At 71.3% G+C, this 115,063-nt stretch carries 93 protein-coding genes and 8 pseudogenes (1 of these 101 cut by a window edge); 45 read left to right on the top strand and 56 right to left on the bottom strand.

Annotation, left to right across the window (positions count from 1 at the left end; translation table 11 throughout):
* Positions 1–202 precede the first annotated feature (202 nt).
* Complete coding sequence (locus ACIBJC_RS33055; RefSeq protein ID WP_399298885.1) at positions 203–3,193, top strand: Tn3 family transposase; 2,991 nt, start codon at positions 203–205, stop codon at positions 3,191–3,193.
* Between the two features lie 171 nt (positions 3,194–3,364).
* On the opposite strand, the gene ACIBJC_RS33060 is transcribed toward ACIBJC_RS33055, so the two are convergent.
* Complete coding sequence (locus ACIBJC_RS33060) at positions 3,365–4,300, bottom strand: alpha/beta fold hydrolase (RefSeq protein ID WP_399298887.1); 936 nt, start codon at positions 4,298–4,300, stop codon at positions 3,365–3,367.
* Positions 4,301–4,825: 525 nt separating this feature from the next.
* Here ACIBJC_RS33060 and ACIBJC_RS33065 point away from each other — a divergent pair.
* Positions 4,826–5,398 carry a recombinase family protein gene (locus ACIBJC_RS33065; RefSeq protein WP_399298889.1) on the top strand — a complete coding sequence of 191 codons (573 nt, stop codon included), beginning with the start codon at positions 4,826–4,828 and terminating at the stop codon, positions 5,396–5,398.
* Between the two features lie 16 nt (positions 5,399–5,414).
* Here ACIBJC_RS33065 and ACIBJC_RS33070 read toward each other — a convergent pair whose 3' ends face one another.
* The 4 genes from ACIBJC_RS33070 to ACIBJC_RS33085 form a co-directional block, all read right to left on the bottom strand.
* Positions 5,415–5,972 (bottom strand): hypothetical protein, encoded by a 558-nt coding sequence (locus ACIBJC_RS33070; protein ID WP_399298891.1) that lies wholly within the window; start codon positions 5,970–5,972, stop codon positions 5,415–5,417.
* A 124-nt stretch (positions 5,973–6,096) separates the two neighbouring features.
* A complete protein-coding gene (locus tag ACIBJC_RS33075) occupies positions 6,097–6,879 on the bottom strand; it encodes a polysaccharide deacetylase family protein (RefSeq protein ID WP_399298893.1) in 783 nt (260 codons plus the stop codon).
* 510 nt (positions 6,880–7,389) lie between these two features.
* Positions 7,390–7,989, bottom strand: a complete 600-nt coding sequence (locus ACIBJC_RS33080; protein ID WP_399298894.1) for a hypothetical protein — start codon at positions 7,987–7,989, stop codon at positions 7,390–7,392.
* A 257-nt stretch (positions 7,990–8,246) separates the two neighbouring features.
* Positions 8,247–10,562, bottom strand: a complete 2,316-nt coding sequence (locus ACIBJC_RS33085) for an esterase-like activity of phytase family protein (protein WP_399298896.1) — start codon at positions 10,560–10,562, stop codon at positions 8,247–8,249.
* 176 nt (positions 10,563–10,738) lie between these two features.
* On the opposite strand from ACIBJC_RS33085, the pseudogene ACIBJC_RS33090 reads away from it, so the two are divergent.
* From ACIBJC_RS33090 to ACIBJC_RS33100, 3 genes and pseudogenes are all read left to right on the top strand, one after another.
* Positions 10,739–10,825, top strand: a pseudogene (locus ACIBJC_RS33090) (short-chain dehydrogenase); the annotation flags it as partial.
* Positions 10,826–10,928: 103 nt separating this feature from the next.
* Positions 10,929–12,176 carry an MFS transporter gene (locus ACIBJC_RS33095; RefSeq protein ID WP_399298898.1) on the top strand — a complete coding sequence of 416 codons (1,248 nt, stop codon included), beginning with the start codon at positions 10,929–10,931 and terminating at the stop codon, positions 12,174–12,176.
* 207 nt (positions 12,177–12,383) lie between these two features.
* A complete protein-coding gene (locus ACIBJC_RS33100; RefSeq protein WP_399298900.1) occupies positions 12,384–13,280 on the top strand; it encodes a LuxR C-terminal-related transcriptional regulator in 897 nt (298 codons plus the stop codon).
* Positions 13,281–13,327: 47 nt separating this feature from the next.
* Here the strand turns inward: ACIBJC_RS33100 and ACIBJC_RS33105 are convergent, their stop codons facing one another.
* Positions 13,328–14,782 (bottom strand): cytochrome P450, encoded by a 1,455-nt coding sequence (locus tag ACIBJC_RS33105; RefSeq protein ID WP_399298902.1) that lies wholly within the window; start codon positions 14,780–14,782, stop codon positions 13,328–13,330.
* A gap of 269 nt (positions 14,783–15,051) precedes the next feature.
* On the opposite strand from ACIBJC_RS33105, the gene ACIBJC_RS33110 reads away from it, so the two are divergent.
* The 4 genes from ACIBJC_RS33110 to ACIBJC_RS33125 are packed head-to-tail and all read left to right on the top strand — an operon-like array spanning position 15,052 to position 20,135.
* Complete coding sequence (locus ACIBJC_RS33110; protein ID WP_399298903.1) at positions 15,052–16,107, top strand: 3-oxoacyl-ACP synthase III family protein; 1,056 nt, start codon at positions 15,052–15,054, stop codon at positions 16,105–16,107.
* A gap of 2 nt (positions 16,108–16,109) precedes the next feature.
* The gene (locus tag ACIBJC_RS33115) at positions 16,110–17,018 is read left to right on the top strand and encodes a hypothetical protein (protein ID WP_399298905.1); all 909 of its coding nucleotides are present in this window, start codon (positions 16,110–16,112) and stop codon (positions 17,016–17,018) included.
* Positions 17,019–17,022: 4 nt separating this feature from the next.
* Entirely contained in the window at positions 17,023–19,095 is a 2,073-nt protein-coding gene (locus tag ACIBJC_RS33120; RefSeq protein WP_399298907.1) for a fatty acid CoA ligase family protein, read from the top strand.
* The gene (locus ACIBJC_RS33125; protein WP_399298909.1) at positions 19,092–20,135 is read left to right on the top strand and encodes an NAD-dependent epimerase/dehydratase family protein; all 1,044 of its coding nucleotides are present in this window, start codon (positions 19,092–19,094) and stop codon (positions 20,133–20,135) included. Before ACIBJC_RS33120 ends, ACIBJC_RS33125 begins: the two co-directional genes overlap by 4 nt.
* 137 nt (positions 20,136–20,272) lie before the next feature.
* Here the strand turns inward: ACIBJC_RS33125 and ACIBJC_RS33130 are convergent, their stop codons facing one another.
* From ACIBJC_RS33130 to ACIBJC_RS33150, 5 genes are all read right to left on the bottom strand, one after another.
* A complete protein-coding gene (locus tag ACIBJC_RS33130) occupies positions 20,273–20,944 on the bottom strand; it encodes a class F sortase (RefSeq protein ID WP_399298911.1) in 672 nt (223 codons plus the stop codon).
* A 114-nt stretch (positions 20,945–21,058) separates the two neighbouring features.
* On the bottom strand, positions 21,059–21,559 hold the full coding sequence (locus ACIBJC_RS33135) for a hypothetical protein (protein WP_399298913.1): 501 nt from the start codon (positions 21,557–21,559) through the stop codon (positions 21,059–21,061).
* A 170-nt stretch (positions 21,560–21,729) separates the two neighbouring features.
* Positions 21,730–22,443 carry an AAA family ATPase gene (locus ACIBJC_RS33140; RefSeq protein ID WP_399298915.1) on the bottom strand — a complete coding sequence of 238 codons (714 nt, stop codon included), beginning with the start codon at positions 22,441–22,443 and terminating at the stop codon, positions 21,730–21,732.
* 10 nt (positions 22,444–22,453) lie between these two features.
* A complete protein-coding gene (locus ACIBJC_RS33145; RefSeq protein WP_399298917.1) occupies positions 22,454–24,523 on the bottom strand; it encodes a sensor histidine kinase in 2,070 nt (689 codons plus the stop codon).
* Complete coding sequence (locus ACIBJC_RS33150; protein ID WP_399299209.1) at positions 24,510–25,298, bottom strand: response regulator transcription factor; 789 nt, start codon at positions 25,296–25,298, stop codon at positions 24,510–24,512. The genes ACIBJC_RS33145 and ACIBJC_RS33150 overlap by 14 nt, the downstream gene beginning before the upstream one ends.
* A gap of 121 nt (positions 25,299–25,419) precedes the next feature.
* Between ACIBJC_RS33150 and ACIBJC_RS33155 the strand changes: the two genes are divergently transcribed.
* The 3 genes from ACIBJC_RS33155 (at position 25,420) to ACIBJC_RS33165 (ending at position 29,820) form a co-directional block, all read left to right on the top strand.
* Positions 25,420–26,484, top strand: a complete 1,065-nt coding sequence (locus tag ACIBJC_RS33155; RefSeq protein ID WP_399298919.1) for an LLM class flavin-dependent oxidoreductase — start codon at positions 25,420–25,422, stop codon at positions 26,482–26,484.
* Between the two features lie 295 nt (positions 26,485–26,779).
* Positions 26,780–28,273: a family 43 glycosylhydrolase gene (locus ACIBJC_RS33160; RefSeq protein ID WP_399298921.1), complete on the top strand. Its 1,494-nt coding sequence runs from the start codon at positions 26,780–26,782 to the stop codon at positions 28,271–28,273.
* Between the two features lie 245 nt (positions 28,274–28,518).
* Positions 28,519–29,820, top strand: a complete 1,302-nt coding sequence (locus tag ACIBJC_RS33165) for an endo-1,4-beta-xylanase (protein ID WP_399299211.1) — start codon at positions 28,519–28,521, stop codon at positions 29,818–29,820.
* Positions 29,821–29,888: 68 nt separating this feature from the next.
* Here ACIBJC_RS33165 and ACIBJC_RS33170 read toward each other — a convergent pair whose 3' ends face one another.
* The 5 genes and pseudogenes from ACIBJC_RS33170 to ACIBJC_RS33190 all read right to left on the bottom strand — a co-directional run.
* On the bottom strand, positions 29,889–30,713 hold the full coding sequence (locus ACIBJC_RS33170) for an oxygenase MpaB family protein (RefSeq protein ID WP_399298923.1): 825 nt from the start codon (positions 30,711–30,713) through the stop codon (positions 29,889–29,891).
* A 6-nt stretch (positions 30,714–30,719) separates the two neighbouring features.
* Positions 30,720–32,021 (bottom strand): MAB_1171c family putative transporter, encoded by a 1,302-nt coding sequence (locus ACIBJC_RS33175; protein ID WP_399298925.1) that lies wholly within the window; start codon positions 32,019–32,021, stop codon positions 30,720–30,722.
* 24 nt (positions 32,022–32,045) lie between these two features.
* On the bottom strand, positions 32,046–32,552 hold the full coding sequence (locus ACIBJC_RS33180; RefSeq protein ID WP_399298927.1) for a ParH-like protein: 507 nt from the start codon (positions 32,550–32,552) through the stop codon (positions 32,046–32,048).
* A gap of 77 nt (positions 32,553–32,629) precedes the next feature.
* Positions 32,630–33,223, bottom strand: a complete 594-nt coding sequence (locus ACIBJC_RS33185) for a helix-turn-helix domain-containing protein (protein ID WP_399298929.1) — start codon at positions 33,221–33,223, stop codon at positions 32,630–32,632.
* Positions 33,224–33,508: 285 nt separating this feature from the next.
* A pseudogene (locus ACIBJC_RS33190) lies at positions 33,509–33,673 on the bottom strand (multicopper oxidase domain-containing protein); the annotation flags it as partial.
* A gap of 41 nt (positions 33,674–33,714) precedes the next feature.
* On the opposite strand from ACIBJC_RS33190, the gene ACIBJC_RS33195 reads away from it, so the two are divergent.
* Positions 33,715–34,053, top strand: coding sequence for a WD40 repeat domain-containing protein (locus ACIBJC_RS33195; RefSeq protein WP_399298931.1), 339 nt, complete (start codon positions 33,715–33,717; stop codon positions 34,051–34,053).
* An 11-nt stretch (positions 34,054–34,064) separates the two neighbouring features.
* Here the strand turns inward: ACIBJC_RS33195 and ACIBJC_RS33200 are convergent, their stop codons facing one another.
* The 4 genes from ACIBJC_RS33200 to ACIBJC_RS33215 form a co-directional block, all read right to left on the bottom strand.
* Complete coding sequence (locus tag ACIBJC_RS33200) at positions 34,065–34,715, bottom strand: YdcF family protein (RefSeq protein WP_399298933.1); 651 nt, start codon at positions 34,713–34,715, stop codon at positions 34,065–34,067.
* Between the two features lie 402 nt (positions 34,716–35,117).
* Entirely contained in the window at positions 35,118–36,359 is a 1,242-nt protein-coding gene (locus ACIBJC_RS33205; RefSeq protein WP_399298935.1) for an FAD-dependent monooxygenase, read from the bottom strand.
* 72 nt (positions 36,360–36,431) lie between these two features.
* Positions 36,432–37,304: a LysR family transcriptional regulator gene (locus ACIBJC_RS33210; RefSeq protein ID WP_399298936.1), complete on the bottom strand. Its 873-nt coding sequence runs from the start codon at positions 37,302–37,304 to the stop codon at positions 36,432–36,434.
* Between the two features lie 356 nt (positions 37,305–37,660).
* Positions 37,661–38,344, bottom strand: coding sequence for a type 1 glutamine amidotransferase domain-containing protein (locus ACIBJC_RS33215; protein ID WP_399298938.1), 684 nt, complete (start codon positions 38,342–38,344; stop codon positions 37,661–37,663).
* 148 nt (positions 38,345–38,492) lie between these two features.
* Here ACIBJC_RS33215 and ACIBJC_RS33220 point away from each other — a divergent pair, with 148 nt between their 5' ends.
* Complete coding sequence (locus ACIBJC_RS33220; protein ID WP_399298940.1) at positions 38,493–39,233, top strand: type 1 glutamine amidotransferase domain-containing protein; 741 nt, start codon at positions 38,493–38,495, stop codon at positions 39,231–39,233.
* A gap of 206 nt (positions 39,234–39,439) precedes the next feature.
* Positions 39,440–39,835, top strand: a complete 396-nt coding sequence (locus tag ACIBJC_RS33225) for a YciI family protein (protein ID WP_399298942.1) — start codon at positions 39,440–39,442, stop codon at positions 39,833–39,835.
* Between the two features lie 125 nt (positions 39,836–39,960).
* On the opposite strand, the gene ACIBJC_RS33230 is transcribed toward ACIBJC_RS33225, so the two are convergent.
* On the bottom strand, positions 39,961–40,902 hold the full coding sequence (locus ACIBJC_RS33230) for a hypothetical protein (RefSeq protein WP_399298944.1): 942 nt from the start codon (positions 40,900–40,902) through the stop codon (positions 39,961–39,963).
* Positions 40,903–41,100: 198 nt separating this feature from the next.
* The gene (tnpA, locus tag ACIBJC_RS33235) at positions 41,101–41,388 is read right to left on the bottom strand and encodes an IS200/IS605 family transposase (protein ID WP_399298946.1); all 288 of its coding nucleotides are present in this window, start codon (positions 41,386–41,388) and stop codon (positions 41,101–41,103) included.
* A gap of 30 nt (positions 41,389–41,418) precedes the next feature.
* Here tnpA and ACIBJC_RS33240 point away from each other — a divergent pair.
* Positions 41,419–42,610, top strand: a pseudogene (locus tag ACIBJC_RS33240) (RNA-guided endonuclease InsQ/TnpB family protein).
* 247 nt (positions 42,611–42,857) lie between these two features.
* On the opposite strand, the gene ACIBJC_RS33245 reads toward ACIBJC_RS33240, so the two are convergent.
* From ACIBJC_RS33245 to ACIBJC_RS33260, 4 genes are all read right to left on the bottom strand, one after another.
* On the bottom strand, positions 42,858–43,574 hold the full coding sequence (locus ACIBJC_RS33245; protein WP_399298948.1) for a TetR/AcrR family transcriptional regulator: 717 nt from the start codon (positions 43,572–43,574) through the stop codon (positions 42,858–42,860).
* Between the two features lie 166 nt (positions 43,575–43,740).
* Complete coding sequence (locus ACIBJC_RS33250) at positions 43,741–45,135, bottom strand: S1 family peptidase (RefSeq protein ID WP_399298950.1); 1,395 nt, start codon at positions 45,133–45,135, stop codon at positions 43,741–43,743.
* 160 nt (positions 45,136–45,295) lie between these two features.
* A complete protein-coding gene (locus ACIBJC_RS33255) occupies positions 45,296–45,814 on the bottom strand; it encodes a hypothetical protein (protein ID WP_399298952.1) in 519 nt (172 codons plus the stop codon).
* Positions 45,815–46,033: 219 nt separating this feature from the next.
* Positions 46,034–47,551 (bottom strand): ATP-binding protein, encoded by a 1,518-nt coding sequence (locus tag ACIBJC_RS33260; RefSeq protein ID WP_399298953.1) that lies wholly within the window; start codon positions 47,549–47,551, stop codon positions 46,034–46,036.
* Between the two features lie 469 nt (positions 47,552–48,020).
* Here ACIBJC_RS33260 and pglX point away from each other — a divergent pair, with 469 nt between their 5' ends.
* From pglX to ACIBJC_RS33305, 9 genes and pseudogenes are all read left to right on the top strand, one after another.
* Positions 48,021–51,569 (top strand): BREX-2 system adenine-specific DNA-methyltransferase PglX, encoded by a 3,549-nt coding sequence (pglX, locus tag ACIBJC_RS33265; RefSeq protein ID WP_399298955.1) that lies wholly within the window; start codon positions 48,021–48,023, stop codon positions 51,567–51,569.
* 198 nt (positions 51,570–51,767) lie between these two features.
* Positions 51,768–53,000 carry a cysteine desulfurase-like protein gene (locus ACIBJC_RS33270; protein WP_399298957.1) on the top strand — a complete coding sequence of 411 codons (1,233 nt, stop codon included), beginning with the start codon at positions 51,768–51,770 and terminating at the stop codon, positions 52,998–53,000.
* 246 nt (positions 53,001–53,246) lie between these two features.
* Positions 53,247–53,396: pseudogene (locus ACIBJC_RS33275) on the top strand (Scr1 family TA system antitoxin-like transcriptional regulator); the annotation flags it as partial.
* A 118-nt stretch (positions 53,397–53,514) separates the two neighbouring features.
* Complete coding sequence (locus ACIBJC_RS33280; RefSeq protein ID WP_399299213.1) at positions 53,515–53,835, top strand: DUF5753 domain-containing protein; 321 nt, start codon at positions 53,515–53,517, stop codon at positions 53,833–53,835.
* Between the two features lie 121 nt (positions 53,836–53,956).
* Positions 53,957–54,052 carry a DUF397 domain-containing protein gene (locus ACIBJC_RS33285; protein WP_399298959.1) on the top strand — a complete coding sequence of 32 codons (96 nt, stop codon included), beginning with the start codon at positions 53,957–53,959 and terminating at the stop codon, positions 54,050–54,052.
* A gap of 51 nt (positions 54,053–54,103) precedes the next feature.
* Positions 54,104–54,328, top strand: a complete 225-nt coding sequence (locus ACIBJC_RS33290; RefSeq protein WP_399299215.1) for a DUF397 domain-containing protein — start codon at positions 54,104–54,106, stop codon at positions 54,326–54,328.
* Positions 54,300–54,818: a DUF6879 family protein gene (locus ACIBJC_RS33295; protein WP_399298961.1), complete on the top strand. Its 519-nt coding sequence runs from the start codon at positions 54,300–54,302 to the stop codon at positions 54,816–54,818. The genes ACIBJC_RS33290 and ACIBJC_RS33295 overlap by 29 nt, the downstream gene beginning before the upstream one ends.
* Positions 54,819–54,839: 21 nt before the next feature.
* On the top strand, positions 54,840–55,688 hold the full coding sequence (locus tag ACIBJC_RS33300) for a helix-turn-helix domain-containing protein (protein ID WP_399298963.1): 849 nt from the start codon (positions 54,840–54,842) through the stop codon (positions 55,686–55,688).
* A 136-nt stretch (positions 55,689–55,824) separates the two neighbouring features.
* Positions 55,825–58,758 carry a SpoIIE family protein phosphatase gene (locus tag ACIBJC_RS33305; protein ID WP_399298965.1) on the top strand — a complete coding sequence of 978 codons (2,934 nt, stop codon included), beginning with the start codon at positions 55,825–55,827 and terminating at the stop codon, positions 58,756–58,758.
* 13 nt (positions 58,759–58,771) lie between these two features.
* Here the strand turns inward: ACIBJC_RS33305 and ACIBJC_RS33310 are convergent, their stop codons facing one another.
* The 4 genes from ACIBJC_RS33310 to ACIBJC_RS33325 all read right to left on the bottom strand — a co-directional run bounded on the left by ACIBJC_RS33310 (position 58,772) and on the right by ACIBJC_RS33325 (position 67,194).
* Positions 58,772–62,431, bottom strand: a complete 3,660-nt coding sequence (locus tag ACIBJC_RS33310) for an SAV_2336 N-terminal domain-related protein (protein ID WP_399298967.1) — start codon at positions 62,429–62,431, stop codon at positions 58,772–58,774.
* Positions 62,431–63,459, bottom strand: coding sequence for an AAA family ATPase (locus tag ACIBJC_RS33315; protein WP_399298969.1), 1,029 nt, complete (start codon positions 63,457–63,459; stop codon positions 62,431–62,433). Before ACIBJC_RS33315 ends, ACIBJC_RS33310 begins: the two co-directional genes overlap by 1 nt.
* A gap of 82 nt (positions 63,460–63,541) precedes the next feature.
* Positions 63,542–65,830, bottom strand: coding sequence for a caspase family protein (locus tag ACIBJC_RS33320; protein ID WP_399298971.1), 2,289 nt, complete (start codon positions 65,828–65,830; stop codon positions 63,542–63,544).
* Positions 65,827–67,194, bottom strand: coding sequence for a hypothetical protein (locus tag ACIBJC_RS33325; protein WP_399298972.1), 1,368 nt, complete (start codon positions 67,192–67,194; stop codon positions 65,827–65,829). Before ACIBJC_RS33325 ends, ACIBJC_RS33320 begins: the two co-directional genes overlap by 4 nt.
* Before the next feature lie 505 nt (positions 67,195–67,699).
* Here ACIBJC_RS33325 and ACIBJC_RS33330 point away from each other — a divergent pair.
* On the top strand, positions 67,700–69,004 hold the full coding sequence (locus ACIBJC_RS33330) for an AbfB domain-containing protein (RefSeq protein ID WP_399298974.1): 1,305 nt from the start codon (positions 67,700–67,702) through the stop codon (positions 69,002–69,004).
* An 88-nt stretch (positions 69,005–69,092) separates the two neighbouring features.
* Positions 69,093–70,145, top strand: coding sequence for a peptidoglycan DD-metalloendopeptidase family protein (locus ACIBJC_RS33335; RefSeq protein ID WP_399298976.1), 1,053 nt, complete (start codon positions 69,093–69,095; stop codon positions 70,143–70,145).
* A 36-nt stretch (positions 70,146–70,181) separates the two neighbouring features.
* Here the strand turns inward: ACIBJC_RS33335 and ACIBJC_RS33340 are convergent, their stop codons facing one another.
* A complete protein-coding gene (locus tag ACIBJC_RS33340; RefSeq protein WP_399298978.1) occupies positions 70,182–71,024 on the bottom strand; it encodes a DeoR/GlpR family DNA-binding transcription regulator in 843 nt (280 codons plus the stop codon).
* Positions 71,025–71,723: 699 nt separating this feature from the next.
* Between ACIBJC_RS33340 and ACIBJC_RS33345 the strand changes: the two genes are divergently transcribed.
* Together ACIBJC_RS33345 and ACIBJC_RS33350 are read left to right on the top strand one after the other, a co-directional pair.
* On the top strand, positions 71,724–72,338 hold the full coding sequence (locus tag ACIBJC_RS33345; RefSeq protein ID WP_399298980.1) for a hypothetical protein: 615 nt from the start codon (positions 71,724–71,726) through the stop codon (positions 72,336–72,338).
* A gap of 101 nt (positions 72,339–72,439) precedes the next feature.
* A complete protein-coding gene (locus tag ACIBJC_RS33350) occupies positions 72,440–72,733 on the top strand; it encodes a hypothetical protein (protein WP_399298982.1) in 294 nt (97 codons plus the stop codon).
* A gap of 61 nt (positions 72,734–72,794) precedes the next feature.
* Here the strand turns inward: ACIBJC_RS33350 and ACIBJC_RS33355 are convergent.
* Together ACIBJC_RS33355 and ACIBJC_RS33360 are read right to left on the bottom strand one after the other, a co-directional pair.
* Positions 72,795–72,965 (bottom strand): annotated as a pseudogene (locus ACIBJC_RS33355) (transposase); the annotation flags it as partial.
* A 403-nt stretch (positions 72,966–73,368) separates the two neighbouring features.
* Positions 73,369–74,322 (bottom strand): NADP-dependent oxidoreductase, encoded by a 954-nt coding sequence (locus ACIBJC_RS33360; RefSeq protein WP_399298984.1) that lies wholly within the window; start codon positions 74,320–74,322, stop codon positions 73,369–73,371.
* Positions 74,323–74,404: 82 nt separating this feature from the next.
* Here ACIBJC_RS33360 and ACIBJC_RS33365 point away from each other — a divergent pair, with 82 nt between their 5' ends.
* Together ACIBJC_RS33365 and ACIBJC_RS33370 are read left to right on the top strand one after the other, a co-directional pair.
* Positions 74,405–74,977 carry a TetR/AcrR family transcriptional regulator gene (locus ACIBJC_RS33365; RefSeq protein ID WP_399298986.1) on the top strand — a complete coding sequence of 191 codons (573 nt, stop codon included), beginning with the start codon at positions 74,405–74,407 and terminating at the stop codon, positions 74,975–74,977.
* A gap of 118 nt (positions 74,978–75,095) precedes the next feature.
* Positions 75,096–76,471: pseudogene (locus tag ACIBJC_RS33370) on the top strand (IS1380 family transposase).
* Between the two features lie 162 nt (positions 76,472–76,633).
* On the opposite strand, the gene ACIBJC_RS33375 reads toward ACIBJC_RS33370, so the two are convergent.
* Positions 76,634–76,975 (bottom strand): hypothetical protein, encoded by a 342-nt coding sequence (locus tag ACIBJC_RS33375; protein WP_399298988.1) that lies wholly within the window; start codon positions 76,973–76,975, stop codon positions 76,634–76,636.
* A gap of 667 nt (positions 76,976–77,642) precedes the next feature.
* On the opposite strand from ACIBJC_RS33375, the pseudogene ACIBJC_RS33380 reads away from it, so the two are divergent.
* Positions 77,643–77,876, top strand: a pseudogene (locus tag ACIBJC_RS33380) (SAM-dependent methyltransferase); the annotation flags it as partial.
* A gap of 534 nt (positions 77,877–78,410) precedes the next feature.
* On the top strand, positions 78,411–79,370 hold the full coding sequence (locus tag ACIBJC_RS33385; protein WP_399298990.1) for a type II CAAX prenyl endopeptidase Rce1 family protein: 960 nt from the start codon (positions 78,411–78,413) through the stop codon (positions 79,368–79,370).
* On the opposite strand, the gene ACIBJC_RS33390 is transcribed toward ACIBJC_RS33385, so the two are convergent.
* Positions 79,343–79,573 carry a DUF397 domain-containing protein gene (locus tag ACIBJC_RS33390; RefSeq protein ID WP_399298992.1) on the bottom strand — a complete coding sequence of 77 codons (231 nt, stop codon included), beginning with the start codon at positions 79,571–79,573 and terminating at the stop codon, positions 79,343–79,345. The genes ACIBJC_RS33385 and ACIBJC_RS33390 overlap by 28 nt on opposite strands.
* Positions 79,570–80,394, bottom strand: coding sequence for a Scr1 family TA system antitoxin-like transcriptional regulator (locus ACIBJC_RS33395; protein WP_399298994.1), 825 nt, complete (start codon positions 80,392–80,394; stop codon positions 79,570–79,572). The genes ACIBJC_RS33390 and ACIBJC_RS33395 overlap by 4 nt, the downstream gene beginning before the upstream one ends.
* 169 nt (positions 80,395–80,563) lie before the next feature.
* Here ACIBJC_RS33395 and ACIBJC_RS33400 point away from each other — a divergent pair, with 169 nt between their 5' ends.
* Together ACIBJC_RS33400 and ACIBJC_RS33405 are read left to right on the top strand one after the other, a co-directional pair.
* The gene (locus tag ACIBJC_RS33400) at positions 80,564–80,758 is read left to right on the top strand and encodes a hypothetical protein (RefSeq protein WP_399298996.1); all 195 of its coding nucleotides are present in this window, start codon (positions 80,564–80,566) and stop codon (positions 80,756–80,758) included.
* Entirely contained in the window at positions 80,755–81,102 is a 348-nt protein-coding gene (locus ACIBJC_RS33405; RefSeq protein WP_399298998.1) for a hypothetical protein, read from the top strand. The genes ACIBJC_RS33400 and ACIBJC_RS33405 overlap by 4 nt, the downstream gene beginning before the upstream one ends.
* Positions 81,103–81,115: 13 nt before the next feature.
* On the opposite strand, the gene ACIBJC_RS33410 is transcribed toward ACIBJC_RS33405, so the two are convergent.
* Positions 81,116–81,868: a siderophore-interacting protein gene (locus ACIBJC_RS33410; protein WP_399299000.1), complete on the bottom strand. Its 753-nt coding sequence runs from the start codon at positions 81,866–81,868 to the stop codon at positions 81,116–81,118.
* A 168-nt stretch (positions 81,869–82,036) separates the two neighbouring features.
* On the opposite strand from ACIBJC_RS33410, the gene ACIBJC_RS33415 reads away from it, so the two are divergent.
* Positions 82,037–82,873, top strand: coding sequence for a helix-turn-helix domain-containing protein (locus tag ACIBJC_RS33415; protein ID WP_399299002.1), 837 nt, complete (start codon positions 82,037–82,039; stop codon positions 82,871–82,873).
* Here the strand turns inward: ACIBJC_RS33415 and ACIBJC_RS33420 are convergent.
* From ACIBJC_RS33420 to ACIBJC_RS33455, 8 genes and pseudogenes are all read right to left on the bottom strand, one after another.
* Positions 82,866–82,952 (bottom strand): annotated as a pseudogene (locus ACIBJC_RS33420) (VOC family protein); the annotation flags it as partial. The gene ACIBJC_RS33415 and the pseudogene ACIBJC_RS33420 sit on opposite strands and share 8 nt — an antisense overlap.
* Before the next feature lie 87 nt (positions 82,953–83,039).
* A complete protein-coding gene (locus tag ACIBJC_RS33425) occupies positions 83,040–84,476 on the bottom strand; it encodes an NADase-type glycan-binding domain-containing protein (protein ID WP_399299005.1) in 1,437 nt (478 codons plus the stop codon).
* Positions 84,473–85,021 carry a phage tail protein gene (locus ACIBJC_RS33430; protein WP_399299217.1) on the bottom strand — a complete coding sequence of 183 codons (549 nt, stop codon included), beginning with the start codon at positions 85,019–85,021 and terminating at the stop codon, positions 84,473–84,475. Before ACIBJC_RS33430 ends, ACIBJC_RS33425 begins: the two co-directional genes overlap by 4 nt.
* Before the next feature lie 71 nt (positions 85,022–85,092).
* Complete coding sequence (locus tag ACIBJC_RS33435) at positions 85,093–87,051, bottom strand: putative baseplate assembly protein (RefSeq protein WP_399299007.1); 1,959 nt, start codon at positions 87,049–87,051, stop codon at positions 85,093–85,095.
* The gene (locus tag ACIBJC_RS33440) at positions 87,051–87,494 is read right to left on the bottom strand and encodes a GPW/gp25 family protein (protein WP_329824302.1); all 444 of its coding nucleotides are present in this window, start codon (positions 87,492–87,494) and stop codon (positions 87,051–87,053) included. Before ACIBJC_RS33440 ends, ACIBJC_RS33435 begins: the two co-directional genes overlap by 1 nt.
* A complete protein-coding gene (locus tag ACIBJC_RS33445; protein WP_399299009.1) occupies positions 87,494–89,359 on the bottom strand; it encodes a VgrG-related protein in 1,866 nt (621 codons plus the stop codon). The genes ACIBJC_RS33440 and ACIBJC_RS33445 overlap by 1 nt, the downstream gene beginning before the upstream one ends.
* Positions 89,359–90,081 (bottom strand): LysM peptidoglycan-binding domain-containing protein, encoded by a 723-nt coding sequence (locus ACIBJC_RS33450; protein WP_399299011.1) that lies wholly within the window; start codon positions 90,079–90,081, stop codon positions 89,359–89,361. The genes ACIBJC_RS33445 and ACIBJC_RS33450 overlap by 1 nt, the downstream gene beginning before the upstream one ends.
* A gap of 2 nt (positions 90,082–90,083) precedes the next feature.
* Entirely contained in the window at positions 90,084–90,524 is a 441-nt protein-coding gene (locus ACIBJC_RS33455) for a phage tail protein (protein WP_399299013.1), read from the bottom strand.
* Positions 90,525–90,915: 391 nt separating this feature from the next.
* On the opposite strand from ACIBJC_RS33455, the gene ACIBJC_RS33460 reads away from it, so the two are divergent.
* Together ACIBJC_RS33460 and ACIBJC_RS33465 are read left to right on the top strand one after the other, a co-directional pair.
* A complete protein-coding gene (locus ACIBJC_RS33460; RefSeq protein WP_399299015.1) occupies positions 90,916–92,988 on the top strand; it encodes a hypothetical protein in 2,073 nt (690 codons plus the stop codon).
* Between the two features lie 487 nt (positions 92,989–93,475).
* Positions 93,476–93,985, top strand: coding sequence for a hypothetical protein (locus ACIBJC_RS33465; RefSeq protein ID WP_399299017.1), 510 nt, complete (start codon positions 93,476–93,478; stop codon positions 93,983–93,985).
* 567 nt (positions 93,986–94,552) lie between these two features.
* On the opposite strand, the gene ACIBJC_RS33470 is transcribed toward ACIBJC_RS33465, so the two are convergent.
* From ACIBJC_RS33470 to ACIBJC_RS33485, 4 genes are all read right to left on the bottom strand, one after another.
* The gene (locus tag ACIBJC_RS33470; protein WP_329824309.1) at positions 94,553–94,711 is read right to left on the bottom strand and encodes a DUF6760 family protein; all 159 of its coding nucleotides are present in this window, start codon (positions 94,709–94,711) and stop codon (positions 94,553–94,555) included.
* Entirely contained in the window at positions 94,708–95,214 is a 507-nt protein-coding gene (locus tag ACIBJC_RS33475) for a hypothetical protein (RefSeq protein WP_399299019.1), read from the bottom strand. The genes ACIBJC_RS33470 and ACIBJC_RS33475 overlap by 4 nt, the downstream gene beginning before the upstream one ends.
* Positions 95,214–95,657, bottom strand: coding sequence for a phage tail protein (locus tag ACIBJC_RS33480; protein ID WP_329824311.1), 444 nt, complete (start codon positions 95,655–95,657; stop codon positions 95,214–95,216). The genes ACIBJC_RS33475 and ACIBJC_RS33480 overlap by 1 nt, the downstream gene beginning before the upstream one ends.
* 185 nt (positions 95,658–95,842) lie before the next feature.
* Entirely contained in the window at positions 95,843–97,471 is a 1,629-nt protein-coding gene (locus ACIBJC_RS33485; RefSeq protein WP_399299022.1) for a phage tail sheath family protein, read from the bottom strand.
* A gap of 386 nt (positions 97,472–97,857) precedes the next feature.
* On the opposite strand from ACIBJC_RS33485, the gene ACIBJC_RS33490 reads away from it, so the two are divergent.
* On the top strand, positions 97,858–99,402 hold the full coding sequence (locus ACIBJC_RS33490; RefSeq protein ID WP_399299023.1) for a hypothetical protein: 1,545 nt from the start codon (positions 97,858–97,860) through the stop codon (positions 99,400–99,402).
* A 78-nt stretch (positions 99,403–99,480) separates the two neighbouring features.
* Here the strand turns inward: ACIBJC_RS33490 and ACIBJC_RS33495 are convergent, their stop codons facing one another.
* The 3 genes from ACIBJC_RS33495 to ACIBJC_RS33505 form a co-directional block, all read right to left on the bottom strand.
* Positions 99,481–101,610, bottom strand: a complete 2,130-nt coding sequence (locus ACIBJC_RS33495) for an ATP-binding protein (protein ID WP_399299025.1) — start codon at positions 101,608–101,610, stop codon at positions 99,481–99,483.
* 4 nt (positions 101,611–101,614) lie between these two features.
* Entirely contained in the window at positions 101,615–102,340 is a 726-nt protein-coding gene (locus ACIBJC_RS33500) for a DUF4255 domain-containing protein (protein WP_399299027.1), read from the bottom strand.
* A 355-nt stretch (positions 102,341–102,695) separates the two neighbouring features.
* Positions 102,696–103,334, bottom strand: coding sequence for a LuxR C-terminal-related transcriptional regulator (locus ACIBJC_RS33505; protein WP_399299029.1), 639 nt, complete (start codon positions 103,332–103,334; stop codon positions 102,696–102,698).
* A gap of 115 nt (positions 103,335–103,449) precedes the next feature.
* On the opposite strand from ACIBJC_RS33505, the gene ACIBJC_RS33510 reads away from it, so the two are divergent.
* The 3 genes from ACIBJC_RS33510 to ACIBJC_RS33520 all read left to right on the top strand — a co-directional run bounded on the left by ACIBJC_RS33510 (position 103,450) and on the right by ACIBJC_RS33520 (position 108,861).
* Positions 103,450–106,446, top strand: coding sequence for a LuxR C-terminal-related transcriptional regulator (locus ACIBJC_RS33510; RefSeq protein WP_399299031.1), 2,997 nt, complete (start codon positions 103,450–103,452; stop codon positions 106,444–106,446).
* A gap of 115 nt (positions 106,447–106,561) precedes the next feature.
* Positions 106,562–107,530: an STM4015 family protein gene (locus ACIBJC_RS33515; protein ID WP_399299033.1), complete on the top strand. Its 969-nt coding sequence runs from the start codon at positions 106,562–106,564 to the stop codon at positions 107,528–107,530.
* A 128-nt stretch (positions 107,531–107,658) separates the two neighbouring features.
* Positions 107,659–108,861, top strand: coding sequence for a hypothetical protein (locus ACIBJC_RS33520; protein ID WP_399299035.1), 1,203 nt, complete (start codon positions 107,659–107,661; stop codon positions 108,859–108,861).
* Positions 108,862–108,865: 4 nt separating this feature from the next.
* Here the strand turns inward: ACIBJC_RS33520 and ACIBJC_RS33525 are convergent, their stop codons facing one another.
* The 3 genes from ACIBJC_RS33525 to ACIBJC_RS33535 all read right to left on the bottom strand — a co-directional run bounded on the left by ACIBJC_RS33525 (position 108,866) and on the right by ACIBJC_RS33535 (position 111,235).
* On the bottom strand, positions 108,866–109,894 hold the full coding sequence (locus tag ACIBJC_RS33525; RefSeq protein WP_399299037.1) for a hypothetical protein: 1,029 nt from the start codon (positions 109,892–109,894) through the stop codon (positions 108,866–108,868).
* Positions 109,891–110,481 (bottom strand): PadR family transcriptional regulator, encoded by a 591-nt coding sequence (locus ACIBJC_RS33530; protein WP_399299039.1) that lies wholly within the window; start codon positions 110,479–110,481, stop codon positions 109,891–109,893. Before ACIBJC_RS33530 ends, ACIBJC_RS33525 begins: the two co-directional genes overlap by 4 nt.
* Before the next feature lie 211 nt (positions 110,482–110,692).
* Positions 110,693–111,235, bottom strand: coding sequence for an ATP-binding protein (locus ACIBJC_RS33535; RefSeq protein WP_399299041.1), 543 nt, complete (start codon positions 111,233–111,235; stop codon positions 110,693–110,695).
* 228 nt (positions 111,236–111,463) lie between these two features.
* Here ACIBJC_RS33535 and ACIBJC_RS33540 point away from each other — a divergent pair, with 228 nt between their 5' ends.
* Positions 111,464–112,315: a helix-turn-helix domain-containing protein gene (locus ACIBJC_RS33540; RefSeq protein WP_399299043.1), complete on the top strand. Its 852-nt coding sequence runs from the start codon at positions 111,464–111,466 to the stop codon at positions 112,313–112,315.
* A 10-nt stretch (positions 112,316–112,325) separates the two neighbouring features.
* Entirely contained in the window at positions 112,326–112,571 is a 246-nt protein-coding gene (locus ACIBJC_RS33545; RefSeq protein ID WP_399299045.1) for a DUF397 domain-containing protein, read from the top strand.
* 357 nt (positions 112,572–112,928) lie between these two features.
* Here ACIBJC_RS33545 and ACIBJC_RS33550 read toward each other — a convergent pair whose 3' ends face one another.
* Entirely contained in the window at positions 112,929–113,723 is a 795-nt protein-coding gene (locus ACIBJC_RS33550) for a hypothetical protein (protein WP_399299047.1), read from the bottom strand.
* 841 nt (positions 113,724–114,564) lie between these two features.
* Here ACIBJC_RS33550 and ACIBJC_RS33555 point away from each other — a divergent pair.
* Positions 114,565–115,063, top strand: the 5' portion of a protein-coding gene (locus tag ACIBJC_RS33555; RefSeq protein WP_399299049.1) for a helix-turn-helix domain-containing protein. The gene runs 353 nt beyond the window's last position; only the first 499 of its 852 coding nucleotides appear in the window; the start codon lies at positions 114,565–114,567; its stop codon lies off the right edge, out of view.

A 115,063-nucleotide genomic window follows, 5' to 3' on the forward strand; every position in this document is an offset into this window, starting at 1 on the left:
AGGACCCCAAACCGTTCGCATGGACCAAGAGCGCCGACGAAATCCTCAACTCATTAGCGAAATATATCGCCAGGATTTCCGGCGCAGGACACTAGCTCAGACACCAGCCGCAAAGTAGGTCGCGGGTAGCGGACGCGCCCCGTTTCCCGGCCCTGAGCGCCGTCGTTGGGCTGATCGAGTGATCGAGGCCAAAGGGGCGGGCGTGCGACAAGAGTGGTCGCCAGAGGATCTGTTGGCGAACTGGACGCTGGTAGACGGCGGCTGGGACCTGGTGGCGAACAAGAGCGGGACGACCCGGCTCGGCTTCAGCCTGTTGCTGAAGTTCTTCGAGCTGGAAGGCCGGTTCCCCGATGTGCTGGAAGAGGTCCCGTCGCTTGCGGTGGAGTACGTCGCCGATCTGGTGAAGGTCCCGGCCACCGACTTCGCGAAGTACACGCTGGTCGGCCGGACTGCCGAGTACCACCGCAAGCAGATCCGTGAGGCACTTGGGTTCCGGCCGGCGACGCTCGCGGACGAGAAGACGCTCACCGGGTGGCTGGCTGCGGAGGTGTGCCCGGTCGAGCTGGTGGAGGCCCGGCAGCGCGACGCCCTACTGGTCGAGTACCGGGCGCGGAAGATCGAGCCGCCGGGCCGGACCCGCGTGGAGAAGATCTTGGTCGCCGCCCGGGGCCGGTGGGAGTCGGCATTCTGCGCCCGCGTCATCGGGCGCCTGGGCGAGGCGGGCACGGACCGGCTGCTGTCTCTGGTGGCCGAGGACAACGAGACGGGCACCGCCCTGCTGGCTGCGCTCAAGCGCGACCCGGGCGCGGTTGGCCTGGATTCCCTGCTCACCGAGATCACCAAGCTCAACGAGGTCCGCAGGCTGGGCTTGCCCGAGGGGCTGTTCACGGACTGCTCGGAGAAGCTGGTGGCCGCGTGGCGGGCGCGGGCGATCAAGATGTACCCCTCGGACTTTCGCGACACGAGCGCGGACGTGCGGATCACGCTGCTCGCGGCACTGTGCTGGTCGAGGCAGGCGGAGATCACCGATGCCCTGGTCGAGCTGCTGGTAGCCCTGGTCCACAAGATCAACGCTCGTGCCGAGCGGCGGGTGGAGAAGCAGCTGACGGCCGAGCTGAAGAAGGTCCGTGGCAAGGAGGGCATCCTCTTCAAACTGGCGACGGCCGCCGTGGACAAGCCCGACGAGGTCGTACGCCGGGCCTTGTTTCCGGTGGTGGGTGAGAAGACGCTGCGGGAGCTGGTGGCCGAGGCGAAGGCGAACGAGAAGGTGTTCAAGGCCAAGGTCCGCACCACCCTGCGCTCCTCGTACAGCTCGTACTACCGGCAGATGCTGCCGCCGCTGCTGAACACGCTGGGCTTCCGGTGCGACAACACCGCCTACCGGCCGGTGATGGACGCGATGAAGCTGCTGAAGAAGTACGCCGACGTCGACGGCAAGACCCGCTTCTACGACGCCGCGGACGTCGTGCCGATGGACGGCGTGGTGCGTAAGGACTGGCGCGAGGCGGTCGTCGACGACAAGGGCAGGGTCGAGCGCATCCCGTACGAGCTGTGCGTGCTGGTGGCGCTGCGGGACGCGGTGCGCCGCCGCGAGATCTACGTCGAGGGCGCAGCCCGCTGGTGCAATCCGGAGGACGACCTGCCCGGCGACTTCGAGGCCACCCGTACCGTGCACTACGCCGCGATCCGCCAGCCGCTGAACCCGCGGGCGTTCAACGCGGACCTGAAGAAGCGCATGACCGCGGCCCTGGACCGGCTCTCGGCGTCGCTCGCGGACGGTTCGGCGGGCGGGGTGAAGGTCACGACCCGCAAGGGCGAACCGTGGATCACGGTGCCGAGGCTGGAGCCGCTGGCCGGGCCCACCGGCCTCCAGGCGCTCAAGGACGAGGTCGTACGCCGCTGGGGTGTCCTAGACCTGTTGGACGTGCTGAAGAACTCCGACTTCCTCACCGGTTTCACCGAGGAGTTCTCCTCGGTGGCAGCGTACGAGCGCATCGACCGTGACGTCCTCCAGCGCCGCCTGCTACTGGCCCTCTTCGCGCTGGGCACGAACATGGGCATCCGCGCGATCGTGGCCACCGGCGAGCACGGCGAAAGCGAAGCGGCCCTGCGGCACGTGCGCCGGCACTTCATCACCGTCGACAACCTCCGCGCCGCGGTCACCAGGCTGGTGAACGGCACGTTCGCCGCCCGCGATGCCGCCTGGTGGGGACGGGGCACCGCGTGCGCATCGGACTCGAAGAAGTTCGGGTCCTGGTCCAGCAACTTCATGACCGAGTACCACGCCCGCTACGGCGGCAATGGCGTGATGATCTACTGGCACGTCGAGCGGAAGAACGTCTGCATCTACTCCCAGCTCAAGTCCTGTTCGTCGTCCGAAGTCGCGGCGATGATCGAGGGGTTGCTGCGGCACTGCACGGACGCCGAGATCGAGTCCCAGTACGTCGACACCCACGGCGCGAGCGTGGTCGGGTTCGCCCTCACTGAACTACTCAACTTCCGCCTGCTGCCCCGGCTGAAGAACATCGGCAGCATCCGCCTGTACCGCCCGGACGACGCCCCGCCCGGCTGGCCCGCGCTCGGCACCTCACTGACACGGCCGATCCGCTGGGAGCTGATCGAGCAGCAGTACGACCAGATGGTCAAGTACGCGACCGCGCTCCGACTCGGCACTGCCGAGGCCGAGCAGGTTTTGCGGCGCTTCACCCGCGGCGGCCCCAAGCACCCCACCTACGCCGCGCTCGAAGAACTCGGCCGCGCGGTCCGCACGGTCTTCGCGTGCGACTACCTGGCCGGCCCCGGCCTGCGCCGGGAGATCCACGGCGGCCTCCAGGTCGTGGAGAACTGGAACTCGGCGAACACCGTGCTGCACTACGGCAAGGACGGAGCCCTGACCGGCCCGGACAAGGAGCACGCCGAGACCTCGATGCTCGCCCTGCACCTGCTCCAGTCCGCGCTCGTGCATGTCAACACCTTGCTGGTGCAGCAGGTCCTGGCCGAACCAGCCTGGGCATCGAGGCTGAGTGATGAGGACCGGCGTGGGCTGACCGCGCTGTTCTGGTCCAACGTCAACCCGTACGGGACCTTCCGCCTGGACATGGACAAGCGGCTCGACCTGTTGTCGGCCGCCACCGTGCCCCGACCCCGCACCCCGGCGGACACCGCCGCCCGAGCAACCACGGAGACACGATGACCGAGACCCACGACTTCCAGGACCTCACCGAAACCTGCTCGGCCGCCGCAGCCTCACCGCCGGCGCACTGTGCCCGCTGGTTGGACGGCGTACTGCCGTCCAACCAGCCACTTACTTGCTTGGTACCGGGCGGTCCGCACCTGGTCTGCAAGACCGCCGGCGTCCTTGGGGTCAGTGCTGTGCGGCGAACCTGTCTTCGATCGCCTTGAGTACGAGGTCGGGGCGTTCCGTCGGCACCTCGTGGGAGGTGCCCTTGGCGGTGACGAGCGTCCGGTTGGGCGCTTCCTTGACGAATGAGGCGGCCGCATCACGCCAGTGCTGGGCGTCCGGGGGAGAGCCTGCGAACGGGGTCTTCTCCGAGACCATGACCGTTGCGGGCACTGAGGTGGGCCACACCACCTTGTGGAAGGCCTGGTGCGCTTCGGCGAAGCCCTCCGCGGTGGAGATGAGCTGGCGGTTGGCCGGCTTCTCGGGGTCCTTCTTCGCTGCGTCGACGTCCGGCTGGGTCGCGGCGACGAGGCGGGGGATTTCCTCGTCGGTGAAGAACTGAGGGAGGTTGGCGTCGACCAGGACCGCGCCGGAGAGCATCTCCGGATCGTCCTGGGCGAGGTTGTTCGCGATCTCGCCGGCCTGGGAGTGGGCCACCAGGGTGACGTCCTTGGTGATGCCCAACTGCTTGAGGCCCGCCTTGAGGTCACTGACGGCGCTCTGGACCTTCCACGCGCCGGGCACCACGTCGCTCTTGCCGAGGCCGGCCCGGTCGTAGGTGATGACGGTGGCGCCGGTGGCCGCGTGAACCTTGGGGGCGATGTCCTTCCACTGCGAGGAGTCCTCGCCGCCGCCCGAGTCCAGGACGATGGTGGAACCGCTGCCTTGTATGGCGTAGAAGGCCAGGCGGTGACCGTCGTTGTCGACCATGTGCAGCTTCGCCTCGGCCGCATTGCCGGTCCCCGCAGAGGCGGACGGGATGGCGGACGTAGAGGCCGAGGAGCTGGACGAGGAGTCGTTGCTGCTGCACGCCGTGGCGGCGCCGGCAGCCAGGGTCAGCACGGCGAGAGACGACAGCACGCGGTACATGGACCGGTGCCTGCGGGGGGTGCGGGACATGAGTGATCCTTCGAGAGCAGAGGGTGCGCCGTGTCTGCCCAATCATTCGAGATCCCGGCAGCTCGCACGATCCGGCTGACATGTCTATTGGTGGTGGTGCTGGGACCAGCGAGTGCGGTGGGGTTATCCCCTGCGAGCGGCCGCTGAGACTGTGGATCATGTGGGCCTGCTGGTCACGGGGCTCACGCGCGCGCTTTCACGAGGCTGGGCAGGTGGACGGCTCTCCTGGCAGTGACCGAGGGCGGCGGCACCGTTATACGCGACCCACCGCAACCTCAAGTTCGGCTGCGGCGCGGCCTCCCTCGGCACCGGAAGCAGGTCGGCGCGCGTCTTACTGATGAAACGCTCACGGCGATGCCCGCCCCGATGAACAGGGGGCGTTCATCAATCGACCGTTTACCGAACACCCGCCCCCGGCACCGCCGAACACCCGAACTCCCACCCCCGGCGTTCATTTTCCCGTTCATCAACTGCTAGCGTTCAGATCACTACCTGAAGACGTTTGATGAACAGAGAGGGTGCCCCGTGGCGCTCATCGGACTGGTCCGCGTCAGCACCGACAAGCAGAAGACCCTGCGCCAGCACGACGCCCTCGGTGCGATCTGCCTCAAGGTCTTCGAGGAGAAGATCAGCGGCAAGCTCGCCGTCGACGACCGGCCCGGCCTGACCGCCGCCCTCGACTACCTCCGCGACGGCGACATGCTCACCGTCCAGGAAGTCGACCGCCTCGGTCGCAACCTCCTCGAAGGGCTGATCGTCCTCAACGACCTCTTCCAGCGCGGCATCGCGGTCAAGGTGCTGGACGGCATCGCAACCGGCGAGCACACCGAACGCTCACTCATCCTCGACCTGGCCCTCGCCCTTGCCGAAGACCGGCGCCGCGACATCGTGAAGAAGACGAAGAATGGCCTGGAATCCGCCCGCGCACGCGGTCGCGTCGGAGGCCGGCGCCCCGTCGTGGACGACGACAAGCGGCGCGTGATCCTCGCCCGCCGAGCCGAAGGCCAGTCAATCCGCGAGATCGCCGTCGCCGTCAAAGTGTCGGTCGGCGTCGTACACAAGACCCTCAACCTAGCAGCGGCACCCGGCGACAGCTGACCCCAGAGGCGGATCGCTACTTTGCGGCTGGTGTCTGAGCTAGGACACCGGGGCCGTTGAGCCAGCACACCTGCCCGAGGCCGCCGTCGCCGGTGTCGAACAGGCAGCACACGCCGCCGCTGTCCGCGGTGAGGTCGGTGAACACCTTCCTGACGTTGGCCGACCGCGCGAACAAGCGGCTCATCCCCGACGTCGCCGCCCAGCACTCCACCGACGCGTAACCAGGGTGCGGGGAGGACTCGAACCGGATCGTCGCGTAGATGTACCCGATCCCCATGCGCCCGTCCGCCTCGGGGGCGGGGCCACCCGCCTCCGTCTCCGCGTACGCGCGCAGTGCGTCATCGACGTCGAACATGAGGGACATGTCGAGCTCAAGCGCGCTGCCTGTGGAGCAGTCGACCGGCTCGCTCGTGAACTGGGACGTGAACGGGAGGACGACCCGGTCACCGCCGGGCAGGGTGACCTCAAGCGGCGGCACGCGAGGGGCCGGTGGCGCCAGTTCGGCCAGACTGGCCAGCGCCGTGGCGACGTTCCGGGGAGGCAGGTAGATGTCGTAGCCGTAGGTCAGCCCCATTTTTTTCCCCTGTGCCGAGTCGATCCGCACCTTCTCACGACCCGCCCCTGGGGCGCCTGCCGGTTTTTTGGGGGCCGCTTTCTTTGGGGTGCGGGGCTTCCTTGCCGGTGCGGGCGAGCCTCACTCAGCGCACGGGGAAACCGAAGGAGTACTCCTGCTCCCTCAGCCAGGGCAGCACCTCGCGCAGGGCGGTCATGGTCTGGGAGCGGTCCCCTCCCGCGTCGTGGAAGAGGACGGTCGGCCCGTCGGCGATCTCTTTCTTCACGGTGGCGACCATGACGTCAGCGCCGGGACGCTCGAAGTCCCTGGAGTCGACGTTCCAGCCCAGCGGGCGCATTCCCCGGGACGCGGCGAGCTGTCGGCTGTACGGGGTGAAGGCGCCGCCCGGAGCCCGGTAGTACTCGGGCCGGACGCCGCCGGACGCCTTGGTGATCATGCGTTCGGCGTCCAGGATCTCCTGGGACTGGTAGGCCTCGGACTTCTGGTCCATGGCGGTGTCGTGAGAGACCGTGTGGTTGCACAGCCGGTGCCCGGCCGCCACGACCGCCTTCACCAGGTCCGGGTACGTCTGGGCCTGCGTGCCCACCATGCAGAACGTGGCCTTCACATCGCTGTCTTTCAGCAGTTGCAGCACCTGCGGCGTCCAGATCGGGTCCGGTCCGTCGTCGATGGTGATGTTGACTCCCCGGGCGCCGGCCTCCGAGGCGTGCGCGATCTCCGCCGACACCTTGGTCACCGCCTGGCCCTCGTGGCCGGAGCCCGGCGCCGAGATGGGAGCTTTCGGCTGCCGCCCTCCGGCGGGGTCGGCCTGCGCGGTCCACACCGACGTGGCAGCGGCCAGCGCCGTCACCCCGAGCGCCGCCGCGAGGAGCCGGCTGTGCCATCCCCTTCCCTTGTGCCTCGCCATGTCCGCCCGCCCCTTTGTCGTCTCCGCCGATGCCCTGCGTCCATGAAGAGGCATGAACGCCCGTGAGGGATCCCTCTGTTACCGATCACGGACGAATCCGCAGGGGACCGGCGACAAACGGAGGACTTCCGCGACGGAGCGGGCGCGCCGGCCGCAGGGGCACCGGCCACCGCGGGGCCCGTCTCCTGGGCTCCTGGTCTGCTCGCGGCGACCCCGGCGGCGTGCCTCGCGGCCCGGGGCGTTTCCCGTTCGCCGGCTTCAGCGGGTTTCCGTGCCGCTCCGGAGCTATTCCGCGCCACGCCGCTCGAATGCCGCTCTTCCCGAATGGCGATCTCCTCGAATGGCGATCTTCTCGAATGGCGCGAGGCATTTCCTGCGGACCGGGTCGTACGAAACGCCCGGCTGGGAGATCCCAGCCGGGCGTCCGGCAAATCCGCTGACAAACGGCCGCTGACAAACAGTCGCCGACCATCAGGTTGTTACGGCCCCTGAATTCCCTGTCGGGAGGGGCTAGATCGTCGGTGTTTCGTCGACGATCTCCTTGTGCGGTTCGACAATGAACTTCCAGCCCTCGCTGGGCTCCATGAAGCGCACGCGCGTCGGATAGATGTCCAAGGCGCGGCGGTCACGGTTCTGGCTGTTCGTGTTCTTCCGCCCCCGGGCCGGCTCCTCGAACAGGTCCACCTTGACGTCCGGCACCGCGACGGATTCCTCGCTCCAGCGCTGAACGATCCCCGCACCGAACGCGTCCCGCGCGGCGGCGTAGAGCGACTCCAGGGAGTCCTTGTTCCCGTTGGGCACGAAGAGTGCGAGGTTCAGGAGGACGCCGGCGCTCTGGAGAACCTCGATCTCCTCCCCCGTCTTGTCGGCGATCCAGATCCCGCGCCCTTCGGCGTCGTCCGGGAGGACATGGATGTCCTCACCGAAGATCGTCCTTGCCGCGAAGGAGCCTCCCTCGAAATTCTTACCCGGCTCCGTGAGGAAAGCCGGCGCGTAGCAGTCGAGAGAAAGGCCATCCGTCTCCGCCGAGACGAAGATTCCGTCCTGGAGGCCCAACTCTGAAACCTCTGCGGCCGTAAGACGTCGAGCCGTGACCTTCTCGGTATTCACGCCATTCCCCTTTTTTCGTGGCGTCCTGTGAATTCATCAAGACTCTACCACGAAAGTGACCGGGCAGTTCAACAGTTCCCTTTACGGCATTCCCCTGCGGCCACAATAGCGCCGGTCGACCTCCGGGGAATTTCTTCCGGTGGCGCGGCAGGTGAATCCTGGCGCATTCTCCTCGTCCACTCCATGGAAAAGCCCCGGGCCGGCCGGCCCGGGGCTTTGTCGTCGTCCGAGGCGGCGCCGGTGGGCGCCGCTGTGGGTCAGTGTCGTCCGAAGATCTTCCTGCTGGAGCCGAGGTGGAGGAAGGCGGTCTCCCCGGTGGAGTCGTCCAGGCCGTCGTTGTCGGTCACGGCGTAGACCTCGCCGTCGCCGGCCACGGTCAGGCCCTCCAGCTTCTCCTGGGTCCAGCCGTTCGTCGCGCGCAGGTCGGGCAGCGCGTCGTGGGCGAGCCTCTTCGACAGGACGGGCAACTGGCCGGACGGCGCGGCGTGCTGGGGCAGGTCGACCGCGTACACCCGCTTGATCCTGGCGGACGGGCCGTTCAGCTTGTCCCGTTCGATGACGGCGAGTTGGTCGCCGACCGCGGTGATCTCGGAGAGGCCGATCCAGTCGCCCGGTGCGGTGGTGGTGCCGGTCCGGTAGCCGTACCAGCTCCAGGTGCCGGCCGTGACGTCGTACCGGCCGAGTCGGACGAGGCCGGCCGGGTCGGTCCTGACCTCGCGTTGCAGCGTGGCCCAGACCACCTCGCGGCCCCCGCGGTCGGTTGTCGCGGTGACGCCCTCGAAGCCCTGTCCGCCGAGGCCCGCGGCGATGTCCGCCGGCAGGGGAACGGTCTGCCGGGTCTTTCCGGTGCTGTCGAGACGGACCAGCTTGTTGCCCGCGCCGGTGGCGCCCTCCACCGCGAGCCAGAAGCCGCCCCGCGGCCGGGCGTGGATGCCCTCCGCGTCGTAGCCGACCGGCCGTCCGTCAGCCCCCTTGACGGTCAACGACCGGGTGATGACCGCCGGTTCACGCGAGGCGTCGATGGTCAGGATCCTGGTGTCGGAGTACGCCGCGTCGGTGACGCTGTAGAGCTGGTGCGACCTGCCGGGTACGGCGGAGAGCGCGCCCAGCGCGCCCCAGCCGATCGGGGCGCCGGTGGCACCCGCGGCGGAGACGATGCCCGGGAACGCGGGGGCCCGCCCGCCCAGGCGGAAGAGGTTCACCGAGGACCGTACGCCGGCCGCGGCGTCGTCCTCCTCGCTGGAGACCGCGAGCAGGTCGCGTGACGGGATCGGCAGCAGCCCCTCGGGGCCGTTGGTGGTGGGCAGCACCTGGCGGAAGACCGGGGCGGTCGGCCGGCTCAGGTCGTAGACGGCGACGAAGTTGCTCCGCTCCGAGCCGACGAAGGCGTACCGCACGCCCCGGTACTCGGCGATCGCCAGGCCCTCCGGCTCGGTGCCCTTCTTCCCGGCCCTGGCCTCGTTGTGCAGTCCGTGGCGCGCGGCGATCCGCTCGAAGCTGTTGCCCGCGTCCCAGGCGACCCTGCCGGTCCGACTGTCGAAGACGGACCAGCCCCGGGAACCGCCGCGCCAGTCACCCTCGTTGGCGGTCGCCAGGTAGCGGTCGTCGACCCAGCCGACCGCGTCGGGCTCGCGCGGCACATCGGTGATCGAGCCGGTCGGGTCGATCACGCCGTCATCGACCGTGTCGATGCCCTTGACCGAGGCCGTACCGGCGCTGAAGGCCTTGGTGATCCTGCCCGTCGGCAGGTCCAGCAGGGCGACGCCGTTGTTCTCCTGCAAGGTCACCGCGAGCTGGTTGCGGCTGTTGATGGAGACGTACTCCGGCTCCGGGTCGGTCGGTTCGGTGATCCCGGCGTCGACCAGGGCGGGCAGGGCGCCGCCGTCCGGCCGCGTGAGCGGCACGGCCCGGGTACGCCACTGCTTCGGCGTAGCGCCCTTGAGGTCGACGATCTGTACGAAGCCGGCCGGAGGCTGGGGCAGGTCGCCCTTCTCGCGCCCGGCCGGGGTCGCCTCCTCGTCGCGCTCGTTCTCGATCGCGACGGCGGCGTACCGCTTGTCCTCGCTGATCGCGATGGAGTCGGGCTGGCCGCCGAGGTCGTAGCTGGCCACCCGACTGCGGTCGCGCAGCGAGATGACGTCGAGCCGCCCGGACGGGTCGGCGTACCCGGCGCTGGTGTTCACCACCACCAGGACGTACGGGCCGACCACGGCCACCGAGGTCGGCTCGTCCTCGGCGTCGCCGAGTTCGGCCAGCGACAGCGTCCCGAGCCCTCGCGGGTTCTCGGGGTCGCCGATGTCGAGGAAGCCGATCCGCCGGGCCGGCGCGTCGGTGTGGACCAGGGTCCGGCCGTCCTCGCTGGTCGCCGAGATCTCGGCGACGGTCGGGGAGGCCGGGTCCTCGCCGGCCGGCCGGTTCCGGAAGGCCGGGTACGTGGCGGTCCGGTCGAAGGCGACCGGCCGCCGCGACTCCGCGTCCGCGCTCGCCGTACCCGTACCGGCCAGCGCGCCGGCGGCGACGGGTACGGCCACGGCCAGGGCCGCGAGGGCGGCGTAGGTTCTCTTCGGGAGCATCGTTTCTCCGTTGCACAAAAGGGACGGAGCCAGATGATCGCGCCTACGGGCGAGCGTGAAACGGCGTCGGGATGAACAGCCGGCGAAAGTCACCGGGGGCGGGCCGAGACGCTTCCGGGGCGTGGCGGTCGTTTATCGGCCGGTCGTTCACGGCAGCGGTCTCCGCGCTGACCAGGGCCGCCGCGGTGCTCTGCCTGGCCTCGCCCTCGGCCGGCGCGGTGGTCGGCACCGACCTGGTCACCGACAGCGGGTCCTCGGCCTGACGGTTCGTGGCGCTCAGCCCTCCGGTCGGGCAGACCTCCCCATCGATCAGGTGATATCGATGGTCGGCGCGGGGTCGTCCGGTCGGGGGGAGTGGTGTCGGGTATGACAGGCAGACGGGCGCTGGGGCGGCCGTTCGGATGGTTGTGGGCCTCGTACGCCGTCAGCGCGTACGGCACCTCGCTCGGGTTCGGCGCGTTTCCCCTGATGGCGGTCCTCGTGCTGGACTCCGGGCCGGCGCAGGTGGCGGCGCTGGCCGCGGTGGGGCGGGCGGTGGGCGCCCTGGTGGCGGTGCCGCTCGGTCCCTGGGTGGAGTTCCGCCGTAAGCGGCCGGTCATGGTGGCGATGGACCTGACCCGGTTCGCGGCGCTGCTGAGCGTCCCCGCCGCGTACGCGCTGGGCCGGCTCGGCTTCGCCCAGCTCCTCGTCGTCTCCGTGGTCGTCGCCGCGGCCGACATCGCCTTCCGGGCGGCGAGTGGCGCGTATCTGAAGGCGCTCGTGCCGCCGGAGGACCTGCTCGTCGCGAACAGCCGGTTCGAGTCCACGACATGGACCGCGACCATGGTCGGCCCACCGGTCGGCGGCGCCGCGATCGGGCTGTTCGGCCCGGTGACGACGCTGGTCGCCGACGCGGTCAGCTATCTGCTCTCGGCGCTGGGCATCCGCGCCATCGGCGGGACGGAGCCGCGCCCCGAGGGGACCGGTGCGCCGCGGCTGCGGGCGGGCGATCTGGCCGAGGGGTGGCGCCGTATCCTCGCCCACCCCGTGCTGCGCCCGCTGTTCTTCAACTCGATCGTGGTCAACGGCCTGATCATGGTGTCCTCGCCGCTGCTCGCCGTGCTCCTGCTGCGCGATCTCGGGTTCGCGCCCTGGCAGTACGGTCTCGTGTTCGCGGTCCCGTGCGTCGGCGGCCTCATCGGCTCCCGCGTCGCGCACCGCCTCGTGGCGCGGTTCGGGCAGCACCGGGTGATGCTCGTCTCCGGGGCGCTGCGCGCGTGTTGGCCCATCGGGCTGGCCTTCGTCCAGCCGGGGGTTCCCGGGATCGTCCTCATCATCGCCGTCCAACTCGGCCTGGTGACCTGCTGCGGTGTGTTCAACCCGGTGCTGGCCACCTACCGGCTCGACCACACCGACCCCGGCCGGGTCGCCCGTACCCTGACCGCCTGGTCGGTCGGCAGCAGCGCCGCCATCGCGGCCCTGACCGCCCTGTGGGGGCTGCTGGCCGCCGTCACCGGCCCGCGTACCGCGATCGCCGCCGCCGGGGTCCTCCTTCTGGCCACCCCGTTGCTGCTCCCGCGCCGCGAGAACGCGCCCCCGGGCACGAAGGAAGAAGAGGCCGCGACACTCGCCTGATCCGTCGGCAAGCTCACAGCCCCCCGCGCAAGATCGGGGATAGACTCCACTTCATCCGAAGTTCCACATAAAAATACGCTCTCCTGTCGGCGGCGAATTTACCTGCACGGCGTACACGGAACGATAACCAGGACGTAACTCCCCGGGAACGTACCGCGCCTTGCAGTTGCAGTCGAATCGCGACCTACGAGGGAAATTTCCATCGCCATGATCAAGGGACAATTCGCTCCTTCCATATTGGCCACAACAGCCATTCGGCGAGGAGATCTGCTGGCTGCGGCCCGGCATGTCGAAACCGTCCATGACGCGATCCCGGATTCCGTCTCGCCCGATGACCTGGCACGTTACGACTGGCTGATACTCCAGTTCGCGGCTGCTTCCATAGGGGCCCGGCGCGCCGTTGAGCAGTTTATCGCGGAGCAGCCGGAAAGGCTTTCGGACGGGGTCATGCTCTCGTTGGAGCCGGAGGCCGCACCCTGGCTGGTCCGGGTTCTGCTGCACGCGGGCGACCGGGCCGCCGCGGAGTCGATCGTGCGGGCGGCCGGCCCCGAGACGCGCCCCGGTTCCCTGCACGCGCGCAGCCTGCTGGACCGGGACACCGCGGGTCTCCGTCAGGTCGTCGAACGCTACCGGGACCCGTGGGCCCGCGCGTCGGCCGTCGAGGATCTGGGGATGCTGCTCATGGCGGCCCCGGAGCGGCCGTACGTGGAATCGGAATTCCGGCTTCGCCAGGCGGCCGAGATGTACCGGAAGATCGGTTCCGTCCGCGACGAGGAGCGGGTCCTGCGGCGACTACGGAAGTTATCCGACCGGATCGCCGGGCTCCAGGCCCCCGACTTACCCGCCACCGGCATTTCGTCCGCCCGCTCCGCCCCGAACTCCTCCTGGTCCCGTATGACCAAGTCGGAACGGGCCGTCGCGAATCTGGCGCGGATCGGGCTGAGCAACCATCAGATAGCGGGCCGACTCTCCATTTCGCCCCATACCGTCGATTTTCATCTGCGCCGGATCTTCCAGAAGCTGGGAGTCCGCTCGCGTGTCCAACTGGCGAATAAACTCAGCTCGCCCGCGAACCGGACGCCGAACGCCGAAGGGGCCTGCTGAAACCGGACGCCGGGACGGTACGGCCATTCATCCGGCCGCCTTCCGCTTCACGGGGCCGGGGCGGAGGTACGCGGGGTGAGGCGGCACCGGATCGGGCCGTTCTCCTTGAGCGTCACCGTGTCGCCGAGCGGGATCCCGGCCCCCACGGGCGCCAGTTCGTACCGCTGGAGCAGTACGGCGAGGCAGAGGACCGACTCCAGCATCGAGAAGTGCTGCCCGATACAGGCCCGGTTGCCGCCGCCGAACGGGAACCAGGTGTAGCGCGGGCGGCTCGCCTCGCCCTCCGGTGTGAAGCGCTCGGGGTCGAAGCGCTCCGGGTCCTGCCAGTACGCGGGGTGGTAGTGGGTCACCGCGCCGCAGACCATCACATCGGACCCGGCCGGGATGCGGTGGCCGTCGACGACCGTGTCGGCCACGGCCCGGCGGGAGATGAAGGGGACCGGTGACTGGACGCGCATGGCCTCCTTGAGCACCCTCGTGAGGTAGCCCAGCGCGTCCAGGTCGGCGGCTCCCGGCCGGCGCCCGCCGAGCACCTGGTCGACCTCCTCGCGGGCGCGCGCCTGGACCTCGGGGTGCCGGGCGAGCAGGTACAGGGCCATGGCCAGCCCGGTCGAGGTGGTCTCGTGGCCGGCGACCAGGAAGATCAGGATCTGGTCGCGGAGTTCCTCGAAGCCGAGCGCGTCGCCGTTCTCGCCGGAGGCGCCGGTGAGCAGCCCCAGCAGGTCGTCGCCCGCCGTGCCGTCGGCGGACGCACCGCCGTCGGCGCTCCGGGCCGCTGCCCCGGACCCGGCGCCCGCCTCCGCCCCGCCCGTCCGGCGCTCCGCGATGATCTGGTCGCAGAGTTCGTACAGCCCGCGCTGAGCGGCGGCGGCCCGGCGGTTGCGCGGCGTGGGCCAGTGGCGGGGAAGCGTGAGCGGGGTGTTGCCGCGCTCCAGTGTGTAGTCCAGGAGTACGGGCAGGCAGCGGCTCATCACCGGGACGGCCGCGTCGGCGTCGGCGCCGAACAGGACGCGGCACAGGGTGCGGAGCGCGAAGGCCGGCATCTCCTCGGCGAGGTCCACGGTGCCCTCGGGAGCGTCCCGCCACCGCTCGGCCAGCGACTCCGCCTGCGTGCAGGCGGCGTCGGCGTAGCCGTCGACCCGGCGCCGGGTGAACAGCGGCTGGATCAGGCGGCGTTGGCGCCGGTACTCGTCCTCCTGGCTGGTGAGCAGGCCGTTGCCGAAGGAGTGCCGGATCTCCTCGTACATGACGTTGTCCTTGCGGAAGTTCGCCGCCTGGGTGGCCAGCACCTCCCGGGCGCCCTCGGCGGAGAAGACCAGGTAGAGCTTGAGCCGCAGGCCGGGCAGCCCCGCGGAGAGGCGGACGACGTCGCCGTACTCGCGCTGGGCACGCCGGAACGTACTCAGCGGGCTCCTGCGCAACTCCATCAGGGATCTGACCAGTTGGGGGCCGGTCGGTCCCGGGACACGCGGGTCGGCCGTCGTACTCGTACCCGTCCCCATCGCTTTCCCGTCCCTTCCGTGGTCGCCCCGGAGCCCTCTCCAGGGTCGATGTCGAGACTGGCAGACCCGTCTTCCGACCGGCACTACGTGGATACGTAGTGCCGGTCCTACGTGTCCACGTAGTGACCTCGAAGGACGGGTTGCGCAAAGAATGTGGCCCAACGCCGCCGGGGGCCGCGGCCGTTCGCCGAAACCAGGGCGGGCGTAGGACCGTCTCGTCCCGCGCGGCTGATACCCGCGCGGGACCCGGATCGAGAAAGAAGGACGGGATGGCGACGACGACACGTGCCAGCCGCTTCGAAGCACTGGGGACCTATCTGCCCGCCGCGGTGCAGCCGACATCCGAGCTGGTCGCCGGGGTAGCCGGGGCGCCCAAGCTGCCCCTGGAGCGCATCACCGGGGTCGCGGCGCGCCGGGTCGCCGACGTGGAGGCCGGCGAGGACTCCTTCGGCCTGGCCCTGAACGCGGCCAAGGACGCGCTGCGCACCTCCCGCTACGAGGCCGCCGAGCTGGACGTGGTGATCTCCACCTCGATCAGCCGCAGCAGGGACGGCGACACGTACCACTTCGAGCCGTCGTTCGCGCGCATGCTCATCGAGGAGCTGGGCGCCCACCAGGCGATCCACTTCGACCTGTCCAACGCCTGCGCGGGGATGATCACCGGCGTGCACATCCTGGACCGGATGATCCGGGAGGGCATCGTCCGTAACGGCCTGGTGGTCAGTGGTGAGCGCATCACCCCGATCGCGCGGACCGCCGCGGCGGAGATGGACACCTCCCGCGACCCGCAGTTCGCCTCCCTCACGGTGGGGGACTCCGGCGCCGCGGTGATCCTCGACGAGTCCGAGGACGAGGCCGACCGGATCCACCACGTCGAGCTGATGACCGCCGCCGAGTACTCCCACCTGTGCCTGGCCATGCCGAGCGACCGCACCGGCGGCCTCGCCATGTACACGGACTCCAAGACCCAGCAGGCGGAGGGCCGGCGCAGGATCTGGTCCAGCTTCTACAGCGACTTCCTCGCCAAGGAGGGCACCGACCTCGCGGCCGAGAGGTTCGACTACGTGATCCACCACCAGGTCTCCACCCGGTTCATCGAATTCATGCAGGAGCACGGGGAGTCGGCGTTCGGCACCGCGATGCCCGAGACGCTGACCACGACGGAGTACCTCGGCAACACCGCCAGCACCTCGCACTTCGTGACGCTCGGCCAGCACCTGCGGGACGGCACCGCCCGCCGGGGCGCCAAGTTCCTTCTGGTGCCCGCCGCTTCGGGCGTGGTCGTGGGTGGCCTGTCCGTGACGATCACCAATCTGGGAGTCTGACCGTGGGTACGATCATCAGGGCCGCCTCCGCCACCGCGCCGCAGGCCGTCCACACCTCCGACATACGGCTCGCCGCCGAGGCCGCCCAGGACTGCCTGGCGCAGGCCGGGCTGGCGCCGCAGGCGGTGGGCGTTCTGGTGAACGTCGGTGTCTACCGGGAGAACAACGCCATCGAACCCGCCATGGCGGCGCTGGTGCAGAAAGAGGTGGGCATCAGCCTCGACTACACCCTCGACCGGGCGCCCGGACTCTCCTTCGACCTGATGAACGGCGCCTGCGGCGTCCTCAACGCCGTCCAGGTCGCCCAGGCCCTGCTGGGCAGCGGCTCCACCGAGCGGGTCCTGGTCACCGCCGCCGACGTGCACCCCGGCGGCAACGCCCGGCTGGACCCCGACTACCCGTACGCCGACCTCGGCGCGGCCCTGCTGCTGGAGCGCTGCGCCGACGGTGGGAGCGGCTTCGGCCCGGTACGCGCGTACAGCGCCCGGGGCGCCGTGCGGCCGACGGGCTATGTGAGCCTGGCCGGCGCGACGGGCCAGGAGCGGGGACAGATCACCGTACGACACGAAGACGGTTGGGCCGAGCGGCTGTTGGACCTCGCCGCCGACAGCGTCGCGGGGTACGTCCAGGAGGAGGGTCTGGCACCGGACCGTACGCTCCTGGTCTGCAACCGGCCCGCGCCCGGCTTCCCCGAGGATCTGGCCCGGCGCCTGGGCCTGGACGCGGCGGCCGTCGTCGCCCCCGACGTACCGGACGCGGCGGGCGGCGAGCCGCACACCGCCGCCCCGGTGCTCAGCTACCTCCAGGCGGTACGGGACGGACTCCCCGACGGATTCGAGGAGTTGCTCTTCGTGGCCGCCGGCGCGGGACCGACCGTCACCTGCGTGCGCTACCGGCCCCAGGACCGGTGACGCGATGACGACGACACCGGCGGCGCCCGCGGCGGACCGGGAGGAAGGCCCCGCCGACATCCTGGAGCGCAACGCCCGCACCTTCCCCGCCAAGGCCGCGATCGTCTACCCGGACGGCCACGACGCCGACGGGACGATCCGCTACAGCGAGCTGACCTACGGCGAACTCCACGACCAGATCGAGCGGTTGGCGGCCGGCTTTAACCGGATCGGCATCACCCGGGGCACGAGGACCATCCTCATGACGCCCCCGGGCCCCGATCTGTTCGCCATCGTCTTCGCCCTGATGCGGATCGGCGCGGTCCCGGTCGTGGTGGATCCGGGCATGGGCGTCAAGCGGATGCTGCACTGCTACCGGGCGGTGGGCGCTGAGGCGTTCATCGGCCTGCCCGTCGCCCATGTCGTACGGGTCCTCGGCCGCCGCGCCTTCCGCGGCGTCCGGGCCACGGTCACCGTGGGCCGCCGCTGGTTCTGGGGCGGCGAGACCCTGGCCGCGCTGCGCGTCGGGCCCCGCGCGCAGGGCCTGCCCCGGCCGTCCGGCGACGACCTCCAGATGATCGCCTTCACCACGGGAAGTACCGGCCCCGCCAAGGGAGTCGAGTACGTCCACCGGATGAGCGCGCCCATGCTGCGGCTCCTCCAGGCCGTCCACGAGCGCGACAGCGACGACGTCTCCCTGATCACCCTGCCGGCGTACGGGATCCTCGACCTGCTCCACGGCTCGACGCTGGTGCTCGCACCGGTGTCGCCCGCCAAGGTCGCGGACGCCCGGCCGGAGCTGCTGACCGACGCCCTGACCCGCTTCGGGGTGACCAGCATGATCGCCTCGCCCGCCCTGCTGCGGGTGCTCGGGCAGCATCTGAGGCAGCACCGGACCGAACTGCCCGACCTGCGGTTCGTGGCGGCCGGCGGGGCTCCCGTACCGCCGGACGTCGTGGACACCGTACGCGGGGCCCTCGGCGAGAAGGCGGAGTTCCATGTGACCTACGGGGCCACCGAGGCGCTGCCGATCTCCTCCATCGAGTCCGCCGACGTCCTCGGCTCGGCCGAGGTGCCCGGCGGGACGGCCGCGCTGTCGGCGACCGGCGCCGGTACCTGCATCGGCCGCCCCCTGCCCGGCATGGCGGTACGGATCATCCGGATCTCCGACGACCCCGTGGCCCGGTGGGAGCCCGAACTGGCCCTGCCGGACGGCGAGATCGGGGAGATCGTACTCGCGGGCGACGCGGTCAGCCCGGGCTACCACGGCGACCCCGCCGCCAACGCCCAGTACAAGATCCCCGAGTCGACCGGCGACGGCACCACGCGGCTGTGGCACCGTACCGGCGACCTCGGCTACCTGGACGCGTCGGGGCGGCTGTGGTTCTGCGGACGGCGCGCCCAGCGGGTACGGACCCCCGGCGGCGACCTGCACACCGTGCAGTGCGAAGGCGTGTTCAACGCCCACCCCTCGGTCCGGCGCGCCGCCCTCGTCGGGGTCGGCGAACCCGGCGCCCGGCGGCCGGTGGTCTGCGTGGAGACCGAACCGGGCGTCACCGACACCCAGTGGCTCGAACTCGTTCCGGAGCTCCGGAAGTTGGCCTCCGCGCACGAGGTGACCCAGGGCCTGGAGGAGTTCCTGCGCCACCCGGCCTTCCCGGTGGACATCCGGCACAACGCCAAGATCGGCAGGGAGCAGCTCTCCGTCTGGGCCGCACAGCGGCTCGCGGCGGCGGCCCGCCCCGCCACCACACCGCGCGACTGGGCGCTGCGCGCGATACCCCTGGCCGGCTGGGCCTACCTGCTGGCCGGGCCGGTCCTCCCGAACCATCCGGTGGTACGGGGCCTGTGGTGGGCCGACGCCTTCCTCAGCGTCGGCGTCCACGCCGCCCAGATCCCGGCGGCGCTGCCGCGCGGCCGGGCCGCCGGATACAGCGGCGCCGCGACCGCCGGCCTGACCATGCTGTACGGCGCCACCTGGTGGCGCACCCTGCCGCCCGCAGGCCGGCCCACGGACCGGCCCGCCGTCCAGCCCACGGCCCAGCCCGCCGCCCGCCCCACCGGCCCGTCGCGGGACGAGAGCCGGGGGGCATCGTGAAGGTCCTGATCACCGGCGCCTCCGGATTCCTCGGCGGACACCTCGCGGACGCCGCCCAGAACGCGGGCCACGACGTACGGGTCCTCGTCCGGGCGAGCACCGACCTGACCCGGCTGCGCGCCAACCCCGGCCTGGAACTGGCGTACGGCGACCTGGAGGACGCCGACGCACTGCGCCGCGCCGCCCAGGGCGTGGACGTCGTCCACCACAGCGCCGCGCGGGTGGTCGAGCACGGGACCCGGCAGCAGTTCTGGAGCGCCAACGTCCTCGGCACCAGGCTGCTCATGGACGCCGCCCGCAGGGCCGGGGCGGAGCGTTTCGTCTTCATCAGCAGCCCCAGCGCGCTGATGCGGGTGGGTGAGGGGGACCGCCTCGGGATCGACGAGTCCACCCCCTACCCCAGCCGCTACTACAACCTCTACTCCGAGACCAAGGCAGCCGCGGAACGCCTGGTGCTCTCCGCGAACCGGCCGGACTTCACCACGGTCTCGCTGCGCCCGCGCGGCATCTGGGGTCCGCGCGACCGCGCCGGATTCCTGCCCCGCATGGTCGGACGGATGGCCGCGGGACGCCTGCCAGACCTGGCGGCCGGGCGGCAGGTGCTGACCTCGCTCTGCCACTGCGACAACGCGGTCGCCGCGTCGCTGCTGGCCGCGGCGGCCCCGGCCGAACGGGTCGGCGGCCGGGCCTACTTCGTCGCCGACCGGGAGCACACCGACCTCCGGGAGCTGCTCGTACGGCTGGCCGAACTGTTCGCCGTACAGCCGCCGACCCGCCGGATTCCGCCGCTCGTCCGGGACGCCCTCGTCGAGGCCGTCGAGCTGGCCTGGCGCCTGCCCGCGCTCGCCGCCCGCCGCGAACCGCCGCTCACCCGCTACGCGGTGGCGCTGCTCACCCGCTCGACCACGTACAACACGGCTGCCGCGGAACGGGACTTCGGGTATGTGCCGGTGATCAGCCAGGAGGACGGGCTGAAGCAGCTCATGGCGTGGGTCGAGTCGACCGGCGGAGTGGAGCGGTTCAAGCGCGCCGTGCGGTGACGCCGTTCGGTGCCGCCGTTCCCCTCGGGCTGGGTCCCGTCCGGTGGCGTCCCGTCGGGCCGGGGTCACGTCCGGTGGGGGTCACGTCCGGTGGGGGCCGCGCCCGGTGGGGGCCGCGCCCGGTGGGGGCCGTGTCGTCAGGCGAGGGTCGCGTAGACGATGAGGTTCTTCACCGGGTGGCCCTGGGCGTCGAAGCCGCCGTCGCAGGTGATCAGCCGCAGGGCGCGGTCGTCGGTCGGACCGTAGACCTTGTCGGTGGGGAAGGAGTCCTTGTTGACGCTCTCGGTGTCCGTGACGGTGAAGCGCGCCGCCTCGCCCCGCTCGTCGGTGACGGTGATGTCCGCGCCCTTGGTGATCTTCTTCAGGTCGTGGAAGACGGCCCTGCCGAAGCGGGTGTCGTTGTGGCCGATGATGACGGAGGCGCCGGTCTCCCCGGGTACGGCGGCGCCGGTGTACCAGCCCGCGGTCATCCCCTTCTCGGCCGGCGGGACCTCGACGGTGCCGTCCGCGTTCAGGCCGAGGTCCATCAGGGCGCTGGTGATCCCGATCGAGGGGATGTCGACCTTGACGGGCGCCGCGGGCCCCGCGCCGTCCGTACCGCCCGAGGGCTCCCCGGCGTCGACGGACTCGCCCGCGTCGGACTTCCCACCGGCCGACGAGGCGGTGGCGGCCACGGTGGCGGACGTGGACGCCCCGTCGCCGGAGGCGGACGAGCAGCCGGTGAGCGCCATGAGGGCGGCGACGGTGAGGGCGAGGACGAGGGCCGGCAGGGTGCCGGGGCGCCGTACCTGGGGGTGCGCGGGGGACACGACGGGCTCCAGAGGTGGGACGGGGCGGGGGAAGACACGGTGGCGCCGCCCCTGCGAAGAGGCGGCGCCACGGTGATCGCCTGATCAGGCGGTGGTACGAGGGGTGTGTACGGGTCAGCCGTTGGCGCGCGCGGTGGAGCGGCGGCGCAGGACGAAGGTGCCCGCGCCCGCGAGCAGCAGCGCACCGGCGGCCGTACCGGCGAGGGGGGCGACACCGGAGGATCCGGCCGGGGCCTCGCCCGCGGCGACGGCACCGCGCGGAACCGAGTCCGCCTTGGCCTTGGCGGCCTCGGCCTTGCGGACCGCCGCGGCCTTCAGCGCCGCGGCCTCCTTCATCTTGGCGTCCGCAGAATCGTCGGTCGGCGCGTCGCCCGCGGCGACGGCGCCGCGCGGGACCGCGCCCGAATTGGCCTTCTTGGCCTCCGCGGCCTTCTGCGCCGCGTCCTCCTTCATCTTGGCGTCCGCGGAATCGTCGCCCGGCTTCTCACTCGCCGCCGCGTTGGGCACCGAGGCCTGGGCCTGGTCGGAGGCGACGGCCGCGGTGGCCGGGACGAGCATCGCACCGGCCGCGACGGCAGTCAGGACGGCGAGACGCAGGCGGAGATGGCGAGACATGTGGCGCTCCAGTTCCGGCCCGGGTGTGGGTGGTGCCTGGGTGCCGAGTCGCACCAGGTTCCGGGCATGACGCCAGCCTGTCGACCACATGTGAAGAACCTGTCAGGACGACATAGTCATCGCATCAGGGCCGGGCGATGTTTCCTCACGGGACGCTCAGGGGGCGCCGTCTACGGTTCGACGATGTGCCGCAGATAGACGTGCGGGTCGGCGAGATAGCGGCGCCAGTGATCCACGACGCCGAGCTCCCCCCAGGCGACCCTCCGCATACCGTGCTCGCCGACCTCGATGATGTCCGCACCGGGCAGGGCGGTCAGCAACGGCGAGTGCGTGGCACAGATGATCTGGCCGCCCTCCTTGGCCAACCGGTCGATGTGCCCGATCAGTTCGAGGCACGAGGAGAAGGAGAGCGCCGCCTCCGGCTCGTCGAGAACATAGAGCCCGGTGTGCAGGAACTTCCCTCGGAACGCCGCGAGAAAGCCCTCACCGTGGCTGACCGAGTCCGGCGAGAACCCTTCCCTGTTCAGGGCGTCCATCGCGGTCTCGGCCCGCAGGAAGAAGCCCTTGCGGGCGGACCAGTTGGTGGCCATGCGGCGCCCGCGCCCCGAGGCGGCGTCGAACTTCATCCGCTCGCCCAGAGCCGACTTGGCGCGCGGGGACGCGTAGCGCCAGTCGTGGGAGCCGCCGTAGGAGTCCAGACCGAACCCCTCCGCCAGCGCCTCGACCAGGGTCGACTTCCCCGAGCCGTTCTCACCGACCAGAAAGGTCACCGGCGCGGTGAAGCGGAGCCCTTCGTCGAGCAGTTGACGGACGCAGGGCACCGACCAGGGCCAGGTCCCCTCGTCGTACGAGGAGAGATGGGCGTACGCGCGTTCGATAATCACTCGACCAGTGTCACCCATGACTCGGAAGTCGTACGTGGACCGCCCCCGCCGCTTCCGGGGCGGCCGGCGCGGCCGGCGCGGCCGGCAGCCGCAGGGTGAACACCGAGCCCTCCCCCTCGGTGCTCACCACGCTCGCCGTGCCGCCGTGCGCCTCGGCGAGCTTGAGGACGATCGCCAGGCCGAGACCGCTGCCGCCGGTGGACCGGTTGCGGGACTTCTCCGCCCGCCAGAAGCGGTCGAACACGTGCGGGACATCGGCGGCCGGGATACCCGTGCCGGTGTCGGAGACCTCGACGGCCACCTCCCCGCCGGGGCCGACGGAGCCCTGGGAGCCCTGGGAGCCTCCGGCATCGGTGACATACGACCGCAGCGTCACCCGCCCGCCGGCCGGGGTGTGCCGTACCGCGTTGGAGACCAGGTTGCCCACGGCCTGGCGCAGCCGCACCGGGTCGGCGTCGAGCAGCGGCGGGCGCGGGGTGCCGGGCGCCGCCGGGGCGAGTGCCAGCGTGACGCCGGCGGTCTCGGCCAGGCCCTGGTGCGCGGTGGCGACCTGGGCGAGCAGGTCGTCGATCCGTACCGGCTCCATGTGCAGCCGCAGCCCGCCCGCGTCGGCCGCCGCCAGGTCCTGGAGGTCGTTGATGATGTGCTGGAGCTGTACCGCCTCGTCGTGCAGCGAGGAGACGAACGCCGGGTCGGGTTCGGCCAGTCCGTCCTGGGCCGCCTCCAGCCAGCCCCGGATGTTGCTCAGCGGCGTACGCAGTTCATGGGCGACGTCGCTGACCATCGCCTTGCGCTGCGCCTCCAGCCGGGCGCGGTGTGCGGCCATGTCGTTGAAGGCGGCGGCCAGTCGCCCGATCTCGTTGTCCGCCCCGACCGGCACGGGCGCCGAGTCCAGGCCGTCCCGCATCCGCTGGGCGGCGCCGGTGAGCGCGTGCAGCGGGCGGACGAACCGGGTTCCTGCGATCACCGAGGCGCCGACGGTGAGGGCGAGGACGAGGGCAGCGACCCCGGCGATACGGGCGGTGTTCGTCGGGGAGAGGTCGAACCCGGGCACGCTGACGGCGCGCGGGCCGTCGATGAACAGCAGGGCGGGCGCGGCGACATAGCCGGTGAGCTGCTCGCGGCGGGCGCTGCCGACACAGGAGGCGATGTCCCGGTCGTACTTGCTGTTCCGGGCCTCGTCCATCGGCGCCTTGTACCCGTAGGCCTCCGCCGCCCGGGTCTTCTCCGCCCTCGTCCGGGCCATTTTCTCGGCCGTCTCCGGATCGGACGGGGCGACGATGTCCGCGGCCTCCGTGTACCCCCGCTGCCAGGACAGATCCAGGTTCAGTGTCACGCCGGTCCTGCCCTGGCGTTGCAGGCAGGCGTCGGCCAGTTGGTTGAGCGCGTCGAGGGCCTTCTTCTCCGTCACGGTGGGGGCGTCCGCCTCCTCGGCCAGGCACTTCACGTCCATGATCCGATCGGCGTCGCCGCTGCTGACGTAGTGGATACGGGGCCGTCCGCTGGGGCTGTCGACGATGTCCGCCGCGATGCCCACGCTGTTGAGGCACTCCACCTTCCTGGCGGCGACCCGGCGCAGGCTCGCGCGTTCGCCCGTGGGCAGCATGAACGGCCCGACGGCGCGGGGATCGACGCGGTCCGCGTCGCCGGAGGACGCGTCGGGCACCAGCACCGTGTCGACGGACAGCGGATCGACGACCGCCGACGCCTGCGAGGGCAGCGGATCGGCAGCGGCGGACGAGCCCGATCCGGAGACGGCGGAGTCGAAGAGGGGGCGCCGGTCCTGGGTGGTGAGCGTGATGCGGCGCTCGGACTCCCGGGCCAGTTTCCGTACCGTGGCGTCGACCCCCTCCCAGCTCGGGTGGGTGGCCGCGTACCCCATCAGGGTGTTGTAGATCGTGGCGTCGGCGCTGAGGTTCTGCCCCTGCTGCTGGCGGATCGCGACGGAGGTCGTCTGTACGACGAGATAGGCGGTGGCGGCCACCGAGCCCGTGGCCACCAGCGCCGACACGGTGAGCAGCCGGCCGAGGACGCTCTTACGGAGCGGCAGTCGGGCAGCGCGCTTCTCACGACCGGTCATGGCGTCCGTCCTTCGCTGGATCCGTCAGCTTGTAGCCGACGCCGAACACGGTGAGCAGCCGGGCCGGCCGCCGTGGGGCACGCTCGATCTTCTTGCGCAGATGCATGACGTGTACGTCGACGGTGCGCCCGCTGATGAACTTGTCGAAGCCGTGCAGCTCCTCCAGGAGCCGCTTGCGGGTGAAGACCCGGTCCGGCTCCGCCGCCATCGCGGCGAGGATCCGGAACTCGCCGGGGGTGCACACCACCGGCTTTCCCTCGACGGACACCTCGTGCCGGGCCGGATCGATCCGGAGGGTGCCCACCGACAGCGCCTCGTCCTCGTTCCTGGCCGCGTCTTCAACGACGGGCACGGTCACAGGAGGCGGAGGGGGAGCGGGCACGGGCACGGAAGCGGACACCGGGCCGGGGGAGGCGCCGGTACGCCGGTGGCGGCGCAGCAGCGTACGGACGCGGGCCATCAGCTCACGCGGGCTGAACGGCTTGGTCATGTAGTCGTCGGCGCCGAGATCGAGGCCGAGCAGCAGATCGTCCTCGGTGGAGCGGGCCGTCAGCATCAGCACCGGCACCTCCCGGCCCTCGGCGCGCAGGATCCGTACGACGTCGAGACCGTCGGCCCGGGGCATCATCACATCGAGGACGAGCAGGTCGGGCTCCCGGTGCCGGACCCCCTCCAGTGCCGCACGGCCGTCCTCGACGACCGTGACCGTGTACCCCTCGTGCTCCAGGTAGCGGCGCACCAGTTCGGCCTGCTTCGCGTCGTCTTCGGCGACCATGATGTTTGCGCACACGCGGACGATCGTATGCGAGACGACAAGTTCCCACCCTGTAAAGGAAATTGGGAGCGAGAGGTCCGCGTACGGAATGAATCGGGGACGCCGCGTTGTTCGGCCCGGCATGAAGCTACGGAAGCTGGGGTTCCTGACGATCGGCTTGTTCGACGGCGCCGATCCCCGCCCGGGACACGAGTCCACGCTGGAGATCATCGAGCTGGGCGAGCGGCTGGGGTTCGACAGCGCCTGGGTGCGCCACCGCCACCTCCAGTACGGCATCTCCTCGCCCGTCGCGCTGCTGGCGGCGGCCTCGCAGCGCACCAGCCGGATCGAGCTGGGCACGGCGGTCATCCCCCTCGGCTGGGAGAACCCGCTGCGGCTCGCCGAGGACCTGGCGACCGTCGACATCCTCTCCGGCGGCCGGCTCAACCCCGGGGTCAGCGTGGGCCCGCCGATGCACTACGACCAGGTCAAGGACGCGCTCTACCCGGACACCGCCGACGCCGAGGAGTTCGGCCACGCACGGGCGCGGCGGCTGCTGGACCTCGTACGCGGCGAACCCGCCAGCGGTTTCAGCGGCGTCCAGGGCTTCGAGTCCTTCTCGGACCGGGTGCAGCCGCACTCCCCCGGTCTGGGGGCGCGCATGTGGTACGGCGGCGGCAGCCTGCGGTCGGCCCGGTGGGCCGGCGAGAACGGGATGAACTTCCTGACCAGCAGCGTCGTGAAGGCGGAGCCCACCGGACCCACCGAGCAGACTGACGGGCCCACCGGGACCCCGGAAGGCCCCGAGGAGTCCCCGGACTTCGCCGAGATCCAGCTCTCGCACATCCGGGCCTTCCGCGCCCACCACCCCGACGGCGAGCGCGCCCGCGTCTCGCAAGGACTCGTCGTCATCCCGACGGACTCCGCCTCGCCGGCGCAGCGCGCGAAGTACGAGGAGTACGCCCGGACACGCCTGCCGCGCACCACCACTCCCCAGGGTCCCGCGCGCCTGATGTTCGCGCCCGATCTGGTCGGCTCCTCGGCGGAGATCGCCGAGCGGCTGCGGGCCCATGCCGCGTTCCGCGAGGTCGACGAAGTGGCGTTCGCCCTGCCGTTCACCTTCGACCACGACGACTACGTCCAGATCCTCACCGACATCGCCACCGGGCTCGGCCCGGCGCTCGGCTGGCGGCCCGCCGCCGTCTGACCCCGGCTGACCCGGCCGACCCGGCTGCCCCGACCGCCCCGACCGCCTCGGGCTGACCCGACCGCCCCGGCTGACCCGGGCTGACCCAGGCCGCCCCGACCGCCCCGGCCCGTACGGCGCGTCGGCCGGCGCGGGTCGGCCACGTCGCTCTCCGCGCCGGGGCTCCCCGAACCGTTGCCCCGACCGTTGACATGAGCACGGCGCCTGCCTAGCGTGACGGCTCGCCATTACATCGATGTAAAGGCGCGTCGGTGCACAGGCGCACCGATATGAAGAACGGCGGAAAGGACCCCCCGTGCTTCCCAGCCACCTTCCCAGCCCCACCAGGCCGCCCCGCGCGCGCACCGCCCTGCTCGTCGCCGCCCTCCTCGGGCTCGTCGTGGCCCTGCTGCCCGCGCTCACCGCCCCGGCCGGCGCGGCGTCACCCGCGGACCGTGCCGCGCCGCGCGTCGCCGCCGCCGGCACGTTCCGCAACCCCCTCAACACCGGCCCCGACCCCTTCACGACGCACTGGAAGGGGAACTACTACCTCACGACGACCCAGGGCAACGCCATCCGGATGTGGCGCTCCCCGTCCCTGGGCACGCTGATGACCGCAGCCCCGGTCACCGTCTGGACGGACACCGACCCGTCCCGTAACCGGAACATCTGGGCACCGGAGTTCTACCGCTTCGGCGACCGCTGGTACCTCTACTACACGGCCGACGACGGCGTCGACGACCACCACCGGCTGTACGTCCTGGAGTCGGAGGGCGACGACCCCGCCGGTCCGTACCACTTCAAGGCGAAACTCGCCCCGCCCAACCACGCGAACGACTTCGCCATCGACGCGGGCATCCTCCAACTGGGCGGCCGGCTCTACCTCGCGTACAGCGGCATCAACCAGTACCAGCACAACGGGCTCAACATCGCCCCGATGTCCAACCCGTACACCGTCTCCGGCAACGCCGTCGCCCTCAACGGTGCCGGCGGCTGCCCCGAGGTGCGCGAGGGACCGGAGTTCCTGTACCGCAACGGGCGGGTCTGGATGACCTACTCCGCCTGTGACACCGGCAAACCGGACTACCAGGTCTGGATGATGTCGATGCCGCTGGACGCCGACCCGCTCGTACCGGGCAACTGGCGCCAGCACCAGGGCGCGGTGTTCTCGCGGGCCGACGACCGGGGCGTGTTCGGGCCGGGCCATCACGCCTTCTTCCGGTCCCCCGACGGCACGGAGGACTGGATCGTCTACCACGCGAAGTCCACGTCGGTGAACACCTACAGCAACCGCACGACGCGGGCGCAGAAGTTCACCTGGCGGGCCGACGGCAGCCCCGACTTCGGCCGCCCGCTCGCCATGGGCGCCACCCAGAACCTGCCCTCCGGCGACCCCGGGTCCGGCAACTACTGGATCAACGACGACGGCCGCTCCGGCGGCCCCGGCGGCGTCGCCTACACCGGCGCCTGGAACTCCGGGTCGGGCTGCGCCACGCAGTGCTTCTGGAGCGACGACCACTGGAGCGACCGGGCGGGCGCCACGGCGGTCTTCACCTTCACCGGCACCCGTATCGTCCTGCTCTCCGTCAAGGACACCGGCAACGGTTACGCGGCCATCAGCGTCGACGGCGGTCCGGAGCAGCGGGTGGACTTCCACAACGCGATCCGCGTCGGTGAGGCCGTGCAGTACACCAGTCCACGGCTTCCTCACGGCAGCCACACCCTGCGGGTCCGGGTGACGGGAGAGCACAACTCCCAGTCCGGGGCCTCCTTCGTGAGCGTCGACCGTGCCGAGGTTTATGTGAACTGACGCGACCGGCGGCGGTCGGCGGCGGTCGGCGCCGCTCGTGCCCCGCACGCGACCTCGACGCAACTCTGTCGCACCCCCTTGCGCGTTTCGAAAGTTTTGCTTGACTTTACGAAAGCGCCAACCGTCTCGGGCCGGTTGTGGGGGCCTCCCGGGGAGCCGCATGTTTCGACAACCTCCAAGGAGGAAGCGTGATCGGTACGTCGCAGAACAGAGGTCTGCTCGCCGTGGCACGCCCGACCGCTCTACTGGCCGCCACCCTCGTGGTCGCCGTCCTGGCCTCCGCCCCGTCCGCGAGCGCCGCGACGACGCTCGGTGCGTCGGCGGCCGAGAAGGGGCGGTACTTCGGCACCGCCGTCGCCGCGAACCACCTCGGCGAGTCGGGGTACGTGTCCACGCTGAACCAGGAGTTCAACAGCGTCACGCCCGAGAACGAGATGAAGTGGGACGCCCTCGACCCCTCCCGCAACTCGTTCAACTACGGCGCCGCCGACCAGATCGTCAGCCACGCGCAGAGCAAGGGCATGAAGATCCGGGGCCACACACTGGTGTGGCACTCCCAGCTCCCCGGCTGGGTCGGCTCGCTGGCCGCCGCGGATCTGCGGACGGCGATGAACAACCACATCACCCAGGTCGCCCAGCACTACAAGGGGAAGATCCACTCCTGGGACGTGGTGAACGAGGCGTTCCAGGACGGCAGTTCGGGCGCTCGGCGCAGCTCGCCGTTCCAGGACAAGCTGGGTAACGGGTTCATCGAGGAGGCGTTCCGCACCGCTCGCGCCGCCGACCCCGCCGCCAAGCTCTGCTACAACGACTACAACACCGACGGCCAGAACGCGAAGAGCAATGCCGTCTACGCCATGGTCAGCGACTTCAAGGCGCGCGGTGTGCCCATCGACTGCGTCGGCTTCCAGTCGCACTTCAACGCCCAGTCCCCGGTGCCGGGCGACTACCAGCAGAACCTCCAGCGCTTCGCCAACCTGGGCGTCGACGTGCAGATCACCGAGCTGGACATCGAGGGCTCCGGCACGGCCCAGGCGGACAGCTACCGGCGCGTCGTCCAGGCGTGCCTGGCCGTCTCCCGCTGCACCGGCATCACGGTGTGGGGCGTGACCGACAAGTACTCGTGGCGGGCGAGCGGGACGCCGCTGCTGTTCGACGGCAACTACGCGAAGAAGCCCGCGTACACCTCGGTGCTGACGGCGCTCGGCGGCTCCAGCAGCGGTGGGGGCGGCGGAGGGAGTCAGGCCTGCACCGCGACGTACTCCGAGACGGAGCGGTGGGGTGACCGCTTCAACGGCAGGGTGACGGTGACGGCGGGGAGTTCGGCCATCACCAACTGGACGGTGGGGGTGACCGTACGCGCGCCGCAGAAGGTCTCCACGACCTGGAACGGCACCCCCTCCTGGGACAGCAGCGGCAGCGTCATGACGATGAAGCCGAACGGCAACGGCACGCTGGCGGCCGGGGCGACGACGAGCTTCGGCTTCACGGTCATGGCGAACGGGGAGTGGTCGGCCCCCACCGTCGGGGCCTGCACGGCTTCCTGATCCGTCAGGGGCGGGCCATGTGCGGCGCGGTGGGCTTCCCCGCCCACCGCGCCGTCAGGTGTGTTACGTCAGGCGGTTGTACGGCGCCGGCGGGCGCGGGCCCGGGCGCGCAGGGCCGCCGTGACCAGGGCGCGTACGGGCGCGGGCGCGCGGCGTACCCGCAGTGCCGTACGCAGCGGCTCGTCCAGCAGCGAGGCGGCCACCGCCGGGGCGAGCGCGGCGAGGGGCCGGGGCAGCCGGGCCGCCAGCAGCCCCTTGCTGGTGGCCGCCCAGAGCGCGCCGCCCTCGGGGCTCGGCGCGAAGTGACGGCTCTCGTACGCGCGCATCCAGCGCTCGACACCGGCCAGCCCCGCGCCGCCCGGAGCCGTACCCTCCGTATCCTCCGTACCGTCGCCGGTGTGGCCGGTGTCCTCCGCGTCCTCGGACAGGCCGAGCGCGTCGGACAGACCGAGGTGGAAGGCGTACGCCGCGTCCCGCTCCTCGTCCGTCACCGCGCGGTGGCCGTGGTCGTCGATGAAGCGCAGCGGGCAGACGGTGAAGCAGGCCAGGACGTACCGCATCAACTCGGGTGTGATGTCGGGCCGGTCGTGGATCCGGCGCAGCCCCTCGACGATCCGCCGGCCCTCGGCGCTCGCCACCCCCTGGCCGATCAGGGCGAACATGGCCACCCCGGTCGCCTTGGCCCGGCCGCGCGGCTCGTCGGTCATCCGGCCCGTGGAGTGCAGGACCCGGGCGATGCCGGGAATGCCGAAGGTGCGGACGAAGCCCAGGGTGAGCCCGACGCGGGACTCCTCCGGCATCGTCTCCAGCACGAGCCGCGCGAAGGCGTCACCCTTACCAGGAGCCTCCCCCAGCGCCCGTGTCCCGTCCGTCGTCTCGTGGATCTCCGTCATCCTCACTCACTCCGTCGCCGTGGCGGCGGCCAGCGCCTCGCCGGTCAGCGGCGCGTACAGATGGCGGGCGACCCGCACGAGATGCGCCCGCTCCTCCACCGGTTCCGCGTCCAGCCCCGGCAGCGGGGCCTGGTCCTCTCGGGGGCGTGGCGGCGTCCCCGCGTTCAGCGCCTCCACGGCGCCGCGCAGGGCGGTGGCCACGATCAGCGCCGCCCGGTCGGCGTCGTCCAGACCGTCCCGCTCGGCGAGCGCGGTCGCGGCGGGGACCACGGCGGGGGTGACCCAGGGGCGCAGCGTCAACTGGCCGTCCCGTATCTCCAGTCCGCGCCGCGCGGTGCGCCACTCCAGGTCGCGTACGGCCAGCCGCTCGGTCCAGGCGGACGGCGGCGCCTCCAGGGCGAGCCGCCGGTCCGCCCGGTAGACGAGGTCCCACAGCGGGCGCAGGGCCTGGTAGTCGCGGCGCCTGCGGATCCAGGCGGCGACGGCGGGCCCGGCGAACCCGGTGGTGATGAGGACGGCGCCGAGCGCGGCGAACGCCGGGCCGAGGGCGGTGCTCAGCCACTCCGTACCGGTGATCCCGGCGGCGGCGGTACCGATGGCGACGAGTTTGCTGACGCCGTATCCACAGGCGACGAAGGCCCCGACGGCGAGTTTCCCGATCCCCCGGCGCAGCGGCCCTTCCGGCAGTCCGGCGGCGTGGCGGAGGCAGACGCGGCCGATGTCGATCAGCGCGAAGCCGAACAGGCCCTGGTAGAGGACGAGGAAGAGCGCGATCGACGGGTTCGTGGCGAAGGTGGTGTCGAAGGTGAGCGGGGTCTCCGGGCTCGTGGCCCCGCCCGCGAAGAAGAGCACGATCATCGCGGCGACCAGGACGGCGAAGACCGAGAGGCGTACCCGTACCGGGCGCCAGGTCTCCACGGCCGCCTCGTCCCACACCCGCGCGTCGACGCGGTCCTCGGGCGGGGTCCACATCCGCGCCAGCACCACGGCGGCGGCGGAGAACCCCATGATGCCGAGATAGACGAAGAGCGTGGCCAGATTGGGGCGGTGCGCGAGCCGGTCGACCAGCCGGTAGACGACCGGGGCGGCGACGACGAACGCGGTCGCGGGCGAGGCGATCGACAGGGCGACGACGAGCAGTCCCGGGCTCGGGTCGCGGCGCCAGGCCCGTATCTTCAGGGCGGCGACGACCCAGGCGACCGTACCGATGCCGAGGTAGACGAGATTGAACGGCGCCTCGGGTATCGGCGGCGCCCCGAGAGCCGGGCCGGCCGCGCCTATGTGGGATATGTCAGCTATGCCTGACATCCCGTGCCCGTATGCGCCCGTATGTCAGACATGCTGTCCTTTGCGGTGTTCCATCGCCGGCGCCAGTTGGGATGTCGTCCCGGCGCCGGGGGCCAGTACGAGGGTACGCGTCAGCTCCGCGCCCAGGATCTCCGCCTCCTCCTCGGCCGCCTCGTCGTAGTGCGAACGGCCGAGGACCAGCCTGACCAGGTCGGGGTCGAGGGTGGGCAGGTCCACCTCAGCCGCCTCCTCGTCGGCGGACGGCGCCTCGGCGAGGTGCCCGCACAGGAGGTGGGCGAGTTCGTGGCAGATGATGTGGGCCTGGTGCAGGGACGAGGTCTCCTGCTCGAAGTGGACGAGATCGGCCTCGGCGCGGCGCTCGACGAACCCCGAAGGCTCCCCCACCCGCATCCGGCGCGGCACCAGTCGGACCTGGCGGCCGGTCCGGTCGGCGACCGCCGTACAGAGCTCCTCGACGGTGCGTGTCCTCGGCAGATCCAGCTCTCTGACCATGGCCCGCATGCGGCGGCGGGTGCGCCCAAGATCTCCCACGCTCTCCCCATCGACCTCGGCGTCGGCGCCCGTTCCGGCAAGGCGCCAGTGTCCCAGAGGGGTTCGCCCGCTGTCGGTCACTCCTCGGAACGGATGTCGGAACGGATGTCGGACCGGACATCAGGCCGGACATCGGAACGGCCGTCCTGACGGTCGTCGGAACGGACATCGGGCCGGCCGTCCTGACGGTCGTCGGAACGGTCCTCCGTGTGACCGTGGGGCAGCCCGACCGCCTTGCGCAGTTGCTCCACCACCGTAAGGGCCGCGTCCTGCATCGCCGGAGGCAGTCCGGCCGCCCGCATCGCGATGCGCTCCACCCGGGCGTCCCGCAGCGCCTCGATCTTCCGCAGGTCGCGCTCCACGGCCTGGGCGGTGGCGGAGTCGCTGAAGTAGTCCAGCGGGACGCCGAAGAACTTGGCGATCTTCACCGCGTTCTCCAGGCTGGGCTTCTGGCTGCCCTTGCGGAGGTTGCCGATGTACGTGCCGCTCAGCCCCGTCCCCTCGGCGATCTCCGAGTCACGCCAGGGACGGCCCAGGTCCTTCGGGTATATCACCGAGATCACACGCCGGAAGCGGGCCGCGAAGTCCAGGGGCTCCGACGACGCCGTCTCCCCACCCTCGCCGGGACGGGGGGCCGACGCTTCTGAGTGTGGAGAATCGGTGGTGGCCATGGGTCGGACTATAGAACTCTTCGACCCTCGGCGGGGATCTCACCACTCGATCGATTTACACGATCGTTGTGAAAAAACGGGGCAAAAGCCAGAAGAAACCGTGAATCTCCGCCTCCACCACAACCGTTAATCCACGATAGTTGACTTCCGCCCGCCTCACCTACAGGATCGTCCTCGCCGGTACGACAACAACGGCCCCGGATCGCGAAAGCGCCGGGCGCCGCTGCCTCACGGGGGTGGGCAGCAGCGCCCGGCGCCTATGCGCCGTCCGGTGTGGACGTGGTGTCAGTGGCCGCCGTGACCCGGCTGGTGATGGTCGAAGACCAGCACCTCCCGGGGCATGACGGTGAACGGCCGCATCATGCCCATGTCCTCGTGCTCCAACAGGTGGCAGTGGTACATGAACCGGCCGTGCGCCCCGGTGAACTGGCCCATGACCTTGACCATTTCGCCGCGCCGGCCGACGGCTGCTCGCCGCACTGACCCCCGGGGTGTCAGGGCTCGCCCGGACGTCGCTCGCATTCTCGCCCGACAGCCGTACGGTCGCCGTCGGCGGCCCGGACGGCTCCCTGCGCCTCTGGGACACCTCGGCCCCCGGCTCAGGCGGCGCACCGCTCCCCCCGGCGGAAGGCCCGGTCCTGGCCCTGGCCTTCACCGGCCACGGCCCCGCCGGACGCCTCCATGTCACGACCCCGCGCCGAACCCTGCGCACATACGACCTCGGCCTGCCCCGCACGGCGGAGGCGGTCTGCGCCCGCGCCGGGGGCGGCCTGCCCCCGACCGCCTGGCACACCTACCTCCCCGACCTGCCCTTCCGTACGACCTGCTGAGCGCGGGCGAGTCATCCGAGGACGAGGCGGCTCGTGTAGCCAGCGCGGCACAGCCGTTCATATGCGGCTGTCACGTCGTGAGGCACGGACTGGGTGGTCATGAATCCCTGTTCGGGGTAGACCAGCAGTCGTTGCAGTGCGCCGACGAGCATGTCGAGCACGAGGCGCGGTTCCCCGATCGACTCGACGTACGCCGCAAAGGTCATCGGCGTGGACGCGCTGACGAACTCGACGCCGGGCCAGAGTTTGCACGCCGTGGCGTACGCGCGTCGTTCCTCGTAGGGCTTGCTGATCAGCAGCACGGACGTGACGTCGACCCCGGCGTCTTCGAGCAGCGCTCGCGAGAAGCGGATGTTCTCGCCGGTGTTGCGTGCCCGCGCTTCCACCAGCACGACCCGCTCGGGGACGCCGAGTTCGAGGGCGCGGTCCCGGTAGTGGACGGCCTCTCCGCGCGGCATGCGGCCCTGTGTCGTACGGCTGGTCGCCCCGGTGAACACGATCAGCGGGGCCATGTCGCGCCGGTAGAGCTCCACAGTGGTATCGGCCACGCTCAGGTCATGGCTGCCGAGGCCGACGGCGACCGAGCAAGGGCGTGGCTCGTGGCGCATCTGGTGGAAGTCCCACAACCGCACGGCGTCCGACCATGCCTGTGCCGAGATCACCGCGCATTCCTTCCGTCCCGGGCCGAGTCGGGAATCTTGAAGCTGTACGCCGCCGCGCGGCATGACTACCGGGCAGCGCCGCCGCGCGGCATGACTACCGGGCAGCGCCGCCGGGCCGGAGGATCGTGACCGGTACGCCGACGCGCGCGGCGTGGGCCACGACAGCAGCGGTGCCACCGTAGCCGCGTGCGGGCGGGCCGTCCCGGACGGGAGCACTCCCGGCGAAGGAACAACCGGCCGCAACGGGACAGGGCCCGGCGGAACGGGCCCGGCAACTGCACTCAACGGCACAGGAGGCCAACGATGCGTGTGGCCTACAGAGCCCCGGCGGAAGGCCCGGTCCTGGCCCTTGCTCTGGCCTTCACGAACAAGGATCGGCCTGCCCCCGGCCGCCCGGCGTACCTACCTCCCCGACCTGCCCTTCCGTACGACCTGCTGACCGCGGGCGAGTACCCGGGCGAGCCTCGGGCCCAGTCGGCGTTTGAGGGTGCGCAGGGCCGTCACGCGGCTCGCAGCGCGGTCGAGGCGGTAGTAGAGCGCGGGCGGGACGTAGGGCAGCAGCGGGGAGTGGCGCTGGCCGAGGAGGGCGAACATGTGCGCGGGCGGGAGGTGGATGTAGCGCGTCAGGTTCTCGTACCACCGCGCGCTGTAGCGGGCCGCGCTCTGTACGGGCAGGAGCGCGGACCGGCGTTCGCGCTCGTAGCGGGCGAGGGCGGTCGGCAGCTCCGTGTGGTCGCGCAGCGCGCCCGCCAGGGCGATGGCGTCCTCCAGTGCGAGGGTGGTGCCCGCGCCGACGGAATAGTGCGTGGTGTGCGCGGCGTCGCCCATCAGGACGAGGCGGTCACGGGACCAGGTGCGGTGGGCGAGGGTGCGGAAGGTGCGCCACTGTGCCGGGCCGGCGTCGGAGTCGGCCCGACCGATGAGACCGTGTCCGTCCAGCGGTACGGCGAACAACTTCTCCAGCAGGGCCAGAGTGGCGGCCTCGTCGGTCTCGTGGAGGCCGAGGCCCTTCCAGGTCGCCTCGGAGCACTCGACGATGCAGGTGCTGTGCCGCTCGCTGAACCCGTAGCCGTACGCCCAGATCCAGCCGTGCCCGGTCTCCGTGAAGGCGAAGGTGAAGGAGTCGAAGACCTTGGTGGTGCCGAGCCAGACGTACCTGTTCCGGCCGGGCGTGGCCTGCGTACCGAAGTGGTCGGCGTGCCGCTCGCGCAGGCCGCTGTTCACGCCGTCGCAGGCCACGACGAGGTCGGCGTCGGCCAGTTCGGCGTCGTCGGGGCCGACGGTGACCTCGTGCTCGTACGCGATGTGCACGCCCAGCTCCACGGCGCGCTCGGCGAGGATGTCCAGCAGTTCGCGGCGGCCGATGCCGAAGCCCTCGTCGCCGTGGTGGACGGTCGTGAGGTCGCCCACGTGCGCGACCCCGTCGCTCCAGCGGACCGAACGCTCGCTGATGGTGCGGGCGGACTCGGGGTCGTGGGTGTGCAGCTTCTCGATGAGGCCGCCCCAGTAGGTCACCCCCCAGCCGTAGGTCGAACCGGCCGGGTTCCGTTCGTAGACGGTGATCTCGTGGGACGGGTCCTGCCGCTTCATCAGGATCGAGAAGTACAGTCCGGCGGGCCCGCCGCCGACGCAGGCGACCTTCACACACACTCCCCTTGGCAACACTGAGCGATCAATTGGCAGCGAAGAGTAACAGGCGGGTGGGCGGTGAGGCCGTCACATCCACAGGCGGGCTTTCATGAGGAGCTGCCCGTGGAGCAGGGACAGGTCCGTACGGCTGAGATCCCCGTCCCGGGTGGCGAGGTAGAAGGTGTTGATGGGCGGGAGTTCGGGCTCCAGCAGCTTGACGACCTCGCCGCGCACCAGCTCATCGGCCGCCAGATAGCTGGGGAGTACGGAGATGCCCGCGGACGACTTCACCGCGGCGAGCGCCCCGCGCAGATCCGGTACGACGAGGGAGGGCGTCGCGGTCGGCCGTAACCCGAAGACCGTGAGCCAGTAGCGGCGGATGATCGGCAGGGACTCGGCGTACGCGATCAGCGGGTACTTGGCGAGGACGGCCGGGCCCTCCTTCTCCGTGAGCCGGTCGAGGGGGATGTCCTTCGCCAGCTCCGGGGAGGCGAGGAGCGCGAACTCCTCGTCCACCAGCGTCGTGGCGGTGATGCCGCGCAGCCGGGGCCGTACGGTCGACAGGACGAGGTCGAAGTCCCCGCTCATCAGCCGCCCCAGCAGGTCGTCGGCGAGGCCGAAACCGAAGGTGAGGCGCAGCCCGTCGGCGACGAGGTCGCTGACCGCGGGCAGGACGCGCGAGGTGATCAGCTCCACCGGCCCGCCGACGAAGAGCGGATGGCCGTCGGGGGCACCGCCGAAGTGGCGCTCCACCACCGTGCGGAGCGCGTCGACCGGGCCCTGCACCTCGCGCAGCAGGGTCTCGGCGGCGGGGGTGGGGAGGGCGCCCTGCGGGATGCGGTCGAAGAGGGACTTGCCCAGCTCCCGTTCCAGATTGCGGATCTGGTGGGTCACGGTGGGCTGGGAGAGTTCGAGCCGCTGGGCCGCCTTGGTGAAGGAGCCCAGACGGTAGACGGTCACGAACCGTCCGCAGCCAGCTCAGTTGTACCGCCATGGTCAAGGCCGTCCCCCTGTGCGCTCGCCCCGCGCGGCGCTCGGCGGGGTGGTGGTCGTACTCGTCGGTCGACAGTGCCGACACTCAGCGGGGTGGTCGGGGGAGGCCGGGTGTCTGGTGTCCATGCTGCGCGAAATGTCGCGGTCGCGCAGTCCGGTCGACGGAAAACACCCGTAAGGGCGCGGCGAATACGTACGTACGGCCGCTTCTCGTGCCCGAGAGCACGAGAAGCGGCCACTTACATGGGGGAGCGCGTGTCGACCTGCTCCGGTTCCTCTGTCCGGCTGGGCGGGACGGGCTGGGCAGGACGGTCGGCGCCGGGTCAGGCGGCGGGCGCCTCCAGTTGCTCGACCACCAGCTCGGCGACCCGCAGCGCCGAGGCCGGGTTCTGGCCGGTGACCAGCCGCTGGTCGGCGACGGCGTGCTCGGCGAAGTTGCCCGCCTTGGTGATCTTCGCGCCGCGCTCCGCGAGCCTGCTCTCCAGCAGGAACGGCACGACCTCGGTCAGCCCGACCGCCGCCTCCTCCTCGTTGGTGAACGTCGAGACCTGCTTGCCCTCCACCAGGTACGAACCGTCCCCCAGCCGGATGTTGACCAGGCCGGCAGGCCCGTGGCAGACGGCGGCGACGACACCGCCCCGCTCGTACACCCCGGCGGCCAGCGCGGCCAGGTCCTCCGAGCCGGGCAGGTCCCACATCGCGCCGTGGCCGCCCGCGTAGAAGACGGCGTCGTAGTCGTCGGCGGACAGCTCACCGGGCGCGGCCGTGCTGGACAGCGCGGCGGCGGTGTCGGGGTCGGCGAGGAAGGCGGCCTGCACCTGGTCGTCGGGGTCGACCCCGTCACGCGGCGGCGCGCCGCCCTGGACGGAGACGTAACTGATCTCGTACCCCGCCGCGCGGAACACGGCGGCGGGGTGGGCCACCTCGGGGACGTAGAAGCCGGTGGGCCGGCCGGTGTCGCCGAGGGCGCCATGGCTCGTGAGCGCGAACAGAACCTTTTTGGCCATTACCGTTCTCCATTTCCGTGTGCGATTCCGTTCACCGAATGTAGACACCGGGAATCCCGACCGCCAAATAATCTGTTCGATTGCCCCCATAGAGAAATTCATGGAAGCTATTCGTTACGGTGAGCTCCCTTCGGAGAATGGAATGGATATGAAAGAGCCCGGAGAGAGCGGAGCGGGCACGGCACGCGGGGAGGGACCGGCGCGGCGCGGGCTGATCGTAGTGAGCGGCGTCGCCCGGCTGCCCAGTGGCCGTCAGGCGGGCTTCTGGCTGCCCGAGGCCGCGTACCCCTGGCGCGCCCTGCTCGCCGCCGGCTGGGACTTCGCCTTCGCGGGCACCCGCGAGGGCACCCCGCAGATCGGCGGCGTCGACCGCTCCGACCTGCCGCAACGCCTCTTCCTCGACGATGCCACGGTGCGCGAGCGCCTCGCCGCGACGACGACGGCCGACCACTACGGGCCCGCCGACTTCGGCATCGTGCTGATCGCGGGCGGCCACGGCGCCATGCTCGACCTCCCCGAGGACCCGCGCCTGGCCGACTTCCTGACGCGTTTCCACGCCGGGGGCGGTGTGCTGGTCGCGGGGCGCAGGGTGACCGGTTTCTCCCGGGCCGAGGAGGAGGCGGCGGGGCTGGCCGCCACCGTGCCGTTCTTCCTGGACGAAGCGCTGCGTGAGCGGGGTGCGCATTACGAGTCGGGCGAGCCCTTCACGCCTCATGTCGTACGGGACGGAAACCTGGTCACGGGACAGAATCCGGCGTCGGCGGAGGAGGCCACGGCTCTCGGTATGCGGCTGGCACTCGGCAGGGAACTTCCCGGGAACTGGCTGATCGGGCACACCAGGAATTACGCCGGTTCCGTACGTTCGGGGACGGTCGGAAATGTGCGCTGAATGACCGCGCAATCCCCGGACGGAGAAATTCCTCTTCGGCGGGCCGAGGAGATCTGCCCTCTTCCCGCCCGGGAGATCGGCCAACTTCCTGCCCGGAGTGCGATGAGTTCCGGGGCCGGGGACGGTCAACCCCTCACAAGCCCCGGACGGAACCTCCGGACACAAGCCCCGGACACAAGCCCCGTACGGAACAAGGGAGTCACGACATGAAGTACATGGTGCAGCTCTTCGGGAACCGCGAGACCTGGGACGCCGACATGGCCGGCTACACCCCGGACACCATGCGCGCGATGCACGCGCACATGACCGGGCTCAACGACGAGCTCGTGAAGAACGGCGAGTTCGTCCAGGCCGAGGGGCTCGGCGGACCGGGCGGCGTCAAGTCCGTGCGCGCGCGGACCGGCGGCGCCCCGGAGGTGACGGACGGACCTCACTTCCCGGCCGAGAAGATCCTGGCCGGCTACTGGGTGATCGACGTGAAGGACGAGGCGCGGGCGATCGCGTTCGCGGCCCAGGTCTCCGCGTCTCCGGGCCCGGACGGAGCACCGACCAACGAGCCGGTCGAGATCCACGCGGTGCCGTCCGGACCGCCGGAGGCGTGAGCGTACGGGTCCCCCTCACCCGCCGGTGAGGGGGACCCGTCATCGCGTGGGACCACCCCGACCCCGCGCCCCGCCGGGGTCCGTTGTCCGGCCCTGGGCCCTCTCCGGCCTGGGACCTGTCCGGCCTACTGCTGGTCCGCGGCGAAGACGTCGCCCATCGAGCCGAACTTGCCGCCTTCGGAGTGCATCCCCTTCTTCTTGTTCATCGGGGAGAACGCGCTGGTCTTGCCGTCCTGCATGTACGACTTCAGGTAGGCGGACTGGCCCTTCGACTTGGCGTTGGCCAGGTCGATCAGAGGCTGGTAGTCGGCCTGCGTGACAGCGTTCATGATGGCGAAGCGGCTGGCCGCCCCGGCAGCCGCGTGGAGCGCCGCCACGGGACCCTCCGCCGCCTTCTTCCCGTCCGCGTCGAGCGGGAACCGGGCGGGCACCGACATCTTCACCACGGGGCCGTTGCCACCGGTCTCGGAGATCGCCTTCCCCTCCCCGACGTTGAAGTTGACGGCGATGACCGTGTAGCCCGCCGCCCCGGCCTCGGCGAGGAAGCCCGGGGACTGCTGGTCCGCCTCGGTGATCCCGCCGGTGCCGCCGCTGGTGGGGTTGCCCCAGGCGGCCGCGGGGTTGCCCGTGCCGACGCCGATGTAGAGCAGCACCTCTTTGCCGGCGGCCTGCGCCGTCTCCATGACTTCGTGGACCCGGCCCGCGGCCTCGCCGAGCAGCCGGATATCGTCCGGGTCGAGGGCGCCGCCGAAGCCTCCGGCCTCGCCCACGGGCGTGGGTTTGAGCCCCGCCCTCTGCACCGGCTGCGCGGACTGGGCGGACTGCGCGGACTGCGCGGACTGCGCGGAGCCCATCGCCCTCTGGAGGGGCGTCACGGGCCCCGCGTGCTGCCGGTCCCCCGCCCCCGGGGCGGACATCGCGCGGACCACCGACCTGTTTCCCGCGGAGTTCTGCAAGGTGCGCATGGGCGACTCCGGCCCGCCGGTACGCGCCAACGGGCGGTCACCGGCCGCGTGGCCGCGCGCGCGGCCCGGGTCGTGTGAGGAGTGGGCGTCACGGCTGTGCACGGCGGTTCCTTCCGAAGGGCCGGAGGTTGCCCACCCATTGTCCGCGCCCGCGGGCATCCGCGGGAAGGGCGCCGGGGACCACAGGGAGGGCAGGGCTGCTGCCCTCCCGGCGCACCCGGGCCATCTCTGATCTTGCGTGGGTATCCCCGGCTTCAGCCGGGGAGGGAAACGCATCCTGAGACTGCTCTGACCGACGCCTTAGAGCGGACGTTTTTGCTGCTCGATGTACTGACGGATCACGGTCAGCGGTGCGCCGCCGCAGGAGGCTGCGAAGTAGGAGCGGGACCAGAACACGGAGCCCATCCCGATCGGGTTGATCCGGCCGGTGTACTCGGCCCGCAGGTAGCGGGAGGAGACGCCTTTGAGGCTGTTGATCAGCTTGGACAGGGCGATCTTCGGGGGGTAGTGGATGAGCAGGTGGACGTGATCGGCCTCGCCGTTGAACTCGCGTAGCTCCGTCTCGAACTTGTCGCATACCTCCCGCATGATCTCCTCGCACCGCTTCAGCAGTTCCTCATGCGGCCCACCGTGGGCCAGGCCGCCGCGCTCGGCGAGATGCTGCGCGATCACTGCTCCCTGTACAACGGCGCGTTGCAGGAGCGCCGCGACGCCTACCGGCACGCCTCCAAGATGAGCATCAAGTACGGGCAGCAGTCCGCGCAGCTCAAGGAGATCCGGGCGTTCGACCCGGAGCGTCAGGGCCGCTGGTCGTTCTCCAGCCAGCAGGCCACCTTGCGACGGTTGGACAAGGCGTTCCAAGCCTTCTTCCGGCGCGTGAAGGCTGGGGAGATACCCGGATACCCCAGGTTCCGGGGCGTGAACTGGTTCGACACCGTGGACTTCCCCAAGGACGGCGACGGCTGCCGCTGGGACTCCACCCCCCACGACCCGCAGACCCGCGTACGCCTCCAAGGTGTCGGGCATGTCAAGGTCAACCAGCACCGGCCGGTGGTCGGCAAGGTCAAGACCGTGTCCGTCAAGCGCGAGGGTAAGCGCTGGTACGTCATCCTGACCGCCGAGCAAGCCCAGCCCGAACCGCTTTTGGCAACCGGCAGCGTGGTCGGCATCGACATGGGCATAGCCAACTTCCTCGCCGACTCCAACGGCGAGTTCGTTCCCAACCCGCGCCACGGCCGGAAGGCCGCCGCGAAGCTCGAAGCCGCGCAGCAGGCACTGTCTCGTTTCCCCCGCGTCCGCCGGGACAAGCGCACCAAGAACCAACAGCGCGCCGTTCAGCGCGTCGCTGACCTTCACCGAAAGGTCCGGCGTCAGCGCCTGGACCACGCCCACAAGACCGCGCTTGACCTCGTGCGGGGAACACGACTTCATCGCGCATGAAGACCTCAAGATCCGCAACATGGTCAAGGCCCCCGCGCCGAAGCCGGACCCCGATACGCCGGGCAGCTTTCTGCCCAACGGGGCGGCGTCGAAGGCCGGTCTCAACCACTCGATCTCTGATGCCGGATGGGGGGTGTTCCTGACGATCCTGCACGCCAAGGCTGAAAGCGCCGGACGGGACGTGATCGCCGTGGACCCCCGCGACACCTCCCGGACCTGCCCCGAATGCGGGCACGTCTCAGCGGAGAACCGGCCCACACAGGAGAAGTTCCACTGCGTCTCGTGCGGCCACCAGGCGCACGCGGACACGGTGGGAGCCCTAAACGTTCTACGGGCCGGGCTGGTCCGTCGCGACGCCAACCCGGCATAGCGAGAAGCCCCCCTCGTTCACGAGGGGGAGGAGTCACGTAGCCGTAGTACGAGCAGTGCGCAGGTGATGATGTTGCCGTCCACGATGACGTCGCTGTCGACGACCTCGGCACCCGCGTTGATCACGTCGTCGCGCAGTCCGAGATCGCAGTTCCGCTCAAATAGGAGATTCTGGCGGGGGTATGAAGATTCCTTGTTGAGGGGAATCTGATGTTCCGGGGCGAGCTCGGACGGGGCCCTGGACAGCCTCAATAAATCGAACGGGACAAGGAGAAACGATTTTGGCCACCCGGGTAAGGGGAATCCCCTGAGGGGTCGCCCTTCCTCGCCGCGGCCTCGGCGCCCAGCGCGTCGTACGCCAGCTCGACCAGCACGGGCAGCCCCTCGGGGCCCTCGTCCACGCGGCGCGCCCACAGCCGGAGCGCGGCGATCAGCACCCCGGAACCGGCGCCGACGACCACCCCGGGACGGGGGTCCCGGTCGGGGTCCACCCCGAGCCGGTCGGCGAGGATCCGTACGGACTCCTCCTGGGCCTCGATCCGCACCCGCTCGTACGCGGCGAACAGCGCGGGCTCGCGGTCGATGAGGGCGAAGAGCTCCCGGCCGCGGGGGCGCCGGTGCACGCCGGGGCACACCTCGTCGAACACCCACTCACGGACGGCCGACCGGTAGGCCACCAGGGGCGGTTCGCCGGCCGGGCGGGCGCGCAGGGCGTCGTTGATGCGCTCGCCGTCGACACGGGTCGACTCGACGGCGGCGTCCTCCTTGCCGCTGAAGTGGCGGCTGAACGTACGGCGGGTGACATCGGCGCGCTCGGCGATGGCCTCGACGGTGACATCCGCCAGGCCCCGCTCCAGCATGAGCTCGGCGGCGGCGGCCCCGAGCGCCTCCCGGGTGCGCCGTGCCTTGCGCTGCCGGCCGTCCTCGACGGGGGCGGCGGTCCTGTCGGTCTCCGGCCGGGTCACCTCATCACCTTCATACGCCCGATCGTACACGCCAAATGTCCCATTGGGACATGATTCGCTTACTGTCGGATACCCTCGCAGGGCAGCCGAAAGCGAGGTATAGGCGCGGTATTCGGCCCCGTCCGCGCCGGCCCCCTTCCGTGCCGGCCCTCGCCCGGCACGGGCGTCAGCCCCAGCTCTGCGCGTACTGACTGCGGTAACTGGCCTTCTCCGACCACATCCGCTGCGCCATCGTCAGCCCCAGCAGGCTCAGAGCGATGATCACCAGCCCGGGTACGAGGGTCCGGTAGTCCACGATCGAGCTGACGGAGCCCGTACCCGTACCGCTGCCGACCCCCGTCCCCACACCGGCTCCCGTCCCGGCGCCCGTACCGGTTCCGCCGCCGCCCGCGTCCGTGCCCGCCGGGCTGGGGACGGCCTGGTCCACCGTCCCGTCGCTGCTCCCCGTCGCCGTCTCGTTGCCGCCGCCCGCCTCGACGCCCGCGAGTCGCACCCCGAGGGCGGCCATCGCCGGCGAGACCGGCTGGAAGAACGTCGTCCCCCCGACGGTGCAGTCCCCGCTGCCGCCCGAGGTCACACCGAGCGCCAGCCCCTGCGCGAGGAGCGGTCCGCCGCTGTCCCCCGGCTCGGCGCAGACCGTGGTCTGGATCAGCCCGGTGACCGTGCCCTCGCGGTAGTTCACCGTCACGTTCAACGCCGTCACCTGCCCGGAGCGCAGCCCCGTGGTGCTGCCGCTGCGGAACACCTGCTGGCCGACCACCGGATCGGCGGCGCCGATGATCCGTACGCCCCGGCCGTCACCGATGTCGACGGTGCTCGTGCCGTCGAACGCGGCCGGATTCTCGTACTGCACCAGGGAGAAGTCGCTCCCGGGGAACGTCGTGGCGACCGTGGAGCCGACCAGCGTGGCGCCTCCGGCGTCCTGGAACCAGGTGGTGCCCGCGGGGCCGCAGTGCCCGGCCGTCAGGACGAAGTCGTTCTGGCCGTCCGTCACGTTGAAGCCGACGGAACAGCGGTCGCTGTTGGTGAAGATCGGCGCGGCGCCGTTCACCTTCGTACGGAACTCCCCCGTGGTCCGTTCCATCTCCACGGAGTCGCCGATCCCGTCCGCGACCTCGGTCATCCGGGACCAGTCGCCGGCGGACACGGTCCGGTCGGCCTGCACCACGACCCGGTTGGCGGCATAGTCCACGGCCCACGCGGTCCCCGGCACCCGGGGCGCCTCACGCAGCGCCTCGGTCGCGGAGCTCAGGTCGCGCATGCTGTACCGCATCACCTCGGCCCGCGCCCCCTCGCGCCGCACCTCGGCCGCCGCGTCCTCGTCCGTCACGGCGACGACCGGCCGCCCGTCGGCGGCGATCCAGGTACCGGCGGTACGCGAGGCACCGAGCTTCGCCACCAGCCCCGCCCCGACCTCGCCGACGGCCGCGCCCCCGGCCCCCGTCGAACGTCCGGCCGGCTCGTCGGCCACGGCGTTGGAGACCAGCAGCCCCCCGCAGACCAGCCCGCCGACGGCGGCGAGTCTCGTGATCCGCCGCAGGTGACGTCGCGCGTGCTTCATCCGTGGCCCCCAATGTCGTACCGGTACGACGTCTACGACGTCGCCAGCGCCGGAGCCCCGGGCATCAGAGGGCCCTCCTCCCATACGTACGGGGCCCGGGCGCGGTTCAAAGCCCGCCGGAATTTCCGCTCGCGCGGCCCCTCCGGCCGACATCCGGCGGCTACCGCTCGGGAAGTTCGGTGATGGCCCGGTCACTGACGACAGCCGCCAGGATCATCGGGGCGTCGCCGTCGCACTGGTTGACGGAGATACCGACCCAGCGGGGACTCTCGCCCACCGGCCCCCAGACCGACAGGTCGCCATAACACTCCTCGTCGCACAGCGCCTGGAAGAGCGGCGGCATGGGCTCGCCCGCCTGCTTCCGGAAGAGCGGTACGTGCATGGCCACCCGCCGCCAGGGGCCCCAGCGGCCCGCCAACTCCGCCGCGAGGGCGTCCAGATGGCCCTGGGCCGTCTCCTCCGCATCGGTCCACGCCCGCTCGTACACCCCCACGAGCCCCTCGCTCTCCCAGAGCGGCACGATCAGGAAGCCCTCGCCCCGGGTCGCGCTCCACTCCCCCGTGACCGGCTCTCCCTCGCCCACCGTCGGCCCGGCCGCCGGCACGGGAACGGCGAGCAGGGCGAGGACGTCGGAGACGGCGCGGGCGGTCTCGAAGGTCTCCCTGATACGGGCGGTCACAGCGTGGCCCGGCCCCGGAAGCCCTGCGCCGAACGTCCCATCCCCTGCCCTTCGTCGTCGTACGCCGTCGCGTACCCCGCGCCAGTGCCGGATTCCCGCGGCGGCCCCTTACACGGGCGTCCCCAGAACACAAACATGCTTCGGCACCTACAGGCTCTGTGGCCGCCATCGTGGCAGCCCATCACATACGACGGGGTCGGCCGCCCCGCTTTTCGCGTCTTACGGGAGAAGCAGGGCGGGTGTCGTCCTGCCGTACAGCTCGTCGAGGCCGATCAGCAGTACGTCCCCGTCGCCTCGTACCGATTCCGCGCGCAGCGCGTCACTGAAGCCCGCCCCACTGAAGCACGCGAGACCGCAGCGTCTCGTGTCCATGCCCCGTTCGGCGAGAACGTCCCTGGCCCGGCGCAGACGCTCCAGGTGCCCCAGCCCCATGACGGTCCCCCACTTCACCTCGCCCAGCAGCGCGGCCTTGGGCCTGCCACCGCCGGATCCCGGCTCGACCACAGCCACGTCGATCTGGACCTGCTTCCGCGTCGCCGGATCGACCACCACACCGGCGCCGACCTCTCCCATCGAGCCGGCCAGCAGAGACCGACCCGGCCCGAGTACGTACTCGCGGCACACCGTCTCGAAATGCGGCCCAGCCACCTGCGCCGCGAAACGCTCCGACGCCGCCGCCCACACTTCGACAGCCTGGCCACTCTCCAGCCGGGCCCACGAGGGACGCATCACGGCCTCGTAGAAATTGATCAACGGTTCCGTGATCCGGTACTGCGACTTTCCGGCCCGGAAGACATCCGCCTCCCTCACCAGCAGATGGCTGTCCTCCAGCACGTTGAGCGGGTGCGAGATGTCCACCGCCTTACGGCCGATGTACCCCGCGATCCCTCCCCGCGTGGAGTTGCCCTGTGCCACGGCGGCAAGGACCGAGTGGTACAGCGCCGTGTCGCGGACATCCGCCTCCTCTGCGAGCAGATAGCGCGCCTCCCGGAAGAGCGGGCTGAGTGGCGAAAGAACCGTACGGCAGAGCCAGTCGTCAAACTCCTCCAGGTCTGCCGGGACGTCGTTCGCCAGGAACTGCCGCAGGTACGCCGGCGTGCCACCGACCACGGCATGCAGCCGGGCCGCGAGGGCCGGGCTGTCGGCAACGCCCCAGAAGTCGGCCGCAGCGCGGTAGCCGAAGGGCCGTACGACGAGTTCGAGCTGAGCCCGCCCGCGCAACGGCGCGGTACTCGCAAGCAGACCTCCCATGACGGACATCGCCGATCCGCACAACAGCAGCCGCATCCGGTTCTCCTCGACCTGAAAACGGTCGATCTCCCGCTGCATCAGCGACGGAAGTTCCTGCGCGGCCTTCACCAGATAGGGGAACTCGTCGATCACCACCAGCAGAGGCCCCTCCCCGCGATCGGGAGCGGCGAGGCCGAACACATACGTCACCGCGTCGTCCCACGTGGCGAAGGAGAAGGGAACCGGAGAGCCCGCATACTCGGCCAGCGCGGCGCCGAACTGACGCAGTGACTCCGTCGCCGTCGCCGCGGTCGCACCGAAATAAAAACCGCCTTGCTGTTCGACCAGGGCACGCAGGAGAAACGTCTTCCCCATGCGCCGCCTGCCGCTGACGATCCCGAGCATGGCGTGCGGCAGGGGCCTGTGCACAAAACGTGTCAGGGCTTCCCACTCGGTCCCACGGTCGTAGACATGGGCCGGCTTGGCCGGCACCTGTGACTGCTGCACGATCCCACTCCTTAGGTCTGCACCCCTAAGGAGTGTACTCCTTAGGGGTGTCGCGCCTGCCCATGAGTTGGGGTGTTATTCGCCATTGAGGAAATGATGCGCAGCAAGCCCCAACGTCGCCAGCCCGAGGAAGGTCCCACCTCCAGCTCCGAGCGAGACCACCACGCCCGCTCCAGCGAGCCAGAGAACCCCAAGAGACACGCCACCTCCGATCACACCCGCCTGCATGATGATCGCCAACCAGAGACCCCGCCGCGCGCGGCCGTCAGCACTCGCACTCATGACACACCCCTCGTTCAGGGGCGACACCCGACCGGCCGCCCCTCCGAGATGGAGCGTAGCGAGATCTCCCAACACTCTCAACTATTTACGGAGCTCACCATAATTTACAGCTGCCGCGGTGATAATCTGGGCCCCCGGGGATCAACGGTGTGCGTCCCCACCAGAACCACTGCCTCCGGGAGCGCACATGATCTCCAGCTCGCTCCTTACGGTGGAGCTGAGTCAGGCGACGGCCCGCCTCGAACGCGATCTGCACGAGCGAGTCGGCTTGGGCGATGCCGCGACCGCACTGCGGGCGGAGTACCGGACCGCCGTAGGCGAGTCGCGGAGCTCGGCCACTTGGTCCGAGTGGCTGCACAACCAGGTGGCCCAGGTGGCCACGTCCTGGGTGCTTGCCACGGTCATGCTCCGATTCTGCGAGGACAACCACATCGCGAACCTGTCCTTCGCCACCGGCACCAAGGCCTTCCCGGACCGGCCGTCCCTCCCGGTACGGGACGCCCGCGATTCGATCATCGCCGCAGTGGATCGTCTCCGCTCCCAACCCGCCATGGCCACGGTGTTCGACCGGCGGAGCAATCCCCTGTGGAAGATCACCCCGAGCCGCGAGGCGTGCGAGGAGCTTCTGTCGTTCTGGCGCCGCAGAACTCCGGACGGCACCCTGGTCCACGACTTCGCGGATGAGTCGCGCGATACGCGCTTCCTCCAGGACCTCTACGTCGGCCTCAATGAGCAGTCACGAAAGTCGTACGCCCTGGTCACGACCCCACCCTTCGTGGCCGACCTGATACTCGACCTCACGCTCGATCCCGCGATCGAGGAATTCGCTTCCTCTCCGGCCGGTCTGGCAGGGTTTCGTACCATTGACCCGGCATGCGGATCAGGCACGTTCCTGATCAGCGCCTTCGACCGCCTGTTCCGGCAATGGTCCAGAGTCAGGCCGGACATGAGTCGCTGGCAGCGCGCGGCCAGAGCGCTCAGATCCATCCACGGGTGCGATCTCAACCCTTGTGCCGTGAGCATCACGCGCTTCCGCCTCGTGATCGCGGCCATGAATGCCGCCGATGAGCCACGGCTGGACGACATGCCCGACGTACCCATCGTGGTGGCGTCGGGAGACTCGCTCCTTCACGGCAAAGCCCCGCTCGCTGTCGACAGCGGCGCTCCGGAACCATCAGTGATCGACTCCGCACAGGACCTTGACACGCACTCCGACCGGTACGGCCTCCTCGGCCGTGCCTCTTACCACGCAGTGGTGTCCGATCCCCCCTACATCACGGTCAAGGACAAAGCCCTGTCCAAGGCCTACCAGGAGGCGTACCCGAGTTGCAGCGGGCGCTATGCGCTCACCGTTCCCTTCACCGAACTCGCCTTCGATCTCGCTGTGCGAGGGACAGCCGGCGGCTACGTCGGAGAGCTGCTGGCCAACTCCTTCATGAAGCGGGAGTTCGGACGGAAGCTGGTCGAGGACGTGCTGTCCCGGGTCGAAATCTCTCATGTGATCGACACCTCCGGGGCCTACATTCCTGGTCACGGCACGCCGACCGTCATCCTTGCCGGACGGAACCGCGTGCCCGATCCCACGCTCCCAGTACATACGGTTGTCGGACTGCGGGGTGAGCCGTTTCCTCCTCCCGATCCGAGCGAAGGTGCGGTCTGGCAGTCGCTGCGTCAAACGTCGCGCAGCCCCGCCGTGACCCCGTGGACGGAGTCTTTCCTGGAGGAGCGGAGCCGACTGACTGTCTTCCCCTGGACCCTGGCGGGATCATCGGCCAAGGCCGTGCTGCGCCTGATGGAGCGCGGCGAACCGCTGGAGAAGCGTGTTGCTCGTATCGGCTACGGAGGCAATACGGGTTCCGACGACATCTTCTGTGCGCCGCCGCACTCTTTCCGGCGATACGGCACCGAGGACGCCTCCCGCGTACCGGTGCTGACCGGATCGGGAGTACGCGACTGGTCCGCGCGCACCGAGATGGAAGCATTCTTCCCGCGAACGGGGGACGGCACCGGGATCGTCGCCCTCGACCGGGTCCCACGACATCACCGTCGGCTCTGGCCGTACCGGTCGGTCCTCGGCGAACGGACCGGCATGGCGCACTCGGCTCGGTGGTACGACTGGCACCAGGTCGCGACTGGCCGGTACGTGCACCCCTGGGGCATCGTGTTTCCTTGGGTGTCCACTCATCCTCACTTCAGCCTTCTGCGAGACACCGTGGTGCCCCTCAACTCGGCGCCGGTCATCAAGCTCTCCCCGGACGCCTCGGAAGAAGACCACCTGCGGATACTCGGTGTACTCAACACTTCGATGGCCTGTTTCTGGCTCAAGCAGATGAGCCAGAGCAAGGGCGGGCCCCGAGCCGACCAGCTACGGGGTGGTGAAGCCTGGGAGAAGATCTATGAGTTCACCTCCACCCGGCTTCTGGAGCTGCCCCTCCCCGCGTCGCTCCCCCTCGCCCACGCGGCGGAACTCGACCGCCTCGCCACCGTGCGCACCGCGTACCTGTCGGAACTCGCCGCCCCCGGCACGCGCCTCACACATGACCATCTGAAGTCGGTCAAAGGCCACTGGCTCTCAGCCCGGTCCCGGATGGTGGCCCTCCAGGAAGAGCTCGACTGGCGGACGTACGCGGAATACGGCCTCCTCCCTGTCGGCTCTCCGCTGACGGAGGGCCCGGCCGAGCCTCCTTCGATCGAGCCGGGCCAGCGTGCCTTCGAGATCGCCCTCGCCCGGCGGGTCATGCGGGGTGAGGCTTCCACCATGTGGTTCGAACGCCATGGAACGCCCCTGGTCACCGAAGTTCCCGGCCACTGGCCGTCCGCCTACCAGGACCTCGTAAGGCGCCGCATCGACGCCATCGAGGAAAACGCGGCAGTGGCGTTGCTGGAGCAGCCGGAGTACAAGCACAGGTGGTCGGCACCTGACTGGGACTCCGTACTCCGGACGATTCTGCGTGACCGCATGCTGGATCGTTGCGAAAACCCCCAGCTCTGGTTCGAGGAGCGCGTAGGCGAGCGCCAACCTGTCACGCGCACGGTCGGGGAACTGGCCGAACTGCTGGCGCGGGAGCCGGAGTTCACCATGCTCGCGGCGCTCCACTCTCCTGATGCCCGGATTCTCGATGTCGTGCAGAGCCTGATCGCGGACGCCCACGTACCAGAAGCGGCGGCGCTCAGATACAAGGCGTCCGGGCTACGCAAGCGAGCCCAGTGGGAGGCCCTGTGGGCTCAGCAGTGGCAGGAGGACCACGCTCCCCGAACGGCTGGGCGGCGGCAGGAAATCAACGTCGACAGGCCCACGTCCATTCCACCGCGGTACACCGCCGCGGATTTCGTCAGGCCGTCCTACTGGTATCAGCGCGGCAAGTTCGACACCCCCAATGAGCGATTCACCTCCTACCTGCCCCCCTTCGCTCCGGTGCTGTCCACCACATTGATCGGCTGGGCCGGGTGGGACGCGCGCGAACGGGCTCTGGCACTCTTGAATCTCTTCAATTCGGCTGCCCGTCCCCACACCGACAGTTCCGAGTGGGTACTGCCCGCAGTGGCAGCTCTTCGAGAGGTGCTGGCCTGGATACCACGGACCGGCGCGGCACCGGGTCCTGTCAAGCCGTCGGATGAGGACGAAGTGCTGACGACTGCTTTCGAACGTCTCGTGCACCGGCTCGGTATACCTGAGGACACCATTGCCTCCTGGCGTCCTCCGGCGCCGAGAAGAGGGCGTCCGCGCAAGACCTGACCCACCGGCCCTCGTCCGTCCACCTGTGCGGGGCGACGAGCAGCGCTCGGCCTCGGAGACGGCGCGGGCGGTCTCGAACCTCTCCCCGATACGCCGGTCACAGCACAGCCCGGTCCCGTGGCGCGTGATACGCCGCACCGCGCCGGGTAGGACTCGGCCGGGCAGCGGTATCCGGAGCGGCGGAGGGAACCGAGCGGCATGAGCACTCACCACGAACCCGCCCCGGGCGACGGCTTCGACGTGGCCGCCGTACGCGCGGCGTATCCCGCGCTGCGCGACGGCGTCGCCTACCTGGACGGTGCGGCCGGTACGCAGATGCCGGAGCCCGTGATCGAGGCGATCGCGGCGGCCTACCGCGCGGGCATCGGCAACGTCGGCGGCGCATTCCCGGCGAGCGGGCGCGCGGGCGCCCTGGTCGACGGCTGCCGCGCCGCCGTCGCGGATCTGGTCGGCGGGCAGCCGGACGGGGTGGTCCTGGGCGCGAACACCACCACGCTCGTCTACCGGTTCGCCTCCGTCCTCGGGGCGACGTGGCGGCCCGGCGACGAGATCGTCCTCTCCCGCCTGGACCACGACGCGAACGTCCGCCCCTGGGTGCAGGCCGCGGAGCGGGCGGGTGCCGTCGTACGGTGGGCGGAGGTGGACCCGGTCTCCGGGGAACTGCCGGCCGGTCAGTACGACGCCCTGCTCGGCGCGCGGACCCGGCTGGTGGCGGTCACCGCGGCCGGCAACATCCTGGGCACGCGCCCCGATGTCGCGGCGATCACCGCGAAGGCCCACGCGGTGGGGGCGCTGACGTACGTGGACGGGGTGCACGCCACACCCCACGGCCCGGTCCACGCACCCGCGCTGGGCGCGGACTTCTACGCGACGAGCGCGTACAAGTGGTCGGGCCCGCACGTCGGCGCGGTCGTCGCGGACCCGGCGCTCCTGGAGACCCTGCGCCCCGACAAGCTGGCGTGCTCGCCCGACAGGGTGCCGCAGCGGTTCGAGACGGGAACCCTGCCCTTCGCGGACCTGGCCGGGGTCACGGCGGCGGTGGACCACCTGGCGTCCCTGGCCGGAGCGCGCACCGGCCCACGGAGGCAGCGGCTGCTCGCCTCGATGGCAGCGGTGGAGACGTATGAACAGGACCTCTTCGCCACCCTGCTCGGCGGCCTCCGGGCCCTCCCCGGGGTCACCCTCTACGGCAACCCGGCGCACCGCACCGCGACGGCGTACTTCCGTGTCGCGGGCCACACCCCGTCCGCCGTGGCCGAACACCTCGCGAGGCGCGGCGTGAACGTCTGGAGCGGCCACAACTACGCCTGGGAACTGACCGGTTCCCTGGGTCTGCGCGACACGGGCGGCGCGGTCCGCGCGGGCCTGGTCCACTACAACGACGCCTCGGACGTGGGCCGTCTGCTCGCGGGGGTCGCGGAACTGACCTGACGCGGGGCCCTGCCCGACCGTCGCCCGGACCGGCCGACAGCCCCGGGTGCCGGTTCAGCGACGGCCTCCTCCTCCGCCGTCATCGGCACCCGGCGACACCAGGGTTGCCCAGACGACCTTGCCCACCCCACCCTCCCGCTCGCCGACACCCCATTGGTCGGTCAGCGCTTCCACGATGACGAGCCCGCGCCCGCCGCATGCGTCCAGATCGGGCGCCTGCGGCCCGGGCTGCTCGCGCGAGGCACCATGCACCTCGATACGCAGCCCTTCCAGGAGCAGTTGAGCATCGAATCCGACGCTGTCCGCATCCTCATCTTCCAGCCACTACTCGTGCCCGGCCTGTTTCAGACGCGCGAGTACGCCGAGGACGTCATCCGAGGGGTGGAGAAGACAGCCTCCGACGAACAGATCGAGTCGTTCATCACCGTACGGATGGACCGTCAGGAGATCTTGCGGCGGGAAGGATGCACCGCAGATCCTGTGCCTGCTCGACGAGGCCGTACTGCGCCGCGTCATAGGAGGGCCCAAGGTCATGGCGGATCAACTCGGAAATCTGATCGCGCTGAACAACCCACCGCAATTGTCGATCCAGATCATCCCGTTCGGTCAGGGCTGGCATGCGGGTCTGGACGGCGCGTTCAGCGTCTTCTCGTACCCGGACCCGATGGATCTCGACGTTGCCAGGGTGGAGTATCTCGACGGTGCGCTGTATCTGGAGGACGATGGTCCGGTCAAGCGATACCAACTGGCCTTCGATCAGCTCCGGGCCACCGCGCTACCGTCACGACAGTCCATGGACCTGATCGCGCAATCGGCACGAGATCTCAACGCTTAGGGGCAGGCAGACCGCATGATCCGGCACAACCTCCCCAGGACCGGTGGCGCAAGTCGTCTTACAGCACCGACAACGGGGCACCTGCGTCGAGACCCAACCGACCGCCGACGGGCTCATAGCCGTGGGCGACAGCAAAGACCGGTCTCTGGGCGCCTTCGCCTTCCACCCTGCGCACTGGCAAGCATTCGTCAACAGCGTCAAGACCGACAGTCCGTAGGCGTCACAGCGTCCGATCTCCGAACGGTGAATGACCATGGGCCAGGTGGATATGGCAGAGCTTGCGTGGATCAAGTCCAGCCACAGCAACGGACAGTCAGCGTGCGTAGAAGCGGCACTCGGCACCAACGACGGGGTCCCGGTGAGGGACAGCAAGGCAGTACACGGGCCGGTACTCCTCTTCGGGACCGCCCCGTGGTCGGCATTCGCGGCCGGAGTGAAGCAAGGCGTGAACAGGAAGGCGTGCGATGCCGCAGAGCGTGCTGCCCTTTCGTGAGCTGCTGGCCGGCGTCGAGCGGTCCGCCGTCCATCTGGAGCTGCGGGACACGTACTTCAGCAACCAGCGCTTCGAGGAATGGCGGAAGGGGAGCCGTGTCGACTGGTCTGACCGGTCGTCATGGTGGCTGCCCTTCCATCAGCAGATCGCCGATGCCGTCGCCCGAGGAGTGACGGTCCGCCGGGCACGGGTCGTTTCCGAGCCGGTGACCGAGTACATCCGCTGGGAGCACTACGTCACCCACGCCAATACGGCGGCGGGGGAGGAAGTGCGATGGCTGCCACGAAGGCAGGCGAGCGACCTCGCGCTGGCCGGGAACGACTTCTGGCTGTTCGACGGCCGGCTGCTGCGGGTACATCACTTCTCCGGCGACGGCGACCTGGTGGAGGACGAGATCACCGACGATGCCGCTACCGTCAAGGCGTGCGCCACCGCCTTCGACAGCGTGTGGCAGCGTGCGATCCCGCATGCGCAGTACGAGATCCACTAATTCAGGACCCGATTCCACACCTTGACCACCTCTCCGTCGTCCAGCGTTCAGGCCGCACGCGCCGCACTCGCCGCGCGCCTGCGGGAAATACGCCTGGACGCGGAACTCACGAAACGGGAACTCGCCGCCCGGTGCGGCTGGCATGAGTCGAAGTCGTCACGCATCGAGAACGCCAGGACTCCGCCGTCCGACGCGGACATCCAGGCGTGGTGCCGTGCCTGCGGCGCCGAGCGGCGAGCACCTGACCTCATCGCCGCGAACCGTGAGGCCGATTCCCTCTATGTGGAATGGAAGCGCCTTCAGCGCACCGGTCTCCGCCGCCTCCAGGAGTCCAGCGTTCCGCTGTACGAGAGCACCCGGCGTTTCCGGATCTACTGCTCGAACGTGGTACCCGGCGTTCTCCAGACGCCGGGATACGCGCATGCGCTGCTGTCGTCCATCGCCGCGTTCCGCGGGACCCCGGACGACGTCGCGGACGCCGTAACCACACGCATGGCGCGCTCGCGCGCCGTGCGAGAGGGCAACCATCGACTTGCGATCCTCATCGAGGAAACGGTCCTGCGGTACCGCCTCGGTGACGCGGGCGTTATGGCCGGGCAATTGGGGCACCTTCTGTCCACCATGGACCTGCCGTCCGTGTCCCTCGGGGTCATCCCGGCCACCGTGCCGCGCCGCATGTGGCCACTGGAGACCTTCACCGTCTTTGACGATCACCGGGTGCATCTGGAACCGCTCTCGGCATCCATCAAGATCACCTCGCCCGAGGAGATCGCCCTTTACGTCCGAGCATTCAACGAGTTGCACGGTCTGGCCGCGTACGGAGCAGAGGCGCGGGCGCTCGTCGTGCGGGCCATCGAGGCGCTGGGGTAGGCGCCGCACCCGGTGCCGTACCCGGATGCCCCACCCGGATGCCGTAGCCGCAGGCCAAGCCCGCGCGGTCCCGCCCCGTACACCAATGGGTGCAATCAGTGAAGAATCGCGCATATATGACATGTAGCCTTAAGCAATGAATGCGCGGCTGGATCTGCTGGCCACCGTGGACCAAGGCGTCACGGAGAGCGAGGTCTTCCGGCTTGCCCTCCAGCACTCGGTGGCCGAGCTGGACGGCTTGGGCGGGACCGTGCATCTGCGTGGGCCGATGTCGGCGCTGCGGCTCGTGTCCTCGACCGGGTTGCCGCCGCGTCTGGTGCGGCCCTGGGAAATCGTCGACCAGGAGGGGCCGACCGCCCCCGCGCTCGCCGTCCGGCGGGGCGGCGGGGCCGGGGTGTGGGTGGCCGGTGGGGGTGGGGACGGGTGTCCCGGGGCCGGGCTCGCGGCCGTGCCCGTGTCCAGTGGGGAGCGTACGGTCGGCGCGCTCACGATCGTCATGGGCGACCGGGGCCGGCCGACCGAGGCGCAGTGGGAGTTCCTGCGGGCCGTCGTCGCCTGGGCCGAGGAGCGGATGAGCCAGGCGCCGCCGCCGGCCCGGGCCCGGCCGCCCGGTGAGGAGATGAGCGGGCGGCGGCTGCGGCAGGCGCTGAAGGCCGTGCAGGTCGGCACCTGGGACTGGAACATCCACACCGGCGAGCTGGCCTGGGACGACGCGGCCATGGCCGTCTACGGCACCGACCCGGCCGACTTCGTCCCCCTCATCGAGAGCTGGATGAAGGTCGTCCACCCCGACGACCTGGCCTGGACCCTCGCCGCCGCCGAGCGGGCGATCCGTAACGGGACCGTGTTCGAGGCCGAGTACCGGGTACGGCGCCCCGACGGCGGTTACGTCTGGACGCAGGCGCGCGGCAGGACCGTGCTCGACGACCGGGGCGAGCCGGTCCGGATGGTCGGCCGGGCCTGGGACAGCAACGAGTCGCCCTCCGCCCGCGACGCCCTCAGCCGCGCCCTGCGCCACATGAGCGACGGCTTCCTCGCCGTGGACGACGACTGGCGGATCACCTTCGTCAACCTGGCGGCTGAGCAGGCGCTCGGCTCCTCCGAGGCGGAGCTGTTCGGGCACCCGCTGTGGGAGCTGCCCTCCGTACGCAACGTGCCGGACCTGGAGTCCCGGTGCCGGGAGGCCGCCGCCGCCGGCCGGCCCGCCGGTTTCGACGTACGGACGCCCGAGGACGACCGCAGCTACCACCTGCGGCTCGTCCCGGTGCCCGACGGCGTCACGCTCTACTTCACCGATGTCACCGAACGCCGCCGTCACGAGGCCGAGCAGGCCGCCGCCGAGGAGGCCGCCGCCGACCGCGCCGCCCGGATCGCGGAGCTGACGACCGCGCTCGCCGGGGCGACGACCTCGCGGGACGTGGTGGACGCGGTCGCGCGACGGGTGCTGCCGCCGTTCGGCGCGGGCGGGCTGATCGTGCTGGGCGTCGAGGTCGGCGGCGACCGGCTGTCGTGCATCGGGTCCGTCGGCTACCCGCAGGACTTCGTCGACGTGATCACCGCGTCCACGCCGGTAAGGGGCGGCCCGATCTGGGAGTCGGTCCTCACCGGGACGCCGCTGTTCATCTCGTCCACCGACGAGTTCATGGAGCGCTACCCGGACATGCGGCACCGTCCGTCCGAGGCCGCCAAACAGGCGTGGGCGTTCCTGCCGCTGATCGCCTCCGGACACACCTCTGGTATCTGCGTGATCGCCTTCGACCGGGCGCGCCGCCTCCCCGAGGAGGACCGTACGCTGCTCACCGCGATCAGCGCGCTCGTCGCGCACGCCCTGGAACGGGCCCGGCTGTACGACGCCGAGCACACCCGGTCGCAGGAACTCCAGCGCGGCCTGCTCCCCCGTACCCTCCCCGACCTGCCCGCGTGCACGGCCGCCGCCCGCTATCTGCCCGCAGGGCAGGGCATGGACGTGGGCGGCGACTGGTACGACATCATCCCGCTCTCCGCCGGGCAGGTCGCGCTGGTCATCGGCGACGTGATGGGCCACGGGCTGCCCGAGGCGGTCACCATGGGGCGCGTCCGTACGGCCGTCCACACCCTGGCCGCGCTGGAGATGCCGCCCGACGAGATCATGAGCCACCTCAACGAGATCGTCGGCACCCTCGGCGAGGACTCGTTCGTCACCTGCCTGTTCGCGCTGTACGACTCGACCACCCGGATCTGCTCCTTCGCCCGCGCCGGGCACCCGCCGCCCGCCGTGGTCCACCCCGACGGCACCGTCCACTTCCCCGAACTGGCCCTCGCCCCGCCGCTCGGCGCGGCGGAGCCACCGTTCGAGACGGCCGAGCTGACGATCCCCGAGGAGGGGCTGCTCGTCCTCTACACGGACGGCCTGGTCGAGTCGTCGGGCCGCGAGATCGACGAGGGCATGGCCACCCTCGCCCGGCTGCTCCGCAACGCCGACACCTCCCCCACCGCGGACCTGGACCAGCTCTGCGACACCCTGACGACCGGGCTGCTCCCCGCCGACCAGCCCACCCCCGACGACGCGGCGCTCCTGATCGCCCGCGTCCACGCGCTCGCCACCGACCACATGGCCTCCTGGCCGCTCCCCTCGCACCCGCAGGCGGCCGGGGAGGCGCGGAAACACGTACGCGAACAACTCGCCGCCTGGGGCCTCGACGAACTGGCGACCACCACGGAACTGCTGGTCAGCGAGTTGGTGGGCAATGTCGTACGGCACGCCAAGGGCCCCGTACGGCTCCGGCTGCTGCGCAGCGCCGAACTGGTCTGCGAGGTCGGCGACGGCAGCCTGACCACCCCCCGGATCCGCCGCGCCTCGGCGACGGACGAGGGCGGGCGCGGACTCCAGCTCATCACCGCGCTCTCGCAGCGGTGGGGGACGCGCTACACGGCCACGGGCAAGTGCATCTGGACGGAGCAGGCGCTCCCGGGAGCGGAGGGACTCACGGGAGATGAGGGGGCGCCGGGAGATGAGGCGGCCCCTCCGCTCACGGGAGATGAGGGGGCGCCGGCGACCGTGCCGGTACGGGACGGGTCGGATCGGAGCTGATCCGTCGGAGAGGTCAGCCGTCCTCGTCCTCGTCCTCGCCGCGTTCCGCGCGCAGCCCCGCCAGCAGCCTCCGTGTGCTCTTCGTGCACTCGTGCTCTTCTCCCCTTACCCGCAGGGCCACTTCGAGCACCTCGGTCCACTGCGCTTCCGCCTCGTCCGGACGCCCGAGCCCCCGCAGCGAGTTGCCGAGCTTCTGCCGGGTCCAGAGCGTGTTCACGTGCTCCGGGCCCTGGACGCGCAGGCGCTGCGCGAGCAGGGAGCGGAGTTCCTTCTCCCCCTCGGCGAAGTGGCCCGCCCTGTTGAGCGCGTTGCCCAGGCTGTGCCGTATCCCCAGCGTCGCCCCCGCCTCCGCGCCCTGCACCCGGGTACTCACCTCCGCCAGGATCCGCAGTTCCCGCTCGGCCTCGTCGTACCGCTTCAGGTCGCGCACGAGCAGGGCGAGCCACCACCGGGTCGTCAGGGTGCTCGGGTGGTCAGCGCCCTGGATCCGGGTCTCCGCCGCGACCGTGGCGCGGTACTCCTCCTCCGCCTCGGCCGGCCGGTCGAGCCCCGTCAGGGTCCGCGCCCGCCAGTACCGGGACAGCAGCGTCGGCCGGGCGTCGGATCCGAGCGTGCGCTCACGTCCCCGGAACGCCCGGGTGAACTCCGTCAGCGCCTCGTCGTAGCGCTCGGCGTCGTGCAGGGTGACCGCGAGGGAGTGGACGGTGGTGAGCGTGCTGGGGTGCTCCTCGCCCAGCAGACGGAGCTGATCGCGCAGCAACGCGCGCTGGACGGCCTCCGCCTCCTCGTACCGCTTCTGGTCCGACAGGATCTCGGCGCGGACCATGAGCGACCTGAAGTAGTCGACGTGACGTTCCCCGCGCGTCTCGACCAGCACCGGCAGCAGCGCCCGGGTCTCCGTCTCCGCCTCCTCCCACCGCCGTTGGGCGCGGAGCGAGCCGATGAACTCGTGGCGCGCTGACAGGGTCCGCCAGTCTCCCGGGCCGTGGGCCCGGTGCTCCCGGGCCACCACGTCACGCCAGACCTCCTCGGCCTCCTTGTGGCGCTCCCGGTCCTTCAGCAGGTGACCGAGTTCGATCAGGACGCCGAGGACACCGGCGTTGCTCTTCGGCAACGCCGACTGCGCCTCTTCCAGGGCCGATCTGACCTCCGCCTCCGCCCCCTCGTAGTGCCCGCGCCGCCGCAGGGTGCCGGAGAGCCAGATACGGCTGTAGAGCGTGCTGAAGTGGGTGGGCCCGAGCAGGTCACGCCGTTCCAGGGCCACCGCCCGGAACTCGGCCTCGGCCTCCTCGAAGCGCGTCAGGCTGACGAGGAAGCGGCCCCTGCTCTGCCGCATGTCGAGGATCTCGTCCCGTTCCTTGTCGGAACGCCGCCCGAGCAGCTCGATGAGCACGGCGGCCTCCTTCTCGGCGGCTCCCGGGCGCCCGGCGCCGTCCAGCAGCCCGACGAGGTACCTGCGGGCGTTGAGCGTGTAGTCATGCGTCTCGCCGTGCGCCCGCGCCGACAGCGCGACGACGTCCCGGAGATGGGCCTCGGCCTCGTCGTGCAGGCTCAGTCGGTTCAGCGCGAGCGCGAGGTGGCCGCGCAGGCTGCGGGATTCGAGATCATCGCCGGTACTGAGCCGGGCGATCTGTTCCTGGATCTCGTCGCGCAGCAGGTCGGCGTACTCCTGCCAGCCCGCGGCGACGAGTTCACCGGCCAGCTTGGCCACTTGCTGAACGCCTGTCCACCCGGAAGAACCGTCCCGCGCCTCGGCGCCCCTGAGCAGCCGGTCGACCGCGTCGCGCACCGGCTCGGGCAGAACCTCCTCCCCGTCCAGCCGCCGTACGAGGGCCATCAGCGGCGGCTGTACCTGCTCGGAGGCGTAGGAGCGGTGCAGGGCGGCGCCCGGGGACGCGGTCCCCTCCGGCTGTCCGTCCGCCCCCTGCGGGTCGTCCGCCCGCTCCGGGGTCCGGTCCTGACCGGTGTCGAGCAGTCCCAGCCGTTGCAGCAGCTCCGGCGAGGCCGCCGCGAACGGGCGGGCCTCCGCCGCCACCGTCGCGTCGCCGCCGTCCGTCAGGCGCGCCCGGAACTCGGGGCCGCCGCCCTGGCGGCGCAGCAGGAACTCCGTCACCCTGGCGGCCGTCTCCAGCGCGTCGGGGGTGCTGACGCCGTCCAGGAGCAGGTCGGCGACGCCGGGGTGGAACTCGTACTCGGCGGACTCCGGGGACCGCGTACCCCCCTCACCGCTGCCCGTGCCTGTGCTCGTGCCCGTGCCTGTGCCCGTGGCTCCGCCGTGACCGCGCAGCAGACCGCCCAGGAAGACCTCGGCGAGCTGCGCGGGGTGGAAGCTCTCCCCCGCCTCGCGCCGTTCCGCGCCACCCGCCTGGTGGACCAGGCGCATCACCGGGAGCGTCAGCGGATGGATGGCGGCCAGCGAGCGCGCCAGGCGCTGGCTCTCCGGGGACGCCGCGCCCAGGAACCGGCTCAGGCGCTCCTCCGGGGCCGGTTCGGCCCCCCGGAACGCTTCGACGGCCGACCCCTGCTCCACCGCCGGCCCCTGCTCCACCGCCGACTTCCGTTCCTCCGCCGGTTCCTGGTCGCCGGTCAGCAGCATCACCGGCAGCTCCGCGTCCTCCGCGCGGCCCGTCCCGACGAGCGCTGCCCAGGCCGCGAACCGGCCCTCCTCCGCCTCCAGTACCGGGATCGGCGTTCCCTCGTACGAGACGAGTCCCGGGGGCAGCACCGGATGGCGTACGGACAGGGCGCGGCCCGGGGCCCCCTCGCGGTCCGCCGTGACCAGCAGCCGCCGCGTCGGCATGCCGCGCTCCGGCCACATCCGCGCGGGCAGCGGCTGGATCACCGCCACGGGCGAGTGGCGTGCCCAGGCGCGCAGCATGCGCGGGATCGCGCCGCTGCGCCATCCCGGGCCCACTCCGTCGGAGAGGACGAGCATCACCGTACGGCCGGAGGAGTCGGCGAGATGGCGTGGCGTACGGCGCGGTGCGGTGGGGGCGTACGGACGGGCCCTGAGCACCGGTGCGTCGGCGGACCCGCTGTCCAGGCCGTAGGTCCGCACGCGCTGGAAGGCGCCCTGCCGTTCGAGTAACGCCCGTGTCTCACCGGCCAGTTGCTGCCACAGGGCCATGGAGGGGCCGTCGTCGACGACGAGGGCGACGCTCAGCCAGCGCTCGCGTCGCGGTCGCAGCACGGCATCCGGCAGGCCGGTCTCGGCGATCCAGTCGGCGGTGGCCGTCTCGTCCAGGGTGAACGCGGACCGGGACGCCACGCTCCGCCGCAGCGGGCGCAGCGACCGCGCCAGACCGCGGGCGGCGGGGAGGGCCCGTACGCCGTGGACGCCGACGGCGCGGGCCGGGCGGGTGGCGGTGGCGGCGCCGCGCCCGCCCGGCGCGTACAGCCCCGCCGGGACACCGGTCCCTGTCTCGTCCTCGTCCTCGTCCTCGCGGGCGTCCCAGAGCGCGGTGGGCCCGCCGCCCCGCGGCTGGGCGCCGTCGGCCGTCCCCGGCTCGCCCGCCTCCCCGGCCTCGCCCGGGGCCGCCCCCGTACCCCGGCCGGCGCCTGCCGCCGTACCGGCGGGCGCGGTGGTGACGGCGAGCCACAGGACGTCGCGGAGCTCCTCGGCGGACAGCTCCACCCCCGCGTCCTCCAGCAGGGCGCTCAGCCGGTCGATCATTACGCGTCCGCTTCGTCCAGCGAGCGGAAGAGCTTCTCCCGGAGGGTGTCGTGGTCCAGCTTCACGCCCGAGTGCCGCAGATGGACGGCGTTGAGGAGCTGGTCGGTGGCGAGTTCGCGCTCCTCGTCGTCCCGCAGGCCGAGGAAGGTGGCGATCAGATCCTCCGCACGGGCCCCGACCTCGGCGCCCAGGTGCATGGTGACGATCTCCTGGAGCGCCTGCCCGTCCGGCTGCTTGAGGTCGAGGCGGACGCAGCGCCGCAGGAAGGCGGGCGGGAAATCGCGTTCGCCGTTGCTGGTGATGACGACGACGGGGAAGACCCGGCAGGCCACCCGGCCGCCGTCGACCGGCACGCGCTCCTCCCCTCCGGTGACGCGGACCGTCACGTCCGGCCGTCGCAGGCGGGCCAGTTCGGGGATCTCGAACTCGCCCTCCTCGAAGACCGTCAGCAGATCGTTGGGGAGGTCGACATCGCCCTTGTCGAGTTCGTCGACGAGCAGGACGCGCGGCGTGTCGCGCGGGAGGAGCGCGGTGCCCAGCGGGCCGAGGCGGAGGTAGTCGCCGATGTCCGGCTCGGAGCCGTCCGCCGTGTCGGACGTGTCGGACGTGGCGGATGTGTCGGACGTGGCGGGCGTGGCGGACGTCTCGTGGTGGCGGTGGAGCGAGGCGTCGCGGAGCCGGCCCACCGCGTCGTACCGGTACAGGCCGTCGGAGAGGGTCGTACGGCTGTTGACGGGCCAGTGCAGCACCTCCCCGAGGCACAGTTCGCGGGCCACGGCGTGGGCCAGCGTCGACTTGCCCGTGCCGGGCCGGCCGGTCACCAGCAGCGGACGGTGCAGATGCAGCGCCGTGTTGACGACGTCCCGGTCCTCGTCGGAGATCAGGTACGGCAGCCGCCGCCCGTCGGCGCGCCGGGGCGAGCCGTTGCCGAAGCGGCGCCACGGCGGGGCCTGCGGCCAGTCGGTCACCTCGTGGGGTGCGGCGCCGCCGCCCTGGAAGAGCCCCCAGTTCCCCGCGTCCTCCGTCATTGACCAGCTCTCCTCGTAGGTGATGCGCGCGTGCCCGTGGTGAGTGTGTGCCCTGCCGTGGGCCCGTGCCCTGCCGTGGGCCTCATGGTGCCGACAGGTCGAGCTGTTCCGGGAGGGGACGGTGCGGGTCGTCCCACAGCAGGGCGAGATGCCGCCCCGGATGGTTCTCGTCGGATTCGCTCGCCGCCCGCAGCGTGCGCAGGCGCCGGGGGAAGGTGGTGAGCCGCTCCGTGCCGAGGAGGGCCTTCAGCTCGTGCTCCGCCTCCGTCAGCTCCCGCTCGTTGTGCCAGACGAGGACGGGCACGCCGAGGAACAGGCAGGCGGTGAAGACCTCCTGCCGGGCCCGCTTCGGTGTCGTCATCACCACGCCCGGGATGTCCTCCTGGTGCTGAAGGTCTCCGTAGACCTTCCTCGTCGCCTCCATGTGCCCGGGCAGCCAGTGGAGATCCCCGGTGCCGGCGGAGGCGACCCGGTCCCATTTACGCTCCCACAGATGGCGCCGCTCCTCACGGAACTCGACGCAGCGGACGACGACCGGGAAGTCCGTTCCGAGGAAGCGTCGCACCGGTCCCGCGGCCCCCAGTTCCCAGCAGTGGAAGTCGAGTTCGAGGTCCTTGGCCGCCACGAAGAACTCCACCACGGTGTCGTTCGTACGGGCATGACCGCTCAGCAGTTCGTCAACACCCCGCTGTATCTCGGCCAGGGAGGCGGGGGTGTCCACCTTCGCCAGCGACTCGGTCCCGGCGTCCCGGCGGGCCCAGACCTCGTACCGGCGCTGCTGCCCGGAGCCGGTCGGCGGATGGAGCCGGATCTGCACCCGTTCGTCCACGGGGGCGCTCTTCGCACCGGTGCGCTCCGCCGTGTCGTCGGCCTCGCCACGCCGGTCGAGCAGCGCGGCCTCCAGCCCGATCCGTACCGCGCACCGCGACGACCAGCCGCGCAGCCGGTTGCCCACCGGCTCCCGGTGGAACGCCGCGTACCGCTCGACCGCCCGGAGCAACTGGGGCAGTTGGTGCTCCCTGGGCAGCAGCTTCTCCAGCGCCCCGGCCAGCGCGCCGGGCTCGGTCGGCAGGGGACCCAGGCTGAGGATCTCCGTACGGGCCGATCCGGCGAAGTCGCCGCGCGCCTGCGCGTCCAACTCCTCCAGCAGGCCCACCAGTTCGCCGTACTCGGGGCTGGTCAGCCACTGGCCCTCCTGGAGCAGCCGGCACGCCTCCCACGCGGTGGCGGAGACCGCCGCGCCGGGAACCTGATCGGCCAGTACGTGGAGAAGGGTGGGTGCGCCGTGCGGGTGGTCCAGGGCCCAGTCGACCAGGTCCGCCGCCGACGGGAGCGGGCTGGGCGGCACCGACGCGTAGACGCCGCACAGGACCACCGTGGCGGCGGTGGCGGCAGCCCCGCCCTGCCCCGCCGCCAGCAGTCCGGTGGTCTCCAGGATCAGTTTGTTCCTGGCGAGGGTCCGCTCCGGCGTCTCCGGAGCGGACGGGGCCCGTACCGGCCGCATCGGCGGTTCCGTCGCGTTGCCCCGCCAGTTGACGGCGTAGAGGGTCGGGATCTGCCGGAAGTACGCGTCGTCGGAGCGCCGCCGGTCGAACTCGCCCTCCACTCCGCTCCAGACCCGGTCGAGGTCCGGGCCCGCGCCGTCGGCGCCCTCGGCGGCCATGAGCTGGTCCAGCAGTACGGTCGTGAACACCCCGCCCCCGTCCTGGTTCTTGGCGACGGCACCCGCCTGCGAGGCGCGCATCACGAAGATCTGGCGGTCGTGGTTGCTCTGCGTGGCATCGGTGAGCTCGTCGGGCGCCGCGGCCTGGGGGTGCGTCCTGGCGGGGAGCGCCTGGCGGCAGGCGTCGATCACGATGGTCACGCGATCCACACCGCGCCCCGGGAGACACTCCGTACGCATCAGGTGGATCAGGTTGTCCGCGTCCAGTCCGAGCAGGTCCGTGTCGCGTGTGTCGGGGTAGAGGAGGCTCCACCGGCCGCCCCGGGCCTGTACGCCGTGCCCGGCCCAGTAGACCCACAGCCAGTCGCTGTCGATACGGCGCAACTCGTCCCGGAACACCTGGCGTACGTCGGCGCGGTCGGCCGTACGGTAGCCACCGGGCACCGCCGCGTCGAGGTCCGCCCTGTTGCGCTCCAGCGGCGAGGCCAGCACATGGATGTTCTCCGGGGGGACACCCTGGCGGGTGAGCCACCGGTGCATGCCGATCGCGTCCTGTACCGGCCCGTCGAGCTCCGAGTCCTCGCTGCCCCGGTACGACTCGACCGCCACGAGCACGGCGTGCGTACGGCGCCAGTCGTGCGGTGCCACGTCCGGCGCCACGTCCGGGGCGGAGGGCAGAGCGGGCGCGGGGCCGGCCTCCGCCCTCACGGCAGCTCCGCCGCCAGCCGCTTGTACAGCGGTCTGTGGGCGAAGTAGGCGCTGTGCGCGCGTGGGAAGGGCTGGCGGGTGTCGACCCGTACGTCGGTGACCCGGCCGGGGAATACCCGGGAACCCACGAACCCGAGCAGGTCCCGCTCGTCGTAGAAGTTGATCCAGCGGGGGAACGCGGCGGGCAGCGGTTCGCCCCGGCCCAGTGCGCTGAGCGCGTCCAGCTCGTAGAGGAACGGCGCCTGGGAGCCCACCGTCGCCAGCAGTGCCACCCGCTCCAGCACCGGGTCCGCCCCGCTCGCCCCGGCCCCTGCGTCAGCGGCTTCCGGCTTCCGGCCCGCGAACAGGTCCACACAGGCGATACCGCCGAGGCTGTGCGCGAGCAGGACGACGGGTCCGGGGTCGGCCTCGGCCGCGGTACGGACCGCCTCGACGATCGCCGCGCGGATCGCCCCGCCGCGCGCCTGGTAGCGGAGGATGTCGCCGCCCGCCGGTACGGCCGCCGTCGTCAGCAGGCCGCGCGTACGCCGTACCGCCGAGGACATCGGCCACAGGAAGGGGGTGGCGAGCCGGCCGCCGGCCCACTTGAGGGCGGTGCCCGTCGCACCGCGGTCGGTGCCGCCGAGGCGGTCGGCGAGCCGGCGTACGAGGACGTCCCGGTCCGCGCCGTCCACCGGCAGCGGTTCGTCCGCACCGTCGCCGCCTCCGGCCTCGTCGTCCCCGGCCTCGTCGTCCTCGGCCAGGCACAGGGCGAGGGCGAGTACGGCACGGGCGGCCACGGGCTCGATCCCGGGGACGTACGGGACGCCGCCCAGGGCGAGGGAGATGGCACCGGCGACCCGGTCGGCGGCCTCGCCGGTGAACGGGGCCAGCTCGGCGGCCAGTTGACGAGCCCCCTCCAGCGCACCCTCGCCGTCACTACCGTCGGCGCCGTCAGTGCCATCGCTGCCGTCAGTGCCGTCGTCGCTCTCGGCCAGCGGCTCGCGCGCCTGGTCCCGTACGCGTTCGGCGATGCCCTCCCAGGGGTCCCGGCGGCCGAGCGCGAACCCGGAGCCGCCGCCCGCCTCGTCCGCCGCCGCGGCCTCCGCGAAGGCATGCAGTTCGGCCAAGGGGTCCGCTTCGAGCAGGGACCACAGGGCCAGAGGGTCGTCCGGGTCGTCCGCGCCGAAGCCGCGGTCCTTGCCCCGTACGGGAAGGGAGACGCCGCCGAGAGCTAATCGGGCCCCGTGGACATCACCCCAGAAACACCGGACCACCGGTACGTCGGGTCTCACCCGGGCGAAGGCCCGGGACACACGCGCGAACCTGCGTTCGTACGCCTTCTCCCGGACACCCGTACCGTGCACGAACACCACACTTGTCACTGGTCCCCCGATCCCCACCATGCGCCCTGTGACAACGTCATGCTACGCGCGACACCGCCCGCACACCCAGTACTTGGCGGTGCCGGTCCGGCAGGAAGCGGCGTTCGATTCCCGCCATGTCCGGGCGATCGCGGGGCGCGCCCGTTCCTTCGGTGGCAGCATCGGCGTCCGCGGCCGGACCCGGGGAGAAGACGGAAGGTCCCGGAGCATCACGCGCCGGTGCGGTGCGTCGCATCGCGCCGAACCGCCCCATTTGCGTGTGCGGGATGCGATCCGGCGCCGACGACCTTTACCCAAAGGTCACGTGGTCCACTACTCTTCCACGTGTCACACCACTGACAACACACTGTATGCATTCACCACGCCACATCCTTGGCCCCGCTCGGCCATCCGCGTCCCCCGCGACGCCCCCCTTCTTCTTGTGCCGACCGATCGCAGATCCCCGATCTCGATCACGGATCCGCGTACACCCGTCCCCGCGGGCGACGCTGGAGGCAAGCTGCGCATGTCAGAGATGAACGGTGCCGACCCCACTCGGCCCATCGACCAGGCACCTCCCGGCACTCCCGAACCGCCGAACGCCGTGAACCCGTCCGCTCCGGGCAAGGAACTCGCGGTCATGGGCGCCGCCGGAGCGCCCACCGGGCCCGATCCGTCGGATCTCGAACTCTTCGCGGACGGCTCCGACGCCTCCACCCCCACAGGCGCCCCCGCAGGCGCCCCCGTCGGCGCCGCGGGACGCCTCTCGGGCACCAACCCCCGCCGCCTCCACGGCCTTCCCGGCCGTCTGCCCCCGGAGGGGCTGCCCAACGGGCTCGGCTGGCCGGGCAGTTCGGTCGGACCGCAGGCGTTGCTGCCCGTACCGCCGCCGGGGCCGCCGCCCGGTCCCGGGCCGGGTGCGCTGCCGGGCGGGCGGGCGCCGTTCGAGGAGCCCGCGCCGCGCTCGCGCTCCCTGTGGTTCACCGTGCTGGCCGGGGTGGCCGCGCTCGCCTGCGGTGCCACGCTCGTCGTCGTCGCGGGGCAGCCGGACCAGCGGGCCGAGAAGGCCGCAGCGCCAGTCACCGACACGAGCGTCCCCGGGCTGCGCGGCTACCCGGAGCGGCCGGCGGGCAATCCGGGCGACGGCGGCGACTCCGCCGGGTCCCTGTCGGACCCCGAGTCCCCCGCCTCGGACGTACAGCACGACGAGACCGCGAACGACCGGCCCCCGCGCGCGGCGGAAAGCGAGGCGCCGGGCACGCCGGGCGCCTCCGCGGAAGGACCCGGCGCCGACGAGGACGGCTCGGGGTCCGAGTCCGGTACGGGCTCCCAGGACGACCCGGAAACGGGCGCGGCGGGCGGCCCCGGCGGTGGCGGGGACGGAGGCGGCGGGGACGGCGGCACGGTCGGGAAACCCACCACCGCGCCCACCCGCAAGGCGGCCCTGCAAGCCGTCAACTACCCGGACCGCTACTGGCACATACGCGGCAACGGGCTCGGCTACCTCGACACCGTCAGCCGGAGCGAGGCGGCCTTCACCGTCAAGACGGGCCTCGCCGACGCGAAATGCTACTCCTTCACCCTGAGCAACGGCCGCTACCTGCGCCACGCGCAGTTCCGGCTGCGTGCCGACACCGACGACGGCAGCGGAACGTTCCGCAAGGACGCCACCTTCTGCCCCCGTACCGTCGGCAACGGCACGATCATGCTGGAGTCCGTCAACTATCCCGGGCGCTTCGTGCGCCACCGCGACTTCCAGCTCTTCCTGGACCCGTACCAGCACAGCGGCCTCTACCGGGCCGACACCGCCTTCCGCATGGTCGCCGGCTGACTGTCCCCGGCCCGCCGCCGTCGTCGGCGGGCCGATGGCATAGGGTCGTGCGCCGTCGGGACTTCGAACACCCGAACTGGGGGAGCCCGTGGGGAACGCGCGTTGGATCGTCCCGGTGATGGCCGGGGTGGTGATGACCCCTATCGCGGTCGGACTCGGTTTTCTGCTGATCTCGTCGGTCAACGACGGCGAGCCGGTCGCCGGCAGCGAACCCGCGCCGATGGGTACCGAGTTGAAGGCCGGCGACGGCGGTGTGCCTCCCGAGTACGGTCAGCTCATCCTGGACGCGGCGGCCGACTGCGACCAGAAGCTGCCCGCCACCGTGCTGGCGGCGCAGCTCAAGCAGAGCAGCAACTTCGAGCCGCGCGCGCAGTCGCTCGAATCCGGGGACCGCCCGCCGGCGCAGGGCATCGCCCAGTTCCGGCCCGCCGACTGGCAGGCCGAGGGGTACGACGCCAACGAGGACGGCAGGACGGACGTCTGGGACCCGGCCGACGCCATACCGTCGCAGGGCCGGGCGATGTGCAAGCTCCTCGTGAAGGCGAAGGAACACCCCGACTACCGCGGCAAACCGATCGAGGTGGCCCTGGCGGCGTTCCACGCGGGCTGGGACACCGTGGAGACGTACCGCGGTGTTCCGAGGGCGAGTTGGGCGGACGGGGCGACGTACGAGTACGTCAAGGGCGTCATGAAGTCCTCCGCCTACATGGTCGTACCGGCCGGCGGCTCACTGCCCGGGAGCTGGACCCTTCCCGTCACGGGCCCGGCGGGCGCCCCGTACCACCAGCAGGGCTCCTCCTGGTCCACCGGACTGCACACGGGCATCGACTTCATCGTGCCGACGGGCACCGAGGTCAGGGTGATCGGCGAGGGCGAGGTCGTCACGGCGGGGCAGGGCGGGGACTACGGCAACCAGATCGTCGTCCGCCACGACGACGGCACGTACAGCCAGTACGCCCACCTCTCCGAGATACGGGTCAGCGCGGGCCAGCGCGTACAGGGCGGCGTCGTCATCGGCCTCTCCGGCGCTACGGGCAATGTCACGGGCCCGCACCTGCACTTCGAGATCCGTACGGGCCCGGACTTCGGCTCGGACATCTCCCCGCTCCCGTACCTCCGTGGGAAGGGCCTGATCAGCTAGCGGCTGACGGGCCACACGTCGCCAACCATCCGCATCTCACACGGTGACGACGGTGACGTGCTCCAACTGCCGGAACGGCGCGAGCTGTTCGTCGCTCGCGCCGGTGTCGGTGACGAGGGTCCAGGCGCGGTCCAGGGGCGCCCAGGCCGTGAAGGGGCGCTGGCCGAACTTGCTGCTGTCGGCCAGGACGTACAGCTCCGCGCCGCGCGCCGCCATCAGTTCCTTCAGTGAGGTCTGCTGAAGGCTCGCCTCGCAGATGCCGAGCTTGGCGTCCAGGCCGTCCGCGCCGAGGAAGACCTTGTCGGCCGTGAGGCGGGACAGGGTCAGTTCGGCGAGGGGGCCGACGAAGCCGTGGCTGACGTGGCGCAGCGTCCCGGCGAGGGTGATGACCTCGACGCCGTCCGCCTCGGCCAGTTCGACCAGGGTGGTCAACCCGTTGGTGATGACGGTGAGTTCGCTCCGCCCGCGCACATGGTGGGCGAGCCGGCCGGTGGTGGTGCCCGCGTCGAGAATGACCGTATCGCCGTGCGCGATCCGCGCAGCGGCCCAGCGCGCGATCCGGTCCTTCTCGGCGACCGCGAGCCCCGAGCGCTGGTTGAGGGAGGGCTCCGGCGTATGGCCGGGGGTGATGGCTCCGCCGTAGGTACGGGCCAGCTTGCCCTGTTCCGTGAGCTGGGCCAGGTCGCGGCGGATGGTGGAGGGGGTGACGGCGAGCGTGCGCGCCAACTCCTCGACGGCCGCCGTGCCGTCGGCGGCGACCATCCGCAGGATCAGGGCGCGGCGGTCCGCCGCGCGCAGCCGCTCGGGGCCGGCGGCCGGGCCGGGAAGGCCGGGGCCGGCTTCGTCGTACGGGTCCTGCGGGGCGTTCTGCGGATCCATCGTCGTCATCCTCTGGTCACCCGGGTCACGGGACAGGTTATCCCCGTTGCGCAGAAGACACCGTACAGACTCTTGCGCGTAACGCGCAGCCATGTCAGCATTCTGCACGCAATACGCAGTTGCTGAGGTAGCGGTTGCCGGGTCGCGCCCAACGGCGAGCGTTGAGGCGGGAGAAGCATGACGACCCGCACCTGCCCGCAGAGGCGTTCGAGGCGGCCGGGGTCCGCTCCGTACCGTTCGACGAACTCCTCGCCGCCAGCGATGTCGTCAAGCAGCGATCCCCCCGTCGGCAACCGGCTCCTGGACGCGCCCGGCGTCGTACTGACCCCGCGCGGCGTTCAGCGACCAGGCCAACCGGGCGGTGGGCACCGCCGTCGCCGCCGATGTGGTGCGGGTGCTGCGCGGGGAGGCTCCTGTGAACGCGGTGGTCTGACGACGCCCGCCGACCCCGGTCCGTGAGCGTGTCCAAAATCGATGCGAGGGCTCTGAGCTGGGAAAACGGACACTCTTTGGCAGGTCGGCTGTCGAACGCTCTGACAAGGTGTCATAATGGGTTGCGTAGCCCTTCGTGCATCCCCCGTCGCGAAGGGCTACACCTCTGCCCAAAGCTCTACGGCCCCGGAACAGCGCACCGCCGACCCCACTGGCCCCACTGGCCCTGTGGTCCCCGAGCAGCGGTCCTCCGGACAACAGGACGGCATGACCCCCGACACGACACCCCTGGCTCCCGAAGGCCCCGTAACTCCCGCCAGGAAGAGGGCCCGTACGGTCACCAACCTCCTCCAGCCCCGCAACCTCATCCTGGCCGCGGCGCCCGGCATCGGCCTGGCGACGGCGGGCGACTGGACCGGCATCCCGTGGGGACTGCTGGCGGCGCTGTGCGCGGGGCTCATACCCGCCGGCTACATCCAATGGCACGTCAAGCGCGGCGCGTGGGGCGACCGCCACGTCGCCGACCGCACCCAGCGCGGGCCGATCTTCCTCGTCATCCTGGGCTCGATCGGCACCGGGGCGGCCCTGATGCTCCTGGGCGGCGCGCCGACGGGCATCCTGGCGACGATGCTCGCCCTCTGGGTCATGACGGTGGGGCTCCTGGCCGTCAACACGGTGTGGAAGATCTCGGTGGACGCGGCGGTGGCCTCCGGCGTCGTGGCACTGCTCGCGGCGGCGCACTCCCCGTGGTGGCTGATGGCGTACACACTGGTGGCGGCGGTCTGCTGGTCCCGCGTGGTCCTCACGTACCACACGGTCGCGCAGACGCTCGCGGGTACGGCCCTGGGCGCGACGACGGCGGCGGCGTTCCTCTTCGTCTAAGTGCGCTGTGGCAAAGGGAGTCCCTGTTCGATGAGTAGGGGCTTCTTCAGGTGCGGGGCGTGATCGCGACGGGTTAGGGGCGGGCAGCGGACGGCTTGTTGTTGATCGAGGAGGTCGTGATGCCGTCGGTGCTTGGGTTGATGGAACGGCGTGAGGTGCGGGCGAGGCAGGATCTGGAGTCCTGGACGGAGGTTCTGGACCAGGCTCGGGCGCAGGTGGATGCCGCGCGGGAGCGAGTCGAACGGGCTCGGGTGGGGCGTGAGGAACTTGTGTCGGTGCTGGCCGAGGAGAGCGCGGTGGATACGCCGGTTTCCGTGCCGTCCGGTGGTGAGGTGGCCGTGGTTGGGGAATCGGGCGGCTCCGGTGCGGTGCTTGGTGAGCGACCGCCGGTGTAGCGGTCGGGCATGGGCGAGGAGGTGCTCGGCGGCCTCTACCGGGAGGTGTTCGCCGCGGTGGTGGCGGGAAGTCGACCGGCAAAGCCATCCACTTCACACCGTTGTCGACGAGGTAGCGCACAGCGTCGAGCATCTCGCGGTGGCAGTACGTCTCCGGACGCCCGCCACGCGTAAGGAGCCAGGCCGGCACCGGCATCGCGGCACGAACCTCCGCCCACTCCGCATCCGTCATGTCACTGGGATAGCAGCCTGCCCGCCGCCCCGGAGCGATCGAACCGAACCGGTGCACGTAGCAGTCACACTCAAGGGTGACCGCAGTGGACGCAGGCGCAGTGGTACTGCTCAACTGATCGGGCAACGGGCTTCCTTGGTCGTGCTGGTGTCGTAACCGCGTCACTACCAAGGGGCCTGTTCTTTCATGCCCACGGCCGTACCCGCACCTCCGTCCAGATGATCACCCCGCTGCCACTCGAGCAAGATCTGGTTTGCCGCAGCGCACTAACTAACACTCCAGTGTGACTTCGCGATCTTGTAGGGATCCTGGTCGGGAACGGGTACAGCCACCGCGTGATCATCGGGAGTTGTACGGACTCCTGAAGATCACGCGGTGGCCTCTGACCAGGTCAGTGACCCGATCACAGGACGAGCATGAGTTTGCCGCCGGGTCGGCGGGACTGGCTGAGCTTGGCCGCTTCCTGGATCTGGTCGAGCGTGTAGGTGCGGGCGACCGATACGGCCAGGACGCCTTCACCGGCCAGCCGGGCGAACTCGTTCATCCGGTCGTAGCGCATCTCGATCTGGGTGATCCGGGTGCCCAGCTCGGCCGCGGCGGCGAAGTCCGAGACGGTGAGGACGCGGTCGGGGTCCCCGGTCAGCTCGATCAGGGTCGGCAGCGAGCCGCCGCCCGGGCCGGCCTGGTCGACGCGGTCGATCCGGCCGCCGGTCGGGGCCGTGTCCAGGGCGCGGTCGACGCGGCCTCCGGCCAGTGCGGCGACGCGTTCGGCCATGCCGTCGCCGTAACCGGTCACCCGGGCGCCGATCTCTTCCAGGGCGGCGGCCCGCATCGGCCCGGCGGTGGCAATCACCCGGACACCCCGGTGCAGCGCGAGCCGCACCGCCGCCTCACCCACCGTGGAACCCGCGCCATGGACGAGCAGCAACTCACCCGGCTGGACGCCGAGGTCGTCGAGCGCGTGCCATGCCGTCTCGGCCGCCATCGGCAGCGCGGCGGCCTGCTCGGCGGTGACGCCCGCAGGAATGTGAGCCCAGGCCGCCATCAGCGCATACTCGGCGGCCCCGGCCGTCGGGCCGTCGAAGGCCGCCGGGCCGAACACCCGGTCGCCGATCTCGACGCCGATGACGCCCTCACCGAGCGCGTCGACGGTGCCCGCGACCTCGACGCCGAGCCCGCGCGGCAGCGGCGGCAACCGGTCGGCGAGCAGGCCGTCCACCACCGCCCAGTCACCAGGCGTCAGACCGCACGCCCGCACAGCGATCCGAATCCGGCCGGGTCCCGGCTCCGGCTTCGGGACCTCGCGGAGCACGATCACGTCCGGGGATCCGAACCGGTCGAACTGAAGAGCCTTCATGACAATCTCCTGATGATGACAGCATCTGCTGTAATCAGCATAGCGGCGCGACGACAGCCTCTGCTGTCATATCCTGGTGGGCATGCCGCGATGGGAGTCAGACGCACAGGGCCGGCTTGAGCGCGCGGCGCTCGATCTGTTCGAGGCGCAGGGGTTCGAGCGCACCACGGTCGCGCAGATCGCGCGAACCGCTGGTCTGACCGAGCGCTCCTTCTACCGCTACTTCCCCGACAAGCGGGAAGTCCTCTTCGCCGGCAACGAACTCGAAGCCCACCTTGCCGCCCGGGTCGAGGCGGCCGACCCCGGCCTCACACCGATCGAGGCGCTGCTGGCCGCGCTGGGGACCGCAGACGAGGTCTTCCACTCGCGCGAGTTCCTGCTGCGCCGCGTCAAGGTGATCGCCGCCAGCCCGGCACTGGCCGAGCGCGATCTGATCAAACTCGCCGACATCGCCGACGCGCTGGCACGGGCGCTCGAACACCGCGGCGTCGAGCCCGGCAAGGCACGCTTCATCATCGACGTGGCGATAGCGGTCTCCCGGCGCGCCACGTCCCGCTGGCTGGCCGACCCGGACGCGACTCTCTCCGAGCTCGTCGCCCAGACCGCCGCCGAACTGTGCGAGGCGGTCGCGCCGCTGGCCCCGACGGTCGGCTGAGTGCGTTCACGAGGTGGGGTGTCCGAGGTTTGATCAGAAACGCGAGAAGTGCTCCTGACCTGGAACGATAGGACTTGTCGAGGGTCCAGATCGTGCCGTGGAAAGAAGCGCTTCTCAGGTGAAGAAGCGTATCGGGTCGTACCCGCGTGTCCGCGTTGAGGGCAGCGGTCGTGGAGTGGTCTCGCAGGCCGGGGCCGTGCTGCTGGTGGAGACAGTCCGCAAGACGGGCCTGGATACTGCGATCTCTGCGGCTCTGGCACCCTGGCGCAAGCCGCGGGCGGTGCACGATCCCGGCAAGATCCTGCTGGATGTGGCGCTCGCGGTCGCCCTCGGCGGCGACTGCCTGGCCGACCTCGGCACGCTGCGGGCCGAGCGGCCGTGTTCGGGCCGGGGGCCTCGGACCCGACAGTCTCCCGACTGGTCGACACGCTCGCAGCCGGCGGCCAACGGGCCCTGAACGCGATCCGCAGCGCCCGGTCCCAAGTGCGCCAGCACGTATGGAAGTTGGCCGGGCAGAGGGCGCCGGATGCGACCGGTTCTGTGACCGTCGACCTGGACGGCGTCCTGGTGATCTCGCACTCCGACAAGGAAGACTCAGCTGCGACCTGGAAAAAGACCTTCGGCCACCACCCGCTGATGGGCTTCGTCGACCACGGGACGGGCGGGTCCGGCGAGCCGGTGGCCGCTCTGCTCAGGCCCGGGAACGCGGGCAGCAACACCGCCGCCGATCACATCACCACCACCCAACTGGCCCTGACTCAGCTGCCCAAGTCCCATCGGCGCGGGCGCCGGACCCTGATCCGCACCGACTCCGCGGGCGGCACCCACGAGTTCGTGGCCTGGCTCGCGCAACGCGGACGGTGGCTGTCGTATTCGGTCGGCATGACCATCACCGACGCAGTCCACCAGGCCGTACTCAAGGTGCCGCTCGCGGCATGGACGCCGGCCGTCGAGGCCGATGGAGAGATCCGCGACGGGGCCTGGGTCGCCGAACTCACCGGCGGCATGCTCGACAGCTGGCCGAAGGGCATGCGGCTGATCATTCGAAAGGAACGGCCGCACCCCGGTGCCCAGCTGAGGATCACGGACGCCGACGGCATGCGGATCACGTGCTTCGCCACCAATACCGCCGGCCGGCCCATCGCCGAACTCGAACTCCGCCACCGCCTGCGGGCACGGGCCGAGGACCGCATCCGAGCTGCCCGCGCGACCAGCCTGCGGAACCTGCCCCTGCACGACACCGCGCAGAACAGGGTCTGGCTGGAGACCGTCCAGATCGCGCTCGACCTGCTGGCCTGGATGCCGATGCTTGCACTCAACGGCCAGGCCCGGCTCTGGGAGCCCCGCCGCCTGCGGCTCCGCCTGTTCAGCCCGGCCGGCCAGCTCGTCACCACCGGCCACCGCCAGATCCTCCGCCTCGCCCGCCACTGGCCATGGACCCATGTCGTCACCAGCGCCCTCGAACGACTCGACCAACTCCCCAACCCGGTCTGAGCAGTAGCTTTCCCGTCCCTACGAGCAGCACCATCGTCTCCGGAGCAGTGGAACCCCGCGCCCACCCGACACGACAGTCGGGCTACTGCCCTGCCCGCCAGCAGCTACGGAACGCGTGACGGTCTGCCGACTCCGTCGGCAGACCGTCACGAAAGATCGAGGCTAACCCTTTGTCCAGAAGCCGCCGGAAACAACGGTGGTGAGCGGCGGGCAATAGACTATTGAGAGACCGCTGGACTTCCATACCGTCGCGTCGCGTTCAACGATACGGCCGCCGTCGAAGGGCAGACACCTCACGGACGCCCTGTATTGTCCACCATTGTTTTTGCTGCAGATGGCAGACCAGCCTTGTTCGTGCACGCCATTTGAACACCCGGTCGGGTGGGCCTTTATGGACACGTCGCCTGAGGTCGGCGCTGCATTGGCTGCGCCTTGCAGCCCAAGGGTGAGGCAGGCTGTCATCCCAATGACGGTGAGCCGTATCGTCGAACGATTCTTCTTCATTGCCGCTGTTCCTTTCTCGATTGATCCAGCCGTATCAGGGACGGGTCCAGATGCCCGCTGTAAGAGCCTTGGAGTCCCCCTGGCAGTACGCGTGGGACCAGCCTGTCGTCTTCCACGGGCCGTCAGAGTCGCGTACCGTGCCGTTCGGAAACTTGCACCGAACGGTAGCTGCGTAAGCGCCGCCATTGCTCTTCCCGCAACGGGCGACTCCCCCCCAGTTCCCTGAGGGGACCTCGTAGTGACAGTCGCTCGGGTGCGCCATGGTGCCGGTCTCGGAGGCTGATACGGGCGCCCCGGCCCCGATCGAGAAGAGCCCTGCCAGTAGAACTCCAAGTGCCGGAACGGCGACGGTCCGAATGCGAGTAGCCTTCAGCAACTCTTCACCTTCTTTCTCGTAAACGCTTGACGATGTTGTGGTGACCTGAGCGCTGCTATCCGATGGATCAAGCCATGCCGAGGGATCTCAGCGCTCGGGTGGCGCCGCGGGAATGTTTGGGCGTGGCGGCGGCGCAGGCGCTCTCCAAAGGCGCGTAGTGGTGACGTGATCGATATTGCCGTGGTGTCGGCAGAATGTCATTATCCGAGAGTCCACACGTCTTGACGATGCGTCTACATCACAGTCCCGAGTGGCCGCACCGACATTGATGGCCTCATATCTGAGAGGGCGCTGCAGCAGGACTACTTCGGGCTGAACACCATCGCCGAAGGCGACGGCGCGACCAGCTATCAGCTCACCTACGGCGACTGGGTCAAGGTCCTGCGCGGCGCGGGTCTCATCATCGACGACCTCATCGAGCCACGGCCCGAACTCGGAACACCCAACGGCTACCACCAAACCGACCCACCCGACTGGGCACACCGCTGGCCGGCGGAGCTGCTCTGGGTAACCCACAAACCGTAAGTTCCGTCGCGCCAGAGCCGGATCGAGGCGAGGGTGACGGTCCCGTGGAAGACGTAGGCGCGTTTGCCGAAACGCGTGGATGACGGCCCACGCTGAGACCGCCGAGCCCTTTGAGCTCTGGCCGAGGGCGTGCCGGGGCGCGACTGACAGTCGGGCGTCCACTACGAGAAGCAGCGCCCCGCCCGCCGTAACACCAAGCAGGCCGGGGACGCGCGGCTCGCCCGTCAGCAGTGGGAGCACTCGGAGGAGCTGCTCGGACTGGCGCCATCCGCACCGCCCGTCTGACGACGCCGTTCCAGATGCGAAAACCTCCCCGGAGGGCTCCTCCGACCAACCCCGAAAGGACGCGAGTTCATCTGCCCTCATACCAACAGGAAACCAGCAGAACAACCACCCGCCCAGAGACGTAACAGAGCCCTGCCAGGGGTGGAGCGGGCTCCACCCCTCCTTGGGCAGTGCGCGGGAGTGACCCCGAGGCCCGGCTTTTGGTGTGCTGATCGCACCGAAAACCGACCCTCGCACCGGAGGAGCACCGTGGCCCTTCACGAACGCCCACCCGTCACCACGCCCCCGCCCACCACCCAGGACACCGGCATCCGGGGTGCGATCAGGCGCCGCCCCATGCTCTGGTTCTTCGCCGGGGCGATGCTGCTGAGCTGGGCCGCGTGGACCCCGTACATCCTCTCGGAGACGGGGCTCGGAGTCCTGGACCTCCGCTTCCCGGAACTCCTCGGCAGCTCGCAGGTCCTGGGCGTCCTGCCCGGCGCCTACCTGGGCCCCATCACGGCGGCGTTCCTCGTCACGGCGGCCACGGGTGGCCGGGCGGGGCTCAGGGCGTGGGCGGCGCGGCTGACGAAGTGGCGGGTGAGCTGGCGCTGGTACGCGGGGATCCTGCTCGGCGTCCCGACAGCCCTGACCCTCGCCACGTTCGCCCTGAGCGACGGCGACATCCGGTTCCCCTCGGCGGCGATGCTGGTGGCCTACCTGCCGGTCCTGCTCTTCCAGATCGTCACGACCGGCCTCGCGGAGGAACCGGGCTGGCGCGACTTCGCCCTCCCCCGCCTCCAGGACCGGTACGGCCCGCTGGTGGGCACGCTGATCCTCGGCCCGCTGTGGGGCCTGTGGCACGTGCCGCTGTTCTTCAGCGAGTGGGGCGGCTGGCCGGACGTGAACGTCCTGATGATCGTCGAGTTCATCGCGGTCGCCACGACCGTCAGCCTGGTGATGACCTGGGTCTTCAACCGGACGGGCCAGAGCCTGCCGATGGCGACGCTGCTGCACGTCAGCATCAACACGTACGCCTCGGTGCTGGCGATGGACATGTTCCCGGCGTTCGACTTCCAGCACTACGGCAACCGCATCCAGCTCCTCGCCTTCGGCCTCGTGGCGGCCGTCCTCCTGATCACCACCCGAGGCCGCCTGGGCTACCGCCCCCGCCCGGCCGGGGACCCGGCCCCGGCCCCGGATCAGCCGCTGCCGAAGGTCCCCGCCTGAACGGCGGCCACGAACGAGGCAAAGGCCCCGACCGGGAAGACGAGCGGGGCCCCTTCGGGGGCCTTGCTGTCCCGTACGGGCACGATGCCGCCCACCGGGGCGGGGGCGAAGCTGCGGGAGAACTCGACGCACTGGCCGCCATTGGCGTCGCTGTAGGAGGACCTGATCCACTCGGCGGTGACGAGCTTCAAGCCGGCGCTCATGCGCGGTACTCCTTCGACAAAGTCCTGATCAGGGTCAGTGATCTATACGGTGACAACGCGTGCGCTCTGAGCAGATCATAATCATCCAGCGCGGCTGTGACCGTCCTGACGGAGTCGTGCATCCTGCCCCCTACCCGTGTCTCCGTGTACAACACGGTAGGAGCGTCAGTGAATTGCAACAGGGTGTAGGGCTTGCTGCTCGCCGCCGGAGCACCTGCGGAGTACGGCATGACCTGAAGCTTGATGTGCGGTGACGCCCCGGCCGAGGCCAGATACTCAAGCTGTCCGGCCATCACCTCCGCATCGCCCACGATCGTACGCAGGCACGCTTCGTTGAGGATGGCCCACAACAACGGCGGGTTGTCGCACTCGAACACCTCGCGCCGTCGTAGTCGCGCGGCCACCTTGCCCTCGATCACCTCCGCCTCCCCCTGGGAGAAGTACGCTTCGAAGATGGCCTGCGCGTATTCCTTCGTCTGAAGGATGCCCATCACGACATTGGACGAATAGTCGAGTATCCGCGTCGCCTTCCGTTCCAGATCGAGATACGGCGCGAACCAGCTCGGGTGGTCCCCCTCGTCGATCCTCCGCAGCAGCCCCGCGAAGAGCCCGTTCGTACCGAAGACCAGGTCGCAGCCCTTGGCGAACTTCTCGCTGGCCATCCACTGCCCGCTCTCCACCCGGCTCACGTACGCCTCGGAGTAGCCCGCCGCCTTGCCCAACTGCTTCTGCGTCAGCTTCCGGCCCAGCCGGACCGTTCTGACGTCCAGTCCGAAGCGCTGGAGCGGATTCAATTGTTCGGCCGAAGTCGTCTCGTCCACCGCTGTGACCTCTCGCTCAACTGATCACGTACGGCATCCCAGCAGGCAGTGACCTTGCACGATGCCGCTCAAGTGGGTCCATTCTATTGGATTTCCCGTTGTTCCGGTGACCAATTGACTACACCCAGTACACAACGGGTGAGTCCCCAGCCGGACAAGGAGCTACGCGATGGCACGAAGTGAGGCGCGGCGACGTATGTCGCTGCTCATCGAGGCGTACGGGACGGACGGCGTCCTCGTCGTACAGAAGACCGCCCCCGGCGCTCCGCTCACGTGGCCGCCCTGCGAGTGTGGCAACACGATCTGCCCGGACTACCGGGGGCCGGACGGCGAAGAGGGCGGCGCCGAGCCGGGTTCGTCATGACGCGCGCACGGGCCACGAGCGCCGTACGGGCGTGGCTCACCGCCAAGCGGGAGGCCGGGGCCATGTGGTGGGCCTTCCGGGGGCAGTTCAGTGGGCCCGTACGGCTCTTCAGCCGGCGGCGCAGGAGCCTGTGGCGTGAGGCGCGCGCGTTGTACGCGGACCCGGTGTACGGCCCCTCGGAGCGGGAGCTCCTGCGGCGCCGTATCGCCCTGTGGCGCCACCGCGAGGCGATGCGCGCGGAACTCGACGCAGTGCGGTCCGAGTTGATCCAGGCCGAGCTGCGGGCGCTGGACGAACCCGCACTCTTCCAGCGGATCTTCGGCACCCGGCCACCCTCCCACTAGGAGGAACCCGCCGTCAGTCGAGGCCCTTGCGGCCCTTCGCCCAGTAGGCCTTGCCCTGGACGGTGCGGGGCCTGGCCGGCCACTGGCGGCTGTCGCGGCGTACGGCGTGGACCGTGGCCGCGTCGCCGCTGACGACCAGGTCGAAGGGGCCCTCGTACGCCACTGCCGCCGCCCGGACCGCGGTGAGCAGCGCGGCGCGGTCGGGGGTCTTCCCGATGACCGGCGGGGCGCCGTCGGGGTGCGCGGGGTTGTCGTGGACGCCCAATCCGGTGAGTACGGTGGCGAGTTCGGCCGGGTCGGTCGCCTCGAAGACGTGCCGCACCTCGGTCGTCACCGTGCGCAGCGCGCAGGCCAGGCCGACGGTGGTCTCGTCGCCCACGAAGAGCACGGGCCCGGCCAGGGCGGGCAGTCGCATCGAGCGGCGCGGGCCGATGACCTCGCAGATGTCGTCGGCCGCCGCGCCCCGGAACCACGCGTCCGCGGGCCCGCCCGCCGAGCCCTCCCCGCCATGGGTGAAGACGATCAGACGCGTCAGGCCACGCTCCGTGTCCCAGCCGACGGGGGTGTAGGCCCGAAACGTCAACATGCTTCGTACCGGGCGCATTTGGAGCAGGGTCCCCGGTGTCCAGTTCGCCGTGCGGAACGTGTCGGAGTGCAGCTCCACGCTCAAGAACCGGGGCGAGAGGCGGCCGACCTCGCTCACCGTCGCCGGGGTGAGCATCATCGCTCCGGCCAGTTCGGCCAGTTTCTCGGTCACGCGCGCCATCGAGGGTCCTGTCGGTCGGAGGACGACGGCCGTCGGGCCCCGCGGAATCGAGGCCTCCGGGCGCGTCGGCTGGTGGGTAAGGCCACGCTAAGCTGACCGCGCGGCTCAGGGTGGCCAACCAAGTCCCTCAACCGGCCAACAGGCGGCGGGACTCCGGAAGGCGGCGGCATGGCGGCGGACCACGAGGACACCGGGACCGGCGGGTGGGCGGGGGCCGATACGCCGCCGCTGGTGGCTCTCCAGGGGGAGGGCAGTCAGGGAACCGTCCTCGAACTGCACGATCACGCTCAGCACCTCCTCGGCTGGTCGACGACCGCCACCGTCTCCCTGCGGACGGACACCCGCTGCTGGCTCGTCCCGCCGACGCACGCGCTCTGGGTGCCCGCGGGCACCGCCCACTCCGTCGAGGTCCTGCGGGCGGGACGTGTCTGCGTGGTCGTCATCGGCCCGGCCGACTGCCCGATCACCTGGACGGAGCCCACGGGTGTGCTGGTCACTCCCCTGGTCCGTGAGCTGATCCTCCACTTGGACGGGCATACGGACCCCGACCCGGTCCGGGCGCGGGCCGGGCGTCTCCTGGTCGACCTGCTGGAACCGGTGCCCAGTACGACGTTCCATGTGCCGCTCCCGGAGGACCCCCGCGCGCGGCTGATCGCCGACGCCCTGATCGCCGACCCGGGCGACCCGCGCGACCTGGCGGCCTGGGCGGACGACACGCACACCAGTGTCCGTACCATCAGCCGCCTCTTCAGCCAGGAGACCGGGCTGACCTTCGCGCAGTGGCGGACGCACGCACGGGTACGGGCCGCCGTCTCCCGGCTGGCCCGGGGAGCCTCCGTCGGTGCCACGGCCCGCGCGGTCGGCTACCGCAAGCCCGCCGCGTTCTCCGCCGCGTTCCGGCGCGTCACCGGACAGCACCCCGGGGTCTACCAGCAGGCCGGCCAGGAGCAGGGGCCGCGGACCACCCTGGCGGCCCCGGCCACGCCGGTCGTTCGCCTACCGTGAGGGTGGGCCGCGGGCCGCCGAAGCCGGTACCGGGCGGCCCGGTCCCGATGCTTCCGTCGTCCTTCCGGCCGAGTTCGACGCGGCGCCGAACGCACAGGTACCCCGTACCGGGAGTCCCGCGGAGGGGAGCCCCCGGTACGGGGTACCTGTGCGAAAGGCCCTTGGCTCAGCCGTCGTTCGAGCTGGAGCGGCGGAAGAACTCGATCTCCGCGATCGAGACCTGCTTGTCGGGGCCCGTGCCGTACGCCGAGCGGATGATGAAGCGGACGCTGGACACCTCGCCCACGCGGAACTTCCGGCGCTGGGGGCCGCTCACCTGGTCCAGGACGATCTGGCGGGTGAACTTCGTGCCGTCGGCCCTCGTGACCAGCGCGTCGACCCGGTGCGGCAGCGCGGCCTCCGTCAGGTCGGTGGACCGCTTGGAGATGCCCGAGGTGATCATCAGGTCCAGCAGGCGGGTGGGCTCCTGGAAGCGGGCCTCGACCCACTCGCCCTCGGCGCCCTCCGAGATACCGGGGCCCCACCAGGAGTTGCTGATCTTGTCGAAGACCAGCTTCGCGTCGTGGTCCTTGAAGGAACGGGACGCCGCCACCGTGTCCGGGCTGACCTGGGCGCGCTTGGCGAAGTGGTCGCGTGCGGCGTTCCACGCGTTGTCGACGTTGAAGGCGGCGAACACCAGGAGCCCCAGCGCGAGCGCGCCGGCGATCCAGCTGAAGATACGACCGATACCGCGCCGCAGCCTCGGGCGGTCCCCGGCCCACGGGGCAGGGCGCTCGCCGGCGCCCCACCACATACGGCGCCACCAGGGAAGCGGCGCGTCCGCGACCTGGGTGCGGTCCGTGAGGGCCATGGCGCAGCGGCGGCAGAAGTGGCGGTCGGGGCGGTTGCCGGTGGAGCACCAGGGGCACGGAGGGCCGGTCTCGTCGGCCGGTTCCGCGCCGGGGGCCTGGACGCGGGGGCGGGCGGCGGCGGGGCGGCCCGGGAGGACCGGTGCCACGTCCGGCGTCGCGACGGGCCCGTTCGGGTCGGCCACGGGCACGAGGAGGGCCCTGGCGCGCTCCGCGTCCCCGGCGGAGGACGCGGAGGACGAACTCGCCGCCGGGGCCGAGGTGGCCGACGGCGGCTGCTGCGAGCGGGTCGGGATGGTGGGCGTGGTATCCGGCTCCTCCGTGTCCGGCTCCACGATGTCCGGTATGTGCGCACGCCGTGCCGGAGTGCCCGGCGTCCGGTCGTCCGGCGTCCGGCCCTCCGGTGTCCCGTCCTGCGGCGCGTGGTACTCCGGCGCGTTCCGCGGTGTGCGGTCCTGCCGCGCCTGGTCCTGCCGCGCCCGGTCCTCCGGCGCCGGGTCGCGCGGCTCCCCGGGCTCGGCGCGGGCGGGTTCGGGCGCCGCGTCCGCGGACGCCCCCGTCGCCGCCGCGCCCGTCGAACGTCCGGTCGTCGGCGTCCAGTTCAGGACCGCCCCGCAGCCGTCGCAGAACGACTCGCCCGGGTTCGGTCGCGTACCGCACTCCGCGCAGTTGCCCGCTCTGAGCCCGGACTTCCCCGGTTCCTCGGGTCCGGGCGCCGGCGAGGGTGATGGCGAGGAAGAAGTCTGGCTGGTCACCTGTCGGACGTCCTTTCGGCGACGGTCACCTGGACCGTGTAAGGCATATGGGCGGGGCGGGCCGCCGCGACCAGGCGTTCCAGCCGGTGCGCGTCGGCCGGGCCCGGGTTGGGCAGCCGTACGGTGACGTTCAGTGCGGGTCTGTGCTCTCCCGGGACCGTTCCCAGCGGGCGCGCTTCCCAGGTGGCCGCGCCGCTCTCGGTGATCTCCGGCTCCACGCCGAAGACCAGTCGGATCGCCTCCGCCAGCCCGCGCCGCGTGCCGCGGATACGGTGCAAGCGTACGGCCGCCGAGACCGCGGCGCGCAAGGCCGCCGTCGTCTCCGGATCGGGGAGGTCGCCCGACGCCAGGGCGGCATCGTAGCCGCCGGTCTCCGCTCCCACCCAACTCCCCAGCCAGCGGGTGAAGTCGGCCGGGGCCAGGGACGGGACGAAGTAGGTGTCCAGGCAGTCCAGGACGTTGTGGAACGGCGCCCACACCTCGTCCAGGCCCGCCACGAAACGCTGCGCCAGGTCGTCGTCGGCGAAGACCGCGGGGAGCCTCATGCCCAGCGGGGACGACGAGGCCAGGCCGTCCACCGAGCCGCGCGTGCTCGTCGCCGCGACGCCGTCGCCGGTCACGACGCGTCGCCGATCACCCGGACGCGGTGGTCGAACGAGAAGACCAGCGCCGGGGCCTGGAGGTCGATCCGCTCCGTCGGGTCACCGCGCTTGCCACTGAGCGGGTCGGCCGGGTGCAGCAGCACCTCGTCCACCAGCTCGACGCCCGGCACCCGTTGGAGTACCGCGAAGATCTCGCCCGCCTGCACCGGACGCCCGAACGGCCAGCCCGTGCCGTGCGCGCCACCGGTCAGCGGATCGAGATGGCGGTAGAGCGCGTCGTGCGCCTGGCGGCGTACCCGGTCGGTGTCGGTGCCCCGGAAGGCGTGCACCGTGGCGACGACGGTCACCCCCTGGTAGTACGGCGGGCCGACCGCCAGCCGGGTCCCGATCAGGCGGCGTTCGTCCAGATAGCGGGTGATCCGGGCCAGCAGGGCGTCGCTCGGCACGAGTTGCTCGAAACGCAGCCGCCCGCCCGGGTCCGAGACGGCCTGCGGCACCACCAGGACGCGTACGGCGTGCGCCCCGTGCTGGTCCGGCTCCGCCTCCAGACAGGTGATACGGGCCGTCTCGGGCGCCGCGCGCCGGGCCAGTTCCTCGTAGTCCCGCAGCGTGACGGCCCGGTCCTGGGCGCTGAGCGCGATCGGGGCCCGGAGCTTCGCCTCCTCGACGCTCTCGCCGTCGACACCGCCCCGCGCGGCCTCCCGGTTGTTCACCTCGGAGACGTACGGGACGGAGTCGCGCAGCAGCCGGATCGCGCCGCGCGCCACATTGCCCGCCTTGCCGCCGCCCGTACGGTAGCGGTTCGCCCGGATCGGGGCGCCCTTGGGCGGGACCGCCCCGTACTGGCGCATGGTGCCGTCCGCCTCGCGTACGGCCGGTCCGAAGGCGATCTCACCGGTGGTCGCGTCGAGCGTGAAGTGCCGGTCGTCGGGGCCGGAGGCGGCGAAGTGGCCGACGGTCTCCCAGTCGGTCCAGCCGTCGCGCTCGGCGACCTGGAGCAGCAGCGGGGGCACGTCGCCGACGACGGGCGTACGGGCCAGCCGCAGCCGCAGCCCCGGCAGCCCGGTGGCCTCGCCCAGCGCCTCGTCGCGCACCGTCTCGGCGTGCACGACGCTCGTGGTGCCGCCGATGGTGAACGCCTCGGAGGAGCGGACGGTGGGCGAGTTGGTGTAGAACGGCTGGTCCTGGAGCGGCTCCGTGACCCGGCAGCGCAGCCACCCGGCCTCGCGCCGCGCCGTACGGGAGAGCGCGTGGCCGCCGGGGACGTGCAGCACGACCTCGCCGGGGCGGTTGAGGCCACCGGTGGTGTCCCGCTCGACATCGCAGGCGACCCAGCCGTCCGCCGTCCACGCCTCCCAGACCAGCGGGGGCTGCCGGGGGTCGACACCGACACCGTCCACCTGGCTGTCGAGCTCGATGACGACCGCGCAGTCCGGTACGGCGGCGCTGAGCCCGAACAGCACGCGGTCGCCGGGGCGCGGGGACTCCCCGAAGCAGTGCACGTCGTTGGCCTCGGCGAGGTCGGAGGTGTGGTCGACCGGCTGGTCGCCCTCCCGCTGCGTGACGAGGTACGACAACTCGCACGGGATCACCGTGAGTTCGCGTTCGGTGGCGAAGACGACCGATTCCTCGTCGTGGGCGCGGGACGAGGCGACCTCGGTGCCCGTCGCCACGATCAGCGGCTGCTCCTGCGGCGCCGACAGCCAGAACGTGACATCGGCGCGCGCCGCCGACGGCGGGAAGAGGGTGATCCCGATGAGGTCGAGGAACGCGAGGTGGTTCTTCTCGGGCACCCGGTTCAGCCGGTACACGATCTGGTCGGCCATGTGCGCGACCGTCTCGACGAGGGTGACTCCCGGGTCCGAGACGTTGTGGTCGGTCCACTCGGGGGCGCGCTGCTGGATGTACCGCTTGGCGTCGTCCACGAACTGCTGGAAGCGGCGGTCGTCGAGGTTCGGGGAGGGGAGGGCCATCAGCGGTCGTTTCCAATGTGTGCGTCGGACGTGCCGGACCCCTCGGGTCCGTCGTGGGAGGGGATGACATAGAACGGGAAGACCAGGCTGCGCGGGTTGTTGGTGCCCCGGATCGCGTAGCGCACGTCGATGTAGAGCACGCCGTCGTCGTCCCCGGCGGTCACCGTGACGTCCTCCACCTCGATGCGCGGCTCCCAGCGGTCGAGGCTGGAGTACACCTCGTGCTGGATCCGGCCGGCGGTGGCCTCGTTGACCGGGGCGAAGACCATGTCGTGGATGGCGCAGCCGAATTCGGGCCGCATCGGGCGCTCGCCCGGAGCGGTGGCGAGGACGAGCCGGATGGCCTCCTCGACCTCGCGCTCCCCGCTGACCATGGCGATGCCACCGGTGGGGCTGATGCGCATCGGGAAGGCCCAGCCGGAGCCCACGAACTGTTCGGCCATCAGACACCTCCTACGGTCAGGATCGGCTTCATCTTGGAGGTGACCAGGGGCGCGTTCAGACCGATGCTGATGGCGGAGCCGATCATGATGGCTGCCGGAGAATTCACGTTCACCCCGGCCGTGCCGAGGAGGGACAGCGCGGTGCCCCTGATGTTGAGCGGGCCGCCGGCGGCGATGCTCATCACCCCGCCGCTCTGGATCGACAGTCGCCCGCCCGCCGACAGGGACAGACTGGTGCCCGCCCTGACGGACACCGACGTGGATCCCTTGATGGACACCTTCCCCGCGCTGTCCACGGTGATCTCGGTCTTCGTCCGGTCCAGGTTGATGGTGAGCCTGTTGTTGCCGGTGGAGAGCCGCACCCCGCGCTTGCGGCCCACGCCCTGGTCGAGCAGGTCGATACGGTTGTTGCTGCGGTCGGCCAGGGTGCGCCGGGTGACCTTGCCGCGTGTCGCGTCGTACGGCGGCTCCGCGACGGGGCCGGGCTTGTCCTGGCCGTTGTAGAGGCCGCCGATCACGAACGGGTGGTCGAGGGCGCCGCGGTCGAACGCGACCAGCACCTCGTCGTTGACGTCCGGGCCGATGAGGCCGCCGCCCTTCGCCCCGCCGAACTGGACCGTGCGGACCCAGTCGGTGGTGTACGTGTCGTCCAGCCACGGGAACTTCAGCTTGACCCGCCCCTGCTTGAGCGGATCCTTGATGTTGGTGACCAGGGCGTTGGCGACGCTCGGTATCCGGGACGTGTCCCCCCCGCCCGCTCCCCCGCCGGAGGTGAGCCCGTACAGCGAGCGCCACTGGCGCCCGGTGACGGTCAGGTGCGTCAGGTAGTGCTCCTGGTCACCGAAGGTGTGGCGGGCCCCGGTGACCGTGTACTTGCCCTCGAAGGGCTCGCCCACGTCCGCGAGGGTGACCGGGATCCCGGGACGCAGCTCGGGGTTGCCGCGCGCCATGACGTCCACCTCGGCAAAGGAGGAGGTGACGTCGTCGGAGAGCGACTTGGCCGCCTTGTCGGTCTCGGCCGTGCTGTCGTAGGGCTGGTCGGTCGCGACGAGCCGGGCCTTGCCGAAGCGCGCCGTCACCTGGGCCGGGGTCGTACCGATCTTGAAGCCGTCGTTCTTCAGGGCGTTCGCCGTGCTCACGGCCTCCTTCTTGTCCTGGACGCTCCAGCCGCGGACCTCGACCTGGGCGACCTGGTCGGCCGAGGTGACCGCCGACCGGCAGCGCAGGATCTCCACCCCGCCCGCCAGGACGAACGGGCTCTTGTCGCTGGGGGTGCTCACCGGCGGGGCGGAGGCGGCCGGCTTCCGCTTGACGAACTGGAACTTGCCCTCCGAGTTGATGTACATCACCATCTCGGCCTCGTCCGCGAGCCGCTGGACGAACTCCCAGTCCGTGACATTGGGCTGGCTGATGAACTCGTACTTGGCGCCGGAGGACTCGACCTTGCCGAGCGGGACATTGCTCTTGCGGGCCAGTTCCTTCGCGATGTCGCTGCCGGACTTGTTGAAGTACGCCTTCACCCGCCGCTGCCGGAACATGCGGTGGCCCTTGTCGTAGCCACGGATGACCGTGAAGGTACCGGAGGCGTCGTAGTCCGTCTCCAGGGCGGTGATCTCAGCGGTGATCAGCGGGTTCTGCGCGCCGTCGCCGTCCGTGACGGGCGCGATGACCACCTGCTCCCCGATCTTGGCGTTCAGATCGCCGAGAAGCTTCCTCTTCTGGTCACGGAAGGTGAGCTGGAACGCGCCCGGCACCCCGGCGCCGAAGTCGACCCAGCCTCCCACGAGTTGCTTGTCCTCGGGAGACTTGAGCTTCTTGCCCGCGATCTTCACGTAGAGGATCGAGGAGAAACCGATCTCGGGCATCAGGCTTCCTCCTCCTCACCCGCGGGAAGCATCAGTTCGGTGCCGGGGGGCAGCACCGACGGGTTGTCGATGCCGTTGGCCTCGGCGATCGTGCGCCACGCGTTGGCGTCCCCGTACTCCCGCCAGGCGAGCGACTGGAGCGAGTCGCCCGCCACCGACCGGTGCACCCGCCGGGAGGTGAGCGCGCCCGAGGTGGGGTTCTGGCCGAGCGTGTCGCTCGGGATCTCGTGCAGGCTCACCTGACAGGTGGCGCGGATCGGCATCCCCGTGGTGTTGAAGAGAGTGTACGAGGCTTCCACCGAACTCACGTACGCGTTGAAGCGCGCGGTGGAGAAGGAGCCCCACTCGAAGATCACCCACGGGGTGGAGGGCTGCTTCGCCGCGATGCTGGCGGTGGTCGTCTCGCAGCAGGAGAAGAGCGATTCGACCTTCTTGCGCACGTCGTTGCTGTCCGGGTCGTCCGAGCGGTCGAGGAAGATCTCCACCGTCATCTCCCGGGGCTCGGGCCCCATGAACTCCGGGACGGCGCCGTCGCGTACGGCGGCCGTGGGCGTGGTCTTCCAGTTCGACCGCCGGGTCAGCGACAGTTGGGACGGGTTGAAGTCGAATTCGAACATCTTCATCAGCGCACCGGGCTTGGTGCTGCTGCCGATCGGCGGCTGATGGATCGCGAGTGTCGCCTTTACCAGGCTGTCACCGATACCGAAGCTGCTGAGGTCCATGGTTAACCCTCTCCTCCGGCTTCCGTGAAGCCGTGATGCGCGATCTCCAGGACCTCCGTCGCCACGGCGGGACTGTTCGGGTCGAAGGACGGCCCGCGCCAGCTCACCGGAAGGACGTCGAGCAGCCCCCACTGGGCGACGATCGAACCGTCGGCGCGCAGCGCGACGATCTGCGCGGTGGGCCGGGTCACCCCGGTGGTGATGGAGGAGATCCAGGCCGCGACCTTCGACGTCTCCGGGCGGAGCGGGCGCGTCAGCGTGATGTTGGAGAAACTGATGCGGGTCGGCAACTGCCAGACGAAGCTGTTGTTGCCGCCCTCCTGCCGCTGCTCGATCTCGACCTGGGAGGAGAGACCTTCGCAGCCGTTGAACGTGCCCAGGCTCTCACCGTCGATCGAGAGGTGGAAGAAGATGGTGGTGCCGGGATCGAGCTCCTGGGACATCCAGTGGGCCTTCCTGCGGTACGCGTGCGGGAGCGGGGTCGGTGGGGGTGGGTCAGGACGTCAGTGGTCGCGCAGCTTCCCGACCCGCTCACGGTCCTGCCGCAGTTCGGTACGGAGCAGCCGGGTCAGCGGTCCGATCAGCCGGTGAACCAGCTCCGCCATCTGATCCTCCTTCAGCTCACGGGGCCTGAACTGGCTGGTCACGGAGGGCGGAGTCGACGTCTTCGAGGAGTCCTGCCCCGAGGAGCCGTCGCCCGAGGACACGCTGTGCCGCGTCGACCCCCGCCCGGCGAACCCGCCGCCCTTCCCACGGGACCCGCCACGCCCCCCGGCATCCCGCTGTACCGCGACGTCATGCGGTACCGCGACGTCCCGCTGTACCGCGACGGACGTGGCGCGGCGCGGCGCGGACGCCGTGACGGGCGCGGGCGCCGCCGCCGGAGCGTGCCTGACGGACTGCGGGACGGCCGGGGGCGCCACGGACGGGGTCGCCGCCGCCCGCTGCACCGGGAGGTCCACGGGCGGCCGGGGCGCGGCGGGGGCGAGGGACACGACCCGGTGGGGCGCGGACGAGGGCGCGAGGGGGACGCTGACGCTGGTTGCGGGGGAACCCGTCGCCTGGACGCCGGGGGCCGGGGCGCCGGGGGCCGGGGCGCCGGGGGCGCTCATCACCGGCGTACGAACGAAACCGCCCGGGGCGGAAGGCGCCGGAGCGGGGGCCGGAGCCGGTCCCGAGGCCGCGCGCTGCACGACGGGGAAGGCCGGGGCCACACCGCTGAACCTCAGCCCGTCCGTACTGAGTTGTACGGGCGGGCCCTCCGGCACGGCGGCGGACGCCGGAGGCGCCGGTACGGAAGGGGGTACGGGAGCCGGGGCGGGCGGGCCGCCGCCGGTTCCGGTACCCGGGTGGGATGCGGAGCGCTGGACGGGGGTGTGCCGACCGGGCTGCGCGGGGCGCGGAGCGGCGGCACGCTGCACGGCGGGTACGGCCGGCTGCACGGTGGCCGACTTCACGGCGGCGCGCTGGACGGCCCCACCGGGCCCCGGAACGGACGGACCTGACGGGCCGGACGGACCTGACGGACCGGCGGCGTCGGCCGGTGCGGTACGGCGCAGCGGAACGGCGGCCGGGGACGCGGGGGCCACGGGAACCGAGGAGGTCAGCGGCCCGGAACGGGGCGCGGCCGGCAGCGGCCGGGCGGCGGCGCCGGGACCCGAGGCCGGAGCCTGGGCCGGTGTCGGGGACGCGCCGCCGGGCGCGGCGGCCCGCTGCACGGGAGCCGCCGGGCCCCTGGCACCGGGCGCGGGAGCCACGGCCCGCTGTACGGGAGCTGCGGAGCCGCCGGAAGCGGGAGCAGCGGCCGGGGAAGAACCGGAGGCGGAACCGGAACCGGAAGCAGAAGCGGAAGCTGCGGGCAGCTTTCGCAACGGTGTCCCGGCCGGACGCGGAGCCGCGGGCGCGGTACGGGACACGGGGGCCGAACCGGAGGAACGCGCCGTCATCACCGGCCGGGCGGAGCCCACCAGCGGAGCGGCGGGCGCGGGGCCCGGCCGGAGCACCGAGGGGGCCTCCGCCGACGCGCTGGTGACGGCCGACGCGCCCTGCGACGGCGCCCGCTGGACGGACGGGGCGGACGGAGTGGCCGGGGCGGCCGGGGCGGCCGGAGGCGGCGCCACAGGCAGCGCGGACGGCGCGGGCGCACCGCTCGTGGGAGCGGGCGCGGAGACCGGGACGGGCACGGAGACGGGAGCCGCCGCAGGACGTGCCGGACCGGCCGGACTCGGCGCTGACAGGCCCGAGGCCGATCCGGAACGCGAAACGGAAGCCGACGCCGACGCCGACGGTGCGGAGGCGGAGGAAGAGGAAGAGGAAGGAGCTGAAGCAGGAGACGGGGCAGGGGCGTTCGCGGCAAGCCGCTGCACCGGCGGAGCGCTCGTCGGCCCGCCGGACGGGCCGGCCGAACCGGGAGCACGCACAACGGGAGCCGCCGGAACCGAAGGGCCGATGGGCGCGGCCAGGCCGGGGCGGACCACCGGTTCCGGTCGGGCCGGCCCCGGGCTCGTGCGCGGGGCACCCGCGTCGCCGGGAGCGGCGGAGCGCTGCACAGGCGCGGCGCCACCACCGGAACCGGCGACCGGCGGCACGGGGCCCGGCCCGCCGGTGGAGGCGTCAGGCGCCGCGAGCCGCTGCACCGGAGCGGTTCCACCGGCCGCGGGGCTCGGCGTTCCGCCGGAGGTACGCGGGCCCGGCGCGGCGGGAGACGACCCGCTCGCCCCAGGACGGACCGGGGCCGCAGGACTCGGCGTGCCCGCACCAGTGCCCGTACCAGCGCCGGTACCGGCGGCCGGGGCCGATCCGGTGCCGGAGGAACCGGACGCGCCAGGCGCGGTGAGCCGCTGCGCGGACGGCCGGGCGGGCGGCGGGGTGGCCGCACCGCCGGACTGCTTCCGCGGAGCCCGCTGAACCATCGGCGGCCGTCCCGAACCGGGTGTACCGGACACGGGGGCGCCCAGCAGGGAACGGCGCGGCGGCATCGGTGTCGAGGCCGAGGAAGAAGGCGACGAAGAGGAGGAAGAGGAGGCCCCGGAGGGCGGCGGTACGGCGGGGCCCGCGCTGGGCGCGCCCAGCGCGGTCGAGCGGCTGCCGGAGCTACGGGGCGCTGCGCTGCGCTGCACAGGCGCCGGGGCCACCGGAAGAGCGGGTTCCGCCGACGGCGTGGGCCGGGCGGGACCACTGCGCGGAGGCGTCGGGGCGGCTGTGGGCGTCGGGGCGGCCGGCGGCGTGGCCGGGCCCGTCGCGCCCTGCGGCCCCGCGGGCCGGGGCCCGGGGCCCGGCGGGACGACCGGGGCCGATCCACCGCCCGCACCGCTGCCCGAATCGCCCTCGGGCTCGCCACCGGACGGCTTCGGACCGGGCGCGACGGCGCGCTGCACCGGAGCCACCGGAGCGGATGCCGGAGGGGCGGGCGCGGCCGGAGGAGGCGTCACGGGCACGGGAGCCGGGCTCGTACGAGAAGCGGGCGACGGCGCGGCGGCCCCGGACGCGGAAGGCCCAGGCACGGAAGGCCCGGACGCAGCCGACGACCGAGCGGGCCGGGGCGGAACAGGCGCAGGCGCGGGTGCAGGAGCAGGCGCGGCCACCGGCGGCGCAGAGGCTGCCGCAGAAGCCGAAGCCGAAGCCGAAGCCGAAGGAGAAGCCGAAGGAGAGGAAGAAGCCGAAGCAGAAGGAGAAGAAGCAGGAGCCGCCGTGCGCGGCGCTTCCGTACGGGGAGCAGCGGTACGGGGAGCAGCCGTGCGAGGAGCCGTCGTACGGGGCGCGGCCACAGGAAGCACCCGGCGCTGCGCGGTACGCGGCGCGGGAGCCCGGGTCAGGGCGCGCTGCACGGGCGCGGGGGCCGGCGTGGCCCCGGAAGTGGAGCCGGAAGCGGAAGAGGTGGCGGGTCGGGGGCGTACGGGGGTGACCCGGGGGCCCGTCGCACGCTGGATCGCGGAGGCCGCACGGAAACCACCCGCACCGCCGGTACCGCCCGTACCGCTCGCATCCGGCGCACCGGCACCCGCGACCGCGTCGTCGACCACCGCGACCGGCAGCGCGAGCGAGGGCTCACCGAGTCCGCCGGACCTGGAGGCCGAGGCGGGTGTCAGGGCGTCCCGGATCAGACCGGTCGGCGCGCTGTCGAGGACGGCGTGCGAGAGCGTCCCGGTGAAGGAGGGGTTCTGCCAGGTGGCGAGCGTCCCCGAGAAGGTGGCGGACGCGACCGCGTGCGAGGCCGGGGCGCGCTGGATCGGCGGCAGCGCGGCCCAGCCCCGCCCCCCGGCGGGCGCCACGGAAGCGGACCCTGAACCGGAACCGGAAGAACCGGAACCGGAAGCGGGCCCGGCGACGCCGGCACCGGAGCCACCGGCGTCCGAACCCGAGGTGTCAGGAACAGGGGCGGGGGACGGCCGTACGCCGTCCCCGTCCCCACCCACGGCACTGGCACCGGAGCCACCACGGCCCCGGCCCCGGAACCGGTCGAACATACCCATTACCGCTCCCCCGTCGCGCGCGTCACCAGCGTGGCGATCTGTTCGGCGTACCGCCGACGCTCGCGGTGTTCGAGGTCCAGGATGTCCTCCAGGCTCCAGTGGAAGTGGTAGGCGATGTACGCGACCTCCTCATGGATGCGGTCGGTCGCGTACGTCACGATTCCCCCAGGCGGCTCCCGCCGAGTTCGACCTCGAACGGCTGCTCGCAGTGCGGGCAGGTGACCCCGGCCCTCGTGTGGCCCTCGGCATTGATCTGACGGTAGAAGTCTTGGAGGAAGGCGAGGTCGGAGGCGAACATGTTCTCCACCACGCCGTCGTGCACCATGGGCACACCGCCCAGCCGGGTGATGACCCGGCCGAGCAGGACCACCGACAGATACGCGGGGTTCTGCTGAACCCGCAGATCCGTCAGCGGGATCAGTTCGTCCCGTGCCGTCGCCAGACGCATCGTCCCGTCACGGTGCACGACGCCTTCGCTGTCCACGTATCCACGCGGCAGTTCGAACGCGAACTCCGTACGCATCCGCTCCCTTTCAGGCTCCCGCCGCACGGCGGGTTCCGGTGCCGGGGCAGGGGCCGGCGCCGGCGCGGGCGTCTCCGCCTGCGCCGGTGCCGGAACCTCGTCCCCCGGAGCGGACTTGGTAGGTACCCCTCGGCGCATTACTCGATTGACATTTCTTCGTAGGTGATCGTGACGGTCTCGGTGAGCGTGCCCGCCTCACCGGCCTTCAGCGCGCTGCCCTCGACGGCGCAGCACCAGGCGTTGCGCATGTTGTAGCGCCGCACCGGGTTCATCTGGTAGTCCATCACCACGATGGTGGCGTTCTTGCGCGCCGACCCCATGTCACCGCGGATCGAGTCCTTGATCCAGGTGTCGAAGGCGTCGGACATCGTCATACCGCGGACGACCGTGGCCTCGCCCGCGACCTGGACGCCGGGCGCCTTGGAGGTCGTCGGCTGGCCCTGGGCCGAGTTCGACTTGCTCTCGATGACGTCCTGCTTCATCGTCAGGCCGGTCGCCTCCTGGAGGTACTCGACCAGGACGCCGTCGATCTGCAGTCCGAAGTTGTGTGAAGTAAAAGAGTCATGAGGCTGAAGACTCATGGAGCGTGCTCCTTCTGCTACCGCTACCGCTGTCGCTACTGCTGCCGCTACCGCTTACGCCGTCGCGCTTCCTGTTACCGCTCCAGCCGCCGTCACCGCTGTCACCGCGGCCACGGCGGCCACCGCTTCCGCCCGTCGGGCGAACCGGCCGGCGGAGAACCGCCGGCCGGCGAAGAAGCCGCCTGTCACTCCTCCAGCTCGCTGCCGGCACCGGAGATCTGCGCCAGCCGGAAGATCACGAACTCGGCCGGCTTGACCGGCGAGACGCCGATCTCGCACATCACACGGCCGAGGTCCACCGACTCCGGCGGGTTGGTCTCCTCGTCGCACTTCACGTAGTACGCCGCTTCCGGCGTGGCGCCGAAGAGCGCGCCGCTGCGCCACTCGGTGATCAGGAACGCCGAGATGTTGCGGCGGATACGGGCCCACAGCGCGTGGTCGTTCGGCTCGAACACCACCCACTGCGTACCGATGAGGATGGACTCCTCCAGGTAGTTGAAGTACCTGCGGACGTTGAGGTAGCGCCAGGCCGGGTCGGAGCTCAGGGTACGCGCACCCCAGACGCGGATACCGCGGCCGGGGAAGGAGCGGATGCAGTTGATGCCGAGCGGGTTGAGCAGGTCCTGCTCGCCCCGGGTGACCTGCATCTCCAGGTCGACCGCGCCGCGTACGACCTCGTTGGCGGGGGCCTTGTGCACACCGCGCTCGAAGTCGTTACGGGCCCAGATGCCCGCCACGTGACCGCTCGGCGGGATGAGCCGCGTCTTGCCGGTGGCCGGGTCGAAGGCCTTGATCCACGGGTAGTACAGCGCCGCGTACTTGGAGTCGTAGTTGGACGTCTCCTGGCGCCACACCCGGATCTGACGGGCGTTGAGGCCCGGCGGCGGGTCGATGATGGCGAGCCGGTCGCCCATCATCTCGCAGTGCGAGATCAGGCCGAGCTGGACGGCCTTGACGGACTCCAGGTCGATGTCACCGCGCTGGTAGGCGGACATCAGGTCGGGGACGGCGACCATCGAGACCTCGTCCACCGCCTCAAGACCGCCGAAGCCGGTACGGTCCGCGGAGTCGCCCAGGTAGTGGGCGACGCCGACCTCCTCGGCCTCCACCGCGTCCGGAACGGCCGGGGCCGCGGCCGGCGCGGTGGGAACGGCGAGGGCGACCGTCTGGTTCTCCGGGCGGGCGAGCTGCGAAGCAGCGGCGGCCTCCACCACGGTGATCAGCTTGGAGCGTTCCTTGACCTGGGTGACCACATAGTTGCGGGCGCTCTTCTTGGCGGAGACGTCGAAGGTCTCGACGGGCTTCGCGCCGTCCTTGACGATCAGACGGAAACGCTCGGCCGGGCCTTCGCCCTCGGCGTCCGCGACCTCGACGCTGAGCGAACCGCTCTCGCCCGGCGCGACGGCCGACACCTTGAAGGTGCCGAGCGCCGTGGGCTCCGCGGCCGTCAGGGCCAGGGGCTCAGCGCCACCGGCGCCGACGGCCGACCGGCCGCGACGGCCGTTGACCGAGTCGGCGCCTTCGGCCGGCGCGCCCGACACTCCGCCGCGCGCACCGCCCACACGGACGACGTAGGCGGCGGCTCCGCCGTTGTTGAAGAAGCCGTACACCGAGTGGGCGAGGAAGTAGCCGTCGGTGAACTCACCGAAGGACGCGACGTACTGCGTCCAGTTGGTCACCAGCGTCGGCTCGTTGAGCGGTCCTTCCGGCGCCAGCCCGACAAAGGCGGCCACGGAGGTGCCCACACCCTCGATCGGACGCGAGCCGCTGGCCACCTCTTCCACGTATACGCCCGGCGACAGGTAAGACGGCATGCTCTGCTCTCCTCGGGGTACAAGACAAGTCGTCATCTCACTGTCACGCGCGTACCCGCAGGTTGAAACGTCCTGCGGTACCTGACCGAGGGCATGTTCTCTGCCCTCGGCGGCGGGAACCGCCCGCGCGGGGTGTGACCACGGCGAGGCGCAGGGCCATCGCACCAGGGCGCCGGGCCGGAAAGCCTGCCTCTTCGGGCATCCGGACGGTCCCGCCGGACAGTTGACCATGCCTGACCCGGCGGGTTCCGCGAGCCCCGGCGGGCACGGCCCCCGGCGCGTACCGGACGGAAGGCCCCGAGGGCAGCCGCCGGGGCCCCTTCGGGCAGCGGCCGTACCCGACGGCTTCTGACCCCGTCCCGCCCGGGGCCACTAGCGTCCGGGGGGTGACCATCTGGACAGCTCTGGAGCCCGCCTCGACCACCGTCGACCCGGGCAGCAGCACCACCGTACGACTGCGTCTGCGCAACACGGGTGATGTGGTCGACGAGTACCGCTTCGAGACGGTCGGTGAGGTCGCCCCGTACGTGACGGTGGAGCCCCCCTCGGTGCGGCTCTTCCCTGGCACGACCGGGGTCGTGGAGCTGACGTTCGCCCCGCCCCGTACCCCGGACTCGGTGGCCGGACCGCATCCGTTCGGGGTGCGGGTCATGCCCACCGAGCACCCGGAGGCCACCACGGTCACCGAGGGCAACGTCACCTTCACCCCGTTCATGGAGGTACGGGCCGAACTGGTCCCGCACACCGTCAAGGGGCGCTTCAGGGGCCGGCCCCGGCTGGCCGTCGACAACCTCGGCAACACCAAGCTCACCGCGTCGATCAGCGGCGGCGACACCGGCGACGAGCTCTCCTACGAGATCGTCCCCTCCAACGTCCAGATCGAGCCCGGCCGCGCGGCCTTCGTCGACGCGACGCTCAAGCCCAAGCGGATCACCTGGGCGGGGCAGAAGCAGCAGCGGCCGTACGAACTGGCGGTGCGGCGCTCGGGGACCGAACCCCTGCCGGTGAACGGGACGTACGAACAGCGCAGCGTGCTGCCGTACTGGCTGATGACCGCGCTGAGCCTGATGCTCGCGCTCACCATCGCCGGCGTCGTCCTCTGGTTCGCCTACAAGCCGCAGGTCCGCAGCGTCGCGCAGGAAGTGGCCCAGAAGCCGGTGTCGAGCGCGCTGCCGGAGGCTCCCGCTCCGAAACCGTCCGTCGAACTGCCGGAGGACGACACGCCCGCCGAGCAGCCGAAGACGGACGACGGGGACAAGGAGGAGAAGGAGGAGGAGAAGGGGGGCGGCGAGGAGCCCAAGGAGGAGAAGACGGGCGGTCCGCTGCCCATCACCTCGGAGGACAAGCCCAACCTCTTCGTCCAGTTCGCCCAGGTACGGCTGGCGAAGGGCGCCAGTGACTGCAAGCTGACCGGCGACTACACCGTCGGCAAACTGGACCCGGCGACCCAGGCGGCGCTGGAGTGCTTCCAGAAGTCCAACGACAAGAAGTACGGCACCTTCAGCGCGCTGGAGAAGACGGACGGGCTCGGCAACCTGGGCCGCACCACGATGACCGCGCTCCTGGCCGCCCACTTCGCCGGGAAGGAGACCCTGCCGCTGAAGCAGGGCGAGGAGGACCCGGAGGTGCCGTGGGTGCGGAACATCCTGCTCTGGGGCACCCAGGCGGAGATCGACAAGGGCGACCTGAACACCACGGTGCGGCTCACGAGGGCCAACATCGAGTATCTGCGGGGCGGTCCCGTGCTCAAGGAGACGGTGACCCAGCCCCTCGCGGCGTGGATCAAGTCGTACCAGTCGCAGACCACCACCGAGCAGACCGGGGTGCTCGACGGGATCACGCTCAACCAGATGAAGGCGGGCTGGACCAAGGAACTGGACAAGCCGGGCAGCGTGACGGCCGAGGAATGGCTCCCGGCGCCGATGGAGTGACGGTGAGGTGGCCGCCGCCCCGGCCCCGGTCCTGGCGCCATAACGCCGAGGCCGGGGCCGTCCCGTCCACCGGTCCGCCTACCAGTCCAGTTCGTCCAGTACCAGCCGGCCCGCCTTGCGGTACTCGCGCTGCGCGCCCGCCAGCAGGTCGGCGTTGGAGACGGACTCGCCCCGCCCCGCCGCCGCGTACGCGGCCGTGACGACCGCGCTGCGGATCGAACCGCCCGCCAGCTCGAAGTCCCTGGCGCACACCGACGGATCGATGTCGTCGACGCAGGGGACGTGCTTGAGGCTGTGGCGCCAGAGCGCGAGGCGCTGGGGCTGGTCGGGGAACGGGAAGTCGATCACGAGGTCCAGGCGTCGGGTGAACGCCTCGTCGATGTTGCCGCGCAGGTTCGTCGTCAGCAGCGCGATCCCGTCGAACGACTCCAGCCGCTGGAGCAGATACGCGCTCTCCATGTTCGCGTACCGGTCGTGCGCGTCCTTCACCTCCGAGCGCTTGCCGAAGACGGCGTCGGCCTCGTCGAAGAGCAGGACCGCGTCCGTGCGGTCGGCCTCGGTGAAGATCCGCTCCAGGTTCTTCTCCGTCTCGCCGACGTACTTGTCCACGATCGACGAGAGCTGTACGACGTAGAGGTCCAGGCCGAGTTCGGCGGCGACCACCTCGGCGGAGAGCGTCTTGCCCGTACCGGACCCGCCCGCGAACAGCCCCAGCACGCCGCGCCCGCGCCCGCCGCCCGCGCTGAGCCGCCAGTCACCGAGGACACGGTCACGGTTGCGGGAGCGCACGGCCAGTTCGTGCAGTTGCTCCAGCGGCTTCTCCGGGAGGACGAGGTCGTCCCAGGTGACGTCGGGACGGATCCGGCGGGAGTGCTGTTCCAGGCCGGACGCGGACTGCTGGCGGGCGGCGAGCCGTACGTGGGCCGCCGACAGCGGCGTACCGTCGAAGGCGGCCAGATCGAGCGCCGCGCGGGCCGCGCGGTTGATGCCTTCGTCCCCGAGGCGGTACGCGGCCACGACGGGCGTCAGATCGAAGCCCAGCTCCGTACCGCCCGCCGCCCCGCCGGTCCCCCGGGAGCCGCCCAGCGCCGCCGTCCAGGCCGCCAGGTTGCCCGCCCGCTGCCGGGGCGCGTCCAGCACCAGCGGTTCGCCGCCCCGCGCCCCGCTGTCGCACCACTGCGGGTCGTACGGACGGGTCCCCGCCAGCACCACCGTCACATCGGCGGCCGACAGCGCCCGTATCAGCTCCTGCGGCCTCTCGGGCAGCGAGGTGGCGACGATGGCGCGGCCGGACAGCCGCGCCTCGCGCAGCACTTCGGCGTACGGGACGGGCTCCCTCGGCGGGCGTTCCCCGGGCGGCTGATCGCCCTGCGGCCCCTCCCCCGCGGCCGGCGTGAGGTGCAGTGCTCCGATCCCGGCCGCGCCCAGGGCGGCGGTGGCGCAGCTCAGCCCGTCGCCCTCGCGGTGTTCGCGCAGATAGACCGTGCAGGGACCGGCCGCGAGTCGCGCGGCCAGCAGGTGGACCAACGGGTCGGTCGCGGCGCCGGTTCCGGTTGCGGACTCCGTCCCGGTGTACGGAAGCGGCCTGACCGTTCCGTCCAGCACCGTGTCCGCGGTGTCGTCGCCCAGCAGATGCGCCAGCACCCGCTCGGGAACGCGCAGGCTCCGGCTGAGGAAGGGGCGTTCGGGCTCCTCCACGATGAGCAGGCCCAGCGAGACCAGCGGCGCCGACGCGTGGAACCTGGCCCGCCCCGCGGCGGTGTGCGCGGGCACGCCCGACAGGTCGAGCGCGAGCCCGGTGGTCGCCCGGCGGCGGCTGACGTCGTCGTTGAGGTAGCCGTACAGCGCCTCGAAGGTCCGGTCGAGGTCGGGCGCGAGGGCGATCAGCAGGATCCCGGTGTCGAGTTCGCTGAGGCGCAGCCGCTGTGCGAGGTGGTCGAGCCGGTCGACAGGACCTGTCGACCCGTCCGGTCCGACCGACCCGTTCAGCCCGTCCGGTCCGTCTTCGGCCGCCCGGCCCGCCGGTTCCGGCGGGTCCGCCGGAACCGGGGGCACGGAGAGCAGCCGCCAGATCGTCTCCTCCGGCAGGTAGAGCCCGCGCATGGGGTCCGTGGCCGTCGGGTCGTCGGCGCTGCGCTGCTCGACCAGCCGCGCCACGCGCTCGCGCAGCCCGGCCAGCCGGTCGAGCAGCGGAGTTGCCTCGTTCATTCCGTCATTCCTTCGTGCCCGCGCCCGGGCCCGTGCTCGTGCCCGCGCCCGTACTCCTGCTCACGCCCTTGCCCTGGCCCGTGCCCATCCCCTTGCCCGTGCTCTTCCCCAGGTGCCGGGGGAGGTGGAACCGCTCGCGGCTGTCCTCCAGCGAGCCGTCCACGGCCCGGATCCGCACGCCCGCGCCTTCGGTGACCGGCGGGCCGACGTCGTACTCCGGGAAGGACGGGAAGGGCGCGGTGATCACCACGTCGAGCGAGGGCTTGAGTTCGCCGCCGAGCGCCGACCAGATGTCGGCGAGCGAGCGCGCCTCGGTGTGCAGCCCCGCGACGGACATCGGGATGGTGAGGCCGAGTTCGGCCAGGGCGCCCGACAACTCCTGCGGCGGGAGGAGTTCGCGGGGCAGGAGCGTGGCCAGTACGGCCGAGAGCAGCCGGTGTTCGTCCTGCGGGCGCTTGGTCCAGGCGGTGACGAGGTACGCGAGCCGGAACCAGCGGGGCGCCTCACGCCGCTTGAGGACGATGCCCCGGTCGTCGCGGACGGCCGCCGCGCCGCGCTCGCGCCGCCGGGTGTCCTCGCGGATGTCGTAGAGGTACGCGTCGATGATCGGGGCGTTCTGACGGGCCGCCCAGTCGCGGGTCGGGGCGTCGAAGGCGACCTCGACGCCGGACCCCGCGAGGGCGCCACTGGTCAGCAGGCGCTTGAGGACGTCGTCCACCTCGTGGATCACGGTCGCAGCCCTTCACATCGTCGCCGGTCGGTCACTCGTAGGCGGCCGGTCACTCGTAGGCATCCGGTCGCTCGGAGGCGGTCGGTCACTCATCGGTGGTCTTCATGGGGGTGTTCACAGGGGGTTTCATGGAGGTGGGGCGGTCGGTCGTCGGCCGACGGTCACGTTCCGCACCGGGACGCACCGGGCCCACGGCGGTCCCGTACACCCCTCGCGCCCCTCGGCGCGCCGGTGTGACAGCACGACATACCCCGGTCGATCGTGGACCGCGGGGCATCCGCTCCACGAGGCACGGGCGGGACGATCAAAGGGCACGCTCCTCTGCCCCCGAGAACCTTGACTCAGGTCCGATCCATCAGATGTAGCCTTCCCGCAAGGCATAGGCCACGGCATGGGCGCGGTTCCGGAGTTGCAAACGGGTCGTCAGACCGTGCATGACATTTTTGACGGTGCGTTCGGAGTACGACAGTTTGCTGGCAATCTCCCCGGTATCCATCCCCTCGGCGACCAGCCGGAGCACGTCCACCTCGCGCGGCGCCAGCCCCGAGGCGGGGGTGCCCGGCACGTTCGTCGTGCCGCGCTGCAACGTTCCGACCTGGGCGATCAGTCGTCCCAGCAGGTCGGAGGGGAGGTCGCCGTCGCCACGGGAGGCCGCCAGGACCGCCTGGAGGAGCCGGTGGCCGGTGGCCTCGCGCCGCCAGACGATGGCGCCGACGCCGCACTCGATCACCTGGAGCAGCTCGGCCTCGCGGATCATGCTGGTGACGAGGACGGCCCGGGTGCCGTCCGCCCTGATCAGCCGCCTCAGCCGGGACAGGGTGGGTTCGTCCAGCGCCTCGGCGAGCAGGACCGCGACCGTTCCCGGCCGTCCTGCGGCCTCCTCGACCAGCTCTATCTCCGGCTGTCTGCGGAGTTGGCTGGCGGCTCCTGCGAGGGAGAGCGGATCCGATGCGTGGACCTCGACCGGGATTCTGGCCGGGGTACGGAGAACCATTCCCTTACGTCCTTGCGTTAGCGGAACAATCTCTTCCCACCGTCCCTCTGTCAGTGCGGAGGCCACAACCGTGGCCCACCACGAGACCGACCACGAGATCGGCGGGAGGTTACCCATGACCGCGGCATCGAACGCGTACCGGGGCGCCGGACCGGGCTGCTGCCCGGACCACGCCACCACCCCGTTCCCGAGGACACCCCCACCCCCACACATGCCCCCACCTCTGCGCTCCCACCCTTCTCCCTTTCCCGCGCCCTTCCCCGCGCCGCTCGAACGCGAGGCCGCGCTCGACCTGCTCGCCGTCGAGGCCGGTCGCGCGCTGGACGGTTCGGGCCGGCTCGTCGTGTTCCGCGGCCCCACCGGTACGGGGCGCAGCACGCTGCTCGAAGCCGCCGCGGACCTGGGCGCCCAACTCGGTATGCGGGTGCTGCGGGCGCACGCCTCCGCCGACGGCACCGGGGGCCCGCTCGCCCTCGTACGCCAGCTCCTCTGTCCGCCCGCCGACTTCGGCCCCGACGACGGTATCGCGGGGGCGCCGACCGCCGCCGGGCTGTGGCGGCGGCTGTGCGCGTACGCGGCGCAGCAGCCGCTGCTGGTCGCCGTGGACGACGTCCACCTCGCGGACCGGTCCTCCCGGCGCTGGCTGACGGAGGGCGCCCGCAGGATGGCCGGGCTGCGCGTGCTGATGGTGGTCACCGAACGCGGCCAGTACGACATCGCGCCCCCGTCCCCGGGTCTGGCGCACGCCCTGCCGCCCGCCGTGGTCGGCTCGCACGCGCTGGCGCCGCTGAGCCGGGCGGCGGCCGAGAAACTCATCCGCGGCGACGCGGACGCCCCGGCCGTCTCCGCCGAGTGGGTGGAGGGCTGCGTACGGGCGGGCGCGGGCAACCCCCTGCTGCTGCGGGCCCTCCTGGACGACCTGCGGGCGGTGTTCCCGGACACGGACCAGGGCGCCGGGCACGGCGTGCGACTGCCGGCGAGCTGCGCCGAGCTGTATCCGGGGGCGTTCGTCGCGGCGGTGTCGTGGTGGCTGGAGAGCGCGGGGCCCGGTACGGCGACGGTCGCCAGGACGCTGGCCGAACTGGAGGACGCGCAGGCCGACTCCGCCGAGGAACAGCCCCGGCGCGACGGGCGGGCGTCCGTCCCGCCGCCGCGTCCCACCCTCCACGAGGACGACCTCGGCAGCCTCCTGGCCGAGGTGACCTGGGCCGACCCCTCCCGCGTGGCCGGCTGGCTCACCGCCATGGTCCGGCTCGGCATACTGCGCCGCGACCCCGCCCACGGCGGCCCGCGCTTCGCCCACCCGCTGCTGCGCGAGGCGGTACTCGACGGCTGGCCCCGCTCGCACCGCCAGGCCGTGCACCGCCGCGCCGCCGAACTGCGCCGCCGCCGGGGCGACCGGGCCAGGGTCGTGGCCGCGCATCTGCTGCGCACACCGCCGGACGGCACGGCATGGGTGCCGCAGACCCTGCTGGACGCCGCGTCCGTCTCGGCCAGGGAGGGCAGGACCGCCGACGCGGTCGCCTGTCTGCGCCGCGCGCTGGACGAACCGCTGCCGCGCGAGCGCAGGGCGGCGGTACTGGCCGAACTCGGCGCGCTGGAGTTCACCACCGTACGGTCGGCGGGGATATCCCGGCTCGCCGAGGCGCTGCGCCTCCAGGAGGCGCCGAGGGAGCGCGTCCTGACGGCGGTCACGCTGGGCACGGCGCTGGCCCACCGGGGCGAGCCGCGCGCGGCGTTCGACGTCCTGGGCGGCCTCGGCCCCCTGGAGGACGAACCGGTCCTGGCCCGTACCGTCCAGACCGCGTCCGCGCTCCTGTCCGACCACGACCCGGAGATACGGCGCGAGGTCTACGCCCGGCTGCGCGAGACCGCGGCACGCTTCCCGGAACGGATGAGTCCGGCCGTACGGACCCTGCTCATCCGGTACGAGGCGACGGCCGGCCTGATATCCGCCGACTGGGCCTCGCGGCAGATCCGGCGGCTGCTGACAGCGCCGGAGGATCCGCTGCTGGTGCCGTACCTGCTGGGTACGGCCGCCGCCGTCGCCCAGTGGGCGGACGCGCCGGACGACGCGGAACGGCTGGTCAGGGCCGGGCTGACCGAGCACAGGCTCTCGTCGCTGCACCCGATCCACGGCTCCCTGCTGAACGTACGGGTGGACCTCGCCGCCGGGCGCGGCCAGTACGCGCGGGTGCTGGAGGAGACGGCCGACGCGGCCCCGCCCCCGGAGGACACGCCGCGCGCCGGGCCCAGCAACTTCCTGGCCCAGCGGATGCTGGCGCTCGTCGAGTGCGGCCGTACCGCGGAGGCGGGGCGCCTCGCCGAGGGCGTCGACGTCAGCGAGGCGCACGACAGTTGGGAGCTGAACCGCTTCCTGTACGCGCGCGGCGTCCTGCGCGCGGCCACCGGCGACCCGGCGGGCGCGCTGGCCGACTTCCTGGAGTGCGGCAGACGCCAGCTCGGCCGGAACGTGGAGAGCCCCATCGTCACACCGTGGCGCTCGGCCGCCGCAGAGTGCCATCTCGCCCTGGGGCAGCCGCAGGAGGCGCTGGCGCTCGCCGAGGTGGAGCACCGGTACGCGGCCGTGTGGAACACCCCGCGCGTACGGGGCCGGGCGCTGCGCGTCCTGGGCGCGGCCACCGGCGGCCGGCACGGCCTGGAACTCACCGGCGAGGCCGTCGACGCCCTGCGCAACACCCCGCTCGACACCGAACTCGTCCACGCCCTCGTCGCCCACGGCCGCCAGCTCATCGCCGCGGGCCGCCCCGGCCGGGCCCGCCCGCTGCTCCGCGAGGCGGCGGCGACGGCCGAACGCCTCACGGCACCACGCCTGCTGGCCACGGCGGAGGCCGCGCTGATGGCCAGCGGCGCCCGCCGCAGGAACGCCCCGCTCACCGGCACGCCCTCGCTCACCGCGAGCGAACGCCGTATCGCGGCGCTGGCCGCGGACGGCAGCACGAACGCGGAGATATCCGAACTGCTGCACCTGGCCAAGCGCACCGTGGAGACCCACCTGACCAGCACGTACCGGAAGCTCGGCATCCGCAGAAGGGCGGACCTGAAGACAGCGCTGTCCCCCGTGCCCTCACATCCCACGGAGACCCGGTAACCCGAACTCCGATGCACGGAACGGCTTTTCGGCGCGGCGGGCCGGCACGGCTGTCAGAGGCGGCTGGTAGAACACAGCCAGCAGTGACCGGATTCGGAGCGTCAGGAGCCAGACCGTGTCGTACGTGCACCACGTCGAGCAGTTCTACGGACTGCCGGCGTTCACCTTCTCGCCGGACATGAGCCCCGGGGATCTGCCCGATCCCGGCTCCGTGGCCTGGCGTCTCCAGTGCGAGGAGATGCCCCGCGAGCACGACTTCTGGGCCCGCACCGAAGCCTATATGGCCCGGTTCACCGAGCGGGTCGATCCGGCGAAGGTCCGGGCGGTGGTACTCGGCTTCCCCTGGTACGACGGGGAGAGAGGGTGCGGCACCGATGAACTGATCGCCCTCGCACCGCGGTTGACCGGACTCGAAGGGCTCTTCCTCGGCGATCTGGAGGACGACGAGGACATGATCTCCACCATGTACCTGGGGAACATGGCGCCCGTCCTGGACGCGTTCCCCGGCCTCCGGGAGCTGGCCGTACGCGGCGGAGGCGGCCTGGAGTTCCCCGAGTCGGGCCACGAGAACCTCCGGGTGCTGCGCGTCGAGTCCGGTGGACTGCCCCCGGCCGGGGCGGCGCAGATCGCCGCCGCCGCGCTGCCGTCGCTGGAGCGCCTGGAGCTGTGGCTGGGCGACGAGAACTACGGCGGCGGGACCACGGCCGAGGACCTGGCACCGCTGCTCAGGGGCGCGGGCAAGCCCGCGCTGCGCCACCTGGGGCTGCAGAACAGCACGATCCAGGACGAGTTGGCCGCCGCGCTGGCCGCCGCGCCGGTGGTGGCCCGGCTCACCTCGCTGAGCCTGTCGATGGGCATGCTCACCGACGAGGGCGTCGAGGCACTGCTGCACGGCCAGCCCCTCACTCACCTGCGGGAGCTGGACCTCTCGCACCACTTCCTCAGCGACGCCATGATGCTGCGGATCTGGACGGAACTGGAGCCGGAGGGGGTGCGCGTGAACCTGACCGCCCGGCAGAAGGACGACGGCGGCATCCCCGAATGGGGCCAGGAGCACGGCCGGTACATCGCGGTGGCGGAGTAACGGCGGTAGCCGGTCCCGGTCCCTGAGCCCGCCGGGTACCCGAGCCGGCCCGGTACCCGGGATCCTGCCGGGTTCCTGCCCGCGCGGCGTCCCCCTCCCCTCCTCCCACCCCAGCGAAAGGCCGCACGATGTCCCAAGCCCCCGGCTCCCCCTCCACCTCCCTGGCCCCGGATCCGGACACGGACGACCGGATCGTCAAGAACGGCCTCCGCCCCCGGGCCAACCCACTCGATCCCGAACAGCCGGTCCCGTACGGGCACGTGCTGCTCGCCGCGATCGAGCTGAGGTGGAGCCCCGCCGCTGTCGTGGCACGGCTGACCGCCCTCGGATACGCCGACATCCACCGCCCCGAAGCCCCCCTGCCCGACACCGTGGGCCCCGACGATCTCCCGCTGATCAAGGACGCGAACTCGCACTACGCCATCATCTGGCTCGACATCGCCGAGCCGGTGTCCCTGCACCAGATACTCGTCTCGGCGGTCCGGACCGACCGGGGCCCCGCCGGGATCGCCCGCCGGCTGACCGCTCTCGGCTACCGGATCGGCGGCAGTGGCCACCCGCTGCCCGAATCCTTCCGCAGCGGTGACGCCGTGCTGATCAGAACCGACCCGGGCGTCTACGGAAGGTGGCTCGACTGGGACGAGGAGGTGGCCGCGTCCCATGTACTGAACGTCGCCTCCCTCTTGAGGCGCAGCCCGTACGCCACCGCCATGCGACTGCTCTCCCTCGGCATCCGGCTGCCGTACACCCCCGTCCCGGAGGACGAGCTGCTCGTCAGCGCTCCGGGAACGTTCGGGGCGGGCTGGCTGAACCGGACCCCGCCCACCGGGCACATCCTCGCTGTCGCGGAGCGGCTGGGACGCCCTCCGGCGGACGTCGCCGCCCGGTTGACGGAGCTGGGCTACCGTCACGAGGCCGTGCCCGACGTGCCGGAGGCCGACGACCTCACCCTCCTCAGCGACAACGTCGACGGCCAGGCGCCCTGGCTGGAGAAGAACACCGTCGTCGGACTCCAGATGCGGCACATCCTGCGCGCGGCCCTCGTCACGGGGCGGACCCCGGCGGACATCGCCGCGCGGCTGACCGCGCTGGGCCACTGGCTGCACGCGAACGCGATACCGCCGGCCGTCGTGGACGCGGAGGACATCCCGCTGCTGGCGGCGGTCGACCGTTCGTACCGCGACAACGTGCACCTGGAGAACGTCCTGCGCGGCGCGAGCCTGACGGGCATGAGCCCGGCGGAGGTCGCGCGGCGGCTGACCGCTCTCGGCTACCAACTGCCCGACGCGGTGGACTATCCCGACGTACGGGGCGCACTGGTCGCCCCGTAAACCGTCACGGCCGGTCCACATCCACATCCACATCCACATCCACGTCCACGCCGAAGCGGTCGACGAGCACCTTCAGGGTGTCGTAGGCGGGCTTGGGGGCGTAGTCGTCGGTGGTGAGGCCGAACTGGTGGAACAGGCCCGGCTTCGCGCTGTCGGCGTCCCGCAGCGCGAAGTGCGTGTACCCGCTCAGGCGGAGCTCCTTCGCCCGGGCGGCGATGACCCGTACGACGGTCCCGACGACATCGGCCTGCCGGTGCGGGGGCCGGCCGGGTCCGGTGGGCCAGCCGTGCTCGGTGATGTGCAGCGGTACGTGTCCCAGCCCGGCCGGGGTCAGCACGGCGTCACGGTGGTGGCGGAGCAGCCCCTCGACGGCGCCGGCCAGCTCGGACGTGGCGACCGGCTGGAAGACGTCGGGGAAGAAGTCCAGGCCCACGTAGTCCAGATCGGCGAGGAAGCCGTCCCCTCCCCGGCGGGTCAGGTCGGTGACGAAAGAGGTGGCCGGGCCGAAGAGAGGCGTGGTGTTGAAGCCGGTGCGCAGGTGCGTGTACCCGAGTTCACGTGCCCGCGCCGTGACGGCGGACACCCCGCGGACGATCGCCTCGCGCACCTCCGGGTAGGCGCCGTCCAGCGTCGGGACGGAGGTCACATTGGGCTCCTCCGTCACTTGCAGGGTGCTCGTGACGGCGCCGTACTGCTCGACCAGCTCGCGCAGGAACGCGCAGTAGCCGTCGACGTCCCCGGCGCCGGACCGGTACTGCGCCACCAGGTCCAGGCGGCGCCCGCGCACGGCGTACCGGCGCGCGTCGGCCGGGGTCGCGGTCGCGTGCGGCGTGCGGAGCCGGGTGGTGTCGTCGAACGCCGTGTAGGCCCGTACGAGGAACGGGCGTCCTGGCGGGCCCTGGAGCCGGTCGAGCGCGCTCAGCACCCGCCCCGGATCATCGGGCGGCCCCTCGGCCAGGCCCCCGGCGTCGTCCCCGGCGACGGAGCCCGGGTAGATCCCGAAGAGCAGGCCGTCCTGTGCGGTGGGCGTCACGCGTTCGCTTCCTCTCGGTTTCCCGGCCAGTTCAGCGAGCCGGTGCGGATGTCGTCGATGACCGAGGCGATCCAGGCCAGTTCGGCGCGGGCGAGGCTCAACGCGTACTCGCCCTCGATGACATGCAGGCGCGGCACCCCGGCCCCCAGGGCCTCCGCGAGGCGCGCCTCGTCGGCGGCCACCCGCTCCCCGAGACACCGGGCCCGCTCGGCCAGAGCGTCCACCGCCCCGCGCGGCCCGAGGGCCCCGAGGTAGGACACCGCGCCCAGGAACCGGGAGAACTCCCGCTCCGGGGTGCGGATCTGGGAGTCCAGACGCCGGACGAGCTCGTCCCTGCCGGCCTGGGTGAGGGCGTACACGGTCCGCTCGGGCCGGTTCCCCGAACGCTCCCGGCCCTGCGCGGCCACCCATCCCGCTTCGACCAGGGCGCCCACGGTGTTGTAGAGCGTGCCGCGCGTGATGGCGGCGGCGTGATGGTCGCTGCGTCTTCGCAGTTCGGCGAGCATCTGATGGGGATGCGAGGGCTGCTCCAGCAGGAGGCCCAGCACGGCGAGGACGATCGGATTGTCGAGAGCACGACGCGGCATGGCCGAACTCTACCAGTCCAAATAGACTATACAGACAGATCCTCTCACTCATCGACATACGGGAGGCCACGCGCCTCCCGATCGCCCACCTCTACCGCATCGACATCCGGACCGGGCGGGCCCGAGCCGAGAACCAGCCCACCCGCGACCACCCCCAGCCAGACACCGGCCACCACGAAGCCCCAGGGCACAACTGTCGGCATGGACCGCCTCACGTCTCGACCGCGTGATCCGCATGGGCCGCATCGTCCGTGGCCAGCGTGAACCAGATCGCCTTGTGCGTGGGCGAGTAACCCCCGTGGATCGTCACGCCCCAGGCGAGCGAGAGGCGCGCGACGAGGAACAGCCCCTGCCCGTCCTCCCGTTCCTCATCCTCCCCGGACCCGAGCCCGGGACCGGCACCGGGACCGGGGCGCCCCGGAAGGGGCAGGGCCCAGGGATCGTCATCCGCGACGGAGACGGTCACCTGCGCCGCGCCGACGGTCATGTGCACGCGGATCAGGGGCGTACGGGTGTGCCGGTGGACGTTCGTGACGATCTCGGTGACGCAGAGCCGTGCGTCGTCGACGAGCGGAACGTGCCGACCGACACCGAGCACGGAAGTGACGAAGTCACGAGCGACCTTGGGGGCGTTGACCGTGTTCGGCAGCCCGAGACGGTAGCCCTCACCTCCGTGCGGCGCGGGCGGCACCGGCGGTAACTGCCGCACGGTCGGCGCGAGGGGCGGTACGGGACGTGCGGTCACCGTGGTCATGTCGCTGTTCTCCCAACTCGGTTGGACAGGTGCGCTGCTTGTCATGCGTGGCGATGGCCTCCCGACACCCGCGTCGCGGCGCGGCGGAGCGGCTGCACTTCGGGCTTACTGACATGCCGCGCGGTGCTGTCAGGACCATAGAGGGCCTGGGATCAACATAGCTACACCCGAAACGGGGCCGCGCTCGTCCTGGTGGACCCTCCTCACCCCCGGGGGCACACTGGCGACATGCCACCCAGGACAGTCACCACCGCCCGACAACGACGCCTCGGCGCGGAGTTGAGGCGGATGAGGGAAGCGACCGGCCACAATTCACGTGACGCGTCGCGACTTCTCGGCATTGACCACACAAAGATCAGCCATATGGAGACCGCCAGGTTCGGCGTCAGCGGGGAAAGGATCCGCGCCCTCGCCTGCGCCTACGAGTGCGACGACCAGGAATACATCGAAGGCCTCATCAGGATTTCCGAGGACCGCACCAAGGGGTGGTGGATCGGCTACCACGAATCACTACCGGCCGACTTTCTCGACCTTGCCGAACTCGAACACCACTGCCGCGGCCTGCGTACGTACCAGATCGCCCACATCCCGGGACTCCTGCAGACCGAGGAGCACATTCGGGCCATCTTCGCCGAAGCCGATCCACCACTCCTGGGCACGGCACTCGACATACGCGTCCAACACCGGATGCGACGGCAGGCCATCCTCGACCGGGAGTGGCCGCCGCGGTTCGAAGCGGTCGTCCACGAAGCCGCGTTGCGCATGCGGTTCGGCGGGGACAAGGTCGCACGGGCCCAACTGGACCACCTCCTCGCGATGAGCGAGCGACCCCACATCGCCATCCACGTGATCCCATTCAGCGCGGGCGGATTCACCGGCTCCGGTCAGTCGGTTTTCTACGCGCAGGGTGACGTGCCCGCGCTCGACACCGTGCAGCTCGACGCGACACACGGCATCACCTTCCTGGATTCCCCCGCCCAACTGCGCAACTACCGAAACCTTCTGGACCGGATGAAGGCCAAGGCGCTTCCCGCCGACGCGTCACGGGATTTCATCCGTACCGTCGCAGCGCACCTGTGAAAGGTCAGAAATGTCAGACATCACATGGCAGATATCGTCCCACTGCCAGGCGGGAAACTCCTGCATAGGCGTCCGGCGCAGCGGAGACACCATTCACGTACGCGAGAGCGAGCAGCCGAGTGAAACCGTCATCACGGCGCCGGAGAAATTCCGGGCCCTCATTCTCGGCGTGAAGGCGGGCACGTTCGACCACCTGATCCATCCCGCTCGACGCGCCGCCCCCGGCGCCGCCACCCCCGTCGGCGCCGCTTCCTGACCACACATCGGAATCACTCGATGTGAGTAGCTCTATTGATCCCGAAACATCAGTAGCGCTACGGTTACGGCGCGTCGTCACCCCGAGGAGATCCGCCCGCATCGGAGCCCTGCCCGGGGCGGCGCACCACGCCGTACCACCGTCAAGAAGAAGGGCACCACGGCCATGCCCCAGCCCCCAGCCCCCAGCCCCACCGGACGGCCCACACGCCGCAGCGAGGCACGGCAGCGGCTCTCCCTGCTGATCGCCGCCCACGGCCGGGACGGCGTGCTCGTCATACGGGCGGAGACCTCGCCGGCCCCGAGGACCGCCACGGATCACGGCCGGACGCCGCGGCGGTCGTCGCAGGAAGCGCCGTCAGGACCCGGCGGTTGTCGGGTCCTCGTCGCGGTGCCACCGCAGGCCGGCGATGGTGACCGGAAGCGCCAGCAGGACCCCGAGGACCACGGTCACCACCACCGCTGTCCAGGCGTCCCAGACACTGCCGACGGTGTACGCCACGACGAGCGGTAGGACGACCACGCCCACGCATTTCGCCGGGCCGAACGCCACCCGGGGCCGGACCGGGCGGCCGGTCGCGAGACGGCGGGCCCGGCGCGCGCTGCCGAACGCGGCGATGAACGCCAGGGCCGCCCCCCAGAGCCCGGCCAGCGCCAGCCCGACGAGCATGGTGGCCTTCTCATCCGGCAGTCCGGGCAGCGTCTCACCGACGCCGTCATGGCGTACGGAGACCTGAACGTCCCGCCAGGTGGTGACGTCCATCGCGTCCCCCGGCCCGACGCGCTCCGCCAGGTCGCCGTGCCTCTCAAGGTCCAACGGCCGGTCGGCGGGGGCCGGAACGGGCCCCCGCAACCGCACACGGAAGACCGTCGCCCTGCCGCTCTTGGCCATCTCGGCGGAGAGCACCGTCCCCCGGACCGTGCGCAGACAGTCCGCCGAACCCTCGCCGCTGCACGGTTGTGCTGCCAGAAACGCCTGCTCATCCGCGACCCGCTCGGACACCGGCCTGCCCAACGCCGCGGAGACTGCCAGCAACACCACCCCGAGCAGAACCCAGCCCACCGTCCACAGCCACCCGCCCCCACGCCCGTCCGCCCCGGTCCGCCCTGCCGTTCCTTCGGTTCCTTCGGTTCCTGCCGTCGGTACCGTCATCGCATTGCCCCCTTCGTCCCCGGGAGCATTGAGCCACGCCTCCCCGACCAGGCAACAGGCAGGAGCCCGGCAGCGCCGAGCCGCCGCCACACTGCCGGACTCCGGCAACCTGGCGGGGACCCGGCCCCGGATCAGGCCCCCCGTTCCGCCCCCTGGGCCCACGGACACACACCCCGCGCCCGACGCGCCAGCGAGGCATCCCCGAACGAGAACCGACCGACGTGGAGCCGGTCGTGCCCGTACATGTTCCGTGGACCCGGACAGCTCCAACGCCCAGGCAGCGCCGTACAGTTCGAGCCCGCCGGGCTTCGGAAGGCTGCGCCCGCTCCACCCCACACAGATCAACCAGCACGCCTCGGCGAACCCGGCCCCGCCGCCGGAACCGTAGACCCGGGCGGGCTGGTGCCGCGCGGCGGCTCCCATGAGGGACAGCTCCGGCGCGGCGGGTGTGGGTACGTGGCCGATGACGGCGGTGTCGCCGACATGACCGGTGGTGGTGTACGCGAGCACGGCGTACCGATCGGGCCAGGTGTGCAGCAACGCCAGCACGGTCACCCGGCCGGTTCCCGTCATGGTCCGTCCCACGTTCTTCCTCCGCGCCTCCGTTTCCGCGTCGATATGTGCGTTCATGCCCGGAACGTAGACGCCTGGGGGATGCCCTCTCAAGCAATGTGCATGAGTGCGCGCACCCCGATTTCGCGTAACGTTGCCGCAACTCGGCGCAGTTGACCGCCTGTCTGTTCCGCCCGCGAATCGTGCACATCGCCGCACATTCCGAGAGGGATGGAACGACCGGCACGTATGAGATCCACTGACGAACGAACACCGGTAGGCCAGTCCCATGCCCGTATCCCAGTCGTCCTCCGCCCAAGCCGCCCGCATGAACGTCGCCCGGCGGCTGCGCGACATCAGGAGGGACGCGGGGCTCACGGGCACCGAGCTGGCCTCCGCTTGCGGCTGGCATCACGCGAAGACTTCTCGCATCGAGAACGCGCGGACTCGGCCGTCACCGACCGATATCCGCCTGTGGTGCCGGACTTGCTCGGTCGAAGACCAGGTGGACGATCTGATCGCCACTTCCCTGCACTCGGAATCGCTCTACACGGAGTGGCGACGCCGGGCCCGTACCGGCCTCCGTCAGATCCAGGAGAGCTACAAACCGCTGTACAGGTCCACCAAGGTGTTCCGTGTGTACACGACCGGTCTGATTCCCGGCGTGCTGCAGACCGAGGGGTACGCGCGTGCCCTGCTCAGCTCGAACGCCCGCATCCTGGACGTCCCCGACGACGGGGCGGAGGCGGCTGCGGCCCGCGTGAAGCGGTCGCAGATCATCCATGAGG

The organism is Streptomyces sp. NPDC050509 (genome assembly GCF_044457965.1).
Lineage (GTDB): Bacteria > Actinomycetota > Actinomycetes > Streptomycetales > Streptomycetaceae > Streptomyces.

What these genes read in the sequence shown, in the direction of transcription:
- ACIBJC_RS33520 (WP_399299035.1), top strand. Translation starts at nt 107,659, where the DNA reads ATGTCCCAAGCCCCCGGCTCCCCCTCCACCTCCCTGGCCCCGGATCCG.
- ACIBJC_RS33440 (WP_329824302.1), bottom strand. Translation starts at nt 87,494, where the DNA reads ATGGCCGAACAGTTCGTGGGCTCCGGCTGGGCCTTCCCGATGCGCATC.
- ACIBJC_RS33150 (WP_399299209.1), bottom strand. Translation starts at nt 25,298, where the DNA reads ATGGTCGCCGAAGACGACGCGAAGCAGGCCGAACTGGTGCGCCGCTAC.
- ACIBJC_RS33495 (WP_399299025.1), bottom strand. Translation starts at nt 101,610, where the DNA reads ATGAACGAGGCAACTCCGCTGCTCGACCGGCTGGCCGGGCTGCGCGAG.
- ACIBJC_RS33220 (WP_399298940.1), top strand. Translation starts at nt 38,493, where the DNA reads ATGAAAGAGCCCGGAGAGAGCGGAGCGGGCACGGCACGCGGGGAGGGA.
- ACIBJC_RS33410 (WP_399299000.1), bottom strand. Translation starts at nt 81,868, where the DNA reads ATGGCGCGCGTGACCGAGAAACTGGCCGAACTGGCCGGAGCGATGATG.
- ACIBJC_RS33315 (WP_399298969.1), bottom strand. Translation starts at nt 63,459, where the DNA reads ATGACGGAGGACGCGGGGAACTGGGGGCTCTTCCAGGGCGGCGGCGCC.
- ACIBJC_RS33390 (WP_399298992.1), bottom strand. Translation starts at nt 79,573, where the DNA reads ATGAGCGCCGGCTTGAAGCTCGTCACCGCCGAGTGGATCAGGTCCTCC.
- ACIBJC_RS33435 (WP_399299007.1), bottom strand. Translation starts at nt 87,051, where the DNA reads ATGGCCCTCCCCTCCCCGAACCTCGACGACCGCCGCTTCCAGCAGTTC.
- ACIBJC_RS33075 (WP_399298893.1), bottom strand. Translation starts at nt 6,879, where the DNA reads ATGGCGAGGCACAAGGGAAGGGGATGGCACAGCCGGCTCCTCGCGGCG.
- pglX (WP_399298955.1), top strand. Translation starts at nt 48,021, where the DNA reads ATGATCTCCAGCTCGCTCCTTACGGTGGAGCTGAGTCAGGCGACGGCC.
- ACIBJC_RS33145 (WP_399298917.1), bottom strand. Translation starts at nt 24,523, where the DNA reads ATGACCGGTCGTGAGAAGCGCGCTGCCCGACTGCCGCTCCGTAAGAGC.
- ACIBJC_RS33105 (WP_399298902.1), bottom strand. Translation starts at nt 14,782, where the DNA reads ATGGGGACGGGTACGAGTACGACGGCCGACCCGCGTGTCCCGGGACCG.
- ACIBJC_RS33465 (WP_399299017.1), top strand. Translation starts at nt 93,476, where the DNA reads ATGCCGGAGGGGCGGGCGCGGCCGGAGGAGGCGTCACGGGCACGGGAG.
- ACIBJC_RS33250 (WP_399298950.1), bottom strand. Translation starts at nt 45,135, where the DNA reads ATGAAGCACGCGCGACGTCACCTGCGGCGGATCACGAGACTCGCCGCC.
- ACIBJC_RS33225 (WP_399298942.1), top strand. Translation starts at nt 39,440, where the DNA reads ATGAAGTACATGGTGCAGCTCTTCGGGAACCGCGAGACCTGGGACGCC.
- ACIBJC_RS33360 (WP_399298984.1), bottom strand. Translation starts at nt 74,322, where the DNA reads ATGAAGGCTCTTCAGTTCGACCGGTTCGGATCCCCGGACGTGATCGTG.
- ACIBJC_RS33430 (WP_399299217.1), bottom strand. Translation starts at nt 85,021, where the DNA reads ATGAGGCTCCCCGCGGTCTTCGCCGACGACGACCTGGCGCAGCGTTTC.
- ACIBJC_RS33415 (WP_399299002.1), top strand. Translation starts at nt 82,037, where the DNA reads ATGGCGGCGGACCACGAGGACACCGGGACCGGCGGGTGGGCGGGGGCC.
- ACIBJC_RS33310 (WP_399298967.1), bottom strand. Translation starts at nt 62,431, where the DNA reads ATGATCGACCGGCTGAGCGCCCTGCTGGAGGACGCGGGGGTGGAGCTG.
- ACIBJC_RS33550 (WP_399299047.1), bottom strand. Translation starts at nt 113,723, where the DNA reads ATGACGGTACCGACGGCAGGAACCGAAGGAACCGAAGGAACGGCAGGG.
- ACIBJC_RS33100 (WP_399298900.1), top strand. Translation starts at nt 12,384, where the DNA reads ATGATCAAGGGACAATTCGCTCCTTCCATATTGGCCACAACAGCCATT.
- ACIBJC_RS33175 (WP_399298925.1), bottom strand. Translation starts at nt 32,021, where the DNA reads ATGTCAGGCATAGCTGACATATCCCACATAGGCGCGGCCGGCCCGGCT.
- ACIBJC_RS33330 (WP_399298974.1), top strand. Translation starts at nt 67,700, where the DNA reads ATGTCAGAGATGAACGGTGCCGACCCCACTCGGCCCATCGACCAGGCA.
- ACIBJC_RS33545 (WP_399299045.1), top strand. Translation starts at nt 112,326, where the DNA reads ATGTCAGACATCACATGGCAGATATCGTCCCACTGCCAGGCGGGAAAC.
- ACIBJC_RS33340 (WP_399298978.1), bottom strand. Translation starts at nt 71,024, where the DNA reads ATGGATCCGCAGAACGCCCCGCAGGACCCGTACGACGAAGCCGGCCCC.
- ACIBJC_RS33475 (WP_399299019.1), bottom strand. Translation starts at nt 95,214, where the DNA reads ATGCGCCGAGGGGTACCTACCAAGTCCGCTCCGGGGGACGAGGTTCCG.
- ACIBJC_RS33455 (WP_399299013.1), bottom strand. Translation starts at nt 90,524, where the DNA reads ATGTCCCAGGAGCTCGATCCCGGCACCACCATCTTCTTCCACCTCTCG.
- ACIBJC_RS33135 (WP_399298913.1), bottom strand. Translation starts at nt 21,559, where the DNA reads ATGTCTCGCCATCTCCGCCTGCGTCTCGCCGTCCTGACTGCCGTCGCG.
- ACIBJC_RS33305 (WP_399298965.1), top strand. Translation starts at nt 55,825, where the DNA reads ATGAATGCGCGGCTGGATCTGCTGGCCACCGTGGACCAAGGCGTCACG.
- ACIBJC_RS33485 (WP_399299022.1), bottom strand. Translation starts at nt 97,471, where the DNA reads ATGCCGTCTTACCTGTCGCCGGGCGTATACGTGGAAGAGGTGGCCAGC.
- ACIBJC_RS33070 (WP_399298891.1), bottom strand. Translation starts at nt 5,972, where the DNA reads ATGGGGCTGACCTACGGCTACGACATCTACCTGCCTCCCCGGAACGTC.
- ACIBJC_RS33345 (WP_399298980.1), top strand. Translation starts at nt 71,724, where the DNA reads ATGACCCCCGACACGACACCCCTGGCTCCCGAAGGCCCCGTAACTCCC.
- ACIBJC_RS33365 (WP_399298986.1), top strand. Translation starts at nt 74,405, where the DNA reads ATGCCGCGATGGGAGTCAGACGCACAGGGCCGGCTTGAGCGCGCGGCG.
- ACIBJC_RS33510 (WP_399299031.1), top strand. Translation starts at nt 103,450, where the DNA reads ATGACCGCGGCATCGAACGCGTACCGGGGCGCCGGACCGGGCTGCTGC.
- ACIBJC_RS33375 (WP_399298988.1), bottom strand. Translation starts at nt 76,975, where the DNA reads ATGAAGAAGAATCGTTCGACGATACGGCTCACCGTCATTGGGATGACA.
- ACIBJC_RS33450 (WP_399299011.1), bottom strand. Translation starts at nt 90,081, where the DNA reads ATGGACCTCAGCAGCTTCGGTATCGGTGACAGCCTGGTAAAGGCGACA.
- ACIBJC_RS33405 (WP_399298998.1), top strand. Translation starts at nt 80,755, where the DNA reads ATGACGCGCGCACGGGCCACGAGCGCCGTACGGGCGTGGCTCACCGCC.
- ACIBJC_RS33155 (WP_399298919.1), top strand. Translation starts at nt 25,420, where the DNA reads ATGAAGCTACGGAAGCTGGGGTTCCTGACGATCGGCTTGTTCGACGGC.
- ACIBJC_RS33085 (WP_399298896.1), bottom strand. Translation starts at nt 10,562, where the DNA reads ATGCTCCCGAAGAGAACCTACGCCGCCCTCGCGGCCCTGGCCGTGGCC.
- ACIBJC_RS33540 (WP_399299043.1), top strand. Translation starts at nt 111,464, where the DNA reads ATGCCACCCAGGACAGTCACCACCGCCCGACAACGACGCCTCGGCGCG.
- ACIBJC_RS33480 (WP_329824311.1), bottom strand. Translation starts at nt 95,657, where the DNA reads ATGAGTCTTCAGCCTCATGACTCTTTTACTTCACACAACTTCGGACTG.
- ACIBJC_RS33095 (WP_399298898.1), top strand. Translation starts at nt 10,929, where the DNA reads ATGACAGGCAGACGGGCGCTGGGGCGGCCGTTCGGATGGTTGTGGGCC.
- ACIBJC_RS33215 (WP_399298938.1), bottom strand. Translation starts at nt 38,344, where the DNA reads ATGGCCAAAAAGGTTCTGTTCGCGCTCACGAGCCATGGCGCCCTCGGC.
- ACIBJC_RS33170 (WP_399298923.1), bottom strand. Translation starts at nt 30,713, where the DNA reads ATGACGGAGATCCACGAGACGACGGACGGGACACGGGCGCTGGGGGAG.
- ACIBJC_RS33505 (WP_399299029.1), bottom strand. Translation starts at nt 103,334, where the DNA reads ATGGTTCTCCGTACCCCGGCCAGAATCCCGGTCGAGGTCCACGCATCG.
- ACIBJC_RS33400 (WP_399298996.1), top strand. Translation starts at nt 80,564, where the DNA reads ATGGCACGAAGTGAGGCGCGGCGACGTATGTCGCTGCTCATCGAGGCG.
- ACIBJC_RS33060 (WP_399298887.1), bottom strand. Translation starts at nt 4,300, where the DNA reads ATGTCCCGCACCCCCCGCAGGCACCGGTCCATGTACCGCGTGCTGTCG.
- ACIBJC_RS33295 (WP_399298961.1), top strand. Translation starts at nt 54,300, where the DNA reads ATGCCGCAGAGCGTGCTGCCCTTTCGTGAGCTGCTGGCCGGCGTCGAG.
- ACIBJC_RS33270 (WP_399298957.1), top strand. Translation starts at nt 51,768, where the DNA reads ATGAGCACTCACCACGAACCCGCCCCGGGCGACGGCTTCGACGTGGCC.
- ACIBJC_RS33110 (WP_399298903.1), top strand. Translation starts at nt 15,052, where the DNA reads ATGGCGACGACGACACGTGCCAGCCGCTTCGAAGCACTGGGGACCTAT.
- ACIBJC_RS33445 (WP_399299009.1), bottom strand. Translation starts at nt 89,359, where the DNA reads ATGCCCGAGATCGGTTTCTCCTCGATCCTCTACGTGAAGATCGCGGGC.
- ACIBJC_RS33535 (WP_399299041.1), bottom strand. Translation starts at nt 111,235, where the DNA reads ATGACCACGGTGACCGCACGTCCCGTACCGCCCCTCGCGCCGACCGTG.
- ACIBJC_RS33290 (WP_399299215.1), top strand. Translation starts at nt 54,104, where the DNA reads ATGGCAGAGCTTGCGTGGATCAAGTCCAGCCACAGCAACGGACAGTCA.
- ACIBJC_RS33185 (WP_399298929.1), bottom strand. Translation starts at nt 33,223, where the DNA reads ATGGCCACCACCGATTCTCCACACTCAGAAGCGTCGGCCCCCCGTCCC.
- ACIBJC_RS33120 (WP_399298907.1), top strand. Translation starts at nt 17,023, where the DNA reads ATGACGACGACACCGGCGGCGCCCGCGGCGGACCGGGAGGAAGGCCCC.
- tnpA (WP_399298946.1), bottom strand. Translation starts at nt 41,388, where the DNA reads ATGCGGGAGGTATGCGACAAGTTCGAGACGGAGCTACGCGAGTTCAAC.
- ACIBJC_RS33530 (WP_399299039.1), bottom strand. Translation starts at nt 110,481, where the DNA reads ATGCCGCGTCGTGCTCTCGACAATCCGATCGTCCTCGCCGTGCTGGGC.